Annotated in this window: 121 protein-coding genes, 1 tRNA gene, 1 rRNA gene and 2 riboswitches; of the genes, 83 read left to right on the top strand and 40 right to left on the bottom strand. The window is 44.6% G+C overall.

Annotated features, from left to right (window positions below):
• Positions 1-19 precede the first annotated feature (19 nt).
• The 28 genes from V8G47_RS07395 (at position 20) to V8G47_RS07260 (ending at position 25,399) form a co-directional block, all read left to right on the top strand.
• Complete coding sequence (locus tag V8G47_RS07395; RefSeq protein WP_034764040.1) at positions 20-1,804, top strand: acyl-CoA dehydrogenase family protein; 1,785 nt, start codon at positions 20-22, stop codon at positions 1,802-1,804.
• A gap of 137 nt (positions 1,805-1,941) precedes the next feature.
• Positions 1,942-2,721, top strand: coding sequence for an SDR family NAD(P)-dependent oxidoreductase (locus V8G47_RS07390; RefSeq protein WP_336199537.1), 780 nt, complete (start codon positions 1,942-1,944; stop codon positions 2,719-2,721).
• Between the two features lie 31 nt (positions 2,722-2,752).
• Complete coding sequence (locus tag V8G47_RS07385) at positions 2,753-3,055, top strand: ArsR/SmtB family transcription factor (RefSeq protein ID WP_044338179.1); 303 nt, start codon at positions 2,753-2,755, stop codon at positions 3,053-3,055.
• A 113-nt stretch (positions 3,056-3,168) separates the two neighbouring features.
• Positions 3,169-3,525, top strand: coding sequence for an arsenate reductase family protein (locus tag V8G47_RS07380; protein ID WP_336199536.1), 357 nt, complete (start codon positions 3,169-3,171; stop codon positions 3,523-3,525).
• A 117-nt stretch (positions 3,526-3,642) separates the two neighbouring features.
• Positions 3,643-4,026 (top strand): glycine cleavage system protein GcvH, encoded by a 384-nt coding sequence (gcvH, locus tag V8G47_RS07375; RefSeq protein WP_336199535.1) that lies wholly within the window; start codon positions 3,643-3,645, stop codon positions 4,024-4,026.
• Between the two features lie 92 nt (positions 4,027-4,118).
• Positions 4,119-4,355, top strand: coding sequence for a YusG family protein (locus tag V8G47_RS07370; protein WP_336199534.1), 237 nt, complete (start codon positions 4,119-4,121; stop codon positions 4,353-4,355).
• Between the two features lie 180 nt (positions 4,356-4,535).
• The gene (locus V8G47_RS07365) at positions 4,536-4,892 is read left to right on the top strand and encodes a toprim domain-containing protein (RefSeq protein WP_060673038.1); all 357 of its coding nucleotides are present in this window, start codon (positions 4,536-4,538) and stop codon (positions 4,890-4,892) included.
• A 2-nt stretch (positions 4,893-4,894) separates the two neighbouring features.
• On the top strand, positions 4,895-5,212 hold the full coding sequence (locus tag V8G47_RS07360; protein WP_442970807.1) for a thioredoxin family protein: 318 nt from the start codon (positions 4,895-4,897) through the stop codon (positions 5,210-5,212).
• A 421-nt stretch (positions 5,213-5,633) separates the two neighbouring features.
• Positions 5,634-5,984, top strand: a complete 351-nt coding sequence (locus tag V8G47_RS07355; protein WP_336199533.1) for an SCP2 sterol-binding domain-containing protein — start codon at positions 5,634-5,636, stop codon at positions 5,982-5,984.
• A 112-nt stretch (positions 5,985-6,096) separates the two neighbouring features.
• Positions 6,097-6,203: riboswitch (SAM riboswitch) on the top strand.
• Positions 6,204-6,351: 148 nt separating this feature from the next.
• Positions 6,352-7,374 (top strand): methionine ABC transporter ATP-binding protein, encoded by a 1,023-nt coding sequence (locus tag V8G47_RS07350; protein WP_336199532.1) that lies wholly within the window; start codon positions 6,352-6,354, stop codon positions 7,372-7,374.
• A complete protein-coding gene (locus V8G47_RS07345) occupies positions 7,371-8,039 on the top strand; it encodes a methionine ABC transporter permease (protein WP_336199531.1) in 669 nt (222 codons plus the stop codon). Before V8G47_RS07350 ends, V8G47_RS07345 begins: the two co-directional genes overlap by 4 nt.
• Positions 8,040-8,054: 15 nt before the next feature.
• Positions 8,055-8,879, top strand: a complete 825-nt coding sequence (locus V8G47_RS07340; RefSeq protein ID WP_336199530.1) for a MetQ/NlpA family ABC transporter substrate-binding protein — start codon at positions 8,055-8,057, stop codon at positions 8,877-8,879.
• 453 nt (positions 8,880-9,332) lie between these two features.
• Positions 9,333-9,698 (top strand): carboxymuconolactone decarboxylase family protein, encoded by a 366-nt coding sequence (locus V8G47_RS07335; protein WP_336199622.1) that lies wholly within the window; start codon positions 9,333-9,335, stop codon positions 9,696-9,698.
• 336 nt (positions 9,699-10,034) lie between these two features.
• Entirely contained in the window at positions 10,035-10,181 is a 147-nt protein-coding gene (locus tag V8G47_RS07330) for a hypothetical protein (RefSeq protein ID WP_167562138.1), read from the top strand.
• 460 nt (positions 10,182-10,641) lie between these two features.
• Positions 10,642-11,427 carry a Fe-S cluster assembly ATPase SufC gene (sufC, locus tag V8G47_RS07325; RefSeq protein ID WP_079532027.1) on the top strand — a complete coding sequence of 262 codons (786 nt, stop codon included), beginning with the start codon at positions 10,642-10,644 and terminating at the stop codon, positions 11,425-11,427.
• A gap of 17 nt (positions 11,428-11,444) precedes the next feature.
• On the top strand, positions 11,445-12,755 hold the full coding sequence (gene sufD / locus V8G47_RS07320) for a Fe-S cluster assembly protein SufD (RefSeq protein WP_336199529.1): 1,311 nt from the start codon (positions 11,445-11,447) through the stop codon (positions 12,753-12,755).
• Positions 12,755-13,984, top strand: coding sequence for a cysteine desulfurase (locus V8G47_RS07315; RefSeq protein WP_336199528.1), 1,230 nt, complete (start codon positions 12,755-12,757; stop codon positions 13,982-13,984). The genes sufD and V8G47_RS07315 overlap by 1 nt, the downstream gene beginning before the upstream one ends.
• Positions 13,974-14,414 (top strand): Fe-S cluster assembly sulfur transfer protein SufU, encoded by a 441-nt coding sequence (gene sufU / locus V8G47_RS07310; protein WP_034763670.1) that lies wholly within the window; start codon positions 13,974-13,976, stop codon positions 14,412-14,414. The genes V8G47_RS07315 and sufU overlap by 11 nt, the downstream gene beginning before the upstream one ends.
• A 38-nt stretch (positions 14,415-14,452) precedes the next feature.
• A complete protein-coding gene (gene sufB / locus V8G47_RS07305) occupies positions 14,453-15,850 on the top strand; it encodes a Fe-S cluster assembly protein SufB (RefSeq protein WP_034763673.1) in 1,398 nt (465 codons plus the stop codon).
• Between the two features lie 149 nt (positions 15,851-15,999).
• On the top strand, positions 16,000-16,842 hold the full coding sequence (locus tag V8G47_RS07300; RefSeq protein ID WP_336199527.1) for a DUF72 domain-containing protein: 843 nt from the start codon (positions 16,000-16,002) through the stop codon (positions 16,840-16,842).
• 21 nt (positions 16,843-16,863) lie between these two features.
• A complete protein-coding gene (locus V8G47_RS07295) occupies positions 16,864-17,688 on the top strand; it encodes a sulfite exporter TauE/SafE family protein (RefSeq protein WP_336199526.1) in 825 nt (274 codons plus the stop codon).
• Between the two features lie 27 nt (positions 17,689-17,715).
• Complete coding sequence (locus V8G47_RS07290) at positions 17,716-19,068, top strand: bifunctional metallophosphatase/5'-nucleotidase (RefSeq protein WP_336199525.1); 1,353 nt, start codon at positions 17,716-17,718, stop codon at positions 19,066-19,068.
• Positions 19,069-19,124: 56 nt separating this feature from the next.
• Positions 19,125-19,427: a YunC family protein gene (locus tag V8G47_RS07285; RefSeq protein ID WP_060673052.1), complete on the top strand. Its 303-nt coding sequence runs from the start codon at positions 19,125-19,127 to the stop codon at positions 19,425-19,427.
• Positions 19,428-19,603: 176 nt separating this feature from the next.
• Positions 19,604-20,716 (top strand): HD-GYP domain-containing protein, encoded by a 1,113-nt coding sequence (locus V8G47_RS07280; RefSeq protein ID WP_336199524.1) that lies wholly within the window; start codon positions 19,604-19,606, stop codon positions 20,714-20,716.
• Positions 20,717-20,775: 59 nt separating this feature from the next.
• Positions 20,776-21,540 carry a sporulation protein YunB gene (gene yunB, locus V8G47_RS07275; protein WP_336199523.1) on the top strand — a complete coding sequence of 255 codons (765 nt, stop codon included), beginning with the start codon at positions 20,776-20,778 and terminating at the stop codon, positions 21,538-21,540.
• 79 nt (positions 21,541-21,619) lie between these two features.
• A riboswitch (Lysine riboswitch) is annotated at positions 21,620-21,802 on the top strand.
• 115 nt (positions 21,803-21,917) lie between these two features.
• On the top strand, positions 21,918-23,480 hold the full coding sequence (locus V8G47_RS07270) for a Na+/H+ antiporter NhaC family protein (RefSeq protein WP_336199522.1): 1,563 nt from the start codon (positions 21,918-21,920) through the stop codon (positions 23,478-23,480).
• A gap of 283 nt (positions 23,481-23,763) precedes the next feature.
• Positions 23,764-25,290: a sodium-dependent transporter gene (locus V8G47_RS07265; RefSeq protein ID WP_336199521.1), complete on the top strand. Its 1,527-nt coding sequence runs from the start codon at positions 23,764-23,766 to the stop codon at positions 25,288-25,290.
• Position 25,291: 1 nt separating this feature from the next.
• Complete coding sequence (locus tag V8G47_RS07260; RefSeq protein WP_082197501.1) at positions 25,292-25,399, top strand: methionine/alanine import family NSS transporter small subunit; 108 nt, start codon at positions 25,292-25,294, stop codon at positions 25,397-25,399.
• A 39-nt stretch (positions 25,400-25,438) separates the two neighbouring features.
• Here V8G47_RS07260 and V8G47_RS07255 read toward each other — a convergent pair whose 3' ends face one another.
• The gene (locus V8G47_RS07255) at positions 25,439-26,440 is read right to left on the bottom strand and encodes a M23 family metallopeptidase (protein ID WP_442970806.1); all 1,002 of its coding nucleotides are present in this window, start codon (positions 26,438-26,440) and stop codon (positions 25,439-25,441) included.
• Between the two features lie 219 nt (positions 26,441-26,659).
• Between V8G47_RS07255 and lipA the strand changes: the two genes are divergently transcribed.
• Positions 26,660-27,577, top strand: a complete 918-nt coding sequence (gene lipA, locus V8G47_RS07250) for a lipoyl synthase (RefSeq protein WP_336199520.1) — start codon at positions 26,660-26,662, stop codon at positions 27,575-27,577.
• Positions 27,578-27,659: 82 nt separating this feature from the next.
• Here lipA and V8G47_RS07245 read toward each other — a convergent pair whose 3' ends face one another.
• Positions 27,660-28,376, bottom strand: a complete 717-nt coding sequence (locus V8G47_RS07245) for a YhcN/YlaJ family sporulation lipoprotein (RefSeq protein ID WP_336199519.1) — start codon at positions 28,374-28,376, stop codon at positions 27,660-27,662.
• Between the two features lie 103 nt (positions 28,377-28,479).
• Between V8G47_RS07245 and V8G47_RS07240 the strand changes: the two genes are divergently transcribed.
• Positions 28,480-28,755 (top strand): YutD family protein, encoded by a 276-nt coding sequence (locus tag V8G47_RS07240; RefSeq protein ID WP_044338154.1) that lies wholly within the window; start codon positions 28,480-28,482, stop codon positions 28,753-28,755.
• Between the two features lie 42 nt (positions 28,756-28,797).
• On the opposite strand, the gene V8G47_RS07235 is transcribed toward V8G47_RS07240, so the two are convergent.
• Both V8G47_RS07235 and V8G47_RS07230 read right to left on the bottom strand, forming a co-directional pair.
• Positions 28,798-29,106 carry a hypothetical protein gene (locus V8G47_RS07235; RefSeq protein WP_034763749.1) on the bottom strand — a complete coding sequence of 103 codons (309 nt, stop codon included), beginning with the start codon at positions 29,104-29,106 and terminating at the stop codon, positions 28,798-28,800.
• A gap of 71 nt (positions 29,107-29,177) precedes the next feature.
• Positions 29,178-29,447, bottom strand: coding sequence for a DUF3055 domain-containing protein (locus V8G47_RS07230; RefSeq protein WP_336199518.1), 270 nt, complete (start codon positions 29,445-29,447; stop codon positions 29,178-29,180).
• 136 nt (positions 29,448-29,583) lie between these two features.
• On the opposite strand from V8G47_RS07230, the gene V8G47_RS07225 reads away from it, so the two are divergent.
• The 3 genes from V8G47_RS07225 to V8G47_RS07215 all read left to right on the top strand — a co-directional run bounded on the left by V8G47_RS07225 (position 29,584) and on the right by V8G47_RS07215 (position 31,750).
• Positions 29,584-30,021 carry a DUF86 domain-containing protein gene (locus V8G47_RS07225; protein WP_336199516.1) on the top strand — a complete coding sequence of 146 codons (438 nt, stop codon included), beginning with the start codon at positions 29,584-29,586 and terminating at the stop codon, positions 30,019-30,021.
• Between the two features lie 133 nt (positions 30,022-30,154).
• Positions 30,155-30,919, top strand: a complete 765-nt coding sequence (locus tag V8G47_RS07220) for a TIGR01457 family HAD-type hydrolase (protein WP_336199515.1) — start codon at positions 30,155-30,157, stop codon at positions 30,917-30,919.
• Between the two features lie 579 nt (positions 30,920-31,498).
• Positions 31,499-31,750: a helix-turn-helix domain-containing protein gene (locus V8G47_RS07215; RefSeq protein ID WP_336199514.1), complete on the top strand. Its 252-nt coding sequence runs from the start codon at positions 31,499-31,501 to the stop codon at positions 31,748-31,750.
• Here the strand turns inward: V8G47_RS07215 and sda are convergent.
• The gene (gene sda, locus V8G47_RS07210; RefSeq protein ID WP_336199513.1) at positions 31,747-31,878 is read right to left on the bottom strand and encodes a sporulation histidine kinase inhibitor Sda; all 132 of its coding nucleotides are present in this window, start codon (positions 31,876-31,878) and stop codon (positions 31,747-31,749) included. The genes V8G47_RS07215 and sda overlap by 4 nt on opposite strands.
• Positions 31,879-32,155: 277 nt before the next feature.
• Complete coding sequence (locus V8G47_RS07205; protein WP_336199512.1) at positions 32,156-32,656, bottom strand: phosphatidylglycerophosphatase A family protein; 501 nt, start codon at positions 32,654-32,656, stop codon at positions 32,156-32,158.
• 231 nt (positions 32,657-32,887) lie between these two features.
• Between V8G47_RS07205 and yutH the strand changes: the two genes are divergently transcribed.
• Together yutH and V8G47_RS07195 are read left to right on the top strand one after the other, a co-directional pair.
• Complete coding sequence (gene yutH, locus V8G47_RS07200) at positions 32,888-33,889, top strand: spore coat putative kinase YutH (RefSeq protein ID WP_336199511.1); 1,002 nt, start codon at positions 32,888-32,890, stop codon at positions 33,887-33,889.
• Positions 33,890-33,966: 77 nt separating this feature from the next.
• Positions 33,967-34,929 (top strand): 2-hydroxyacid dehydrogenase, encoded by a 963-nt coding sequence (locus tag V8G47_RS07195; protein WP_336199510.1) that lies wholly within the window; start codon positions 33,967-33,969, stop codon positions 34,927-34,929.
• Between the two features lie 54 nt (positions 34,930-34,983).
• Here V8G47_RS07195 and V8G47_RS07190 read toward each other — a convergent pair whose 3' ends face one another.
• The gene (locus V8G47_RS07190; RefSeq protein WP_034763763.1) at positions 34,984-35,220 is read right to left on the bottom strand and encodes a NifU family protein; all 237 of its coding nucleotides are present in this window, start codon (positions 35,218-35,220) and stop codon (positions 34,984-34,986) included.
• Between the two features lie 187 nt (positions 35,221-35,407).
• Here V8G47_RS07190 and V8G47_RS07185 point away from each other — a divergent pair, with 187 nt between their 5' ends.
• The gene (locus V8G47_RS07185) at positions 35,408-35,734 is read left to right on the top strand and encodes a YuzD family protein (protein WP_336199509.1); all 327 of its coding nucleotides are present in this window, start codon (positions 35,408-35,410) and stop codon (positions 35,732-35,734) included.
• 98 nt (positions 35,735-35,832) lie between these two features.
• Here the strand turns inward: V8G47_RS07185 and V8G47_RS07180 are convergent, their stop codons facing one another.
• On the bottom strand, positions 35,833-36,900 hold the full coding sequence (locus V8G47_RS07180; RefSeq protein ID WP_336199508.1) for an NAD(P)/FAD-dependent oxidoreductase: 1,068 nt from the start codon (positions 36,898-36,900) through the stop codon (positions 35,833-35,835).
• A 320-nt stretch (positions 36,901-37,220) separates the two neighbouring features.
• Here V8G47_RS07180 and V8G47_RS07175 point away from each other — a divergent pair, with 320 nt between their 5' ends.
• Positions 37,221-37,463, top strand: coding sequence for a YuzB family protein (locus tag V8G47_RS07175; RefSeq protein ID WP_034763769.1), 243 nt, complete (start codon positions 37,221-37,223; stop codon positions 37,461-37,463).
• A gap of 72 nt (positions 37,464-37,535) precedes the next feature.
• On the opposite strand, the gene V8G47_RS07170 is transcribed toward V8G47_RS07175, so the two are convergent.
• Positions 37,536-38,234 carry a DUF2225 domain-containing protein gene (locus tag V8G47_RS07170; RefSeq protein ID WP_336199507.1) on the bottom strand — a complete coding sequence of 233 codons (699 nt, stop codon included), beginning with the start codon at positions 38,232-38,234 and terminating at the stop codon, positions 37,536-37,538.
• Between the two features lie 217 nt (positions 38,235-38,451).
• Here V8G47_RS07170 and V8G47_RS07165 point away from each other — a divergent pair, with 217 nt between their 5' ends.
• Positions 38,452-38,814, top strand: coding sequence for a HesB/IscA family protein (locus tag V8G47_RS07165; RefSeq protein ID WP_336199506.1), 363 nt, complete (start codon positions 38,452-38,454; stop codon positions 38,812-38,814).
• A gap of 49 nt (positions 38,815-38,863) precedes the next feature.
• On the opposite strand, the gene V8G47_RS07160 is transcribed toward V8G47_RS07165, so the two are convergent.
• Both V8G47_RS07160 and V8G47_RS07155 read right to left on the bottom strand, forming a co-directional pair.
• On the bottom strand, positions 38,864-39,508 hold the full coding sequence (locus tag V8G47_RS07160) for an SDR family oxidoreductase (RefSeq protein ID WP_336199505.1): 645 nt from the start codon (positions 39,506-39,508) through the stop codon (positions 38,864-38,866).
• Between the two features lie 185 nt (positions 39,509-39,693).
• Positions 39,694-40,692 (bottom strand): NAD(P)/FAD-dependent oxidoreductase, encoded by a 999-nt coding sequence (locus tag V8G47_RS07155; RefSeq protein ID WP_034763982.1) that lies wholly within the window; start codon positions 40,690-40,692, stop codon positions 39,694-39,696.
• A 729-nt stretch (positions 40,693-41,421) separates the two neighbouring features.
• Between V8G47_RS07155 and V8G47_RS07150 the strand changes: the two genes are divergently transcribed.
• The 4 genes from V8G47_RS07150 (at position 41,422) to V8G47_RS07135 (ending at position 44,016) form a co-directional block, all read left to right on the top strand.
• Positions 41,422-42,639 carry an NAD(P)/FAD-dependent oxidoreductase gene (locus tag V8G47_RS07150; RefSeq protein WP_336199504.1) on the top strand — a complete coding sequence of 406 codons (1,218 nt, stop codon included), beginning with the start codon at positions 41,422-41,424 and terminating at the stop codon, positions 42,637-42,639.
• Positions 42,640-42,718: 79 nt separating this feature from the next.
• Positions 42,719-43,201: an NUDIX hydrolase gene (locus V8G47_RS07145; protein ID WP_336199503.1), complete on the top strand. Its 483-nt coding sequence runs from the start codon at positions 42,719-42,721 to the stop codon at positions 43,199-43,201.
• A gap of 158 nt (positions 43,202-43,359) precedes the next feature.
• Entirely contained in the window at positions 43,360-43,485 is a 126-nt protein-coding gene (locus tag V8G47_RS07140) for a YuiA family protein (protein WP_159362729.1), read from the top strand.
• Positions 43,486-43,698: 213 nt separating this feature from the next.
• Positions 43,699-44,016: a YuiB family protein gene (locus tag V8G47_RS07135; RefSeq protein ID WP_034763779.1), complete on the top strand. Its 318-nt coding sequence runs from the start codon at positions 43,699-43,701 to the stop codon at positions 44,014-44,016.
• A 54-nt stretch (positions 44,017-44,070) separates the two neighbouring features.
• On the opposite strand, the gene V8G47_RS07130 is transcribed toward V8G47_RS07135, so the two are convergent.
• A complete protein-coding gene (locus V8G47_RS07130; protein WP_336199502.1) occupies positions 44,071-44,199 on the bottom strand; it encodes a hypothetical protein in 129 nt (42 codons plus the stop codon).
• Between the two features lie 207 nt (positions 44,200-44,406).
• Between V8G47_RS07130 and V8G47_RS07125 the strand changes: the two genes are divergently transcribed.
• On the top strand, positions 44,407-45,111 hold the full coding sequence (locus tag V8G47_RS07125) for a 3D domain-containing protein (RefSeq protein ID WP_336199501.1): 705 nt from the start codon (positions 44,407-44,409) through the stop codon (positions 45,109-45,111).
• 141 nt (positions 45,112-45,252) lie between these two features.
• Entirely contained in the window at positions 45,253-46,143 is an 891-nt protein-coding gene (locus tag V8G47_RS07120; RefSeq protein ID WP_336199500.1) for a fructose bisphosphate aldolase, read from the top strand.
• A gap of 72 nt (positions 46,144-46,215) precedes the next feature.
• On the opposite strand, the gene V8G47_RS07115 is transcribed toward V8G47_RS07120, so the two are convergent.
• Both V8G47_RS07115 and V8G47_RS07110 read right to left on the bottom strand, forming a co-directional pair.
• Positions 46,216-47,001: an ABC transporter substrate-binding protein gene (locus V8G47_RS07115; RefSeq protein WP_336199499.1), complete on the bottom strand. Its 786-nt coding sequence runs from the start codon at positions 46,999-47,001 to the stop codon at positions 46,216-46,218.
• Positions 47,002-47,011: 10 nt separating this feature from the next.
• Complete coding sequence (locus V8G47_RS07110; protein ID WP_336199498.1) at positions 47,012-47,491, bottom strand: divergent PAP2 family protein; 480 nt, start codon at positions 47,489-47,491, stop codon at positions 47,012-47,014.
• Between the two features lie 157 nt (positions 47,492-47,648).
• Here V8G47_RS07110 and V8G47_RS07105 point away from each other — a divergent pair, with 157 nt between their 5' ends.
• Both V8G47_RS07105 and V8G47_RS07100 read left to right on the top strand, forming a co-directional pair.
• On the top strand, positions 47,649-49,154 hold the full coding sequence (locus V8G47_RS07105) for a leucyl aminopeptidase (RefSeq protein ID WP_336199497.1): 1,506 nt from the start codon (positions 47,649-47,651) through the stop codon (positions 49,152-49,154).
• A 636-nt stretch (positions 49,155-49,790) separates the two neighbouring features.
• Positions 49,791-51,107, top strand: coding sequence for a Na+/H+ antiporter family protein (locus tag V8G47_RS07100; protein WP_336199496.1), 1,317 nt, complete (start codon positions 49,791-49,793; stop codon positions 51,105-51,107).
• A gap of 58 nt (positions 51,108-51,165) precedes the next feature.
• Here V8G47_RS07100 and V8G47_RS07095 read toward each other — a convergent pair whose 3' ends face one another.
• Complete coding sequence (locus tag V8G47_RS07095) at positions 51,166-51,552, bottom strand: hypothetical protein (protein WP_336199495.1); 387 nt, start codon at positions 51,550-51,552, stop codon at positions 51,166-51,168.
• A 163-nt stretch (positions 51,553-51,715) separates the two neighbouring features.
• On the opposite strand from V8G47_RS07095, the gene V8G47_RS07090 reads away from it, so the two are divergent.
• Entirely contained in the window at positions 51,716-52,099 is a 384-nt protein-coding gene (locus V8G47_RS07090) for a PaaI family thioesterase (protein ID WP_034763794.1), read from the top strand.
• A gap of 77 nt (positions 52,100-52,176) precedes the next feature.
• Entirely contained in the window at positions 52,177-52,545 is a 369-nt protein-coding gene (locus tag V8G47_RS07085; RefSeq protein WP_336199494.1) for a DUF2188 domain-containing protein, read from the top strand.
• 54 nt (positions 52,546-52,599) lie between these two features.
• On the opposite strand, the gene mnhG is transcribed toward V8G47_RS07085, so the two are convergent.
• From mnhG to V8G47_RS07050, 7 genes are read right to left on the bottom strand one after another with little or no spacing between them, the layout of a single operon-like run.
• The gene (gene mnhG, locus V8G47_RS07080) at positions 52,600-52,962 is read right to left on the bottom strand and encodes a monovalent cation/H(+) antiporter subunit G (RefSeq protein ID WP_336199493.1); all 363 of its coding nucleotides are present in this window, start codon (positions 52,960-52,962) and stop codon (positions 52,600-52,602) included.
• On the bottom strand, positions 52,946-53,230 hold the full coding sequence (locus V8G47_RS07075) for a Na(+)/H(+) antiporter subunit F1 (protein WP_034763802.1): 285 nt from the start codon (positions 53,228-53,230) through the stop codon (positions 52,946-52,948). The genes mnhG and V8G47_RS07075 overlap by 17 nt, the downstream gene beginning before the upstream one ends.
• Positions 53,230-53,706 (bottom strand): Na+/H+ antiporter subunit E, encoded by a 477-nt coding sequence (locus V8G47_RS07070; RefSeq protein ID WP_060673087.1) that lies wholly within the window; start codon positions 53,704-53,706, stop codon positions 53,230-53,232. Before V8G47_RS07070 ends, V8G47_RS07075 begins: the two co-directional genes overlap by 1 nt.
• Positions 53,707-53,712: 6 nt before the next feature.
• A complete protein-coding gene (locus tag V8G47_RS07065; protein WP_336199492.1) occupies positions 53,713-55,194 on the bottom strand; it encodes a Na+/H+ antiporter subunit D in 1,482 nt (493 codons plus the stop codon).
• Positions 55,187-55,528 carry a Na(+)/H(+) antiporter subunit C gene (locus tag V8G47_RS07060; RefSeq protein ID WP_034763810.1) on the bottom strand — a complete coding sequence of 114 codons (342 nt, stop codon included), beginning with the start codon at positions 55,526-55,528 and terminating at the stop codon, positions 55,187-55,189. Before V8G47_RS07060 ends, V8G47_RS07065 begins: the two co-directional genes overlap by 8 nt.
• The gene (locus V8G47_RS07055; protein ID WP_034763813.1) at positions 55,528-55,962 is read right to left on the bottom strand and encodes a Na(+)/H(+) antiporter subunit B; all 435 of its coding nucleotides are present in this window, start codon (positions 55,960-55,962) and stop codon (positions 55,528-55,530) included. Before V8G47_RS07055 ends, V8G47_RS07060 begins: the two co-directional genes overlap by 1 nt.
• A complete protein-coding gene (locus tag V8G47_RS07050; protein WP_336199491.1) occupies positions 55,959-58,364 on the bottom strand; it encodes a Na+/H+ antiporter subunit A in 2,406 nt (801 codons plus the stop codon). The genes V8G47_RS07055 and V8G47_RS07050 overlap by 4 nt, the downstream gene beginning before the upstream one ends.
• Before the next feature lie 302 nt (positions 58,365-58,666).
• Between V8G47_RS07050 and V8G47_RS07045 the strand changes: the two genes are divergently transcribed.
• Positions 58,667-58,924, top strand: coding sequence for a hypothetical protein (locus V8G47_RS07045; protein WP_336199490.1), 258 nt, complete (start codon positions 58,667-58,669; stop codon positions 58,922-58,924).
• A gap of 163 nt (positions 58,925-59,087) precedes the next feature.
• Positions 59,088-59,663 (top strand): DUF5366 family protein, encoded by a 576-nt coding sequence (locus tag V8G47_RS07040; protein ID WP_336199489.1) that lies wholly within the window; start codon positions 59,088-59,090, stop codon positions 59,661-59,663.
• A 49-nt stretch (positions 59,664-59,712) separates the two neighbouring features.
• On the opposite strand, the gene V8G47_RS07035 is transcribed toward V8G47_RS07040, so the two are convergent.
• A complete protein-coding gene (locus V8G47_RS07035) occupies positions 59,713-61,533 on the bottom strand; it encodes a transglycosylase domain-containing protein (protein ID WP_336199488.1) in 1,821 nt (606 codons plus the stop codon).
• Positions 61,534-61,576: 43 nt separating this feature from the next.
• Positions 61,577-62,788 (bottom strand): MFS transporter, encoded by a 1,212-nt coding sequence (locus tag V8G47_RS07030; protein ID WP_336199620.1) that lies wholly within the window; start codon positions 62,786-62,788, stop codon positions 61,577-61,579.
• Between the two features lie 286 nt (positions 62,789-63,074).
• On the opposite strand from V8G47_RS07030, the gene kapD reads away from it, so the two are divergent.
• Positions 63,075-63,695 (top strand): 3'-5' exonuclease KapD, encoded by a 621-nt coding sequence (gene kapD, locus V8G47_RS07025; protein WP_336199487.1) that lies wholly within the window; start codon positions 63,075-63,077, stop codon positions 63,693-63,695.
• A gap of 48 nt (positions 63,696-63,743) precedes the next feature.
• Here kapD and V8G47_RS07020 read toward each other — a convergent pair whose 3' ends face one another.
• Positions 63,744-64,142 (bottom strand): kinase-associated lipoprotein B, encoded by a 399-nt coding sequence (locus V8G47_RS07020; RefSeq protein ID WP_336199486.1) that lies wholly within the window; start codon positions 64,140-64,142, stop codon positions 63,744-63,746.
• 242 nt (positions 64,143-64,384) lie between these two features.
• Here V8G47_RS07020 and V8G47_RS07015 point away from each other — a divergent pair, with 242 nt between their 5' ends.
• From V8G47_RS07015 to V8G47_RS07005, 3 genes are all read left to right on the top strand, one after another.
• Positions 64,385-64,975 carry a peptidylprolyl isomerase gene (locus tag V8G47_RS07015; RefSeq protein WP_408005968.1) on the top strand — a complete coding sequence of 197 codons (591 nt, stop codon included), beginning with the start codon at positions 64,385-64,387 and terminating at the stop codon, positions 64,973-64,975.
• Between the two features lie 499 nt (positions 64,976-65,474).
• Positions 65,475-65,675: a hypothetical protein gene (locus V8G47_RS07010; RefSeq protein ID WP_336199484.1), complete on the top strand. Its 201-nt coding sequence runs from the start codon at positions 65,475-65,477 to the stop codon at positions 65,673-65,675.
• Positions 65,676-65,818: 143 nt separating this feature from the next.
• Positions 65,819-66,346, top strand: a complete 528-nt coding sequence (locus tag V8G47_RS07005) for a superoxide dismutase family protein (RefSeq protein ID WP_442970804.1) — start codon at positions 65,819-65,821, stop codon at positions 66,344-66,346.
• Between the two features lie 58 nt (positions 66,347-66,404).
• On the opposite strand, the gene V8G47_RS07000 is transcribed toward V8G47_RS07005, so the two are convergent.
• Both V8G47_RS07000 and V8G47_RS06995 read right to left on the bottom strand, forming a co-directional pair.
• Positions 66,405-67,568 carry a MalY/PatB family protein gene (locus V8G47_RS07000; protein WP_336199483.1) on the bottom strand — a complete coding sequence of 388 codons (1,164 nt, stop codon included), beginning with the start codon at positions 67,566-67,568 and terminating at the stop codon, positions 66,405-66,407.
• A gap of 154 nt (positions 67,569-67,722) precedes the next feature.
• On the bottom strand, positions 67,723-68,631 hold the full coding sequence (locus tag V8G47_RS06995) for an alpha/beta fold hydrolase (protein ID WP_336199482.1): 909 nt from the start codon (positions 68,629-68,631) through the stop codon (positions 67,723-67,725).
• Between the two features lie 179 nt (positions 68,632-68,810).
• On the opposite strand from V8G47_RS06995, the gene V8G47_RS06990 reads away from it, so the two are divergent.
• Positions 68,811-69,311, top strand: a complete 501-nt coding sequence (locus V8G47_RS06990; RefSeq protein ID WP_336199481.1) for an Lrp/AsnC family transcriptional regulator — start codon at positions 68,811-68,813, stop codon at positions 69,309-69,311.
• On the top strand, positions 69,308-70,477 hold the full coding sequence (locus V8G47_RS06985) for an aminotransferase (RefSeq protein ID WP_336199480.1): 1,170 nt from the start codon (positions 69,308-69,310) through the stop codon (positions 70,475-70,477). Before V8G47_RS06990 ends, V8G47_RS06985 begins: the two co-directional genes overlap by 4 nt.
• A 186-nt stretch (positions 70,478-70,663) precedes the next feature.
• Here the strand turns inward: V8G47_RS06985 and V8G47_RS06980 are convergent, their stop codons facing one another.
• Together V8G47_RS06980 and V8G47_RS06975 are read right to left on the bottom strand one after the other, a co-directional pair.
• A complete protein-coding gene (locus V8G47_RS06980; RefSeq protein WP_336199479.1) occupies positions 70,664-71,038 on the bottom strand; it encodes a helix-turn-helix domain-containing protein in 375 nt (124 codons plus the stop codon).
• Positions 71,039-71,839: 801 nt separating this feature from the next.
• The gene (locus V8G47_RS06975) at positions 71,840-73,168 is read right to left on the bottom strand and encodes a sodium-dependent transporter (RefSeq protein ID WP_336199478.1); all 1,329 of its coding nucleotides are present in this window, start codon (positions 73,166-73,168) and stop codon (positions 71,840-71,842) included.
• Positions 73,169-73,500: 332 nt separating this feature from the next.
• Between V8G47_RS06975 and V8G47_RS06970 the strand changes: the two genes are divergently transcribed.
• The 4 genes from V8G47_RS06970 (at position 73,501) to V8G47_RS06955 (ending at position 76,594) form a co-directional block, all read left to right on the top strand.
• Positions 73,501-73,788, top strand: a complete 288-nt coding sequence (locus V8G47_RS06970) for a spore morphogenesis/germination protein YwcE (RefSeq protein ID WP_034763845.1) — start codon at positions 73,501-73,503, stop codon at positions 73,786-73,788.
• 347 nt (positions 73,789-74,135) lie between these two features.
• Positions 74,136-74,543, top strand: a complete 408-nt coding sequence (gene yugI / locus V8G47_RS06965; protein WP_336199477.1) for a S1 domain-containing post-transcriptional regulator GSP13 — start codon at positions 74,136-74,138, stop codon at positions 74,541-74,543.
• A 196-nt stretch (positions 74,544-74,739) separates the two neighbouring features.
• Positions 74,740-76,260, top strand: coding sequence for an aldehyde dehydrogenase (gene adh, locus V8G47_RS06960; RefSeq protein WP_034763851.1), 1,521 nt, complete (start codon positions 74,740-74,742; stop codon positions 76,258-76,260).
• A 1-nt stretch (position 76,261) separates the two neighbouring features.
• Positions 76,262-76,594: a DUF779 domain-containing protein gene (locus V8G47_RS06955; RefSeq protein ID WP_098439222.1), complete on the top strand. Its 333-nt coding sequence runs from the start codon at positions 76,262-76,264 to the stop codon at positions 76,592-76,594.
• 171 nt (positions 76,595-76,765) lie between these two features.
• Here the strand turns inward: V8G47_RS06955 and V8G47_RS06950 are convergent, their stop codons facing one another.
• A complete protein-coding gene (locus V8G47_RS06950; RefSeq protein WP_336199476.1) occupies positions 76,766-78,148 on the bottom strand; it encodes a sigma-54 interaction domain-containing protein in 1,383 nt (460 codons plus the stop codon).
• Between the two features lie 393 nt (positions 78,149-78,541).
• Between V8G47_RS06950 and V8G47_RS06945 the strand changes: the two genes are divergently transcribed.
• The 3 genes from V8G47_RS06945 to V8G47_RS06935 all read left to right on the top strand — a co-directional run bounded on the left by V8G47_RS06945 (position 78,542) and on the right by V8G47_RS06935 (position 83,379).
• Positions 78,542-79,735, top strand: coding sequence for an ornithine--oxo-acid transaminase (locus V8G47_RS06945; RefSeq protein ID WP_336199475.1), 1,194 nt, complete (start codon positions 78,542-78,544; stop codon positions 79,733-79,735).
• Between the two features lie 153 nt (positions 79,736-79,888).
• The gene (locus V8G47_RS06940) at positions 79,889-81,133 is read left to right on the top strand and encodes a Glu/Leu/Phe/Val family dehydrogenase (RefSeq protein ID WP_034763858.1); all 1,245 of its coding nucleotides are present in this window, start codon (positions 79,889-79,891) and stop codon (positions 81,131-81,133) included.
• Between the two features lie 842 nt (positions 81,134-81,975).
• Positions 81,976-83,379 carry an aldehyde dehydrogenase gene (locus V8G47_RS06935; protein ID WP_336199474.1) on the top strand — a complete coding sequence of 468 codons (1,404 nt, stop codon included), beginning with the start codon at positions 81,976-81,978 and terminating at the stop codon, positions 83,377-83,379.
• Positions 83,380-83,421: 42 nt separating this feature from the next.
• Here V8G47_RS06935 and V8G47_RS06930 read toward each other — a convergent pair whose 3' ends face one another.
• Complete coding sequence (locus V8G47_RS06930) at positions 83,422-83,658, bottom strand: DUF378 domain-containing protein (RefSeq protein WP_336199473.1); 237 nt, start codon at positions 83,656-83,658, stop codon at positions 83,422-83,424.
• A gap of 200 nt (positions 83,659-83,858) precedes the next feature.
• Here V8G47_RS06930 and V8G47_RS06925 point away from each other — a divergent pair, with 200 nt between their 5' ends.
• The 3 genes from V8G47_RS06925 to V8G47_RS06915 all read left to right on the top strand — a co-directional run bounded on the left by V8G47_RS06925 (position 83,859) and on the right by V8G47_RS06915 (position 87,317).
• Positions 83,859-85,022, top strand: a complete 1,164-nt coding sequence (locus V8G47_RS06925; RefSeq protein ID WP_336199472.1) for an iron-containing alcohol dehydrogenase — start codon at positions 83,859-83,861, stop codon at positions 85,020-85,022.
• A gap of 445 nt (positions 85,023-85,467) precedes the next feature.
• Entirely contained in the window at positions 85,468-86,817 is a 1,350-nt protein-coding gene (locus V8G47_RS06920) for a glucose-6-phosphate isomerase (protein ID WP_336199471.1), read from the top strand.
• Between the two features lie 92 nt (positions 86,818-86,909).
• Positions 86,910-87,317, top strand: a complete 408-nt coding sequence (locus V8G47_RS06915) for a YugN-like family protein (protein ID WP_098439228.1) — start codon at positions 86,910-86,912, stop codon at positions 87,315-87,317.
• On the opposite strand, the gene V8G47_RS06910 is transcribed toward V8G47_RS06915, so the two are convergent.
• The 4 genes from V8G47_RS06910 to V8G47_RS06895 form a co-directional block, all read right to left on the bottom strand.
• The gene (locus V8G47_RS06910; protein WP_336199470.1) at positions 87,310-88,302 is read right to left on the bottom strand and encodes a potassium channel family protein; all 993 of its coding nucleotides are present in this window, start codon (positions 88,300-88,302) and stop codon (positions 87,310-87,312) included. The genes V8G47_RS06915 and V8G47_RS06910 overlap by 8 nt on opposite strands.
• A gap of 53 nt (positions 88,303-88,355) precedes the next feature.
• Entirely contained in the window at positions 88,356-88,907 is a 552-nt protein-coding gene (locus V8G47_RS06905) for a GNAT family N-acetyltransferase (protein WP_336199469.1), read from the bottom strand.
• A gap of 109 nt (positions 88,908-89,016) precedes the next feature.
• Positions 89,017-90,234 (bottom strand): lactate 2-monooxygenase, encoded by a 1,218-nt coding sequence (locus tag V8G47_RS06900; RefSeq protein ID WP_336199468.1) that lies wholly within the window; start codon positions 90,232-90,234, stop codon positions 89,017-89,019.
• Between the two features lie 163 nt (positions 90,235-90,397).
• On the bottom strand, positions 90,398-91,804 hold the full coding sequence (locus tag V8G47_RS06895; RefSeq protein WP_336199467.1) for a vWA domain-containing protein: 1,407 nt from the start codon (positions 91,802-91,804) through the stop codon (positions 90,398-90,400).
• Between the two features lie 205 nt (positions 91,805-92,009).
• Between V8G47_RS06895 and V8G47_RS06890 the strand changes: the two genes are divergently transcribed.
• Positions 92,010-92,705, top strand: a complete 696-nt coding sequence (locus V8G47_RS06890) for a glycoside hydrolase family 16 protein (RefSeq protein ID WP_336199466.1) — start codon at positions 92,010-92,012, stop codon at positions 92,703-92,705.
• 94 nt (positions 92,706-92,799) lie between these two features.
• On the opposite strand, the gene V8G47_RS06885 is transcribed toward V8G47_RS06890, so the two are convergent.
• The 3 genes from V8G47_RS06885 to nagA all read right to left on the bottom strand — a co-directional run bounded on the left by V8G47_RS06885 (position 92,800) and on the right by nagA (position 94,960).
• Positions 92,800-92,872: transfer RNA gene (locus tag V8G47_RS06885), tRNA-Ala, on the bottom strand.
• Positions 92,873-93,006: 134 nt separating this feature from the next.
• Positions 93,007-93,765 (bottom strand): glucosamine-6-phosphate deaminase, encoded by a 759-nt coding sequence (nagB, locus tag V8G47_RS06880; protein WP_336199465.1) that lies wholly within the window; start codon positions 93,763-93,765, stop codon positions 93,007-93,009.
• A complete protein-coding gene (nagA, locus tag V8G47_RS06875; protein ID WP_336199464.1) occupies positions 93,752-94,960 on the bottom strand; it encodes an N-acetylglucosamine-6-phosphate deacetylase in 1,209 nt (402 codons plus the stop codon). The genes nagB and nagA overlap by 14 nt, the downstream gene beginning before the upstream one ends.
• Positions 94,961-95,194: 234 nt before the next feature.
• Between nagA and nagE the strand changes: the two genes are divergently transcribed.
• Positions 95,195-96,577 (top strand): N-acetylglucosamine-specific PTS transporter subunit IIBC, encoded by a 1,383-nt coding sequence (gene nagE / locus V8G47_RS06870; RefSeq protein ID WP_261749810.1) that lies wholly within the window; start codon positions 95,195-95,197, stop codon positions 96,575-96,577.
• A 109-nt stretch (positions 96,578-96,686) separates the two neighbouring features.
• Positions 96,687-97,412 carry a GntR family transcriptional regulator gene (locus V8G47_RS06865; protein ID WP_336199463.1) on the top strand — a complete coding sequence of 242 codons (726 nt, stop codon included), beginning with the start codon at positions 96,687-96,689 and terminating at the stop codon, positions 97,410-97,412.
• 47 nt (positions 97,413-97,459) lie between these two features.
• Here V8G47_RS06865 and V8G47_RS06860 read toward each other — a convergent pair whose 3' ends face one another.
• Complete coding sequence (locus V8G47_RS06860) at positions 97,460-98,203, bottom strand: SIS domain-containing protein (RefSeq protein WP_336199618.1); 744 nt, start codon at positions 98,201-98,203, stop codon at positions 97,460-97,462.
• Positions 98,204-98,332: 129 nt separating this feature from the next.
• Between V8G47_RS06860 and V8G47_RS06855 the strand changes: the two genes are divergently transcribed.
• From V8G47_RS06855 to V8G47_RS06805, 11 genes are all read left to right on the top strand, one after another.
• Positions 98,333-99,157 carry a PRD domain-containing protein gene (locus V8G47_RS06855; RefSeq protein WP_336199462.1) on the top strand — a complete coding sequence of 275 codons (825 nt, stop codon included), beginning with the start codon at positions 98,333-98,335 and terminating at the stop codon, positions 99,155-99,157.
• 201 nt (positions 99,158-99,358) lie between these two features.
• Entirely contained in the window at positions 99,359-100,732 is a 1,374-nt protein-coding gene (locus tag V8G47_RS06850) for a sucrose-specific PTS transporter subunit IIBC (RefSeq protein ID WP_336199461.1), read from the top strand.
• 89 nt (positions 100,733-100,821) lie between these two features.
• Complete coding sequence (locus V8G47_RS06845; RefSeq protein ID WP_336199460.1) at positions 100,822-101,778, top strand: aminoimidazole riboside kinase; 957 nt, start codon at positions 100,822-100,824, stop codon at positions 101,776-101,778.
• Positions 101,778-103,235 (top strand): sucrose-6-phosphate hydrolase, encoded by a 1,458-nt coding sequence (locus V8G47_RS06840; protein WP_336199459.1) that lies wholly within the window; start codon positions 101,778-101,780, stop codon positions 103,233-103,235. Before V8G47_RS06845 ends, V8G47_RS06840 begins: the two co-directional genes overlap by 1 nt.
• A gap of 94 nt (positions 103,236-103,329) precedes the next feature.
• Positions 103,330-104,151 carry a Cof-type HAD-IIB family hydrolase gene (locus tag V8G47_RS06835; RefSeq protein WP_336199458.1) on the top strand — a complete coding sequence of 274 codons (822 nt, stop codon included), beginning with the start codon at positions 103,330-103,332 and terminating at the stop codon, positions 104,149-104,151.
• 92 nt (positions 104,152-104,243) lie between these two features.
• Entirely contained in the window at positions 104,244-105,161 is a 918-nt protein-coding gene (locus V8G47_RS06830) for an ABC transporter permease subunit (RefSeq protein WP_336199457.1), read from the top strand.
• 1 nt (position 105,162) lies between these two features.
• Positions 105,163-106,173 (top strand): ABC transporter permease, encoded by a 1,011-nt coding sequence (locus V8G47_RS06825; RefSeq protein WP_336199456.1) that lies wholly within the window; start codon positions 105,163-105,165, stop codon positions 106,171-106,173.
• Positions 106,174-106,591: 418 nt separating this feature from the next.
• The gene (locus tag V8G47_RS06820) at positions 106,592-108,571 is read left to right on the top strand and encodes an LTA synthase family protein (protein ID WP_336199455.1); all 1,980 of its coding nucleotides are present in this window, start codon (positions 106,592-106,594) and stop codon (positions 108,569-108,571) included.
• 331 nt (positions 108,572-108,902) lie between these two features.
• Entirely contained in the window at positions 108,903-109,655 is a 753-nt protein-coding gene (locus tag V8G47_RS06815; RefSeq protein ID WP_336199617.1) for a DeoR/GlpR family DNA-binding transcription regulator, read from the top strand.
• Complete coding sequence (gene pfkB / locus V8G47_RS06810) at positions 109,652-110,563, top strand: 1-phosphofructokinase (protein WP_336199454.1); 912 nt, start codon at positions 109,652-109,654, stop codon at positions 110,561-110,563. Before V8G47_RS06815 ends, pfkB begins: the two co-directional genes overlap by 4 nt.
• 14 nt (positions 110,564-110,577) lie before the next feature.
• Entirely contained in the window at positions 110,578-112,449 is a 1,872-nt protein-coding gene (locus tag V8G47_RS06805; protein ID WP_336199453.1) for a PTS fructose transporter subunit IIABC, read from the top strand.
• A 50-nt stretch (positions 112,450-112,499) separates the two neighbouring features.
• On the opposite strand, the gene V8G47_RS06800 is transcribed toward V8G47_RS06805, so the two are convergent.
• On the bottom strand, positions 112,500-113,192 hold the full coding sequence (locus tag V8G47_RS06800) for an MgtC/SapB family protein (protein ID WP_159362634.1): 693 nt from the start codon (positions 113,190-113,192) through the stop codon (positions 112,500-112,502).
• Positions 113,193-113,295: 103 nt separating this feature from the next.
• Here V8G47_RS06800 and V8G47_RS06795 point away from each other — a divergent pair, with 103 nt between their 5' ends.
• From V8G47_RS06795 to V8G47_RS06785, 3 genes are all read left to right on the top strand, one after another.
• Positions 113,296-114,213 (top strand): DMT family transporter, encoded by a 918-nt coding sequence (locus V8G47_RS06795; RefSeq protein WP_224522095.1) that lies wholly within the window; start codon positions 113,296-113,298, stop codon positions 114,211-114,213.
• On the top strand, positions 114,203-114,760 hold the full coding sequence (locus tag V8G47_RS06790; RefSeq protein WP_336199452.1) for a GNAT family N-acetyltransferase: 558 nt from the start codon (positions 114,203-114,205) through the stop codon (positions 114,758-114,760). The genes V8G47_RS06795 and V8G47_RS06790 overlap by 11 nt, the downstream gene beginning before the upstream one ends.
• Positions 114,761-115,254: 494 nt before the next feature.
• Positions 115,255-115,343: ribosomal RNA gene (locus tag V8G47_RS06785) — 16S ribosomal RNA — on the top strand; the annotation flags it as partial.

Raw genomic sequence — 115,343 nt, 5'->3', positions numbered from 1 at the left:
CATTTTAGGGGGATTCGAAATGGCGAATCAAACAGAAAAGCTAATCAAGGGTGGAAGTTTTTTAATTGAAGATGTAAGCTTTGAGCAAGTTTTCACACCGGAAGATTATTCCGACGAACAAAAAATGATTGCGAAAACGACAGAGGACTATGTACTGAATGAAGTTGTACCTGTCATTGATAATCTGGAAAATCATGAGTTTGATCATTCTGTGCGTCTTTTAAAAGAAGCAGGGGATCTTGGTCTTCTGGGAGCAGATGTACCTGAAGAGTACGGCGGATTAGGTCTGGATAAAGTAAGCTCGGCTTTGATTGCTGAAAAAATGTCACGTGCCGGCGGATTCTCCATCTCTCACGGAGCTCATGTGGGTATCGGATCCCTTCCGATCGTACTATTTGGTAACGAAGATCAGAAACAAAAATATCTTCCTGCACTTTCCACCGGTGAAAAATTAGCCGCTTACGCTTTGACAGAGCCAGGTTCAGGTTCTGATGCACTTGGTGCGAAAACGACGGCTAAATTAAACGCAGAAGGTACCCACTACATTCTGAACGGGGAAAAACAATGGATCACAAACTCTGCATTTGCCGATGTGTTCGTTGTGTATGCAAAGATTGATGGAGAGCATTTCTCAGCATTTATCGTAGAAAAAGAATTCCCTGGCGTTTCAACAGGTCCTGAAGAAAAGAAAATGGGGATCAAGAGCTCATCCACTCGTACATTGATTCTTGAAGATGCTGAAATCCCGGTGGAAAACCTCCTGGGTGATGCCGGTAAAGGCCATATCATCGCCTTCAACATCTTGAACATCGGTCGTTACAAATTGGGTGTAGGTGCAGTGGGAGCAAGTAAACGTGCCCTTGAAGTAACGGTTCAATACACGAATCAGCGTCAGCAGTTCAAAACACCGATCTCAAGCTTCAACTTGACGAAAGAAAAGCTTGCGACTATGGCATCTAAATTGTACGCTGCGGAATCTTCCGTTTACCGTACAGTAGGATTATTCGAGGATCGCATGAGCAAACTGACGGATGAAGAAGTAAAGAATGGGACAGAGGTTGCAAAATCCATTGCTGAATATGCAATCGAATGTTCATTAAACAAATTCTTCGCAACGGAAGTGCTTGATTATATTGTAGATGAAGGCGTTCAGCTTCATGGTGGATACGGCTTTATGCAGGAATATGAAATTGAAAGAATGTACCGTGATTCCCGTATCAACCGTATCTTCGAAGGAACGAATGAAATCAACCGACTTCTTGTTCCAGGCACATACCTTCGTAAAGCCATGAAAGGTGAACTGCCATTACTTCAAAAAGCGCAGGCTCTTCAAGAAGAATTGATGATGCTTATGCCTGAAGAAGTGGGCGATGAGCCATTGGCACAAGAGAAGTACCTTGTGAAGAATGCTAAGAAAATCGGCTTGATGCTGGCAGGATTGGCTGCACAGAAATACGGTAAAGCCCTTGAAAAAGAACAGGAAATCCTTGTTAACATTGCGGATATCGTTTCTCAGGCTTACGCAATGGAATCTGTTGTCCTTAGAACGGAAAAAGCGATTGAAAAAGGCGGAGTGGAGAAAGCGAAACAAAAGCTTCTTTACACACAAATCTTCTGTCAAGAAGCTTTTAATGAAATTGAACAGCATGCAAAAGAAACGCTTGTGGCAACTGAAACGGGTGACACACTGCGCATGATGCTGTCAGCTCTTCGTAAATTCACACGCCACACACCGATCAACGTGATCGCAGTGAAGCGTGAAGCATCAGAAAAGCTGATCGATGTAGAAAAATATGCACTTTAAGTAAGGATAGGGACGGACCTCCAATTTGGAGGTCCGTCCCTTTATTTCGTTTCACGATTTGACATCAATCGTACTGTGAATTATTATATGTTTAAATGTTTAAGTGTTTAAACGTATAAAAAAGGTGGTAAGGACAGATGAATAAGACTGTTTTAATTACTGGTGCTTCAAGTGGTATCGGTCTGAATTTCAGTCATAAGTTTGCCGGTTCTGGACATGATGTGATTTTAGTGGCCAGAAGTGAGGAAAAGCTGCTGGCTTTATCACAGGAAATCATGAATAAATACGGGGTAAAAGCGCATGTGTTTATTTCTGATCTTTCGAAGCCCCAAGCCTCAAAGAAGCTTTATGATGAAATCAAAGTACAGGGAATCAGAGTCGATATTCTCATCAATAATGCCGGTTTCGGATTATTCGGGGAGTTTGAGGAAACGGAACTTTCCAAAGAGCTGGATATGATCCAAGTGAATATCACGGCCCTGACAGAGCTGAGTAAGTATATTGGGAAGGAAATGGTGAGCCGGAAGAGTGGGCGTATATTAAATGTTGCGTCAACAGCAGCATTTCAGCCCGGACCATTGATGGCCGTTTACTATGCAACAAAAGCGTATGTCCTTTCTTTCTCGGAAGCTTTGGCCAATGAGTGGGCCAAACATGGGGTCAAAGTGACGGCTCTTTGCCCCGGTGCAACCGAAACAGGATTCAGTGATGCGGCCGAACTACAGTCCTCCAAGCTCTTCCAGTCGGGTGTGATGAGTGTGGAAGATGTCGTGGAAGAAGGATATACACAAATGATGACAAAGGACAAAGTAGTGATCGTCCCAGGTATGAAAAACCGGATACTGACTCAGGCGATTCGATTCATACCGCGTAAAATGGTCACGAATATTGTTCGGAAGGTACAGGAACGGGTATAATTGAATGTGAATGAGTTGAAGGGAGAAGGCTATGGGCCAAAAAGCAATCGATACATTCCGTGCTTGTATTCCATTATTCCAAGCGCTGAGCGATCCTTATCGTCAGGATATAATTCTACTTCTTGCCGAACAAGAACCTCTTACGGTCAATCAGATAACTGAAAATCTGACATTATCCCGACCTGCTGTTTCCCATCACCTGAAGATCCTGAGAGATCAGCAGCTGGTATCACTGGAGCAAAAAGGAACACAGCGTTTCTATTCTCTTGAACTGGACAACGCAACCGTCCTCCTCAAAGAATTGGTTGAAACCGTTGAAAAACAATGTGAGTAATGTTCCGGAAAAGAAGGATACTAACGGATATTGTCGAATATAGAAAAAAGATTCACGGTGACCGGATGGGGAACACACCCTATCCGGTACCTGCTAGGAAAGGTGGTGCAATGATGTCATTGACTTTTTATTCTTATCCAAAATGCGGTACATGTAAGAAAGCAAAAAAGTGGCTGGAGAACCAGGGTCTCTCCATAGATGAAATACATATTGTAGAAAATCCCCCGTCAAAAATGGAGCTTAAAAGCCTGTACGAAAAGAGCGGATTTCCTCTTAAGAAGTTTTTCAATACAAGTGGCAAAAAATATCGTGAACTTGGCTTGAAAGATAAAGTGAATTCAGCTTCTGATGATGAATTATTAGAAATCCTTTCCTCTGACGGGATGCTCATCAAACGTCCAATCACGACGGATGGAAGCAAGGTGACCGTAGGTTTTAAAGAAGAAACGTTCGAGGAAACCTGGAAGTAAAAATGGGTAAGTGATTTCCGATGAAAAAGTTTCATTATTCACACTTAGTTTTCTTGCTTTTTCGATGAAAAGTGTGTCAATATTAGGTTGTATAACTAGCATTTGGAGGGATAGAGAATGAGTACACCGAAAGAACTTCGTTATTCAGAAGAACACGAGTGGGTCAAAGTTGAAGGGGAAAATGTACGCGTAGGAATCACATCATTTGCACAATCTGAGCTGGGCGATATCGTATTCGTCGAGTTACCTGAAGTTGGAGATGAAATCAAAGCGGACGAGCCTTTCGGCAGTGTTGAATCGGTAAAGACCGTTTCTGAGCTATACGCACCTGTTTCCGGTAAGGTTGTAGAAGTGAATGAAGAGCTTTCCGACAGCCCTGAATTCGTGAACGAATCACCTTATGAAAAAGCATGGATGGTCGTTGTGGAACCTTCAGATGCTGGAGAAGTAGACAAGCTGATGACAGCTGAAGAGTATGATAGAATGATCAATGAAGGATAATTTCCATCCCGACACCTTGAGATTTCTCAAGGTGTTTTGTTTTTCTTTTTGGGCATCATATGGGTATGCGTAAAAAGAAAGGATGAATACGTATGGTACTTGAACCAAAGAAATTAGATGTCACAAGCAGGGTGACAGGCAGGCTTAAAAATGGTGAAGTCGAATTATTCCTCGACGGTCAGGCAATCGGCAGAATGTCCCTGCCCCTTGATGGATTGACAATGGAACCGAACTTCGAAGCAAAAGAAAATAAAATTTATCAAAACTATACTTCCACTGAAGGCCAAGATGCGAGATACACGGATTGTGACGAAGGTGGATGGTGTTAAAGGTGACCCGGGGTGCCAGATTCGTGTATGGATCTGGCACCATTTCTATAAGCAATGAAACAAACCACTTGCACTATTTTTTGTAAACATGAGAAAATATGAGTAGAAAGTGGACATCATCTCTTGTTATCTGAATATACTATCCTAATCTTATTTCTGAAAGATAAGGTGATGATCATGATGGAACTTGACGAAAAGGTAATCATTGTCGAAGGTACAACCGACAAGCGGAAAGTAAGAGGAATAATCAAAGAACCGATTGAAATTATTTGCACGAATGGAACGATCAGCATCACAAAAATGGACGAACTCATCGATGAGCTGTTCGAAAGGGATGTATACATCCTCGTCGATGCAGATGATGCGGGGGAGAAGTTACGCAAACAGTTCAAGCGTGAATTCCCTGAAGCGGAACACCTTTATATCGACCGGATGTATAAGGAAGTGGCCGCTGCTCCGGAATATCATCTTGCCTCCGTTCTCATTGGTGCAAATATCGATGTGCATAAAGAATATCTTGGAAAAAGGATGATTTAGTTTTGTTGGAGGTAAGCCAGACAGAAGAATTAAACGAATCGATCAAATACCATGCGTTTGAAGCCGTTTATCTATATACACCGATGTGTGGTACATGTCAGGTCGCGGGTAAAATGTTGGAAGTGGTCGAGAAACTCCCCCAGTCATTTCATTTTGCAAAGGCGAATCTGAACTATCTGCCTCAATTCGCAGAAGAACAATCCATTGAAAGCGTCCCCTGCCTTCTTTTATTTAAAGATGGACAGGAAATGGAGAGAATCTATGCCTTTCAATCCGTACCATTCCTATACGAAACCATCAACAAAATCCAAAGCAGTTAGTGGGGATAAGAGACCTTTGTGAAAGGTCTTTTTATTTTGTCTTCACCAGCTTTAGAAATAGGATGAAATTGCCCCCAGTCGCATATTTATCTAATTTGAGAAGTACATGATTAGTGTTGATTGGAGCGGAAGAGGCTCAACTCACGCCCCGAGGAAAGCGAGCATCTGGAGCGGAAATCAACCAGCACGGTGCTGATAAGAACAGAAAAGTTTATGAAAACAGTGATTTTCTTTCTACAAACGAGGACATATTTCTTGGGAAATGTTTCGAATCCCATCGTTTTTTGACTGGTCATCACCCAATTTCTTACTGTTCGACAAATAAGATAAACTCATTCAAAACATGTCGAGAATGTCTAAAAGGGAAAAATGCCTATAAGTGGAATTGATACTATATAGAAGTTTCACTGGGAGGGTATTCATGCGAATATATTTAGAGGAATTAGTAGATCAGTGTCATTCAAGGTATCACTTACGACTCTTGTTTCCGGACAGCCCATTTATTCTTCAGTTTCGATGTGAAAAGGAACAATACGAAATCTCCATTTCAAACAGAGGTTGTGCTGTATTGACTGATGGCAGCAGGGAATCTCATTTTGTCATTGAGGGACAAGAAAAGGACATGCTATCCCTGCTTACAGGAGAAGATCGATTGTCACAACTGATCGAAAACGGCATCCTGGAGGTCAGGGGAGGATACCGCCAGCTATTATTTATAGAGTCCATCCTTTGGCTGACAAGGTCCAGGGTCAAGGAACCGGTCCAAGTTTAAAAAACGTGAGAAAAAAGAATTGACACATTTCTATTTTCGATGATAGAATCTCTCTTGTAGCGAATTTTCAGAGTCTTCAACAATTCAAAAAATTAAATAAATCGATACTTTACTCTTATTTAGAGAGGTGGAGGGACGTGCCCTATGAAGCCCGGCAACCGTCAATGAAAATTGAAATGGTGCCAATTCACTCAAAGCAATTGCTTTGAAAGATGAGAGAAAGGATAGTCCTATATATGATTATGCCTTTCTGCTTATCGCAGGAAGGCATTTTTTATTGTATACGTAAAGGCTGTGGGAATTGCAAGCGCAACTATAATTCTAATTATAAATGTCTCGTTTTACTCGGAAAGAAGGTGGAGACAGCATGATTACCATTTCAGATGTGAAAAAAATCTATCAATCAAAATCAGGAGCGATTTCAGCCGTCGATGGCGTCAACATCGACATTGGCCAAGGAGAAATTTTTGGAGTGATTGGCTATAGTGGGGCAGGTAAAAGTACGTTGATCAGGATGCTCAATGGACTTGAAGTTCCCACAAATGGAACCGTCAACGTGAATGGACAGATCGTTTCCCAAGTGAAAGGGAAAGATCTTCGGCAGGCGAGGCAGTCAATCGGGATGATCTTTCAGCATTTCAATCTCCTTTGGTCGCGTACAGTACTTGAAAATATCCAGTTTCCATTAGAAATCGCCGGAGTTTCTAAGAAGGAGAGAGTGCGAAGGGCCAATGAATTATTGGAGCTGGTGGGATTGGATGGGAGAGGAGACGCCTATCCATCCCAATTGAGCGGTGGACAGAAGCAGAGGGTCGGGATTGCGAGATCCCTTGCAAATAATCCAAACGTCCTTCTTTGTGACGAAGCCACCTCTGCTTTAGATCCGCAAACAACCGATTCCATCCTTGATTTATTGGTGGATATTAATAAACGTTTAGGTCTGACCATCGTCCTGATCACCCATGAAATGCATGTGATCAAAAAAATCTGTCATCGTGTGGCAGTCATGGAACAAGGGAAGGTGGTAGAGCTTGGGGATGTTCTTGAAGTGTTCAGAAACCCTAAAGAGCAGGTGACGAAGCGATTTGTGAGAGAAGTATCTCAAGTGGAAGAAACAGGGGAAACGATCGATCACCTATTGGCTCAGTATCCGAAAGGAAAAGTATTGAAATTCACCTTCGTTGGTGAATCGACTGAGCAACCGCTCATTACCAGCTTGATCCGAAGATTCGACCTGGATGTCAATATCCTTCAAGGACAGATTTCCCAAACGCAAAAAGGGGCTTATGGTACGCTATTCGTCCATCTTGACGGAAACGAAGAGACGATTCAGGCAGCCGTTGCCTTCGCTGAGAAACAGATGGTCAAAGTGGAGGTGATCGGAGGATGATAGAAAATATATTTCCGAATGTGGACTGGGAGAAGATGTGGGAAGCGACTGTTGAAACCCTTTATATGACGGGGATGTCAGTCCTGATTACCTTCATAGTAGGACTGATTCTTGGAATCCTGTTATTTCTTACATCCAAGGAGAATTTATGGGAAAACAAGCTTACTTATACGGTGACCAGTGCAGTGGTCAATGTATTCCGCTCGATTCCCTTCATTATCCTGATTGTATTACTGATTCCATTTACAAAATTTTTATTGGATACCATCCGTGGGGCGAACGCGGCCCTTCCTGCCCTGATCATCGGAGCAGCACCGTTTTATGCACGCATGGTGGAAATCGCATTAAGAGAAGTGAACAAAGGCGTCATTGAAGCGGCGAAAGCGATGGGAGCGAAGACAAGCACAATCATATGGAAAGTGCTTATTCCCGAATCTCTTCCGGCTTTGGTTTCAGGTATCACGGTAACAGCCATCGCCCTGGTGGGGTACACGGCAATGGCGGGTGTCATCGGTGCCGGGGGATTAGGAAACCTCGCTTACCTGGATGGTTTTCAACGGAGCAGGGAGGATGTAACCCTTGCCGCGACCATCATGATTTTAATCGTTGTATTCGCAATTCAAATCATTGGAGACTACTTCACAAATAAATTAGACAAACGATAAGAGGAGAGAAAACAGATGAAAAAATGGTTAGCAGGAATAGTAGCAGCAACAAGTATTTTTGGATTGGCAGCATGCGGGAGTGATTCCGGATCCGGAAGCAGTGGCGAGAAGGAATTAGTGGTAGGAGCGTCAAACGTTCCCCATGCGGAAATTCTTGAAAAAGTGAAACCGATTTTGGAAGATAAGGGAATCGACCTGCAAATTGAAACATATCAAGATTATATCCTTCCGAATAAAGACTTGGATAATGGTGATTTGGATGCGAACTACTTCCAAACCGTACCTTACATGGACTTGCAGATGAAAGAGAACGAATATGATTTCGTCAATGCAGGAGGAATTCATATCGAGCCAATCGGTGTATATTCCAAAAAGTATAAATCTCTCGAGGACCTTCCTGAAGGTGCCACGATCTTGATGAGTAATTCCGTATCCGATCATGGCCGCATCCTTACTTTATTAGAGAAAAAAGGTCTGATTACGTTAAAGGACGGAGTGGAAAATACACAGGCACAGCTGGAAGATATCAAAGAAAATCCAAAAAAACTGAAATTCGATTATGAGTACGAAGCGGCTCTCCTTCCGCAAATGTATGAAAATGAAGAAGGGGACGCAGTTGTGATCAACTCCAACTATGCCATAGATGCAGGGTTGAAACCCCTGGAGGACTCCATCGCCATCGAAGACAGCAACTCTCCGTACGTGAACGTAATTGCTGTGAATAAAGGTGACGAAAACAAAGAAGAAGTAAAGGAACTGGTCAAAGCCCTGCGCTCAAAAGAAATCCAGGACTTCATCAATGAAGAATGGGATGGAGCCGTTGTACCCGTAACGGAATAACATTAAGAAAAAGGTTGGGACAATAGTGTTATAACCAAAGAAAAATCCGGACGATTATTCGAATTCTGTGAAGGAAAAACGAAATTCGTTCGGATTTTTATGTTTATTAAAAGCATATAATAGGTATTTATACGATTCTAGCTGTTGATTGGAGTGCAAGACGAAGACTCCTACGGGAAAAGCGGAATAGGTGAGACCCCGCAGGAGCGTAGCGACGAGGAGGCTCGCCTTCCGCCCGAGGAAAGCGAAGTCTTGCACGGAAATCAACAGCGGTGCAACAAGTGATTCTAAATAACACCTAATAGATATTGTTCGTCTTTAAAGCGAATGGAGTTAGTTAAGTCCCAACCTCTTTCTTTCATCAAGTGACATCGGTAACTTTTTAACATATTCATTTCCAAATTGGCTCATACTATTTCCGATGAATCTATTTTCGAAATGGAGTTGGATGATATGCAGATGGAACCTAGAAACACAACCGAAGCAGCCCTTCATGATTATAAAATGGGACTTGGAATCTTCACTGAGAAAATGCCTGAGCTTGCAGAGCAATATAATACGTTTACAGAGCACTGCTTCAGAGAAGGAGTCCTTTCCAAAAAGGAAAAACAGTTGATTGCACTTGGAATCAGTCTTTATTCCCAGGATGAATATTGTATTATCTATCATACAAAAGGATGCCTGGATCAAGGATGTTCTGAAGAAGAAATCCTCGAAACCATCGGTGTAACAGCAGCATTCGGTGGAGGAGCGGTCATGAGTCAGGCTGTGACATTAGTACAGCAGTCGATTCAGGATTTGAATCAACTAAAGCAATGAGTGCTTAGAGAGGGAGAGATCCTTCTCTTTTTTATGGGTACTTTTACAAAACTCATTGCAGTGCATACCTCTAACGGTAATAAATATACATTTCAGCTAATAAAATTTCACCGGGACAGTATTATTTGGCAGTATAGAGGCGGAATTTTGTGAAAACTTAAGGGTAGCCCCCGGGAATCAGGCTGACGGATAAATTTTAGAAAAAATGATGAAATACCGGTTTTGTCTTGTGAACGAGGGGGTAGTATAGTTGTAAAGTAATTAAAAACCCGAAAGGAATGATTCATTATCGACTCTCTTGAGAGTATCTCGTACACAAGTGAAATGGAGAAGGCAATGCATGGAGCCCATGGAATAGGTTATGAGGTGTACAAACGAAAGCATGAAGTCAGAATGCAAGTAGAGAAGAAAAGAGAGCAGGATTATAAGGAAAGCCGCCGAATGATTGCTGCACTTGATCGCAGGGTGCACGCTAATATATAATAAGGAAGAAAAAAGGAAACCAGTGTAGAAGATGCACTGGTTTTTTGTTTTTAAAAATAAAATTTGTGGTCATTATAGGAAGCTCAAGCTTTGAAAATTGATTGGAGCGGAAGGTGCTCGACTCCGACGGGAATAGCGGGAAAGTTGAGACCCCACAGGGCAAAGCCTGAGGAGGCTCAACTCACGCCCCGCGGAAAGCGAGCACCTGCAGCGGAAATCAAACCACTCGCTATATGAAAAGCGAAAGTTCTCTAAGAAAACAGGTCGTAGACAGCCTACATTTTCCTATCCCTTTTGACCAACAATAGAAAGGGATTCCACCGTCCGGTTAACATGAACTGACAACTTGAAAAAGTTGATAATAGCTTTTATTTGTTATAAGATTGTAATGAGAATAAATTGAGAATGATTAAAGAATTATATTCTTAAATTCATTATAAAGTCACGGAGGTAAATATACATGGCAGGTTCTACTTTAACAATTAAAGATCTTCATGTTGAGATTGAAGGAAAGGAAATCCTGAAAGGGGTTAACCTTGAAATTAAAGGTGGAGAAATCCACGCAGTAATGGGACCGAATGGTACAGGTAAATCAACTTTATCTTCTGCTATCATGGGTCACCCAAAGTATGAAGTGACAAAAGGAAGCATCACGTTCGACGGTGAAGATGTCCTTGAAATGGAAGTCGATGAGCGCGCACGCGTAGGACTATTCCTTGCAATGCAGTACCCAAGTGAAATCAGCGGTGTAACGAACGCAGACTTCTTACGTTCAGCCATCAACAGCCGTCGCGCGGAAGGCGAAGAAATTTCACTTATGAAGTTCATCCGCAAAATGGATTCTGAAATGGAATACCTTGAGATGGATCCGGATATGGCTCAACGTTATCTTAACGAAGGATTCTCAGGCGGAGAGAAGAAACGTAATGAAATCCTTCAACTAATGATGATCCAACCTAAGATCGCTATCCTTGACGAGATTGATTCAGGTCTGGATATCGATGCCCTTAAAGTTGTTTCCAAAGGAATCAACAAAATGCGCGGGGAAGATTTCGGCTGCCTGATCATCACTCACTATCAGCGCCTTCTTAACTACATCACTCCTGATCACGTTCACGTTATGATGCAGGGACGCATTGTGAAATCAGGGGGCGAAGAATTAGCACAGCGCCTTGAAGCAGAAGGATATGACTGGATTAAAGAAGAGCTGGGAATCAAAGACGAAACTGTCGGCCAAGAAGCGTAAGTGTTAGGGGGATGAAAATGACTGTAGAAACGAAACTACCAGTAGATCAAGACTATGTCAGCTCCTACTCAAAACAACTTGGAGAGCCGGAATGGTTAACAACCCTTCGTACAGATGCCTTTGATAAAGTAAAGGATCTTAGCCTTCCAGTTGCAGATAAAACGAAGATCACAAACTGGAATTTTACTCAATTCCAGAAGCATACAGTGGAAAGTGACGCGTTTTCATCATTGAGCGAGCTGCCTGAAGAAGCGAAAGCATTAGTTGATTTAGAAAACAAAGATCAAAGCCTTTATATTCAACGGAATAATACACCTGCTTTTCTTTCACTATCAAACGAATTAAAAGACAACGGTGTTATTTTTACGGATATTTTTACTGCTGTGAAAGAACACAGTGAGCTTGTTCAGAAGTACTTCATGACTGAAGGCGTAAAAACGGATGAGCATAAGCTTACAGCCCTTCACGCAGCATTGATGAATGGAGGGGCCTTCCTTTACATTCCGAAGAACGTGGAACTGTCACAACCGATTCAAGCGGTTTACGTTCACGACAATGCAGAAGTTGCGATGTTCAACCACGTATTGGTTGTCGCTGAAGATAATAGCTCTGTCACATATGTGGAGAACTATATCTCTACTACAGATGCAGAAGATGGGGTTTATAACATTGTCACAGAAGTATTGGCAAACAATAACGCAAAAGTGGCATACGGTGCAGTGGACAATCTTTCAAGCGGAATCACGACTTACGTAAACCGTCGTGGTGTGGCAGCAAGAGATGCACGCATCGAGTGGGCTTTAGGATTAATGAACGACGGTGACACCGTTTCTGAAAACGTGACGAACCTTATGGGCGATGGCTCATATGGCGATACGAAAACCGTAGTCGTTGGACGCGGCAAACAGAAGCAAAACTTCACGACTAAGGTTGTTCACTACGGTAAAAACTCTGAAGGATACATCCTTAAGCATGGCGTCATGAAGGACGAATCATCTTCTATCTTCAACGGTATCGGTAAGATTGAACATGGTGCTTCCAAGTCAAATGCAGAGCAGGAATCACGCGTATTGATGCTTAGCGAAAAAGCACGTGGGGATGCAAATCCGATCCTTCTTATTGATGAAGATGACGTAACGGCAGGGCACGCCGCTTCAGTAGGTCGAGTGGATCCACTTCAACTTTACTATCTAATGAGCCGCGGGATTCCTCAGCATGAAGCTGAACGTCTTGTGATTCACGGCTTCCTTGCTCCTGTGGTAAAGCAATTACCGATCGAAGGAGTCAAGAAACAACTGGTTGAGGTAATTGAAAGGAAAGTAAACTAATGGATGTAAAAGAGATTCGTAAACAATTTCCGATTCTCGACCAGGAAGTAAATGGCCATCCACTCGTTTATCTTGATAGTGCCGCAACATCTCAAAAGCCGGTTTCCGTCATAGAAGCAGTGAACGATTACTATCGTGGATATAACTCGAATGTTCACCGGGGGGTCCATACCCTTGGGACGAGAGCGACAGATGGCTATGAAGGTGCCCGTGAAAAGGTCCGCAATTTCATCAACGCTTCCTCTACCCAGGAGGTCATATTCACCCGTGGAACGACGACCGCGATCAATACCGTCGCAGCTAGCTACGGCAGGGCCAATTTAAGTGAGGGTGATGAAATTGTGATCACTCATATGGAGCATCACAGTAATATCATTCCTTGGCAACAGCTGGCGAAAGAAACAGGAGCTACGTTGAAATACGTTCCTCTGCAGGAAAATGGAACGATTGAGATCGAGGATGTAAGGGAGACAGTCACTCCTCAAACGAAGATCGTTTCCATCATGATGGTTTCAAACGTACTCGGTACGATGAATCCAATCAAGGAAATCACCAAGATCGCTCATGAAAATGGCGCAGTCATGGTGGTGGACGGAGCACAGGCTGCTCCACATATGAAGGTTGACGTACAAGATTTGGACTGCGATTTCTTCGCCTTCTCCGGTCATAAGATGGTAGGTCCTACCGGGATCGGGGTATTGTACGGCAAGAAAAAGCATCTGAATAATATGGAGCCGGTTGAATTCGGTGGAGAGATGATCGATTTTGTCGGACTTCAGGAATCTACTTGGAAAGAGCTTCCGTGGAAATTTGAAGGAGGCACTCCGATCATTGCAGGAGCCATCGGCCTTGGAGCTGCCATCGATTTCCTTGAGCAAGTCGGCCTTCATAATATTGAAGAGCATGAGCATAAGCTTGCCGCTTATGCTTTGGATAAGATGAATGAAGTTGACGGTATGACCATTTTCGGACCAAGTGATCCCGGGCAGCGTGCAGGTCTTGTGACATTCAACATAGATGATGTTCATCCGCATGATGTAGCAACCGTGCTTGACGCAGAAGGGATTGCCGTCCGCGCAGGCCATCACTGTGCACAACCGTTGATGAAGTGGTTGAACGTTTCCGCAACGGCACGTGCCAGCTTCTATCTTTACAACACAGAAGAAGATATTGATAAACTTGTTGCCGGCCTGGTGAAGACAAAGGAGTTTTTCAGCGATGTCTTTTAATAATTTAGATCAGTTATATCGACAAGTCATCATGGATCATTACAAGAATCCACGTAATAAAGGTTCTTTAGAGGATGGGAGCTTTACTATCGATATGAATAACCCTACATGTGGAGACCGCATTCACCTTACGTTAAAAGTGGAAGATGGTGTCGTTCAGGATGCGAAGTTCGACGGGGAAGGTTGTTCGATCTCCATGGCTTCTGCGTCCATGATGACACAGGCGGTCAAGGGAAAAGAGATCGAAAAGGCACTCAAGCTTTCAAAGATTTTCTCTGATATGATGCAGGGCAATGATTATGACGACGATGTGGATTTAGGAGATATAGAAGCATTACAAGGAGTCGCGAAATTTCCGGCCCGTATCAAATGCGCGACATTGGCCTGGAAAGCGATGGAAAAAGGAGTACAGGAAGAAGAGCAGGAATAAGCTCTTCTCCGACTCTATTTAAGAATGGAGGAATCAACATGGCAAAGAAGATGCCTGAGATCGGAGACTATAAATATGGCTTTAGCGATAAAGACGTATCGATTTTCCGTTCTAAACGTGGTTTGACGAGGGAAATCGTTGAAGAAATTTCTCGTATGAAAGATGAGCCTAAGTGGATGCTTGATTTCCGTTTGAAGTCACTTGAGCATTTTTATAATATGTCTATGCCTCAATGGGGCGGAGACATGCAGGAACTGAACTTCGATGAGATCACTTACTATGTGAAGCCTTCTGAAAAGTCAGAGCGCAGCTGGGATGAAGTCCCTGAAGAAATCAAGCAGACGTTTGATAAATTAGGGATTCCGGAAGCAGAGCAAAAATATCTTGCAGGGGTTTCTGCTCAGTATGAGTCAGAAGTTGTCTATCACAACATGCAATCAGATCTTGAAGACATGGGAATCGTCTTCAAAGATACAGATTCCGCCCTTAAAGAAAATGAAGAGCTATTCCGTGAGCATTGGGCGAAGGTTATCCCTCCTACGGATAATAAATTCGCTGCCCTTAACTCAGCGGTATGGTCCGGTGGTTCTTTCATCTATGTACCTAAAGGGGTAAAGGTGGATACACCACTTCAAGCTTACTTCCGTATCAACTCTGAAAACATGGGTCAGTTCGAGCGTACGCTGATCATCGTTGATGAAGGCGCAAGCGTTCACTACGTAGAGGGTTGTACAGCACCGGTTTACACAACGAATTCACTTCACTCGGCAGTCGTTGAAATCATCATCAAGAAAGATGCGTACTGCCGTTATACAACGATCCAAAACTGGGCGAACAACGTGTTCAACCTGGTGACGAAGCGTGCCGTATGTGAAGCGAATGCAACGATGGAATGGGTGGATGGAAACATCGGTTCGAAACTGACGATGAAATATCCGGCTGTCATCCTTAAAGGGGAAGGCGCCCGTGGTATGACACTATCCATTGCACTTGCAGGTAAAGGCCAGCACCAGGATGCAGGGGCGAAAATGATTCACCTTGCACCTAATACATCTTCCACAATCGTTTCTAAGTCCATCTCCAAGCATGGTGGTAAAGTAACGTACCGTGGAATTGTACACTTTGGCCGTAAAGCGGAAGGCGCACGCTCAAACATCGAGTGTGACACGCTGATCATGGATAACCAATCGACTTCCGATACGATCCCTTACAACGAAATTCTGAACGATAACATTTCGTTAGAACACGAAGCGAAGGTTTCAAAAGTATCAGAAGAACAATTATTCTATCTTATGAGCCGCGGAATTTCTGAAGAAGAAGCAACAGAAATGATCGTAATGGGCTTCATCGAGCCATTCACGAAAGAACTTCCAATGGAATACGCAGTCGAAATGAACCGTCTGATCAAGTTCGAAATGGAAGGTTCCATCGGGTAATAATCAATCAAACTCCCTTGATGAGTCATCAGGGGAGTTTTTTTCTACCAACTATTCCCCACTATTTTTCCACGATCAATCCAAACATAAGAATTTCCATTTCCCTTATGATAAAATGGACATGTTCATAATAAAGCAGGTGAATGCGGATGATATACATAGGTGTAACAGGCTGGGGAGATCACGATACCCTCTATGAGAATGTTTCCCCCAGGGACAAACTAAAAGAATACGGAGCTCATTTCCCTATAGTTGAGGTGGACACGACGTTTTATGCTGTCCAGCCTATTCGAAATGCGGAAAAATGGGTAAAGGAAACACCGGAGGACTTTAAATTTATTGTAAAAGCATACCAGGGGATGACTGGTCATCAGCGTGGCGAAATCCCTTTTGAAACAAAGGAAGAAATGTTCAGTGCCTTTAAAGAGTCCCTTGCTCCATATACGAATGCTGGGAAACTGGCGATGGTCCTTCTTCAATTCTCGCCTTGGTACGATTGTAAAAAAGAAAATGTCGATTATATACGCTACTGCCGGGAGCAATTGAAAGATCTTCCTGTATCACTTGAATTCCGGCATCAGAGCTGGTTCAGACCCGAGTTTCGGGACAAGACCTTAACGTTCATGAAAAAAGAAGGATGGATCCACAGCATTTGTGATGAACCCCAAGCTGGTGAAGGATCCGTGCCGCGGGTGCTGGAAGCGACACATGAAGATGCCACTCTTATCCGGTTTCACGGCAGGAATCTCTATGGTTGGAATAAACCGAATGGGGAAGATTGGCGGGAGGTCCGCTATTTATATCGCTATAATCGTGCTGAGCTGGAAGAATGGATTCCCCATCTTCATCATTTGCACGAAAGGTCTAAAGATCTTTATATTCTTTTTAACAATAATTCTGGTGGGGACGCGGCTGACAATGCGAAAGAATTGATTGAATTATTAGGGCTTGAGTATGAAGGACTTGCCCCGAAGCAGCTGGATTTATTTTAGCCGACAGGAGATGAAAGGCAGATGGAATGGATTGTTCTTCTATCGATCGGGCTTTTGGCAGGTGCGATAGGATCACTGGTCGGTTTAGGTGGTGGCGTCATCATTGTTCCCGCCCTGATCTATTTTGGTACATATACAAGCCTGGTAGAAGGGATGAACCCGCAGACCGCTGTGGGTACCTCACTGGTCATCATGATATTTACAGGGTTATCTTCCACACTTGCATACTTAAAGCATAAAACCGTCGATTATAAAAGCGGATTGATTTTCTTTGCTGGCAGCGGACCCGGGTCGATTCTTGGAGCTTGGGTGAACAAGGGATTGAATATGGAAAGCTTCAATCTTTATTTTGGTATCTTCATGATACTGGTGGCGGTTATTCTGATGATCCGGAATAAGTTAAAGCCTATTGAAAAATTCAGGAATGCATCTTTTCAGAGGGAATTTACCGACCCAAGTGGAGAAACCTTCCGGTATGGATACCCTCCACTACTTGGAGTGGTGATCGCCTTCGTCGTTGGATTTACTTCGGGTTTGTTTGGCATTGGCGGCGGCTCTCTGATGGTCCCTGCCATGATCCTGATTTTTCTTTTCCCGCCCCATGTGGCTGTTGCAACATCCATGTTTATGATTTTTCTTTCGGCATTGGTGAGCTCGGGAACACATGTGTTGTTCGGTAATGTCAAATGGCTGTATGCACTGGCTCTTATTCCGGGAGCGTGGATCGGGGCAAAGGTCGGGGCATATATCAATACAAAGCTCGAGTCCAAGGTATTGGTGAGCGTATTGAGGATTATATTGATTTTAATTGGTATTCGATTGATTTATCAAGGAATGACAGGATAACATTCCTCCAATAGGAGTGAACGATTTATGGGAGAAACCATTCATATTTATCATACTAACGATCTTCACAGTCACCTTGAGAACTGGCCGAGGATCAGGGACTTTTTAAAACAGAGAAAACAAAAGCATATGAATGACGGGGAGTCTGTGTATCTATTTGATATCGGTGATCATGTGGACCGCTGGCATCCATTGACTGAAGCGACGTTAGGAAAAGGGAACGTTGATTTATTAAATGAAGCCGGGTTCGATGCTGTCACAATCGGAAACAATGAAGGGATCACATTGGATTATGATGATTTAAACAGTCTGTATGACAGTGCCCGGTTTGATGTGATTGTAGGAAATCTGCTGGATCGTTCCTTAAGGCGTCCAGGGTGGGCTGAGACCCACCGGATTTATCGGACCGGCAGTGGAGTGAGGATTGGCGTCATCGGATTAACGGCCTATTTCAAACCTTTTTACGAAGCTCTCGGCTGGAACATCACCTCCCCTTTGGATGAACTGAGGAAGTTGGTTCAGGAGGTTCGCCAAAGCGTCGATATGATCATACTCCTTTCCCATTTGGGAATAAGGGACGACGAGATGATCGGGGAACAATTCCCTGAAATAGACGTTATTCTGGGTGCCCACACTCACCATGTCTTACCCAAGGGGAAAGAGGTGAATGGCACCATGCTTGGTGCTGCAGGGAAATACGGTCATTATGTCGGTCATATGATGATTGAGATGAATACATCCACAAAGCAGATCATGGAAAAGAAGGCACGTCTATATGAGCAGGATGAACTTCCGTCTGTTGTCAGGGAAGCGGAGGACAGAGATCAATGGTTCCGGGACGGGGAAGAGCTATTAAAGCAGGAAGTGACCTGCCTGACAAAATCCTTCCCGGTTGATTGGTTTCACACGTCCCCACTGCCTGAAGTGCTTAGTGATGCACTAATGGAATGGTGTGGAGCGGATTGTGGCTTCCTTAATGCCGGTCTCCTCATAGATGGACTTGACGAAGGAATGGTGACAAAGCAGGACTTTCACCGCATTCTTCCCCACCCGATCAACCCCTGCATGATCCGGATGAAGGGAGCCGAGCTGAAGGAAATCATTAAGCAGACCCTTAATGAGGACTGGCCGCATCTTGATGTGAAGGGACTTGGTTTCAGGGGGAAAGTGATGGGGAGGTTCGTGTATTCGAATATCCACTTTAAAGACCATGATATCTTCATCGGAAACACTCCGATCGACCCCGGTAAGATATACAAGCTGGCCCTTCCGGATATGTTTACATTCGGCCACTTCTTTCCGGACCTTCAGAGGCTTGAGAAGAAGTACTTTATGCCGGAATTTTTACGGGATGTCCTCGAATGGAAATTGAAACAGTAAATGTCTCACCGTTTCGTCACTCATGACATACATATGAGTGAAGGGAGCGATGAAACATGATGAATGTATCTCCGATTACCATTGGGGGACATACCTTTACAGCCATTTCTGTTGCACTTCCGAAAACCAATCTCCTCGTCGTGACGAGTGAAAAAGGATATATCATGTGTGGGGCACTTGATGTTGCGCTGCTGAATGAAAAATTAAAGGACAGGGGGATCATCGCGGGAAGAGCGGTTGGTGTGAAAACCATCGATCAGCTCCTCGATGCGCCACTGGAGTCCGTCACCTATGAAGCAGCGAATCTCGGCATCCACACGGGAATGGCCGGAAGGGACGCGCTGTTGAAAATGATATAGAACCTGAAAATGACCAGTGCTCTCCTGAGCGGCTGGTCTTTATTTTATTCCTGATTTCCTCTATATTCTTTCATGAATATTTAACCAAATACACCTTGCAAGATCATTTTTATCCTTTATAATGGAGATACTAGGAAATTTTGTCGAAAAATGAAAGAATTACATAGGAGAATTCTATGAGGCTTATATCAACACGGGCTTTGAAACCCGGCATGGTTCTAGCTACAACGGTATATAATATGAGAGGTCAAGCGTTGATTCATGATAATGTTCCCATTACAGAACGCATGATTTACAGATTGCAGGAGCTTAGTATTCAGTATGTTTATATTGAAGACTCTCTTTCCAGTGGAATTCATGTGAAGGGGACCGTTTCGAGTAAAGTGAGACAAGAGGCGGTCCAGAATATCGAGATGGCCTTCAATCAATTAAGCACATCCAACGAGAAGCCAAGCCTCCTCGTGATTGAAGATAGTGCCACTCAATTGAAGCAGGTGATTGATGTCGTCCTGTCCGAAGTAAAGGCGAATCATGATCTTTTGACGATTTTGACAGATGTGTTTACATACGACTCCTATATTTTTCATCACTCATTTAATGTTACGTTATATACACTTTCCATCGGTCTTGAACTTAAGCTTTCACAGAAGCAGCTGGAGCAGCTTGGGGTTGGGGCGATCCTCCACGATATCGGTAAGATGCTTGTGCCCGAAGAGATCCTGCTGAAGCCCGGGAAGCTTACAGAAGATGAATTCTCGGAAATCAAGAAACACTCTGAACATGGCTTTGAGATCTTGAGACAGCTGCATTCAGTGTCCCTGATCATCGCACACTGTGCCTATCAGCATCATGAGAGGCTCGATGGGTCCGGTTATCCGCGGGGGATCAGGGGTGAGGATATCCATCCGTTCGCAAAGATCATCGCTGTGGCCGATGTATTTGACGCCATGACGTCAAACAGGGTGTACAGAAAAGCGATGCTTCCCCATCAGGCTTTAGAGGTATTATACGCAGGATCGGGATCCCTGTTCGATTCACAAGTGATCGAAGCCTTCCGGTCATCGGTCGCGATGTATCCGAATGGCATGATCGTGGAACTGAATGATGGTAGGAAAGGGATTGTGACCGATCAAAATAGAGGAGTCACAGACCGTCCTGTCATACGGATCATCGAAGAAGATGGGCAGGAGTCAGACTCTCCTTATCTACTCGATTTAAGCAAGGAATTAGACAAGGTCATCACAGGCTTTGATCCGGATTATGAACCGCAATCTCTTAAGATTAAATAAATTTTTGCGCTAAACCCCTCTTACAATGCATACAAATAGCTTGTAAGGGGGGATTTTTTGTGTCTAAGTTCAAAACCTACAAACCCCGAAGAGGAGGTCCGCTGCCTTTTCGTCATGTCATGATCATTACGTTTCTGTTCTTTATGATTTCAACTGGATTCGGATTGTGGATCATTAACAAAGGGTTGAAGCCGACTCTCCTTGCGTATGCCGAGACACAGACGAGCAGGATCGGTACCCTGGTGATTAACAAAGCCATCAATAAGAAGATTGCCGATGTTCTGGATATTTCGGATATAACCGAAGAAGTGAAGAATTCAGAAGGAGATATCGTTTCATTTAAATATAATACACAGACGATCAACAGGGTCCAGGCAGAAATTACGAATCTTGTGCAGCAGAACCTTCAGGAAGCAGAAGCCGGGAATATAGAAAACCTGGAGTTTCTCACTGAGGTGGAAATTGATGAAGGGAAGTCGAAAACATCGAAGGGCATCACCTATTCCGTTCCATTGGGGCAGGCAACGAACAACGTACTGCTCGGAAACCTGGGGCCGAAAATCCCGATCCGCTTTCATTCCATAGGTGACGTGCGTTCCGATGTGAAAACGACGGTGGAGCAGTTCGGGATCAATAATGCAGTTGTGAAGGTATTTGTGGAGCTTGAAGTGAATGTGCAGATCATCATCCCGTTTGCAACCAAAACCGAAACGATCAAGCAGGATATCCTGGTTGCCATGGGTACCGTGCATCTGGATGTACCGCAATTTTACAACAATGGTGGAGGGGAATCGAGTCCTTCCATTGAAATTCCCACAAATTAGTCAGGAAAAGAAGTTGTCAAAAGAATGATAGTTTGTTATATTAATAAAGAAAATTTTATAACACACCACATCATCAGTCCGATGGGGTAGAGGCGCAGGGTTCAAGAGTAATCTGTTCGAGGATGACAACGGAGAAAACAGATGAAAGGGAATCTTTGCCGAAGTAAATATGCTTGTCAATGGGATATTTGCTGGGGTTGTCTTGAAGAAGGATAACACTGTCATTATAGGGAAATCTCTATAATGGGGAGCTACAGATCGTGATGGAGCACTTACGTTACTAACAAAGGTAATGATAGTTTCTCTATCGTTGCCTTTTTTTATTATCCTCTATCATGCTACGATGGTTCCCCCCTATCAAATAGGAGGAGGACACTATGGAAAACACGATTTACTCATTATTACCACCCTTTTTAGCCATTCTTATGGTTATCCTTACGAGACGGGTTCTACTTTCACTGGGAGTAGGGATCGTCGCATCTGCCTTTTTGTTGGCAGACTTCTCAATTACCAAAACATTCAGCTTTATGTGGGACGCCTTTAAAGGTATCTTTGTCGCAGACGGAGGACTTAACACCTGGAATGTCTACATTGTTTTCTTCTTACTCATTCTTGGTATCATCACGGCATTTGTGAACATTTCCGGCGGGAGCCGCGCATTCGGTGAATGGGCGATGAAACGTGTGAAGACAAGACAGGGCGCACAGCTTCTTGCTGCGGTACTGGGTATCATCATTTTCATTGACGACTATTTTAATGCCCTTGCTGTCGGACAGGTTTCAAGACCCATTACCGATCGTCACAGAGTCTCACGTGCTAAATTAGCCTATATCATTGATTCAACATCGGCTCCGATCTGTGTCGTTTCCCCGATTTCAAGCTGGGGAGCATACATCATCGGGATCATCGGCTCCATTCTTGCAACACACAATATCACGGAGTACACGGCATTTTCAGCATTCATTCAAATGATTCCAATGAACCTTTATGTATGGGCGGCAGTACTGCTTGTCGTCATGGTTGCCTATAAAGGACTCGACTTCGGAAAAATGAAAGAGCATGAAGTAAGGGCCCTTGAAACGGGAGATCTTTATGATCCAGGCAAAGAGATTCCCGGTGAATTGAAAAATGATCTTCCAGTGAGCTCAAAAGGCTCGGTAGGCGATCTTGTCTGGCCGATCGTAGCCCTAGTAATTGGGACTGTTTCCATGATGCTGTGGACTGGGTATCAAGCGGTGGGATCATTTGACCTGCTGCCGATTTTTGAAAATACGGATGTAACCAAATCCTTATTGTATGGTGGATTATTCGGACTTCTTATTTCCCTGATTTTCTTCCTTCGTCAAGTCAGCTTGAAAGGAATTGAAGCGAGTGCGATCGGGACAGCCGTAGTGGAAGGTATCAAGTCGATGCTGCCGGCTGTTTACATCCTTATCTTTGCATGGACGATCGTGACACTCATCGATCAGCTGCAGACGGGTACGTATCTTGCAGGCCTTGTTGAGCAATCGAATCTTCCGATGCAGGCACTTCCTGTCATCTTATTCCTGGTTGCCGGCATCATGGCATTCTCAACGGGGACGTCATGGGGATCGTTTGGTATTTTACTGCCGATCGCAGGTGAAATTGCTGCAGCTTCAGACGTGAGCATCTTACTTCCTGCCATGGCAGCGGTATTGGCCGGATCTGTATTGGGTGACCACTGTTCACCTATTTCCGATACAACGATCCTTTCTTCCACAGGAGCGGGAAGCAACCATATCGATCACGTGCTGACACAGCTTCCGTACGCGATCCTCGGTGCGGTCGTTGCAGCCATCGGTTACCTTGTTTTGGGATTCACCGGCAGCACCATCCTTGGTCTCGCTGTTGTCATCATTTTGATTCTGGCCTTTGCCTTTTTATTCGGTGAAAAAGCAAAGCCGGCATCTGCAGAGTAATTCATAATAAAAACCAGGAGCCATCAGGGCTTCTGGTTTTTTTATGGAATCCCACCGATCTGCCCTCCTGATCCTATCGTCTCCCATTCTCCAAAATCCGACAAAATTCTTATAGTGAAATAGTACTGTAGAAATTTGGTGAATTTCTCATAAAATCACTAAAATAAAGCTTTGACAATTGTCCCGGAACTAGCTATACTGACTTTAGATTATAAATAATCTGAAAATATAAAAATTTCAAATACCTCGTGGGGGTAGTTGGAAAGAACTAGGGGGGGACAGCATGGAGAAACGTGCACAGTTTGGGACAAGGGCAGGATTTATTCTGGCCGCTGTCGGTTCAGCAATCGGACTAGGGAACATTTGGCGTTTTCCGGCAGTAGCGTATGAAAACGGCGGGGGAGCATTCTTTATTCCTTATTTATTCGCTCTTCTAACAGCAGGTATTCCATTATTAGTACTTGAATTTACAATTGGTCATAAGTACCGTGGTTCAGCACCGTTATCTTATTTCCGTCTTAATAAGAAAACAGAATGGCTTGGATGGTGGCAGGTAATCATTGCATTCGTCATCTCCACCTATTATGCCGTCATTATCGCATGGGCGATGTCGTACAGTGTTTTTTCTTTCAATTTAGGCTGGGGGAAGGATACAGAGACATTCCTGTTCAATGATTATTTAAAACTTTCTGTGGACGCGGGTCAGACGGGCAGTGTGGTTCCCGGGGTATTCATCCCGCTTGTGATCGTATGGGCCGTTACACTTGGCATCCTCTTCAAAGGTGTAAAGAAAGGAATCGAAGTAGCGAATAAAATCTTTATTCCAGCACTTGTTATCTTATTCTTAATTATTGTTGTTCGCGCTTTAACGTTACCTGGTGCAATGGATGGTCTGGATGCATTCTTCAAACCGGACTTCAGTAAAATTGCCGATCCCGGCGTGTGGGTGGCGGCATATGGACAGATCTTCTTCAGCTTATCCATTGCCTTTGCCATCATGATTACCTACTCAAGTTATTTGCCGAAGAAATCGGATATTACGAACAACGCGTTCATCACAGGGTTCAGTAACTCCGGATTCGAACTATTGGCAGGTATCGGGGTATTTGCCGCACTTGGTTTCATGGCACAATCACAAGGTGTGTCAGTGCAGGATGTTGTAAGTGGCGGTGTTGGACTGGCGTTTGTTGTCTTCCCGCAGATCATCAACGAATTCCCGGCATTCAACGAAGTCTTTGGTTTCTTATTCTTCGCTTCACTTGTACTGGCCGGTCTGTCTTCATTGATTTCCATTTCGGAAACGTATGTGGCAGCCGTTTCTGAGAAATTCGGAATTTCCCGTAACAAAGCGGTACTATTCGGTGGCGGACTTTCAGCTGTCGTTTCCATCCTCTTTGCTACTCAGGGTGGTCTGTTATTCCTTGATGTGGCGGATTACTTCATCAACCAATTCGGAGTGGCGTTTGTCGGATTAGTGGAAGTGGTCGTGATCGCCTGGTTCCTTCGCAAGCTGGGGGCATTCCAATCCCATGCGAATGGAATTTCGGATATCCAGCTTGGTGCATGGTGGAAAGTATGTTTAGGCGTCATCACACCAATCGTACTTGGTTGGATGATGTTCGGATTATTCAAGATGAATTTACTAAAAGAATTTGAAACGGAAACTGGCAACTATGGAGGTTATTCTGATTCTTTCATTCTGTACAGTGGATGGTTTGTAGCTGCATTTGCCATCATTGTAGGAGTGGCTTTCGGATTTAAACACTGGCATGCCAAGACAGAAGCCGATGGCTATAAGGAGGTAAGCTAACATGACTGGTAGCGCGATTACTATGATGGTTGTAGGAATGGTCATCATTTGGGGTGGATTAGCAGCTAGTATCATGAACGCTGTTTCCAAATCGAAGAAACAGGTATAAAGAAAGAAGCAGACAGTGGAATCCCCATTGTCTGCTTTTTTAATGTTTCTTGCTTTTGATCCTGTCCAGGCGTTCCCACATTCTTAAATGAGAGTATGGATCAAAGGACCATTCAGTCAGGCCATTGTCCTTATACATTCCATAATGCAAATGCGGTGGGAATTTCCCTGACGTTCCCGGAGGTCCATATCCTGAGCTTCCGACACCGCCGATCACCATCCCCGGTTCAACGACTTGTCCGACTTGAAGATCTTTGGCAAAACCACTCAAATGGGCAAAATAATGGTACGTGTTATTAATGTCACGTATTCCGATACGCCAGCCTCCATACCGATTCCAGCCCTTCATCTCGATGATGCCATATGAAGTCGCCCTGACTGGAACACCGTAGTCAGCGAAGAGGTCCGTCCCTTCATGGATCCGTCTTCCACCCCATCCGCGGGCATCTCCCCAGGTGTTCCGGTAACTATAGTTAAATCTCAGGGGAAGCGGAAAGGCTTTCTGATTGAGATGGATCGTTCCGTACTGTTTATATATTTTGGCATTTCCCATGATGATGCTGACGGTTTTATCCCGCTTGTAATAATCCCAGAGGGCAAGCTTGAAGTTGTCGTGATCAATACCGTAACGAAGGATAAAGTCGGTTAATGCGGCAAGTTTATCTTCATCACTTTTCAGGCTGGCTTTCCCGTCATGATCCCCGTCCCGGCCGATTCCATTGAAAAGAGCGATCGTTTCAGGGTTGTCATCATCGGCGTGGGGGTTCAAAGGTCCGACCCACTTTTCAGGCTCCATATAAATCGAGATGAAAGAGGATGGCTTTTCCCTGTCTTTCCGGGCGAACCTTAGACTGCGTTCGTACTGATCAATGGCAGCCAGGTAGTACCAGGGAATCTGAGTCATAGCCTCGCTCTTCTGGAACAGTTCCATTCTTTTTGTGTGTATCTGCTCATCTGTCAGCTTTTCTGCTGCGAAGCTCTGACAGGGGCTTATCGTGAAGAAGAATGCAATGCAGAATACCAATCGTTTGTACAAAATCATCCCTCCATTTTTAGGGGCCTATCTGTAGTTTGTATCGTTATCAGGGATTCATAATCATCAATAAATGGTAATAGGGCATCACATGCTTGTTTTCACTTTTTTAGTATGATAAAGTGACAAAAGAAGTATATTGATGATGGCTTTTTTTACATAGGATGAACGAGACAACGTTTCACTCTTTGCCTAAGTCAGAATTATTTAGGATTGGAGATGAGGGGTATGAGTAAGAAAGATGAACACATTCGTAAACCGGATTGGCTTAAGATTAAGCTGAATACGAACGATAATTATATGGGTCTTAAAAAAATGATGCGGGAAAACAATCTTCATACAGTATGTGAAGAGGCCCGTTGTCCTAATATTCATGAGTGCTGGGGAACGCGACGTACGGCTACTTTCATGATCCTGGGTGACATTTGTACACGTGCCTGCCGTTTCTGTGCCGTTAAAACAGGACTTCCGACCGAGTTGGATTTGAAAGAGCCTGAACGAGTAGCGGATTCCGTACAACTTATGAACTTGAAGCACGTCGTCATTACTGCGGTTGCACGTGATGACCTGAAAGACGGCGGTTCACAGGTCTTTGCTGAAACTGTCCGTGCTATCCGTCGTAAGAGTCCGTTTACATCCATCGAAGTGCTGCCTTCTGATATGGGTGGTGTATTTGATAATATCAAGACATTGATGGATGCTAAGCCGGACATCATGAACTACAATGTTGAAACCGTTCGCCGTCTGACTCCAAGAGTTCGTGCCCGTGCGACTTACGATCGTACATTGGAATTCCTCCGCCGTGCGAAAGAATTGAATCCAAATATTCCTACGAAATCGAGCATCATGGTCGGTCTCGGGGAAACGAAGGAAGAAATTCTCGAAACAATGGATGACCTTCGCGCCAATCATGTTGATATCGTGACATTAGGTCAATATCTGCAACCATCGAAAAAGCATTTGAAGGTTCAAAAATATTACCATCCTGATGAATTTGCCGAACTTCGTGAAGCGGCAATGGAAAAAGGGTTCAGCCACTGTGAAGCAGGCCCACTTGTTCGTTCTTCTTACCATGCCGATGAGCAGGTGAACGCAGCAGCGAAAGCCAGACAAGCTAAAGGTGAGCAGGAAGTACAGAACGCATAATTTAGAGAAACACAAAAGGACTGACCTGAAGGAGAAGCTCTCTGACAGTCAGTCCTTTTTGTAGCAGATGGAGATTATACCATCAATCAGTTAGGTCATTACGTTTCTGACGGTCCATATTGATCTTATGGGTATCGTCGTCACGCATTTCGTATTGATCAGACGTCATTTCACCATTCGAATTTTCACCTGAGCTAACGTTTCTTCCTTGTGGGGAATCTTTAAGCATCAAGTTGATGGTATCGTCTATGGCTGTATTCGCGTTTTTGCTGTCACTATCCATTTTGGCCAGGTTTTCAACATTACGCATTAACGCTTTGTCATCGGTCACATAGACGTGGTACCAGCGCGGAATGACGGACATGGCTGTTTTCTTCACCTGATCGGCGACTTCGAAGCGTCCTTCTTTATCTTTTTTGTCGGTCACATAAGAGACCAGAACCTCTTCATCAGTCACCAGGGTAGAGCAATCCTTCACGTCAGGAAGTGCGACACTCATTTTGCTGATGCTGTCGGCTACCTGCTCTCGATTGATACTGTACATATCCTTCGTGGAAATGTTTTGACCACCGGTAGGGCTCTTCTGCTGTCGGACATAACCGAACTCTTCCCCGCGGTGTGCCCCTTTTTTGGTCCAGCCATTTTCGTTATACAGGTCTTCCCTGTCACTTACGTTAATGGTATTCCCGTTGTCGTGGAACATTTCCTCATTGGCCGTGTCGATGCCATTACATGCGGTCCCGATTAGTGTAATGCCGAGGACCGTTGTACCTAAAAGTAATTTATTCAACTTAAACACCCCCTATTTAGTAGGGTGACCATCTCTTATGGTAATTTTTCATAGTAATTAATGGACAATCCGTTATAATTTAAAGTAAGGAAACGAAAGTGGGTGGACAGAGGTGATTTGTGTGCAGAACACGTGCTACGAAATCGTCGAGGAATTCAGGGACGGATTCAACGAGGAAGCTTTCAAGGAAAGATATAGCGATATCTTAAGCAAATACGATTATATCCTGGGTGATTGGGGATACGGACAGCTCCGATTGAAAGGATTCTTCGATGATCACAATCAAAAGGCTTCTTTCGACACAAAGGTGAGTACTCATAAGGATTACTTATATGAATACTGTAATTTTGGGTGCGCTTATTTTCTCGTGAAGAAAGTCAATAAATAATGGTGAAAGGAACAAACGATGATGTTCGTTTGTTCCTTTCTTTTACTTATTTTCAGTATATGGCGGTTCTTCATTCACATCCGGGTCGGCATGAACAGGATGTGATCCGGGTTCCTGACGCGGTATATCCTGATGCAGGGATTTATTCTCGTAGTTGAAGGCGCTATAATACCGTTGGCCTTCTTCCCATGGGGTACTCTTGTTTTCGACAGGTGTATGCTTACCTCTGGGTGCACCGTAAGGACCTTCCGGAAGTGTTTCGGGGACGAGGAAATTACGGTATGTTTCTACATTAGAGAAGTCACTGTATTCTTCGTCTTCTTTGTCATAGGATTTCCGGTCTTTGCTCATTTTATCTCCCACCTTTCATACCTTAGTATGTGAGCGGGAGGTGGAGTTCATTCTCTCAGGGGATATCCGGATCAAAGAATGATTTCACCTAAGAAATCCCTTAATTCATCCGCTTCTTCCCCGGTTAATTTAAATACACTCTCAACATATCCGGGTTCATCAAGGTCATCCCTTCCCATGATGGCAAATCGACTGCCCTGAAGGTCCAGTACCAATGACTTGCCGTAATAGCGTTCCGTTTGGGTGATGGCCAGGTCGTACCGCTGATTTTCCCCCATGAAACTCACGAATCGCGTCCGTGTATTTTCTGTTTCATCATATAAATAAAAACGTTCACTCATCACGATGTCCTCCTCTTATAATCCTTCCTTCATCATACCAAACTGAGAGGGGAATTGCAGGATGTACCTGTATGGCTCAGGTGAAATTATGTTAAAATAAAGTGTCAGGTTATTGTTGAAGAGAGAGGTGAGCATCATGTATTTCGTAGACAGGGAAAAGATTGAAGAAATATTGGTCTATATGGATGAGCAGCTAAACATATTCAGCCGTCAAGTACAGTGGAACGCTACTCTGGAAAAGTTGGCGCTTGAAAGGGTTGCCCACGTCATCATTGAATCCATCCTGGACGTAGGGAACAGCATGATCGATGGATTCATCATGAGGGATCCGGGAAGCTATGAGGATATCATCGATATTCTTCTGGATGAAAAAGTGATCACAGACAAGATGAGCGAAGACCTGAAACGCCTCGTCGGACAGCGTAAATCACTGGTTCAGGAATATACAACCATCGATCACAAGCAATTACATACCATCCTGGAAGAAGTGTTCCAAACACTGAACCAGTTCCCGTTACAGGTCCGAAACTACCTTGAAAATGAACTGGGACCCGTTTCGGCATTTAAAAACTAAACGCATTTGACAGCGCTTTCCTTCGTGAGAAGCGCTGTCTTATTTTCTTTAGAGAGTAACGTACTACAGCGGTCTTCATAGCGAAGCAAATAGAAATATTGGACATACTAACTACACTAAATGGAGGTAGATGATGAAAGAGTATAAAGGGTATTTAATCGATTTGGATGGAACGATGTATAAAGGAAAGGAGAAGATCGAAGAAGCGGGGGATTTCGTGAAGCGGCTGCAGGATAAGGGCTTGCCCTATCTGTTCGTGACGAATAACTCTTCAAGAAGACCGGAACAGGTGGCGGAGAAATTACGGTCATTTGATATACCCGCAACGAAGGAACAGGTATTTACGACATCGATGGCGACGGCACAATATATGGCGAAAGAAAAGCCTGGAGGAACGGCCTATGTCATCGGCGAAGAAGGAATACGCTCAGCACTTGAAGAAAACGGCATTACACTGCGGGAGGATAAGCCGGATTTCGTGGTGGTGGGTATTGACCGGGAGATTAGTTACGGGAAATTATCACTCGCTTGCCTAGGGGTGAGAAACGGGGCAACGTTTATTTCGACGAATGGAGATATCGCGATTCCCACTGAAAGGGGATTGCTTCCGGGGAATGGTTCCCTGACGTCTGTCGTGACTGTCTCCACCCAGACCGAACCGATCTTTATCGGCAAGCCCGAGTCCATCATCATGGAACAGGCGTTGTCTGTTTTAGGAGTAGCAAAGGAAGATACCCTGATGGTGGGGGATAACTATGATACAGATATCCTGGCCGGAATAAATGCAGGACTCGATACGCTCCTTGTGCATACAGGGGTTACGACAAAAGAGGCGTTGACTCAAAAGGATATTCAACCTACCCATACAATTGAAACATTGGATGAATGGGATATATAAAATAAAAAAAGTGGAGCCTTTCACAGCCTCCACATCTTTCATGCCCCTGCTGAGTACTCAAATAGAAGAAAATGTCTTTAATTAGTCATATATTCATAATAGACAACACACGTTTGTATAAGTAAAATAGAACTAGTGTGAAAAGAAGTAAACAAAATACTATTTATACTAATGGGGGACTTTTGTAGGGGCCCTTTTGGTAACAATATCTATGCCTCTATAGATATTGTTGTAAGAATAAGTAGTAGGTACATAAATTATACTCCTGATGAATGATTTGTTTTTCCTCTAACTAACGTTAACTTTCCATGACGCATATTTGAGTACCCAGAAGGATCATGAAGGCGAAGAATGAAATAAGTGAAATTTTTTAAAAAATCTTTCGAAATTAAGTGTAAAGGTATCCAACTAGGGTAAACATCAAAGGTAGTAGGGGACTATTAGCGTTGATACCTTTTCAATTTCTAACTATTCTTTACGAATGCATACAACTTTAAGAATGAAAGTCATTGTTTCTTAGCTTGATTTTCGAAACATTCCACGTCATTTCTAAAGAATTTTTAAAAGGGTAGTGAGGTAATGAGTATTACAGTTACAGGACTTGTCGGAAAGAAAATAAGGCACCATAGAAGAGCAAAAGAAATCACTATACAAGAATTAAGTCGTATATGTGGACTAACGGTTAATTATATTTCGTTGATTGAAAAGGGAGAGGCGAACCCGTCCCTGAATAAACTATTTGCCATCGTATGTGCCCTGGAAGTCCAATGGGAAGACATTATGCCGACCTGCGAAGAGCACGAAGAGATCTACAATCACACGATTCTTTAATGAACTAATTTTCTCTTTTTCATTTCTTGTTCGATCAGAACGATGAATTCATGACTGAGTTTTAACTGTTTTGCTTTCTTATATGCATCGATAAGGGCTTTGTCACTCAGGAGCTGGATTCGTTTCACCTCATTTATTCCACACGAGTGTAATATGTGAAAATCTGTCTTCTCTCATACAAGTGATAGCCTTTATTTGGTGTTTATATGTATCGAAGTTCTGAGTACAACTATATGGATGTTAATTACAACTATAGTTGTAATTATATAAAACTATCCATTAATGTGCAATCATTAAGTTAGTTAAATGGATCTATTAGGGATAAAGATGATATGTTTTTTTTTGTAACTTCTCACACTAAAAAATCAGACGACCCTGTCGTCTGATTTGGATACTCATGACCCCTCATTCTGCGCACTTTGCCCGGTGTGCCAGACGGCTAGAAGCTGCTGCTGCGATGGCGCCTACAATATCATCCAGGAAGGTATGGCACATACCTGATGATTTATCATTCAATCTCTCCAGGATCCCCGGTTTCTGCTTATCAATATATCCGTAGTTCGTGAACCCGATCGAACCGTATACATTCACAATGGAAAAGGCCAGGATTTCATCCACACCATATAATCCTTCATCTACTTCAACAATCGCCTGCAATGGCTCCGCAAGCATCTTTTTCTCAGCTAATATATCAAGTTGAATACCTGTAAGTATGGCGTTCTGTACTTCGCGTTTCGTCAATACACGTTCTACGTTATAGACACATTCCTTCAGTTCAAGGTCGGGATGATACTTCTGCTGAAGGTACATGACTAATTGAGCGATGTCTTCTATTTCCACTCCTCTTTCATGCAGCCATTTACGTGCCGTTTTCTCTAATAAATCCATTGACTCTTTATCCTTCATCTTATTCACCTTTTCCTTGGAGAATTATAAAACCCCTATTTCGATTAGACGAAGCCTTGTTTTACTCATATGATTCCCAATTGAAAAATAGACATAATAATAGCTTCTGTTCTCATTCTTGCCCATCCATGGATTTCGATATTCAATTTGCGTCCAAATGATGATCCCGGATCGCACATTTAGCACATGAATGATGAAAAAGAACGGTCATTAAAGATAGGAGAGGTCGGTATGTCTCAAGAGATTCTAATGAACCATTTTGGGTTGCATCCTGAGCGGGCATTCTTCGATGGAATGATGGATCGATATATGGTCGGGGGATTAGTATATAGTATTGTGGGTGTATCGAATATGGAACAGGAAACCCTGGTGGAACTATATAAATTAGCAGAACACCTGAAAAGCTCCGGGGACCGGCATGTGTCGACCTTTGTCCAGAGCAATGAGGGGAAATTCCTCGTGGTGGAGAAGGATAAAGACTATGTCGTCCTTCGAAATGAAGGCATAGAGTCCCCGCCTTATCATAAGCTCGGCCGAAAACTAAGCAAATTCCATTTCAGGGGACGGACCTTCGAAGAGAAAGTGGAAAAAATAAATCGTATGGGACAGTGGAAAAGTCTGTGGGAAAAGAGGATGGCCCAACTGGAAAAAGCCTATTATCAGGTCATTCAGGACCAGCCCGCTGACGAGTTTGAACGGCGGTTTGTCGAGAGTTATCCTTATTATAGTGCCCTTTCGGAAAATGCCATTCAATACCTGGTCGACACGGAGCTTGATGAAGACCCGAAGGCGGAGGACGCCGGAACGATCTGTCATGAACGGTTTCTCGAGTCCACATGGGGGACAGAAATGTGCATACATTTCCCATTTCAATGGGTATTTGACCACTGCAGCCGGGACATAGCCGAGTGGGTGAGGGAACGATACTTCATGAGAAGCCAAACGTTTCATCCTGAGCTCAAGGAATTCCTGAAAGAGTATGAGTCGATTACACCCCTTTCTTCTTTTTCATGGAGGTTGTTGTATTCCCGACTATTGTTTCCCCTGCATTATTTCGAATGCATCGAAGAGTACTACATTTCACAATCAGAACAGAAGAAAAAGACAGTCGAGGAGAAACTGGAACGCTATTTAAAGAATTCACACCAATACGAAGCGTTTCTGGCAGACTTTTACCATATGTCCGAAGTGCCGGTGAAAAAGTGGGGAATTCCCCTCATAACGTGGCTGTAATCCAATCCCCCAAGATGGGATGTGCCTTCCCTTTTATGCTAAACTGAAGAAAAGAAAAGTGAAGGCAGGGGATGTATATGAAGCCATTTGTCTATATTACGAGGAAGCTTCCTGAGGCCGTGGTGGCCCCATTGAATAGTGATTTCGAAGTGGAGATGTGGGAACGGGAGGATGCCCCGGTACCAAGGGACACCCTTCTGGAGAAAGCAGGGAAAGCGTCTGCTTTACTTACCATGCTGTCGGACAAGGTCGACGGGGAACTCTTACACAATGCCACCTCTTTAAAAGTTGTGGCAAATCTTGCGGTGGGCTTTGATAATATCGATCTGGAAGCGGCAAAAGAAAAGGGTGTCACCATCACCAATACACCCGATGTACTGACGGAAACAACGGCGGATTTAACGTTCGCCCTCCTGATGGCAACCGCACGACGAATCGTAGAAGCCGACAGGTATATTAAAGAAGGAAAGTGGAAAAGCTGGTCACCACTTCTCCTTGCCGGAATGGATATTCATCATAAAACGATGGGGATCGTTGGAATGGGAAGCATCGGTGAAGCGGTTGCGAGAAGGGCGAAAGGATTCAATATGGAAGTGCTGTACCATAACCGTTCGCGTAAACCCGAAGCTGAAGAGACACTTGGAGTCCAGTATGTGTCATTCGATGCTCTTCTTGCCCAATCGGATTTCGTGGTCGTCCTGGCCCCTTTAAACACGGAAACAAAGGGGATGTTCCAGGAAGATCAATTCACTAAGATGAAGGAAACAGCGATCTTCATCAATGCAGCACGTGGAGCCATTGTCAATGAAGCGGCCCTCGAGCAGGCGTTAAAGAGGGGGGATATCGCAGGAGCCGGACTGGATGTATTCGAAACCGAACCGATTAACGAGGACCATCCTCTTCTTCAGTTCGATCAAGTCGTCGCCATCCCTCATATCGGAAGCTCTTCCAAGGACACCCGCCATGACATGATGACCCTGTGTGTAGAGAACATACATGCCGTCCTTAAAGGGGACAATCCGAAAACAGCGGTGAAGTAAAAGAAAAAAATCCTGAATCCACTAAAGGATTCAGGATTTGAGGCAATAGCTCGATTAGAATACTTGCTCTACTTCAACGATACCAGGAACTTCTTCCACCAATGCGCGTTCGATTCCTGCTTTTAATGTGATGGTTGAACTTGGGCAGCTTCCGCAAGCACCAAGAAGGCGCAATTTCACAATGCCATCTTCAACATCTACAAGTTCACAATCTCCACCATCGCGAAGTAGGAACGGACGTAATTTATCTAATACTTCCTGAACGGGTGCAATCATTTCGTTTTCAGCCATAATTATCTACTCCTTTCCTTACTATCTATTATAATGACATATTCGCAAAAAATCTATCAACCTGCAAATGATTGGGCATTTCTTTTTCAAGAAATGTTTCCCATTCCGTTTCCAGAAAGAAAATGGTTCCAACCTTGCTGCTTTTTTTGTAAAATAAACAAAAGAGGGGAACAAGGGGGAGGATCATATGGAACGTAAGCCGGTTGAACTTTACGTGTACGGGGCAGAAATACTTTGTCCAAGCTGCGTGAACTTACCATCATCGAAAGAAACGTACGAATGGCTTGAGGCTGCAGTGAGCAGGAAATATCCAAATCAGCCATTTGTCATTAAATATGTGGATATCCACAATCCGCCGGAAGAAGAATCTGTCAGACAATTTGCCATGAGGGTAATTGAAGAGGATATGTTCTATCCCGTCGTACTGTTGGAGGGGAATGTGGTTGGTGAAGGCAATCCCCGTTTGAAGACGATATACTCAGAACTTGAGAAGTATGGATATAAGGCGGTTTGATCAATCTTGGTGGAGAAAGGCTTTCTATAGAGGAAGCCTTTTTATTGTGGGGATCATGCGCATAAAAAAGAACCGCCCAACGAGCGGTTCTTTTTACATCAACCATTATGATATTTATACATCCACAACACACCGGATTTCAACAAACGGGCGACCCGTCCTGTGATGGAGCGCTCGTTCACCAGTCCGAAACCATGTTTCTTTCCAAGTGAACCAAGGATCCCCTTAAGCTTGATCTTTGGCAGTTCTGCCGGAAGCTCTTCGTTATTCCAGCGCTTCAGTAAAATGGTTACGATTTGTTCTGCCTGTCCTTCAGCAAGTTGTGCACTTGGAGCTTGAGGAAGGCTTGCGCAGTCACCGACCACATACACGTTCTCATCCTGTGGCAGGTTATGATATTTTGTCAAGATGACGCGACCGCTTGCATCCTTTTCCACATCCATATCGCGAACGACCTTGCTCGGCTGGATTCCGGCAGTCCATACGATGGCATCACAGAAAATCTGTTCTTCGTGGTTATGCAGTGTATTTGGTTCCACTCTTGTAATATTGGAATTGTTCACGATTTCTACGCCATTTTCGTCAAACCAGCCGTGAACGTAAGAACTTAGACGTTCAGGAAAGGCATTAAGAATGCGTGGTCCGCGGTCAAATAATTTTATTTTCAAATCAGAACGGCTTTCCCTAAGCTCACTGGCAAGTTCAATCCCGCTTAAGCCTGCGCCGACGATTCCGACGATTGAACCCGCTGGAAGATTACACAGGGTCTGATACGTCTTACGTGATCTTTCAATCGTTTGGATCGAGAAAGTATGTTCATCTGCACCCGGTACATTATGATATTTATCCTCACACCCAAGCCCGATGACAAGGTCGTCATAAGGAACGGGATCCTGATCTTTCATACGAACGAGTTTGTTCTCCATGTCCACGCCTGAGATATCTCCGTATACATAGGATAACCGTGCATGTTCCGGGAATGATACGCGTACATGCTGATCTGAAATCGTACCGGCAGCAAGCGCATAGTATTCTGTCTTCAGACAGTGATAAGGATTTCTGTCAATCAGGGTAATCGATACATCTTCAGGTAATTGGTTGGGTAACAAGCGAAGAAGGACGCGCATGTTCCCATATCCTCCGCCAAGCTGAACTAATTGTTTCATGGAAATTTCCCCTTTTTGCACTCTACATTATTGTTGAAATAGTGTGTTTGTATATGATTTATATCCCGTTATGGACGGGACAGGATTAAAGGACAGTCACGCTGGAGCGGGTCCTGACAAAGTAAGCATTTTCAATGTGAAGCATAATTCGAGTAAATTCTACATAAATAAACCTATTAACATTAAAAGTATATCGAAATAAAGGTGTTTTCACAACAGAAATAAGCGAAAATGTTCACAATCTGTTATACCATTACATGGAATACAAATCATTGACGATAATGATAAAAAAAGGTAGCATAACAAAGAGTAGTGAGGTGATGGAATTGAAACCTATTATTGAATTTTGTATTAGCAATCTTGCTAGCGGTGCGCAAAAGGCGCTTGAGATATTAGAAAGAGATCCGAACCTTGATGTCATTGAGTACGGATGCCTGGGATACTGCGGAAAATGCGCCCAGTCCTTTTATGCTCTCGTCAACGGAGAGGTCGTAACAGGCGACACGCCTGAAGAACTGGTGGATGAGATCTATCAATTCCTTGAAGACAACCCGATGTTCTAAACAAAAGCCGGCCCTGACCGGCTTATTTTTTTTGTTGAATAAAAAGAAAACCAGTGGGGGATCACTGGTTTTTCACATAGACTTCATTTCTTTATACATTTCCCGGATTTCATACCAGCGCTCCCTGGCCATTTCGATGATTTTCGGTTCGGTGGAGAGGTGCTGCTTGCCGATGACTTTAGAAAGATAGGCTACCGCTTCCTCGATCTTGCCCTGCCTCCTCAGTAATTCAGCGATAATATACAGAAGCTTCGTTTCGGACATCAAAGAACCTGATGCACCATCTATTAAATAAGCATCGATGTATTCATGGGCAGCCAGATTAATGAAGCGTCTTTCCTGTTCTTTATCATCCATTTTTCGATAAAGCCAGGCTGTGCGAAGGTATAACCCTGCTATAGTCACTTTTTTCTCCTTCTTGATCAAAGCGCAGTAGGCAGCCAATTTATACGTATTGATCGCATCTTCATATGACCTGACTTTTCCATAATCCTGAGGCTGCCAGTGCAGACTGATTTTCATTTCGAGCTCTGCTTTCAGGACAGGAGGTATGTATGCGTTGAAATCATCCGTATAAGAAAAACCGCACTGCGGACAGACGGATACGTTATAGAGCAAAGGGTTCACTTCATCAGACTCATACAGGGGGCAAAAGTCACTGTCATACCCGATGAGCTTCACAAACCGGGACCTGATCCTTGTCGTGCTGTATGAGTGTTTACACGACAGACACTGGGTCTTCTTATCATAAAATGGCGTCACAACCGTCATGAATCTCACCTCATAATCGGGACTATTTACCTCATTATACCTTGATGATGGTGAAGGGAACCAGTGTTTTTTATTTAGGGTGAGTAAAAAGTTGTGTTTAATGAGAATATTCGTATAATTATCCTTCCAATCATTCACCAAAGCCCCATCGGTTGAGTAGTAAAATAGAAAGGAGTATACTAAGTAGTAAGAAATGAAAAGGTTGGGGGTGTAATGAATGAGTGAAGTTGTCATTCTAACAGAAGCTGCTGCCCTTCAGATTAAAGATATGATGAAGGAACATGACGAAACAGATGCCATGTTACGAGTAGCGGTAAAAGGGGGAGGCTGCAGCGGCCTTTCTTACGGTATGGGATTTGAACATGAGCTACAGGATGGAGATACTACGACAGAGCAGTATGGGATCAAGCTTGTCGTAGCAAAAAATGATGCTGCCATCTTGAACGGTACGAAAATAGACTACAAGCAGTCCATGATGGGCGGAGGCTTTACGATCGATAATCCGAACGCCATCGCGTCATGCGGGTGCGGGTCATCATTCGTGACGGCGACGAATAAAGGAACGCCGGAGAATTGCTAAACATGAAAGGGACGGACCTCACAAATTGAGGTCCGTCCCTTTTTCGCTCTTAATGAATCTTTTTCAGTGCTTCTTCCACTGGTGTGTCACCACTTAAGATTTCGAATACTTTGTGGTTGGTTTCTTCAATGGTTAAGGACTCCACAAGCACTTTCGCAACGTCTGCACGGGAAATATCACGGCTTTTATCCGTGATGCTTGTAGCTGCTTCGATCTTTCCGGTTGCATCATCGAATGAAAGGGATCCAGGGCGTACGATGGTATAGTTTAAGCCGCTCTCTTTCAAGTGGGCATCGGCAGCACCCTTGGCTTTTAAATAGAATTGCAATTCATCCGGTCCGCTTGAAGGATTATCGGCCCCCATGGAGCTGAGCATCACAAAACGCTCGATTCCCATCTTCTTCGCATAATCCACTGCTTTCTTAGCACCCTCCTGGTCGATGGCTAACGTCTTATCGTCTCCTGTCGACCCACCGCTGCCGGCTGCAAAAATGACGGCATTCACATTTTCAAGGGCATACGAGAAATCCTGTTCAAGGTCGGCAACGATCGGTCTTGCTCCCAAGTCTTCCATTTCCTTCGCCTGTTCTGTTTTACGGATCATGGCTCTCACGAAGTGCTGACTGCTATTTGAAAGCTCTTTCACTATATGGCGGCCTGTATGACCGTTTGCTCCGATAACTAACACATTCATTTTACACATCATCCTTTATCTGAAATTTTTTGTCCTACTATTGGTCTACCCATTCATGATGAAAATAAACAAGGGAGTGGGCGTGGATAGATAGAGGGCAATGGTTGGAAGGAAGTTGTGATCATGAATCGCAGATTTTTTATAAACGAAAAAAGCCCAGGATATCCCGGGCCTTATGAATGGTATTAATCTGTAAACATGGACGTACTGTGCATCGGCTGCACCCTTGCTTTTGGATCCATATACGCTTTGGCATTGTTGACGGCTGTCGGGGCCTCGCCAAAGCCACTTGCAATAAGTTTGACTTTACCATCATAGGTACTGATATCACCTGCTGCATAAATGCCGGGGATATTCGTTTCCATTCTGGAATTGACCACGATTGAATTCTTTTCGATTTCAAGACCCCAATCTTTGATCGGACCGAGGGAGGAGACAAATCCGAAATTTACAATTAATTCATCAAGGTCGATAATTTCCTTTTCATCGCCTTTTGTTTCCTCCAGTACGAGCTGATTGATCTTCTCTTCATCGACGACCAACTCAGATGGGACATATGGTGTTTTCAATTCAACCGTGGAGTTGTGTAAATTCTCCACGCTGTGCTCATGAGCCCTGAATTTATCACGTCTATGAACGAGATAAACTTTTTCCGCGACCGGCTCAAGCATAAGCGCCCAGTCAACAGCAGAGTCTCCGCCGCCGCAAATGACCACTTTCTTACCTCTGAAATGCTCGAGGTTATCGACAAAGTAATGAAGGTTTTTTCCTTCAAATTCAGACGCGTGTTCGAGTTCCAGGCGGCGTGGCTGGAAGGCGCCGTTTCCTGCCGTGATGATGATCGTTCTGGAAAAATGGACTTCTTTATCGGTGGTGAGCTTGAACATACCGTCAGCCTGTTTTTCTACACCTTCCACGGCCTGCTCCAGACAGATGGTCGTTTCGAATTTCGCCATTTGCTCTTTTAAATTATTGACGAGATCCTGGGCCTTCACTTTAGGAAAACCGGCAACGTCATATATGTATTTCTCAGGATAAAGAGTAGCAAGCTGCCCCCCGAGTTGTGGTAAACTTTCGATGATCTTGACTGATGCTTTTCTCATGCCGCCATAGAACGCTGTAAACAGCCCTGTTGGACCGCCGCCTATGATCGTAATATCATACACTTTTTGATCTTCCTTCAACTTGATCCCTCCAACCATTTAGATGTATTTCATATTCATTTATTCTATCATATTGGTTTCGATTCTTCACAATAATCGGCTTTATTAGTGGGAATAATCAGACTTTTTATGGGGGATGCGAGTGACATTTAAGTGAGAGCTTTTCGAATTGTCCAGCTCCGGCGGCTAGAGGCTCGAGGTCATAAGTCAAACCTGCCAAAAAGGCAAAGGGCGCCTTTCCGGCAGGTTCGTCTTATGCTTGTCGCCTCTGGGCGAGCCGCCTCCGCTTTTCGATATGTCCAGCTCCGGCGGCTAGTCCCTCGATGTCATAAGGCGAATCAACCAAAAAGGCAAAGAACGCCTTTCCGGTTGATTCGCCTTATGCTTGTCGGGCCTGAGCAAGCCGCCTCCGCTTTTCTAAATATTCTTAAGAATTCAATTTCCTATATATATCTTGAAAATGCGAGGCAAAAAGAATATTATGTAATGTAGACATATTGTTAAGAATTTATGACAATTTTCGCATAACTATGGAGTAGTTCGTGAAATACGTCACATACTTTTGTTCTCATATTTTTTATACTCTGTTTCCTTTTTAATAAGGAAAAAACATCGCGTTTGATTTGTTTTAGCTTCCTATATATAGGGAAAAAGATAATAGCATCAGATTGAACGGGATAAAAACGCATAATGTGGAGGACTCTAAGAGTATCCAAAGCAAATTTATCAAAAAAGGTGGATGTGATTCAGTTGAGAAAGCCAAGAATCGTTGTATTAGGTGCAGGTTATGGTGGATTAATGACGGTAACCCGTCTTCAAAAGCAACTCGGAACAAATGAAGCAGAAATTATTTTAATTAATAAGAACGATTATCACTATGAAACCACTTGGTTACACGAAGCTTCCGCAGGTACGCTTCATCACGACCGTGTGCGCTACGACGTGAAAGATGTTGTCAACACGAGCAAAGTGAACTTCCTGCAAGCGACTGTTGAAGACATCAAAGTGGAAGAGAAGAAAGTCATCACGGGTGAAGGTGAAGTAGAATTCGATTACCTGGTAGTTGCTCTTGGTGCAGAATCCGAGACATTCGGAATTCCAGGTCTTCACGAGCATGCCTTCATGATTTCAAACATCAACTCTGCCCGTCAAATCCGTGAGCACATTGAATTGCAATTTGCTACGTATAAGAACGAAGGGGAATTAAACGATGAACGCTTGACCATCGTTGTTGGTGGAGCAGGGTTCACTGGTATCGAATTCCTTGGAGAACTTGGTAACCGTGTTCCTGAGCTATGCCATGAATATGATATCGACCGTAAGAAAGTGCGCATCGTATGTGTGGAAGCTGCACCGATGATCCTTCCTGGATTCGATCCGGAGCTTGTGAAATACGCACGTGCCAAGCTTGAGAAAAAAGGCGTGGAATTCCATATCGGAACTCCACTGAAAGAAGCAAAGGCAGACAGCGTACTTATCGCTAAAGGTGAAGATGAAGTCGAGGAAATCAAAGCTGGTACGATTGTTTGGGCTGCAGGTGTTCGCGGTAATTCCATCATCGAAAGAGCTGGAATCGAAAACATGCGTGCCCGCGTGAAAATCAACCGTGATCTTCGCGCACCTGGACATGACAATATCTTCATCATCGGTGACTGTTCACTGATGATTAATGAAGAAACGGATCGTCCATATCCACCGACTGCACAGATCGCTATGCAGCAAGGTGAAGTATGTGCCCGTAACATCGCTGCTTTACTGCACGGTAAAGAAGATCTGGAATTATTCACTCCGGACATCAAAGGTACCGTATGTTCACTTGGTGAAGATGATGCAATCGGTGTCGTCTACGGCAAGAAAATCACTGGTACTAAAGCTTCCTTCATGAAGAAGGTTGTCGACAACCGTGCCCTTTACATGGTTGGTGGACCATCACTAGTGTTCAAAAAAGGTAAATTCAAGTTCTTTTAAGCCTTAAAGGATTGAATGAAAGCAGAGTGGATTCCACTCTGCTTTTTATTATGAAGGAATGTAGACGGAGGTGCTTACAATGAAAAGGGGTAAGGTGTGGCTGGCCGTTGCAGGTCTCGTCATGGATGAGGATGGTAAATGGCTCGTGGTCAAAAAGAAATACAGCGGATTGAAAGGGATGTGGTCCCTGCCTGCGGGATTTGTCAACGCTGGGGAAACCGTCGATGAAGCGGTCAAAAGAGAAGTGAAGGAAGAAACGGGGTTACATACAACCATCAAAGGGATCATTGGTATAAGGTCGGGGGTCATCCAGAACGACATCAGCGACAATATGATGATCTTTCTGTTGGAGAATGAGGGAATTTCTTCTATTGAAAAAGAAGAAGCTGAGTTGTGGGATGTCCAGTGGAAATCGCCTCAGGAACTAATGGCAGATGAGAAGACATCCGTGATGGTGCATGAGATGATCAAACGAATGGGCTCCATGCAGAAGTTGAATATGATCGAAGGCATCAATCCGGGTGACCAGTTCGCCTACACAGAATATCATTTATTTTTATAAAATTCTGTAAATTTTAAGAAAAAAAGAGATAATGAAAGAAAAACATAAATGTATTCGCTTTCTTAAAGGTACATCCCCTATAATGTCCCTTTTCTTTATTTCTAATAGATGATATATTATCAGAAAATTAAGAAATTAAAGAAAAGGGAGAGGGAAAAATGAGAGCTACTGCGAATGCTAAAACGAAATACTGTCTTTATTGTTCAGGAAAAGGATACTTTCAGTTAGTATTGGGTGGTTCTGAAACGTGTCCGTGCTGCGGAGGCAGCGGGAAACAGAAATAACCACTGAAGGATAGAGGATGAAAGCAGACCTAACGAAGGTGGATACTTCCCTTGTGGAGTATGGAAACCGGTGTTGGGTCTGCTTTTTTTATGTCTGGATGATAAATAAGTTTATTTTGTGAATAAGTGACAAATCTTACCCTGAAAATATTGACGCTTACATTTCACTCGGGGTACACTATTCATTAGTGTTATGGAGGTGTAATTGCTAAAATGCCTATACATGTAATGATTATATCGATGCTTCTATTTTTTGTTCTATTTTTCGGAATAGGATTTTTGTTAAATATGTTATTGCGCATGACATGGATCATGGCTATCATTTATCCGATTGTCGTTATTTTTATCGTGGACGAAGTTCGTTTTATAGATTATTTCCGAAATGCAGGTGAGTCTTTTTCAGAACTTGGGACCAGACTCAGCCACTTGGCTGTAGCCGATCTCGTGATTCTCGGAAGCGGCCTCGCAGGTGCCATCCTGTCAGGCATCGTAATGAGGATCCTAAGAGCAAAAGGATATCGAATGTTCTAACCACATCCGTTTAACCGGGAACCTAAGTCCCAAGGTTGAACGGATTTTTTATTTTTAATGACTATAGTTTGATATCTTATCAAAAGCAAGTGCCTGGTTGATTTCCGCTCCAGGTGCTCGACTTCCTCCCGGCCGGAAAGCAAGTGCCTGCAGCGGAAAGGAACGGTCTCTGTATCCATGCACTTGCTCATAAATATTAATTCTCTAAGAAAATATTTTAGGAAATAGAACATACTAGTTGAAGTATAGAATAGCCTGGTTTTAAAGGAGTTTTTCCATAAAAGGAAAACTAAAATAATTTCCAAATATTACAACTATTCGATTTTTTTATCAATTTATGCATATATCTCCTCCCCAATGGGAAGTATGTAGGGTGGGAGGAGTGAATACATGAATCTGTTTAAAATTTGGACGAAGAGATTCGTTATGATCAGTTTATTTATACTTGCACTCGGTACGACCTTTCAATCGGTGTCGGGGGTAGAGGCGCAAACCTTTAAAACCTGGATGATGGACAAGGGTGACAGTGATCAGATGAGTCTCCAAGACAAAGAGCATAAGACAAATCCACTGCATTTGTCTTTCAAGTTTTTTAAAAGGTTTGCAGGCTATGAGACGAAAGTGTCAGCCAGTGCATCTGCCAAGCCTGCCACATTGGAAGAATCCATCGATTGGAATCAATATACGAAACATAAGGTTGTAGCGACGGGCTATACGGCCGGCGTTGAATCGACGGGGAAGGACCCGGGTCATCCCCTCTACGGCATTACATATTCAGGAGTGAAAGTGAAGCGCGATCTGTATTCTACGATAGCAGCGGATATTTCCGTCTATCCAATCGGAACCATCCTGTTTATCCCTCACTATGGGTATGGAGTCGTAGCTGATACAGGGAGTGCGATCAAAGGAAATAAATTGGACCTCTATTATGAAACGGTGGACGACGTTTATAATGAATGGGGCAAACAAACACTGGAAGTCTATGTGGTCCAGATGGGTACAGGTGAGTTATCTGAACAGGACTTGACCGATCTTAATGAGAACGAATCCATGCAGGTTTTCAGGCAGCAGATTTTATCACCTGAAAAAGAATAGAGACGGGCACGCAGTCGAACTGCGTGCTTTATTTATGTGAAGGCCTTTGACCCAGAGGAGAACAAAGGTGCAATCAGTTTAACAACAGTGTAAATAGGGGAAAAAAGAAAGTGAGATTCGAAACCAAAAGGAGTGGAAGATATGAACAAAAGTCAATTCGACAAAATGAAGAATGGAGAAGGATTCATCGCGGCCCTTGATCAAAGCGGCGGCAGTACACCGAAGGCATTGGCAGGGTACGGAGTGCTTGAAGATTCTTATTCCAATGAAGACGAAATGTTTGATAAGGTCCATGAAATGCGGACGAGGATCATCACTTCCCCATCCTTCAGTCACGAGAGGATCCTCGGGGTCATTCTTTTTGAACAAACGATGGACCGGGAAATCGAAGGCAAATATACAGCGGACTACCTTGCAGACAAAGGCATCGTCCCTTTCCTGAAAGTGGACAAAGGACTGGCGGAAGAGGAAAATGGTGTCCAGCTCATGAAACCGATCCCCGACTTGGATGATACCCTTCGCCGTGCCACTGAACGGAAGATTTTCGGCACGAAAATGCGTTCAGTCATCCACGAACCGAACACGGGCGGCATCAAAGAAGTAGTCGATCAGCAGTTCGACATTGGAAAACGCATCATCGCTGCCGGTTTGGTTCCGATCATTGAACCTGAAGTCAATATCCATAGTGAACAAAAGCAAAAATCTGAAGACATTCTATGCGATGAAATCCTGAAGCATTTGAATGAACTATCTGAAGATGAAAACGTCATGCTGAAGCTCTCGATCCCGACGAAAGCGAATGCGTATAAGAAATTGGTTGAGCATCCACGTGTCGTGCGGGTGGTCGCACTTTCAGGAGGCTACTCCCGCGATGAAGCGAATAAGAAGCTGAGGGAAAATGACGGGGTGATTGCAAGCTTTTCCCGGGCATTGGCTGCCGACCTGAGAGCCGATCAAACCGATGAAGAGTTTGATGCTGCGTTGAAGAAGGCTGTTGATTCGATTTATGAGGCGTCGGTTCATAAGAACTGATGTAATGAGGAATCTTTAGGAATAAGAAAAAAGAACATGCCTGCTCTCTTATAAGTGAGCAGGCATGTTCTTTTACGTTTCATGATATAAATCGGGATGAAGCAACCGGGCAAGTTTCACGGCCCCTTTTAACAGAAGGGGGGATGGCCTGCAATAGAGTGCTTCTTCCAGGACGAAAATTCGGTCTTCCTGTACAGCGTCGAGTGTATTCCAATCAGGGCGGTTCTTTACGAGTTCAGGCTTGACTCTGCTTTGCCTGACGCCGACCCATGCCAGGCAGATATAATCCGGATTGCGCTTCAATACGTCCTCCCAATCGGTTTGAACACTTGCCAGGTCCACATCATCAAAAAGGTTTCGTGCACCGACCATTGTGCTTAACTCGCTCAGCCAATTGATCCTTCCCGGGGTGAAGACGGGTTTCGGCCACCATTCCCAATAAAGGGACGGAGGATGTGAAACCTTTTCCCCGATCGTCTTTAAGCGTTCGACCGTACCCATGAATTCCTGGCGGCGTTTTATGGCATGCTCTTCGATGTCACATGCTTTCCCCACCGTCAGGAGATCATCCGCAATGTCAGAGAAGCTTTGGGGGTTCAAGGTGATGTGTGGGATATTCCTCTTTTCAAGTTCTTCGATATTTTTCTCCATACCTGGGACGCTTAAGGATGAAAACACGAGATCCGGCTTCAATGACTCCAGCTTATCCATATTTATCGATAGATCCGGTCCAAGCTGCGGAAGGGACTTTACCTCCACCGGATAATCGGAGTAATCATCAACGCCTGCAAGAAGAGGTGTCAATCCAAGGTAATCGATGATTTCTGTATTACTGGGGCAAATGGATACGATTTTCATGATCACACTCCTAGACGATGAATAAATAATGAAGCAGAAGTGTCAGGATGATTCCTGAAAGTCCACCGAAGAATACTTCAATGGGTTTATGACCCAGTAATTCCTTCAGCTCCTTGCGCTTCTCTTGTTCAGGTTTGTTCTGCCAGCCTTTAGCTTCAGACATGAACCTCTGGAAATCGACCATCAATCGATTGAGGACGATCGCCTGCTCTCCTGCCTGCCTTCTGACACCCGTTGCATCAAACATCGTAATGATGGCAAACATGGCAGATACAGCGAAGATAGGGGAAGAGAGTCCCACCTCAAGGGCGACCCCTGTAGATAATGCCGTCACGGCTGCTGAATGGGAACTCGGCATCCCCCCTGTTGAGGTGATCAACGACCAATTCCATTCCCTCGTCGCGATAAACTGTATGGGAACCTTTACAAACTGAGCAAAAAAGATCGAAAATAAAGACGCCCATAATGGAAAATTATACAGTACTTCCATGCTCTGAAATGCCACCCTTTCAATTGTTTGAATAAAAATAATGTTCTCATTATACCATACCCCATCCACCCCTCGTATAACTTTGAAAAGCAGATTGTTAGAAAGTCGAAATAATTGGACATCTTCGCTATAATAGAGAGTGGAGGTGTCTGTGAACATGAAATTTTCAATCAATCAAAATGAAGTAACCAATGCAAATGGAGAATGCCTGATCGTGGGTATTTACAATCAGCCAACATTCGAAGGAGAGCTGAAAGAGCTCGATCATAAGTTTGAAGGCTATCTTACACAGCTTGTGAAGGATGGGGACATTTCTTCCAAGCACAAGAAAGTATCCAAGATACATACGTTTGGAAAACTTGAAGCGAAAAGAATCGTATTCATAGGACTTGGAAAACAAAAAGAGCTGACATTTGATCTATTAAAAGAATCATTGGGCTCTGCGTCCAAATCCTTAAAAAATATGAAAGTGTCCTCATTTTCAGTCGCACTCGACACATTTGTTTCTGAGGAGATGATGGCAACGGATGTGGCCCATGCCTTCATGGAAGCCTTTACGATGTCTACATATGAATTCCACGGATATAAGAAGAAATCAAATGAACCGGAAGTACACGTAGAAGCCATCGAATTTTTTACAAAAGGAGATTCGAAAGAAGTCGAGACGGCTTTACACATTGGTTCTGCCTTTGGGAATGGAGTAAACTCAGCCCGTACACTGGTGAATACACCTGGTAATCTATTAACTTCGACAAAATTGGCAGAGTACGCTCTGGAATTAGCTGAAAGATACAGCTTTGAGGTGGAAATCCTCGACAAGGAAGAAATGGAGCACCTTGGAATGGGCGCACTTCTTGCCGTGAACCAGGGATCCGTTGAACCTCCTAAGATGATCGTCCTTAAGTACAACGGCAAAGAGGACTGGAAGGATGTCATCGGTTTAGTCGGAAAAGGGATCACGTTTGACACAGGCGGCTACTCCCTAAAGCCCAAAGATGGAATCGTCGGTATGAAAACCGATATGGGTGGGGCAGCTGCTGTTCTGGGGGCCATGGAAATCATCGGTGAAATCAAACCGGAACAAAATGTCGTTGCCGTCATCCCGTCCACGGACAATATGGTGAGCGGCTCAGCATTCAAGCCTGACGATGTGATTACCTCCATGAGCGGTAAGACTATCGAAGTGTTGAATACGGACGCAGAGGGGCGTCTCGCGCTTGCTGACGGTATGACCTATGCAAGGCATCAAGGAGCCAACTATTTAGTGGATGTTGCAACCTTGACCGGTGGAGTCATCGTGGCTCTCGGTGAGGATAAAACCGGTGCCCTCACAAATCATGAAGCATTCTTCGAGCAGGTACTGGAAGCTTCAGGGGAATCAGGTGAATTTATCTGGCGCCTTCCTTATACGGAAAATGATAAAAAGCGGGTGCGTGGAAGTGATATTGCCGATTTGAACAACTCACCTGGACGCGCCGGTCATGCCATCATGGGTGGAGCGTTCGTCGGTGAATTCGCTGAAGGCCTGCCTTGGGTACACCTCGATATCGCCGGGACGGCTACAACAAAAGGAAGCCATGATCTCGGTCCATCAGGTGCTACCGGCGTCATGGCAAGAACCCTTGCCTTACTGGTCGAACGTTTTGTGCCATTAGAGAAATAAAGTCATTTGCACGACGGAAGAGTCTTGTTTCAGTGCCGGAGATTGTGGGCGCTGGAAGAAGGCTCTTTTTTTATGGAGGATTTGGTGAGATGTGATTCGGCGTGAGAAATGAGGTTTGGGTATAATTGGTAAATGACGCAAATAAAGAAAAAATGACGCAATTCCTCTTGAAATGACGCAATAAATTGAAAATCGACGCAATTACCAGGACCGTGGCCTGTCTACACGTATCTCATCACTTGTTGGATGGGGATTGGGGTCGTAAGGCGAGTGGATCTCGCCGTCGGAGGGAAGGAATCCAGCCGAAAATATGAAAAATCCGGCCGTTTTCGGTCCAAATCCAGCCGATATGACGAAAAATCCGGCCGAATTGGAACCGAAACCAGCCAAAAATATGAAAAATCCAGCCAATTAACATATAATGGAACCCCCGCCGCAACCCTTGCCGTACCCTCCTCCACGCGCCTCCACCACCTACAAACCTATGAAAAAATTCCCACTCCATCTTTCACCCTGCTAAAGTATTGACAAACTCTCTTTATCTTGTTAAAGTTGAAATCGTGATTTTATTACTCTACCAATTTAGCGAACTAAAGCAACAAAACGATACATCAAGATTTTAAGGAGGAAGCAGTTATGAACGCAGTTGTGATAGCGGTTCTTGTCATGCTCGTATTGAGCCTTGCCCGGGTGAATGTTGTATTCGCTCTGATTACTGGTGCGCTGGTCGGGGGACTGACGGGCGGACTGGGATTGGACGAGACGATATCCGTCTTTACAGAGGGAATTAGCGGTGGGGCGAGCATCGCGTTAAGTTATGCCCTGCTGGGTGGATTTGCAGTGGCGATTTCCTATACGGGAATTCCGAATCTGCTCGTTGACTGGGTATTGAAGGTCGTTGGGAAAAAAGGGGATTCAAGAAAGACAGCCCTTTCGAAAGCACTTATTGTTATTTCTATTTTAATCATGGCTTGTTTTTCTCAAAATGTGATTCCGATTCACATCGCGTTTATCCCGATTCTCATCCCGCCATTATTGAAGGTGATGACGGAGTTGCGGATCGATAGACGATTGATCGCCTCGGTGATCACGTTTGGATTGACGGCTCCGTATATTCTATTACCGGTAGGTTTCGGATTGCAATTCCATGAAATCATCGCTCAGAACATGGCATCAAGTGGAATGGAAATCAACATGGGCGATATTCCGAAAGCCATGCTTCTCCCTGTAGGAGGAATGGTGATCGGGTTACTGATTGCTGTGTTTGTGAGTTATCGCAAACCGAGGGATTACAATGAAGCGGAAGAAGTCGTTGCCGATGAAAAGGTTGTTTACAATAAAAGAGCGATGGTTTTCGCTCTCATTTCCATCGTAGTGGCCTTATACGTTCAGCTTCAGTTGGAATCCATGATCTTTGGGGCACTGGCAGGTATTGCCGTCCTGTATCTTTCAGGCTCGGTTAAATGGAAAGAAGCAGACGGATTGCTGAATGATGGAATGAAAATGATGGCCTTTATCGGCTTTGTCATGATCACGGCATCCGGATTTGCAGCAGTGGTAACGGAAACAGGAGATGTAGAAACATTGGTTAAGGCGACAGCCGATGCCATTGGCGGCAACCAGGCTCTGGCTGCCCTCATCATGCTTGTCGTCGGGCTACTGGTGACAATGGGGATCGGTTCTTCATTTGCCACCATTCCTATCATTACGGCCATCTTCGTCCCACTTGCCATGGAGCTCGGATTCAGCCCTCTCGCAACGATTGCAATTGTCGGTACAGCAGGTGCCCTTGGTGACGCCGGATCGCCGGCATCAGACAGTACGCTTGGACCGACCGCAGGACTGAATGCCGATGGACAGCATAACCATATTTGGGATACATGTGTCCCTACCTTTTTACACTATAATATTCCATTGATCCTGTTCGGTTGGATCGCAGCGATCATTCTATAAAGAAAAGAAGCGGGGGCTCCCTCGCTTCTTTTTTTGATGCACCAGCAATCATTCCCCATCACATCCAACGAATAATCACGATTAAATGGCAGCAATCCACCTGTCCAAGCTTTTCGTCAAAGACGAGTCGGACTCCATCCGGATTAAATGATACAATCGGCTGTACCCTTGTACCGATGGTTTGAAGCAGCTTATGTACTTCAGGTAAGTTCGATTGCTGTGCTGCGTTCATGAATTTCGAGGAGAAGTCTTTGGATGTGTTGATTTTCTGAAGCACCTTTTGGGCATCTCCCAGTAAGTTCAACGTTTTACCTGCCGAAGACATGAATGTTTTGGTTTCGACAGGAGGGTAGTTACGATGATGGGAGGGAAAGGGTTGTGCCCTCGAGTGGATCGGTGAGTAGGGGCGTTGAACAGGCGGGTAAAAAGGGTGGTACCGATACATAATAGAAAACCCCTTTCGTTAAAAATGCTCTAAGGATATGTATGAATTTGTTCAGCGGATTATTCATGTATTGAAGGCAGGACGGATAGGGCAGGGAAAATAGAGGATTTTCACACACTTTCTCGAAAAGGTAGTAGAGAGACTATTATATGGGGGAATTCACGTGAATACGGAGAATACATTGATCAGTGCGTTAGGGATTGAATTTGTAGAATTGGGAAAGGGGAAGGTCATTGCGACGATGCCGGTGAATGAACAGACGAGACAGCCGTTCGGCTTCCTTCATGGCGGCGCTTCGGTGGCACTTGCAGAAACGGTAGCGAGTGTAGGGGCGGTACAATTGATCGATTTGGATAAAGAAATATGCTTCGGCCTTGAAATCAATGCGAATCATATTAAAGCGAAGCGTGAAGGGATCGTCACTGCGACGGGAACGGTCATGCATCAAGGCAGAACCACCATGGTATGGGACATCAAGCTTACAGATGAGGACGATCAATTGATCTGTGTATCGCGCTGCACGATGGCAGTGGTACCGAAACGCTGACCGTACATACCGAAATGTTTATTCAGTGAAAAAATGGGAAATCAACTATTAACCAATACATTAGGAGGCCAATACAAATGAGTTGGACAAAAAATGATTATCCTGATTCACTGAAGAACCTGCCAAGAGACGTACGGAACAAAGCCATTGAGATTGCCAATGCCCTGTTGGATGAGGGGTATGAGGAGGGAAGGGCGATTGCCATCGCCACTGACCGTGCCCATCAGTCTGAAGAGGGGGACATATCGGATAAGACCGAATATCATATCACGTCCCATGACGACGGCTGGCAGTTGAAGAAGGCCAATGGGAAGAGGGCCATCCTGGTTGAGAGCACAAAGGATAAACTCCTATCGAAAGCGAAAGATTATGTGACGGATCATTCCGGTACCCTGGTTGTGCATAAACAGGATGGAAGCGTTGAAGACCACTTGTATCAGCGCTAGGATATAGAAAAAGGCTTGACCCTTAAAAGAATAGGGTCAAGCCTTTTTTGTTTCTCATTGACTGTTCTGACGCTCATATTGTTCTTTATCCTTTAGGTCATCCCTTACACTTTTGTCCCAAAGTTTGACGCCGGTATTATAGGCGGCACGTGAGATGAGGTGGCCGGCAACAGGCGCTGTGACAAAGATGAAGATGATGGCCAGGATCAGTCTTGAATTGAAATGACCATGCTCCAGATAAAAGTAAAGAAATGTGGCGAGCAGGATCGACATGACCCCGAGCGTCGCACTTTTAGAAGCAGCATGATTTCTCGTATATACATCAGGAAGTCTCAATACGCCGAAAGCCGTGACCAGGCTGAGAAATCCTCCAATGACTAAAAAGAATCCGATGAAAAATCTAATGATCTCGCTCACGTTCGATGATCTCCCCTTTCTCGAGAAACTTTGAAAAGGCGACGGTTCCGATGAAGGCAAGGATTCCGAGAAGCAGGATCACTTCTAGAAAAGCGTACGTATCGAGCATCATCGAAACGAGTGCAATGATGGCGATCAGGTTGATCCCGATCGCATCGAGTGCCACTACCCGGTCAGGGATCGTGGGACCTTTCACCACTCGGTAAACGAGGCCGAGCATGGATATGGAGACGCATAATAACGTGATTTGAAAGATCAGATGTAACATTAGCGGCTCACCTCCATGATGGCTTTTTCAAAAGAATCCTTTATTTCATTGATGGCTTCATCCACATCGGGCATATCGATGGCATGAACATAAAGAATCTTGTTGTCGTACGACACATCCATGACCAGCGTCCCGGGTGTCAATGTGATTAGATTCGCCAAGAGCGTAATCTCCCAATCGGTCTTTAATTCTGTCGGTAAAGCGAAGATGCCCGGCTGGAAGTCCAACTTCGGTTTCAAAACCGTTTTTAAAACCGAGATGTTTGCCATGATCAGTTCCTTCAAGAAGAGGAAGAATAAACTGATCACGGCAGCCACCCGTAATAAATAAAACCGTGAGTTGAAAAATCTTCTGAATGCAAAGATGACAAGCAATCCTAGTAAAAAGCCAATAAAGAATGACTGAGAAGTAAAGGATACCGAAAGAAACATCCAGACAAAGGCCAGGAAAAAGTTTAATAATATTTGAAAAGCCATTCTACATTACTCCTTTAACACTGCGTCTATATAGAGATTCGGATTCACCAGTACTTCGGTTGCTTGTGAAAAGAGTGGGCGCATCGCTTCTGCACCAAGGCCGTAACAAACAGCCAGCACGACGAGTACAGCAGACGTCATCCATAAGTAACGGGCGTCTCCCTTTGACACTCCGCTATATTCCTTCGGGGTTCCCCATATGCCATTCACGAAGATCTTGATGACTGAGTAGAGCACCAACAGACTGGATGCGAGAACGACTCCTGCCCCTACATAGGCTTCTGCCGCAAAGCTTCCCCGTACGATTAAAAATTTCCCGATAAAACCGCTTAAAGGCGGGATGCCGGCAAGTGAGAATGCGGCGACGAGGAACGTCCACCCAAGCCAGGGATAGTGCTTGATCAATCCGCCCATTTTCTTCAGATTCGCCGTGCCGGTAATGGCAATCATGACACCGACCAGAAGAAATAAAGCGGCTTTGATGATCATGTCATGAACCAGGTAATAAATGGCACCCTCCAGTGCTTCAGGGTTCATCGTCGATACCCCAAAAAGAATCACACCGACAGCAATGACGATGTTATAGATGATGATCTTTTTAACATCCCAAAAGGCAATGGCGCCGATACAGCCGAGCACCATGGTTAGGATGGCCAATATGCCCAGGATTTCATGAGTAAATCCCGTATCGTGATAGAAAAATAACGTGTATGTCCGGATAATCGAATAAACTCCGACCTTCGTCAGCAGGGCTCCGAACAGAGCGAGCACCGGGGTCGGTGGTGCATAGTAAGAGCCCGGCATCCAGAAGTAAAGGGGGAAGATGGCACCTTTAAGACCAAAGACCAATAGGAACAAGATGGCGATGGCCGTTAGGATCCCCGGCTGATTCACTTCCGCTATCTTTCTCGATATATCCGCCATATTCAACGTTCCGACCACTGAATACAAGTATGCAACAGTAATGACGAATAGTGCGGAGGAGATGACATTCACCAGAATGTATTTAATTCCTTCACGCAGCTGCGCCTTGGTTCCACCGAGGACCAGCAGAACATAAGAACTCATGAGCATGACTTCGAAAAAGACGAATAGGTTGAAGATATCACCTGTCGTGAAAGCCCCGTTCACTCCAACCAATAGAAACTGAACGACAGGATAATAGTAGAATCGCTCCCTGTCCACCCCGATCGACTTAAACGAGTAGAGAAGGACGATAAGGGCAATGATACTTGTCGTAGTCACAAGTAAGGCAGAAAGCATGTCGGAAACGAGGGTGATCCCAAAAGGAGCCTCCCAGCTTCCGAGGTTCACCGTCTGGATTCCGTCATGGTGAACCGTATTGATGAGAACGAGGGATGCTGCTACAGTCGCCAGTGTTGAAAGAGCTGAAATCCCTCGTTGCAGTTTCACATATTTGCTGATAAACATTAAGATAATCGCCGTGAATAACGGGATTAGAATCGGTAGTATTAATAAGTTAGTCATTTCCTTCGTTACCTCTCATCTGATCCATATTATCCGTGCCAAGCTCCTGATATGCCCGATAAGCGAGAACGAGGAAGAAAGCTGTCACTCCAAAGCTGATCACGATTGCCGTCAGGATCAATGCCTGTGGCAGGGGATCGACATACGATTCAGCGTGTTCCCCTAAGAGAGGGGCAGCTCCTCCTTTAAGTCCACTCACGGAAAGGATCAATAAATGGGCACCGTGGCTCAGTAGGGCTGTCCCGATGATGATGCGGAGCAAGCTCTTGGATAACATTAAGTACACGGCGCTTGTAAATAGTATTCCGACGACGACGGCCATGATGATCTCCATTATTCGCTCACCCCAATCGTTTGAATGATGGTCATGGTGACCCCGATGACCACCAGATACACGCCTGTGTCAAAGAGAACGGCTGTGTGCAGAGATGTCTTCCCTAACAGGGGAAGGTGAAAATAATCGTACGCGTGGGTGAGGAACGGAACATCGAATAATAAAGCCCCCGCACCCGTGGCCACTGAAAAGAACAGTCCGATTGCCGTGATGATCTTGTAATCCACCGGTAAAATGGTGGCGACGGTCTTGATGTCATAAGCGAGTAACAGTAACACAATGGCCCCCGACGTCATCAAGCCCCCGATGAATCCTCCCCCCGGTGTGTAGTGACCCGAGAAGAAAAGGCGCAACGAGAACAGGATGATGATGAATGCGACCACATTGGTGACGGTCTGCAGGATGACATCATTCGTTTTTACTTTTGTTTTCATCCTTCATCCCTCCTTGTAAGGCGCAATTTGATCATGGAGAATATGCCAAGTGCCGCAATGGCCAAGACGCAGATTTCAAACATCGTATCAAACCCACGGAAGTCTACAAGGATAACGTTGACCATGTTCTCCCCGCCGGCTTTATCATGGGTATTCTCAATATAATACTTCGAAATGGACTCAAACATTTTCGAGCTGTAGGAAGAGATGGCAAATAATGCGACCACCACTCCGACCCCGATCGATATAAGTGCATTCCCAAGTTTAAACCGCATGCGTTCTTCATGCCTGCTTAATTTAGGCAGGTGATAGAAGCAAAGTAAGAAAAGGGCCACCGACACGGTTTCAATGACAAGCTGTGTCAGGGCCAGGTCCGGGGCGCGGAATAACACAAAGAATAGTGAAACGGTATATCCTGCAGCTCCAAGCGAAATGATGGACGTCAGTCGTGATTTCGCGAACAGGATGGTGACAGAACTGATGACAAGGAGAAGCGCGATGGCAATCTCATAGACCCCGACTGGAGCAACTTCTTCCAAATTGATGGCGAACGCCCCATTGAACCACATCGCAAACAATGATATGGCAATCAAGAAGGAGAAGATGTATACCAGATACGTTCGGATGAAGCCTGTCATATAGCCGCTTGTAAAGTTATGTGCGCCACGCTCACTCTTGATGAGACCTCCATCATAGAAAGAATTCAATGTGAAGCGCTCAGGGATCCATGTGTACACCTTTTTCCATGAAGGTAAGAGGAGATACAACAGGATTCCGAATAGGATGACCCCGAATGTCATGAACAGCTCAGGTGTAAACCCATGCCAGAATGAAATATGCGTTTCTACCTCATGTCCCTCCTGGATCAGGCTTGGCGTGATTGCCTCCACTGCCGGCGCGATGATCCGCTCTGACAGGATATTCGGGAAGAAACCGAAGATGACCACGAGGGAAGCCAGGATGATCGGTGAGATCAACATTCCAAGAGGGGCTTCATGAGGTTTCTTTTCGAGCTTCTCCGGCTGGTGCTTCCCGGTAAAGGTTTTGAAGACCAGGATCATGCTGTAAATAAACGTGAACACACTTCCTACCCACGCAAGGAGCGGGAAGATCATGCCGAATGTATCCAGGTTGAAAATATCCATTTCAAGGACCCTGACCATTCCAGTAAAGAACATCTCCTTGGAAAGGAATCCGTTGAACGGAGGGAGCCCGGCCATGGAGAATGCTCCGATGATGGCGATGGTGAACGTGATGGGCATGAAGTTCATCAGCCCGCCAAGTTTTCGGATATCCCGGGTACCCGTTTCATGATCAATGATCCCGACGACCATGAATAAACTTCCTTTGAAGGTCGCGTGGTTGATCAAATGGAATACGGCGGCAAGTGTTGCCACCATATAAATGTTATCATCAAGCTCTGTGTAATGAAGAGCCGCAGCTCCCACTCCCAACAGAGACATGATGAGGCCCAGTTGACTGACGGTGGAAAAGGCGAGGATTCCTTTCAGGTCCGTTTGTTTCACGGCGTTGAAAGAACCCCAGAATAAAGTGAAAATCCCGACGCCGCCGACGAGCCACAGCCAAACGCTTGATTCCGCGAATACCGGGCTCAAGCGGGCGACAAGATAAATACCTGCTTTAACCATCGTGGCAGAGTGCAGATATGCACTCACAGGTGTAGGTGCTTCCATGGCATCCGGCAGCCAGATGTGGAATGGGAACTGAGCGGATTTCGTGAAAGCTCCCAATAGTACCAGAAGCAGGGCAGGAAGGAAAAGCGCCTGCGTCATAAGCTGATCAGCTTGTCCGACCAATTCCCTGATGCTGAAAGTCCCGCCCATGAGATATAGGAGCAGGAATCCTCCAAGCATGCTGAGTCCCCCAAATACTGTGATGAGCATGGATTTTAGTGCTCCATACCTGGAACGCTCCCGATGATACCAGTACCCGATCAATAAGAATGATGAAATGGAAGTGAATTCCCAGAACATATAAAGGACGATCAGGTTGTCGGAAAGGACAACGCCCAACATCGCTCCCATGAACATCATTAAGTACACATAAAAATTATGTAATTGCTCCTTCTTCTTATCTAAGTAATAAATGGAGTAAAGGACAACCAGTGAACCGATCCCCGTGATGAGCATGGCAAACAGCAAGCCGAGGCCATCTACGTAAGCGGTGAAGTTGATCCCGAAGGAAGGCATCCACTCCAAGGTTTCCTTGACGGTATCCCCATCTTTCGTAATGGAGATGAATTGAAAAAAGTACGTAAATAAAGCTGCCGGCAATAATAGTACGAACCAGCCGGTATGTACATTCCGAAATGCTTTATATAGAAATGGAATAAGTATCGCAAATAAAAAGGGCGATACAATAGCCCAATGTAATAAAGTCATTTAAAACCCCCCTCTTAACATAATTGTTTATTCTCAACATGGTCTCATGTCAACCCTATACATCATTCGGCAACATTCTTCCTTACTCGACCGAAGCTGAACCCTAAAAAGCATTATAACGTAAAAAATAAATGCTTGCATTACTCAGCATCCCATTCATATCACAACTTTCAAGAAGTATTAAATATGAAGATACGTGGAAATGCACGTAGAAAAAATTGTTGGATTTTCTCCTCAAATCCCGACACTTCCAGAATAGTTTCGGTCAAATTGGAGAATCCTATCCATAAGGTGGTGAAGTTATGAAAAAGAAAACTGTAGCGGTTACGACCATATTTTTTGCTTTTTTTGGCTTTGCGTGGATGGTGGAAACCGAGGATCGATTTAATCGGGGATATATTGAAACAGAAGACCCGACGAGTATGAATATCAAACCGGTTCAATATGGTGAAACGGAAGAAGTGGAAGAGGAATTGACGAAAGAACCCGCACGCGGGAGACAACCATTTAAATCCAGGGAATATATCAGAGTGGTACCCCATTCTCATTCCCTTCAATGAAACGGCCCTTTCTTCCATAACAGAAGGGGCGTTTTTTTGTTGGTGGGGTTACAAGGATAGATAGGTATATTGTCATTGTCCCTTCTGTTTCTATACCCTTTTCAAGATATCCATAAACGATTATGATGAGAGTGGATGAAGAATCGTTATGGGAGAGTTTTGAGTGAAAAATACATACTTAACAAGTTATTTACCCCTTTTTTCGATACTATTGTTTAGTCTGACGTTCTCCGTTTACGGAGTGGGAGTCTTCGTGGACGTATTTAAAAAAATCGGTGTCTACCCGGGCATGAGGGAGTTTTTATCCGATATACAGCTTAAGCTTGCCATTTTGATTCTGTTAATGGTGGCCTTCTTCATGGTGTTCGCGGCTTTAAAACTGATTGCTGAGACCATCAATGGGGTTTCCATGCTGTTTTTTGCCACCGATTCGGATGGGCAGTTGTATAATCTTGTCCGTACAGGCTCGATGATTTACTTCATCGGGGGCTTGGTTTCTGTGGTGAGTCTTAAGTCTTTTATAGGGCTTTTCATCATCTTTGCACTTAGCTCGCTCACTTATTTTATCTATTTTGTGTATAAAATAAGTCCGTCCCTCTCAAAATGGGGGATCTTTGGAGTGGTGAGTCTGCAGGTATTCTCGTGGTCTTCGTTATTTTTGACGATTTTCTTTGTTTTTTTGAAGCTTTATAACGGAGTGATGGCAAGTCTGCCGATTATGTCGAAGGTGAAATTATAATAGAAAAAGCGTCTGCAGCACATGCTGCAGACGCTTTTTTGATGGGAGGTCATTCCATGATTTCCTGCCAGACTTTATGGCTTGGACGCTTTCGTTCAATCTCACTCATATCACGGGGGATATCATGGCCGACCCAAACGCCTGTCGTAAGGGTGTCGGTCAAACCCATCACCCAGTAATCATGATAGTTATTGGTCGTGCCGGTTTTGATTCCTACATATGGCTTAGATACATACGCGGCTCTTCCGGTTCCTGATGTCGCCCCTTCATTGAGCATTTTTCTCATTTTAGCAGTGGTATCTGCTGACCAGACTTTCTTCGGATTCTTTTTCCATTGATAAAGAATCTTTCCGTGACTGTCACTGACGGAAATGATGGCATGACTCTCCTGATAACGGCCGTCAATAAAAGAGGTATAGGCGTCCGTCAGTTCCAGGGGACTCATGCCATATGTGAAGCCGCCAATGGAAGAGGCGAAGGTTTTATCTTCTTTGATCACCCTTTCAAAGGAAAAAGGCGAGATGGCTTGGAAGGCTTTTTCTATGCCGACTTTTTCCATGAGACGAAGTGCCGAGCCGTTATAGGATTGTGCCAGGGATTGTTGTAATGTCACCGTACCCGGCTGGATTCCTCCATAGTTGATCGGACAATACTCGCCGACACAGTATTGATTGGCATTGACTTTGTCATTAATCCCAGCCTTGAATGTCTCTATATAAGGACCGTATACGAGAAGCGGTTTAATAACCGAACCGGGCTGCCTGAAGGCTTGAAACGCATGATTGAAATTATATTTCTGGTAGTCCCTGCCCCCGGATAGGGCGACAATCATTCTTGACTTGTTGTCGATGGTGACGGTGGCTCCCTGTAAGTCTTCATTCAGCTGTCCATTCAAAGCCCGGACACTTTTTTGCTGAAGAGCGGGCTGCAACGCCGTTTGAATCCTGACACCTGACGAAATCACGTCTTGAAATCGTTCCTCGAGCTTCCCGGCTATCCGATTCCTTTCCTCTTCAGAAGCGGCGTTTTCCAGTTCCAGCTTATATCCTTCATTTAGGGCGATCAGTTCCTTCAGCTCGTTTTCCACATAAAAGGCATAGTCGGGATAGAGGTCGGTCTTCTTGCGAACATTCAGGGTGATCGGCATTTTCTTTAAATTCTCCGCTTCATCCTTCGATAATTTTGATGTGCTCACAAGAATATCAAGCAGTCGCTCCTGACGAACCTTCGTTTGATCGAAATGGTCAACGGGATCATATTTCCCCGGATTATTCGGGATCGAAGCGATGAACGCCATCTCCGCCTGGTTAAGATCGGTGACACTTTTTTGAAAATAGTATTGGGAGGCTGTTTCAATCCCGTATACTCCATTACTGAAGTAAATCACGTTCATATATAATTCCAGTATTTCATCCTTTGATAAGGATTGTTCAATTTCATGGGCATAAAACAGCTCTGTCAATTTACGATTATAGGTTTTTTCCTGTCCCAGATAAAGGTTTCGGGCGAGCTGCTGGGTAATGGTGCTGCCACCCTGCTGGATATGGGTGAACACCAGATTTTTCACGACAGCCCGGAGGATTGCGCCAGCATCGAAACCGACGTGTTCGTAAAAATGCTGATCTTCAGATGCGACCAGAATATCCTTTAGGAATGGGGGGATCTTCTCGTCCGGGACATATAGACGGTAAGGCCGGTTCACTTCAGAAAAGACCTTACCGTCCCCGTCAAGGAGTAAGCTTGTACGATTCAGGTCGATGGAATCGGTACTCACGGCATGCTCCAATTCCTGTTGAAAGCTTTGTACCTTGTTCCATTCACCCGTCGCAAAAAATAACGTGGTGAAAAAGATGAGCATAATACTAATCACCGTTATATAACCTGCAAAAACTCTCATATCTCACTCTACTTTTCTAGTAATCTTTCACATGACTTGGGGTTTCAGAATGATGTATACTCCACCATAATAATCCAAATGCACCCAAGAATAAAGCACCTGTTACATAAAAAACGGAAGAAATGCCAATATATCCGGACACGACGCCACCAAAGACAGGCCCGATTACATTTCCAAGAAACCGGAAGCTCTGATTATACCCAAGGACTTCCCCCTGCATACTTAAAGGCGCTTCCTGACGGATGTATGCCGTGACGCAGGGAATCATGCCGCCGATTGCAATTCCGAACAGAAAACGGAAAAGGACAAGCTGCCATAGCTCGACAGCCAGGGCCTGTGGAACGATGAAGATAGATGCGAGAACGAGAAGGATGGATAAAACTTTTTCGTACCCGATATCGTCTCCAAGCTTTCCCCATCGTCTAGTTGCAATTAAATTTCCGAATCCTGTAGCAGAAAAGGCGATTCCCGCTAAAAATGCCAGATTACTAGAAGACGTGAGTTCATCCACATACAAGGCGAGAAGCGGCTGTATGCTGAAGTTCGCCACTTGAATCAAGCAGGAAAGGATAAGGACCGTCACGAGTAACTTATGACTGAAAATATGCTGCAGGACTTCTTTACTCGAGTATTTGTTTCGCTGGTCCCGTTGTGCCCTGCTTCTCTGTTCATCGATACCGAAAAGTACGACGGTCGCAGCAGTGGCAATGGCGATGGAAGTGAAGATGAAAGTGTAGGAAAACCCCACATTGTCTGCTAACAGTCCTCCAATCACCGGGCCGAATAAACCGCCTGATACGGTTCCCATCTGAAGGGTGCCAAGCGTCCTTCCCGCTTCTTCCTTAGGGGTCTGGGAGGAAATGAGGGCCATCGATGTAGGGATGAACCCTGTCACCGCACCCATGATCCCCCGCAGGATGAACAGTCCCCCGACGGAATGCATAAAGCCCATTAAGAAAATGGACGTTGCAATCCCGTATCCAGTGATGAGGAGGATCGGTTTATATCCAAAGCGATCCCCGATCCGACCCCATAAGGGAGATATGAAGAACGCCGTTAAAAATGTAACTCCAAAGACAAAACCTGACCAGCGCTGTACATATTCGTGACTGTAAGTGCCAAAGGTTTCAATGTAAAGGGATAAAAAGGGCAGCACCATTGTTGCGCTGGCCGCCACCAGAAAATTGGCCATGAGCATGATGGTTAGATTCTTTCTTTTTTGTGAAATGATTAACACCTTCTATATGATTTTTTATTTCGTATACCTAAATATTCATTTTATTAAAGATTTGCATCATCGTCCACTGAATAACATTTATTCGCATGGAAAACCGGGAATTAGTCATAATTTCCGGGCTTAGCATGATATAATGTAAGAATAAGAAGTATGGAGAAATGAAGAGCTTGTCGTACAATTCTCCGTTCGGATGGAGCAAAGAAATACGATTATCCTGAAAACATTCTTTATTATAGATAAATTGGGGTCTTATCTACATTTTGAGGAGGGAGTTTAAGTGGCGAAAGCGGAACAGCTTGTGTTTATAGATTTTGAGTTTTCTATGCCGGAACGACATAGGGTCCCCAAAGGTTTCTTCCCTGAAATCATCGAAGCAGGGGTAGTGGTGGTGGAGTATGGAAAAGTGTCAGATACGTTTTCCTCTTATGTGAAACCGACTGCATTTCCCAAACTGACCAACCGCTGCAAACGATTTTTATCCATCAGCCAGAAGGAAGTGGATTCAGGGATATCGTTCCAATGTCTGATTGATTATTTTAAAGGGTTAAATGACAAGGGAGTCGCGAAAGTAGTGACGTGGGGAAACATGGATATGAAGGTACTGCGCGATAACTGCGCTCAGACAGGCGTTCCATTTCCTTTCCAAGCTCAATTCGTCGATCTATCCATGGAATATAAGCGCTTCTTCGGTGATCAGAACCAGACGGGACTATGGAAGGCCGTCCAGGAATATGGAAGGGAAGGCGTCGGAAAGCACCATAAAGCGTTGGATGATGCCCTCACCACCCAGCACATCTATAACCTGGTCGAAAAAGACAAAAAATACCTCGATAAAGCCCAACCCACCACCATCGGAGACAGAATCGACCTCTCCAAATTCTACAACCAGCTTGCATGACAAGACGAGGGACGGACCTTCAAATGAAGGTCCGTCCCTCGTCTTTCATTAAAATGTGAGGTTATACATCAGTTCGTATTCCCTTTGAATGGATTGCAGTGTTTCAAGACTCTTTTGTGCGTGGGGGGAAGCGTCTGCTTCAAGTTCCCGCTTTAACGTTAAGTAGGAATGGATAAGTGTTTCATTGTAATCGGGGATGTCCCCGTCATATGGCTTGACCATTTTCTCCGGCATGTTGGCACGCTCGCCGTGGGCAAGTGCTTTCCGTTCGTGAAACAAGGGTACGTCCACCGCTTGAGGGTTGTGCAGATCGCCTTGCCTCGGATGCTTTAAAACAGCCTGGATCTTCACGACAAAGGCACCTGGTCGTTCTTCTGTGACTTCCCCTACATATTTTCCCGTTTTATAAAAAGCTGTGACATAATCACCAATTTGAATGTTTTTCATAAAAAACCTCCTCTAATACATCAATCTCTATTATAATGTAAGCAGAATGAAACTGAGAAATAACTACTATAAAGGTAACATGTGGAGGTACATATATGAAGCGTTTAATGATCGTTACCCTCTGTTTACTAGGTTTAGTTCTTGCCTCATGTGGACAAACAGAAAAGGGAGATACCACTGAAGAAAAGCCAAAAGCATCCGAAAAACAGAAAACGGCAGAAGAAACCAAAGGAGATGAAGATATGACCTATCCTCAGTTGACAACAGAAGTTGCTGAAAACGAAAAATTAGTTGAAATGAAGACATCCATGGGAACCATCAAGATCAAGTTATTCCCCGAGCAGGCTCCTAAAACCGTGGAGAACTTTATAAAACACAGTAAAGATGGTTATTATGATGGCTTGAAATTCCACCGGGTCATCAAAGACTTCATGATTCAGGGCGGAGACCCGAATGGGAACGGGACGGGTGGAGAAAGCATCTACGGAGAATCATTCGAAGATGAATTTTCACCGGAATTATTCAATCTGCGCGGTGCCCTTTCGATGGCGAATAGAGGCCCTGACACGAATGGAAGTCAATTCTTCATAGTTCAGAAAAGTGACTTCGACCCGCAAATGGAAGACCAGATGAAATCTGCCGGTTTCCCTGAGCAAATCATCAATGCTTATAAGGAGAATGGCGGAACACCTTGGCTTGACCAAAAGCATACCGTGTTTGGACAAGTAGTCGAAGGGATGGACATCGTGGATAAGATTGCAAACGTAGAAGCGGATGAAAACGGCCTTCCGAAAGAAGATATCATAATTGAAAACATCAAGGTTCTAAAATAAAAGCTTAAAAACGAGGTTGGGACAATAGTGTTTTAGCCAAAGAAAACGCCGAACGATTATTCGAAATTCTGTGAAGGAAAACGAATTCGTTTGGTTTTTTTTTGTTTTTTAAAGCATATTATAGGTATTTCATTGATTCTAGCTGTTGATTGGAGTGCAAGACGAAGACTCCTACGGGAAAAGCGGAGAGATGAGACCCCGCAGGAGCGCCAGCGACGAGGAGGCTCAGCCGAACGCCCGAGGAAAGCGAAGTCTTGCACGGAAATCAACAGCGGTGCTAAAAGTGATTCTTAACAACATTTAGGTATTGTTCGTTTTTAGAGAGAATGTAGATAGTTATGACCCAGCCCCTATTTTTGGAGAGAAAAAAAGAGTATTTCCTCGGAAATTGTCGGGTGGACGTTCAATAAATCGTTAAAAAGGTGACGATTTGAAGTTGGTTTGTCCTTTAGAGAGTTGTTATAATGGACAAAGAGTTAGTTTTCGAAAGGAGCGTACCATGCTTTCTTCATTTATATTAAATTTATTTCTCTATTTTCCCGAAGATAAGACAGAATATATCCCAGCCGGCATTACGATGGCCATTTTCATGATCGCTGCCCTGCTCACTTTCCGGATCATCCAGAAAGCTTCAAAACGAGAAGAATTGAAAACAAAGAAAATGGAAGAAGAAGCAAGGGTTCAGAAGAGAACAGAATAAGTAATCAGAACACGCCACCTGAGCGTGTTTTTTTTCGTCCTGATGGATATCCTCCATACAGCAACACTTCCTGGAAATAGGAATAATTTTCACCAAGGGAGTCAACAATGTGAAAGAGTATGCAGAGATGGAGGAAGAGCGATATGAAAAAATTATCCCTATTATATATGGTCATGATCACACTTCTGGCAAGCGGATGTGCCATTGAAAATCCGAATAAGATAGAAGTGGAAATGAAAAATGAGAACGGTGATTCACTGGGGAATGCCACCCTTCAGGAGCAATCTGACGGAGTGGAAGTCGCATTGGATCTCGAAGGACTTCCTCCGGGGGAGCACGGAATCCATATACATGAAAAAGGAGCATGTAAGCGGCCGGATTTCGTAACGTCAGGTAATCACTTCAATCCTGACGATACGAAGCACGGACTGCTTCATCCTGAAGGGGCCCATGGCGGAGATCTGCCCAACCTCATCGTGGGGGATGACGGAACGGTGAAGGTGAAGCTCATGGCACCGATGGTTACGTTATCAAAGGGGAAGACATCCCTATTCACTAAAGAAGGGACCTCACTCATCATTGATGAAAACAAAGACGACGGGATGACACAACCCTCGGGGGATTCCGGTAAACGCATTGCCTGTGGCGAGATCAAAAGCGATAAGAAATAACCGTTAAAAAAATGTACCAGGTAGAATCGGGACGATTCGCACCTGGTACATTTTTAATTCAGCTTAATGCGGTCCTTAATCTTTCCAGACCGTCCATCAGCGTCTCCCTTGGACATGCAATGTTCATGCGGACAAAGCCTTCCCCGCCAGGACCATATTTGGTACCCGGTTCCAATGCAAGTTTCCCTTTATCTAATAATCGATTCTTCAATTCATCATCGGACAGGTTCAACTTCGTGCAATCGATCCAGAGAAGATACGTCCCTTCTGCTTCCACGACCTGCATTTGGGGCAGGTGTTCTCCAATGAATTCCTTCGTGACGGTTACATTTTCCTGCAGGTAATCCAGAATTTCTTCTAACCATTGTTCACCGTGACGATAGGCTGTTTCCATTCCGATGATGCCGAGTGTATTGAGAGTAAAGAAGCCCTGTTTTTTATGAACGACTGCGATCTTTTCCCTGATTTCAGCATTGGGAGTAATCATGGCTGAAGCCTGTAACCCGGCCAGGTTAAAGGTTTTGCTCGGTGCAATGCACGTAATCGTCATATCCCGGAATGTATCATCAAGGGAGGCGAGAGGGATATGCGTATGATTTTTATACACCAGATCTGAATGGATTTCATCCGAAACAATCAAAACGTTGTATTTGTGACATAATTCAGCCATTTTGGCTAGTTCTTCTTTCTTCCACACCCGTCCGCTTGGATTATGAGGGTTGCACAGAAGAAATAGCTTCACACCTGTTTTAAGGGATTCTTCAAAGGCATGAAAGTCGATGGAATATCTACCTTCGTGATACTGCAGTCGGGCATTGACAATTTCCCTGTCATTATCCTCCACCAGGCTGAAAAAAGGAGTGTAGACGGGAGATTGGACAAGTACTTTGTCTCCGGGAACAGTGAGTGCCTGAATGATCGTTGATATAGCGGGAACGACTCCGGGACTGTATTGCAGCCAGGTTGTCTCGATTTCCCAGCCGTGACGCTTTTGAACCCACTCTTTAATGCTGGCCGCTGTTTCATCCCCTACAAACGTGTAGCCAAAGATCCCGTGCTGCAGTCTGTTCCCGAGGGCTTCCAATACGGCCTCAGGCGGAAGGAAATCCATATCTGCCACCCACATAGGCAGGACATCGTCTCTCCCGAACACGGTTTTCGTAAGGTCCCACTTAACGGAGGAGGATCCTTTCCGGTTGATGATTTCCTCAAATCTACTCATTATTTTTTCCCCTTTCGTTTATGTATTTGTAAGTATAATCATATGATGGAAACGAAAAAGATGAAAATGATATGTTTCCATTTTATTTTTCAGAACAGAAGGCGAAGGGTAGTGCAGTCCCTTCTCAAAAATGAAAGAAAAAAGGGACTTCTCCCTACGTTTCAGTTAGAAGCGTCTGGGAAAGTCCTTTTTGAAATAGAGGCTCAGTCCTTGCCTCATCCGATATTTCTTCTGTGGCGGAGGAAACAAATGCATGAATATTCTCCAATACTTCACTTGGTTTTTCTTCGGGTACAAGATGCCCCGTCTCTTTGAGGACAACGAGTTTGGAGTTCGGGATATCCTGATTCAACCTCTCTCCTGTTGATAAAGGGACCACCCTGTCATGCTCTCCCCAAACGAGAAGGCAGGGTGTTTGAATATTTCGCAGGTCATTCACCGACAAATCTCCTTCGCGATCCCGTATCATCCTTGTCAGCGCTTTGAAAATATCATCCTCAAGGAAAGGTTTCAAATATCCAAACATCATTTCATCGTCAATCATAGTAGAGTCATGGACGACGTTTTCAAGGTTATTGCGGACCCCTGAGCGAGTAAGCCACAGTTTCACGTAAAGATGGAAAAAAGGGATGTGACTCAGCATCGTGACAGGCCAATTCATCCGCTTTAGATATCCTGAACTGCAGAGCAGGATGCCTTTTTTCACTAAGTCAGGGGCCTTTTTCATGACATTCAAGGCGATCTGACCACCCATGGAATGACCCGTCAAGTGGATGTTGCTTACGTTCAAATGGTCCAGTAAGGCGATGACCGTATTGGCAAGGTTGTCGTAAGAATAGATGAAGCTGTTGTGTTTCCCGCTGTTTCCGAAGGGAGGCAGGTCGATGGAAATGACATTATAATGTTCTTTCAAAAGGGGTGTAAGCCGTCTGAAGCTGAAAGTGGATGACAGGAATCCATGAAGAAGGACGAAGGTTTCTGAGGCAGTGGGATGTTCGTGATATTCAAAGTAAACATTGGTGCCGTTCACCTCCACCACTCTGGCGAAATCGTTTTCTTGCATTTTTCCTCACTCCTTTCTGGTTTGATTATAGTTATTTTACCCCCAATTCCGTATTTCACACCTTGATTCGAGCGTTCTGACATATCCATTCCCTTTAAGGGGGAAAATAGGTTGACGCTTTTCATATTCGAGACTTCTGATATAATGAAACCATTTAGTGGGGATGAGGAGGAAGCGGAATGCAACTGAGAGAAATGGAGCTTGATTTAGTAAGGATTTTACAGAAGGATGCAAGGATTTCGACAGAAGATTTAGGGAAGATGCTTCAAGTGCCGGCAAAGGATGTCGAGGAAGCCGTTGAAAAGCTGGAAAAAGCGAATATTCTTGTCAGATACAGCTCGATTGTGGACTGGTCTAAAGTGGAAGGCCATGAAGGAGTTACGGCCATGATTGATGTGAAAGTCGCTCCGAAAAGAGGAGTGGGCTTTGATGAAGTGGCTCACCGGATTTACCGATATAAAGAAGTGAAAAGCGTTTATCTGATGTCCGGGGCATATGATTTGTCCGTGACGGTGGAAGGGCGGTCCATGCATGAAGTGGCGACATTCGTGTCCGAAAAGCTCTCCACCCTGGATTCTGTCTTATCAACGACCACACATTTTCAATTGAAAAAATATAAGCATGATGGAACGATCTTCGGTGATCATGGAGAAGACAGAAGAATCGTGGTGTCCCCATGACAACCAAGACATCATACATATCTCAATCCGTTAAAAATTTAAAGCCTTCAGGAATCAGGAAATTCTTCGACCTGGCTGCCAATATGGAAGGAGTCATTTCCTTAGGCGTTGGGGAGCCGGATTTCATCACCTCCTGGACGGTGAGGGAAGCGGCGATTCTTTCCTTGGAACAGGGATATACCTCTTATACAGCGAATGCGGGACTTCTCGAGCTGAGGGAAAAGATTGCCCGGTATATGAAAGAGGGATACTCGGTTGACTATGACCCGAAAACGGAAATCATTGTGACGGTCGGGGCTTCACAGGCACTTGATATCAGCATGAGGGCCATCATCGATCAGGGTGATGAAGTGATCATCGTCGAACCGGGCTTCGTTTCGTACGTTCCCCTCGTTCAATTGGCGGGCGGAGTACCGATAACCGTCGAAACCAAACCGGAAAATGGCTTCAAGCTCACAGCTGAAGAACTCGAAGCGGCCATCACGCCAAAGACAAAAGCTGTGTTACTTTGTTCCCCTAACAATCCGACAGGGACGGTCCTTGAAAGGGGAAACTTAGAGAGCCTGGCTGAAGTGGTCCGGAAGCATGATCTCGTCGTCTTTTCAGATGAAATTTATGCGGAGCTTGCCTATGACCATCACCATGTATCCATCGCTTCGTTAGAAGACATGAGAAAAAGGACCATCGTCATCAACGGCTTCTCGAAAGGGTTCGCCATGACGGGCTGGAGACTCGGCTATATATGTGCCCCCGAAGAGATTTCTTCATCCTTATTGAAGATCCATCAGTACGCCATGATGTGTGCGTCGACGCCTGCACAATATGCAGCAGTCGAGGCACTGGATAAGGGGATGGACGATGTGATGGAAATGAAGAGAAGCTACCGTCACCGCCGTCACTATTTCGTCGACTCCCTGAACGAATTGGGATTAACATGCCACACCCCGGGAGGAGCGTTCTATGCCTTTCCTTCCATTCAAAAGACGGGAATGTGTTCCGAAGAATTTGCAGAAAAACTCCTGATTGAAGAGAAAGTGGCGGTTGTGCCCGGTAATGTATTCGGTAAAGGTGGAGAAGGGTTTATCCGTTGTTCTTATGCATCGAGCATGGAGCAGCTCCAGGAAGCTGTGAAACGGATGAAGCGATTTGTGGAGAATCACAGTTAGGCGAGTAATGAAGGGTGCCTGGTACCCGATTCCCGATTGAGGCCAGGCATCCTTAAAAATGCGCAAAAAAATAGGACGATACCATGATCGTCCAACAAATGAAAACAAAAGGGGGAATACTTAGAAAGCTTATCTTCAGTATGACCCCTTTTGTGTTTCTCTATACATCTTTATCAAAAAAAGTTTTTACGATTCTTGTGTTTCATACTTCAATTCATATAGCATTTGCATTACCCTCAGAAAATCCTCTTCTGAGAATTCCTTGGCCTTGCGAAGGATGAGCTTCGTCCGCTTGGGACCCAGTTCTTTGATCAACTGCTCCATCTCAGCGTCGATTCCTGCAGGAGTATGATGACCTTTCATTTCCCGTTCCATGAGTTCGGAAGCAGGAATATCGAGAACAGTGGAAAGTTTAAGGATGGTTTGGGTGTCGGGAATCTGTAAATCAGATTCATATTTCTCAATCGTTTTCGTTCCCAATCGGGCTCGTAAAGCCAACTCCTGTTGAGACAATTTACGCTCTTCCCTGATTCGTTTCAGATTTTCTCCAAAATAAGACATAGCAAAATCCCTCCTCATAAAATCCTTCCGTATATCTTTAGTTTATCACCAATTGGAAAAAATCAGCCCGGTAACCCGTGAACAAAATGTTACATAAATAAGAGAAGGGTGGGATAAAGTTGTTTAGTCAAAAGAAAATCCGAACGATCATCGAAATTCTATTTAGAAAATCGAAATCGTTCGGATTTATCATTTAGCTATTTACGTAAACACTGGTGGTTTTGGATGTAGTGAGTAGTGGTTGATTTCCGCTCCAGTTGCTCGCTTTCCGCGGGGCTGGCGGTGAGCCTCCTCGGCTGCGCCTGCGGGGTCTCACCTGTCCAGCATTTCCCGCAGGAGTCGAGCAACTTCCGCTACAATCAACTATCCAAGCGTAAGTGTTTCACTATAACATTGTAGTGTCCACGATTGCGTACACCTAGTATTTTCTATTAATTGCAGTGTTACCAGATGTGAGTCTGCTAAGACAAACCACTAGTAATCGAACAATGGAAAAACAATGGTCTGTGTAGGAATATCAACCTTGGTGAAACGGGCCTTTTAATATTATTGCAAAAGCATATTCAGTGTATGTAGCAGGATTTAGCTTTTGATTGGAGTGCAAGACGAAGACTCCTACGGGAAAAGCGGAATAGGTAAGACCCCGCAGGAACGTAGTGACGAGGAGGCTTGCCTTCCGCCCGAGGAAAGCGAAGTCTTGCACGGAAATCAAAAGCGGTGTAACAAGTGAGCCTAACTAATTTTTTGATTGTTCGTCTTTAGAGGAAATGGATTTAGATATGTCCCAATCTCCTCTATGATTCACGATATGAAAACGAGTATGATCGCTACTGGTACGATGTAGCGCAGGAGGAAGATCCAGCTGTTGAATAAGCCCCTGGATATGGATGAACCGGATTGAAGTTCAGTCCAGACGTCCTCGCGTTTCAATCGATAGGATACGAAGATTGAAATGAGTAAAGCACCTACAGGCAATCCGAAGTTACTTGTTATATAATCGGCGAAGTCGAAAAAGTTCTTCCCTCCGATAAGAAACTCATTGAATACTCCAAATGATAAGGCACTCGGAATTCCCGCAATGAAAACGAGGATCCCGATCAGCCAGGTAAACGGCACTCGTTTCTTCTGATTCCCCTTGGACAATGCAGCGACCCCGATCTCTAAGATGGAGAAAGCTGATGTCAGGGTGGCAAACAGTAACAGAATAAGGAACACGGTTAAGAATATCCCACCGAATGCAATCTCATTAAAAACGGCAGGAAGGACCACAAAGGCAATCCCGGGTCCTTCATCGGGTTTGAAGCCGAGTGCATATACGGCTGGGAAAATCACCAAACCTGCGAGCAGGGAAATAAAGATATTCAAACTTGAAACACTGATGGCGGACCTTGGCATGCTATCCTCTTTAGATAAATACGATGCATACGTCACCATGACGGATAGACCCACCGTTAAAGCGAAGAATGCTTGTCCCAGTGCAAGGAGGACCGTCTCTCCATTCAAATAACTCCAATCCGGGAGTAACAGGAAGCGGACACCTTCCATCGCACCTTCCAATGTCAGGGACCTGATCACCAGAATAATGAATAAAATGAATAGAGCAGGCATCATATAACGACTGGCACGTTCGATCCCTTTTTGAATCCCGCCCTGGACGACAAGAATGGTGATGACGATGAAAGCGAACTGAGCGATCAGCACTTCTTTTGGATTCGCTATGATGCTTTCAAACAAAGCACCATATTGTTCTTGCGATTTTCCTGTCAGAGAGCCTGTCACACTTCTTGCCAAGTAGGAAAGAATCCATCCTCCCACCACACTGTAAAAGGATAAGATGATGAACGACACCACCGTTCCTAAATAACCGATCCAGTGCCAACGGGAATGAGGGGCCAATATTTTATAAGAAGTAACAGCATCCGCCCCGGCACGCCTGCCGATGACAAATTCAGCGAGAAGAATGGGGGTCCCAATTAAAACGGTAAAAAGTATAAAGAGCAAGAAGAAAACACCCCCGCCATTCGCACCGGCCATATAAGGGAATTTCCAAATCGCGCCCAAGCCGATGGCAGACCCTGCCGCTGCCAGAATAAAGCCTATCTTAGAAGTCCATTGATCTTTCTTGGCCATACTTAAGATCCTCCTTTCAAAAAATAAGATTTTTCAATCGTACTATGTTTTAGTACCCCTGTACACCGGATTTTTAAATTTTCAATAAATGGGGTAGAGGACATGTAATGGTATTCAATGAAGAAAGTATTGCACCGCATTTCCATTTATTATGGGTGAAAACGCTTAAAAACATTACTTTTCAACTAATTTTTTGAAAAGAAGTTAAAAACAAGGCAAATAGACTGGAAATTTTCTGAATATGTAGTATACTAATTGTAACAAAACGTTCACAAATTATTCTTTTTTTCGCCACAATTGAAAGCGTTTACTACAGAAATGGAGGAATTGAAATGGATGTCTTTCTAGTATACCTATTCGTCGCAACGGCAACTCCACTTTTTCTTTGGGTCGAACATCGTAAATGGGCGGTTCTTCACATCCCATTTGTTATAGCCTTATGGTCAGTGTTTATCTATTATGTAGCCGTACCTGAACTCGGAGGCTGGGGACATGTAACCCTATGGAGTCTGTTCGTGGCAAATCTTGCATTCGCACATATCGCAGCCTTCATGTTATATGCCGTTCCCTTTATCCAAAAGCAAAGAAAGAAAAAATCATCAGCCATTAAGAACTTTTAGTCTGACCCATATTTGATTGGGTCGGGCTTTTTTTTTGCAAAGCCGGATGATTTCTTTAAAGGGGGAGAGCTGACATAATATAGTAGAAAGAGGTGAATTCGCGAAATCGGGATTTTGTCTATCCAGCCACCTTCGGAACGGATTGATCCTGTTGAATCCCTGTTCCATTATGTTTTAATAAAATGATTAATTGGGAAGCATAACTAGTGAGAAAGCAATTCTAGACGGATAGTAGGATGTAAATGAAGGAAGGCAAAGAAAATCCCTTTGCCGAATTCCCGATTCTATGATATAATCTACAATTGCGTGTAAAGACGAAAAATAATATATATACTAGGAGTGTTACCATGACTACAAAATTCGAAACAGGAACTGTTGTAACAGGTAAAGTTACAGGCATTCAACCATACGGTGCGTTCGTTGCACTTGACGAAGAAACTCAAGGATTAGTTCATATCTCTGAAATCACTCACGGATTTGTTAAAGACGTTAGTGAGCACCTTTCAGTAGGCGACGAAGTAAAGGTTAAAGTATTATCAGTGGACGAAGCAGCTGGTAAAATCAGCCTTTCTATCCGTGCTACAGAAGAAGCTCCTGCTCAACAAGCAAAGCCGGCAGCAGCGAAAAAACCTCGCCGTCAAGGAAGTGTGAAACCAGCAGCTGAAGAAACAACACCTGCAGGCTTCAACACTCTTAAAGACAAGCTTGAAGAGTGGATCGAGCAATCAGAACGTGAAGATCTAATCAAGAAATAATAGATGTATATAAAGACCGGCCTTCAATGAGGGCCGGTCTTTTTTTTGTTTACAGAAGGACTGAAAAAAAGATCATAAATTAACGAAAAATAAAGAATTTTATAATAATACACTTGTCCGTACCTCCTAAATGGCATATAATGAAAAATGAAAGCGCTTAACTAAATGAAAATACATAAAATCAGGAGGAACTTAGATGCTTTATAATAATCCGAATACAGAAGGTTCGTTGGTCCAATTCAAAGATAAGTATGAGAACTTTATCGGTGGGGAATATGTTCCGCCTGCAAGCGGGGAGTATTTTGAAAATGTATCTCCTGTGACGGGCCAAGTATTCACCAAAATCGCCCGTTCAAACAAAGAAGATGTAGAAAAGGCATTGGACGCGGCTCATGCAGCGAAAGACGCATGGGGGAAAACGTCTGTAGCAGAAAGAGCCAATATCCTGAATAAAATCGCCGATCGCATGGAAGAGAACCTCGAAATGCTAGCGGTAGCCGAAACGTGGGATAACGGGAAGCCGGTCCGTGAAACGATGGCTGCGGACTTACCCCTTGCGGTCGATCATTTCCGCTACTTTGCCGGATGCATCCGGGGACAGGAAGGTTCACTTGGTGAAATCGATAACGATACAGTTTCTTATCACTTCCATGAGCCGATCGGGGTTGTGGCACAGATCATCCCTTGGAATTTCCCGATCCTCATGGCCGTATGGAAGATCGCCCCTGCCCTTGCTGCAGGAAACTGTGTTGTATTGAAGCCGGCAGAACAAACGCCTGCATCCATCATGGTACTGGTGGAACTGATTGAAGACCTGCTGCCAAAAGGCGTATTGAATGTGGTACAGGGATTTGGAGTGGAAGCAGGGAAGCCCCTCGCACAGAGCAAGCGCGTTGGGAAAGTAGCCTTCACTGGTGAAACGACTACCGGCCGCCTGATCATGCAATATGCTTCACAGAACATCATTCCTGTTACATTGGAGCTTGGCGGGAAATCACCTAATATTTTCTTTGAAGATGTTATGGATCAGGATGATGACTTCCTTGATAAAGCAGTCGAAGGGTTCGTCATGTTTGCCCTGAACCAAGGTGAAGTGTGTACCTGTCCTTCAAGGGCCTTGATCCAGGAATCCATCTACGATAAGTTCATGGAGCGAGCGATCGAGCGGGTGAAACAAATCAAGCAGGGGAACCCGTTGGATACGGACACGATGCTTGGTGCCCAGGCTTCTCAGGAGCAATTGGATAAAATCCTTTCTTATATTGAAATCGGAAAAGAAGAAGGGGCAGAAGTATTGATCGGTGGAGAGCAGAATAAACTCGAAGGCGATCATGAAGCAGGATTCTACGTGAAGCCGACTGTATTCAAAGGCGACAATAAAATGCGTATTTTCCAGGAGGAAATCTTTGGACCTGTTGTTTCCGTGACGACCTTCAAGACGAAAGAAGAAGCCCTTGAAATCGCCAATGACACTCTTTATGGACTTGGTGCGGGTGTATGGACGCGTGATATGAACACGGCTTACCGTTTCGGCAGAGAAGTTCAGGCAGGACGCGTATGGACCAACTGCTACCATCAATATCCGGCACATGCAGCATTCGGAGGCTACAAAATGTCCGGTATCGGTCGTGAAAACCATAAAATGATGCTGTCACACTATCAACAGACGAAGAATCTACTAGTCAGCTATAGTCCCAAAGCGTTAGGATTCTTCTAAAATGGAACAGCGACTAGAGGCGACAGAACAAGCACTCCAGCTGATAGAAACGTTAAAGGGAAAGCACGGCGCCCTCTTGTTTCACCAGTCCGGTGGATGTTGTGATGGCAGTTCCCCTATGTGTTTGAGTCAAGATGATCTGATCATCGGTGACAGTGATGTATTGGTAGGTACTGTAGCCGACTGTCCTTTTTATATGAACGAACAACAATATGAATATTGGAAGCATTTCAGGATCATATTGGATGTGAGAGAAGGAAGAGGGGGAGTATTCTCCCTCGAATCCACGGAAGGTGTACGATTCATTACGGATTCTAAATTGATGAAAGTGTGAGATGTACACTTTTAGAGGCAGCCTGTTTTACAGGTTGCCTCTTTTTTTATGAAAATATATCAACCATTCTACATATACGACAAATTTCGCCGCCGTCGAACAACTCCAACCGCCACCCCCTCACCCAGCAAAAAAACCACTTCCTCAAAAAGAGAAAGTGGCCTCAACCAATCAATACGAATTCCGCTCGATCCCGTATTTCCGTATCCGGTACTGTAGATTCTGTCTGCTCATCCCCAGTGATTTCGCGGTCTTGGTGATATTGAAGTCGTGATATTTCAATGCCTTCTGAATATAATAGGTTTCAGCTTCCTCTATGAAAAGCTCCAACGGCTTGATTTCCTTGCCTGATTGATAGAGGAATGCAGACCCATCTTGGCTTTCCTCATCTGTCACACTGTGGTGGATTCTCTGCCTGAATCCGAAGGGAAGATGCTTGTATCCGATTTCTTCCTCAAACCCTACAAGGTTGAATGCCCCTTCCATGACATGCTCGAGCTCCCGTACGTTCCCCGGCCATTCATACTGTTGGAAAATCTCCCGCACTTCGTCGGATATCCCCTTGATATTCATGGCGAAATGATGGTTGAACTGGTTGATGAAATACTCCACCAGCTCAGGCAGATCTTCTTTTCTCGTACGAAGAGAAGGAATGAAGATAGAAACGACGCTCAGTCGATAATACAGGTCCTTCAATAACCGCCCTTCTGCAATGGCGTCGATCGGATCCTCGTTCACCGTGGCCATCACCCTGACGTCAAATGGAAGGTCCGTCCCTCTTGAGAGGAAGTTTAGCAGCTTCTCCTGAAGGGAAGGGGTCAATGAGTTGATTTCGTCAAGGAGGAGTGTTCCTCCCTGAGCCTGCCGGAAGAGAGAGGGACGGTGATGTTCAGGTTCTATCCCCTCACTCTTGTCGTGAAAAAGAATTTCTTCAAGCATGTCATCACGTAAAGAAGAACAATTCTGGGTGATGAAGGGACGGTTGGCACGGGCGCTATCGTTGTGAATGCTTTGGGCGAACAGTTCCTTTCCAGTCCCTATTTCGCCGCAGATCAGGACCGGGGAAGAGGTCCGCGTCGCCCTTTTTCCTGTTTCGACAGCGTCCCCGAGCCGGGGGTGATGCCCTATGATGCTGTCAAACGTGAAGAAACTGCCGGGCTTTTTATGTATGTGGTCCCTCATCACCTTCTCGAGTTTGGTGATGTCCCTGGCAATTTCGATGGCTCCGATCAGCACCTCATCGTGAAAAATCGGGAATGTGTCATTCATCGTCGTGATTTCGATTCCGTTAATATTAAAGTAAGTCTGCTTGACATTGAGGGTAGGTTTATTTGTTTTCAGGACCTTTAATAACGTGCTTTCTTCCTCGGAGTGAAATTGAAAGACATCCAGCAGATTTTTATCGAGGACGTCTTCAATTTCCATTCCTTCGATTTCACGCATCTTGCGATTGTAGATGATGGTTCTCCCGGTTGAATCGATGACATGGACGCCTGATTCGAGATGTTCAGCGACTTTTTCATACATATACAATCGTTTTTCAGATTCCAGCATGCTGTTTCTCTCCTCTTATTAATCTAGGGTTCTTACTGCAAAATGTATCGTCTATAGAACTTTTTTGTACGGATTTCCCATGCTGACATGGATGGATGCGAGCCCCATCTCAGTGGGATTCGCCAAAAGAGTGGAATGATAAAAAATTTTTAAAAAACTCTTGAAAAAAGCAACTATCTTTTGCATTATTATAAGTGTAAGGGTTTTCTAAATGCAAATATTTTTTGCATGCTTGTGGATGAGGGAGCAGACCAGTTGATCTTCTGTTTTACCTTCAAGTAAAAACAACATCAGTAACACGTTAAGAGTGAAAACGGGAGTGGCCTTTGAGTACAGGGGCTCCATCCTTTATAAAAAAAGATAAAGTTTTAAATTATGTAAGGAGGAACCAGTATGACAGTAAGTACGCATTCGATCATTGAACAAACAGAAAAGTATGGTGCCAAAAATTATCTTCCACTGCCAATCGTTATTTCAGAAGCGGAAGGTGTATGGGTAAAGGATCCTGAAGGCAATAAGTATATGGATATGCTAAGCGCCTATTCAGCAGTAAACCAGGGACATCGTCATCCAAAGATCATCCAGGCTCTGAAAGATCAGGCAGACCGTGTGACACTGACATCACGTGCATTCCATAATGATCAATTAGCACCATGGTATGAGAAGATCTGTAAGATGACGGGTAAAGACATGGCTCTTCCGATGAATACAGGTGCGGAAGCTGTGGAAACGGCGATCAAGACGGCTCGCCGCTGGGCGTATGATGTGAAAGGTGTAGCGGAAAACAGCGCTGAAATCATCGCCTGTAACGGAAACTTCCACGGTAGGACGATGACAGCAGTATCCCTTTCTTCAGAAGAGGAATACAAGCGCGGCTTCGGTCCGATGCTTCCGGGTATCAACCTGATTCCTTACGGGGACCTTGATGCGTTGAAGGAAGCGATCACACCAAACACAGCGGCGTTCCTCATCGAACCGATCCAAGGGGAAGCAGGGATCGTCTTCCCTCCAAAAGGATTCCTGAAAGCGGCTTATGAATTATGTAAGGAAAATAATGTCCTTTTCATTGCAGATGAAATCCAGGCAGGACTGGCCCGTTCCGGAAAAATGTTTGCATGTGAGTGGGAAGATGTCAATCCTGATATGTATATCCTCGGAAAAGCACTGGGAGGGGGAGTATTCCCGATTTCGTGTGTGGTTGCAGATGAAGAAGTACTGGGTGTATTCAATCCGGGTTCCCATGGCTCGACGTTCGGAGGGAATCCGATGGCGTGTGCGGTGTCTGTTGCGTCCCTTGATGTATTGATCGATGAAGATCTTGCAGGCCGTTCCCTTCAAATGGGAGAATACTTTATGAGTAAACTTCGTGAGATAGATAATCCTATGATTAAGGAAGTTCGTGGCAGCGGATTATTTATCGGGGTGGAACTGACAGAACCGGCCCGCAAATACTGTGAACAACTGAAAGAAGAAGGACTGCTTTGTAAGGAAACTCATGATACAGTCATCCGTTTCGCCCCGCCGCTGGTCATCTCACAAGAAGACCTCGATTGGGCAATCGAAAGGATCAAAAAAGTACTGTCTTGATCGCATCGACGGACTAAGAAGTTTTTTTCTTGATGAGGCTTGAAAACGCTTGAAAATAAAAATTAATTCTTTCCCAAGTCAATGGTTTAAGATACGGTAATATGTTACAATAACAACGTTTCAGATCACATAATAAAGAGGCGAATGTTTACAATGGGAGAAAACCTTAATCTGTTTACTTCTACACAGCATGTCATCAATGATGCTTTATCGAAGCTTGGATATACGGAAGAAATGTATGAACTTCTGAAAGAGCCGATTCGTATGTTGACCGTCCGGATCCCTGTTCGAATGGACGATGGCAGTATCAAAGTATTTACAGGCTACCGTGCACAACATAACGATGCAGTAGGTCCGACAAAGGGTGGCGTACGATTTCATCCTGAAGTGGATGAAGAGGAAGTCAAGGCTTTGTCCATGTGGATGAGCTTGAAATGCGGGATTGTGGATCTGCCATACGGTGGAGGGAAAGGCGGGATCATCTGTGATCCGCGAACGATGTCCTTCACTGAACTGGAGAAACTCAGCCGCGGCTACGTACGTGCCATCAGTCAGATCGTTGGGCCGACAAAGGATATCCCGGCACCTGATGTGTACACAAACTCTCAAATCATGGCCTGGATGATGGATGAATACAGTCGTCTCCGTGAAAATGACTCACCGGGATTCATTACGGGAAAACCGATCGTCCTTGGTGGTTCCCAAGGTCGTGAAAAAGCAACGGCTCAAGGTGTGACCATCTGTATCGAACAAGCAGCAAAGAAACGCGGCATCGATATTAAAGGTGCACGCGTCGTCATCCAGGGATTTGGTAATGCCGGAAGCTTCCTTGCAAAATTCATGAATGATGCCGGTGCAAAGGTCATCGCGATTTCCGATGCCCATGGAGCTCTCCATGATCCGGCTGGTTTGGATATTGATTATCTGTTGGATCGCAGGGACAGCTTCGGTACCGTAACGACTTTATTTGAAAACACGATTTCAAATAAAGAATTACTGGAACTCGAGTGTGACATCCTTGTACCTGCAGCGATTTCAAACCAGATCACGGAAGACAATGTCTATGATATTAAAGCATCCATTGTGGTAGAAGCTGCAAACGGTCCCACTACCTTCGAAGCAACGCGAATCCTGTCAGAAAGAGGGATCCTCCTGGTGCCGGACGTACTTGCAAGTGCCGGAGGGGTAACGGTTTCTTATTTCGAATGGGTTCAGAACAATCAAGGGTACTACTGGACGGAAGAAGAAGTAAACGAGAAGCTTTATGCTAAACTTGTCGAAGCTTTCAACAATGTATACGAAACATCTCAGAATCGTCGAGTGAATATGCGACTAGCCGCATACATGGTCGGCGCACGCAAAATGGCTGAAGCCTCAAGATTTAGAGGTTGGGTGTAACGATCGCATGAATAAGAAGAACGTATTCTCATTTTATATGAGGTACGTTCTTTTTTTATTAGTTCTTTTCGCAAAGATTGGTGTTTTCTAACATAGGAACTCTGAGGCTCTGTCTATGTGTGTATGGATAGATGGTGAGGGGAACGGCTTCGCTTTCCGGCGGACGAACGGCCAAGCCTCCTCGCATTCGCTGCGGGGTCTTGTCTCGTCCGTTTTTCCGCAGGAGTCTACGCCGTTCCCCTCCCCATCTAAATGGGATAGCGTGACAGAGCTTACCAGTGAAAAAACGAATGAGACAGCATTTTACTATTCAAGCTGAAATCGACCACTCCACACATAGAAAATGATGTTTTTCTAGAGGTGTACAGAAGTAGATTAATCCTCCATACCAATAAAGTTGATTGTAGCGGAAGGTGCTCGACTCCTGCGGGAAACAATGAAAAGCGGAGGCGGCTTGCACAGCCCCGAAAAGCATAAGCTGAATGGGCCGGGAAGGCGTTCTTTGCCTTCTTGGATCATTCAGCTTATGACCTCGAGGGGCTAGCCGCCGGAGCTGGACAAGGGTAGGACACCACTTGAAGCAGAGGAGGCTCACCGCCAGCCCCGCGGAAAGCGAGCACCTGAAGCGGAAATCAACCACTACTCGCTACCTTACATAGCAACAAAGTTTACGAAAAGAGCCATTTTATTTAAAGGAGTATCCGAAATGAATGTAGAAATGATTAGAAAGCGGTGGTTTAGGGTAAAATCACTGAAAATGGGCATAGGTATATTTACATTGCTTACGAAATTTTTGTTCTTATGTTTAAACTTATAAACATTAAAGATTCGGAGGGAAACAAATGTCTACTGAATTGTTCATAGAGGAAGCTTCTCTCGAGGCGATAGAAGCAAGTCTTCAACAACACAAGCAATTTTTTAAGTCCGGGGTGACCCGTCCCCTTCAATACAGAAAAGATTTGTTAGAAAAATTCTCCACCGTCATAAAAAATCATGAAACAGAAATCATCAGTGCCCTGAAAAAAGACTTGAATAAATCCGAGATGGAAGCGTATACGACGGAAATCGGAATCCTTCTGGAGGAGATTCGATTCGTCCTTAAGAATATCGATGAGTGGGCAGAACCGAAAAAAATGAAAACGGCGAAAACCCATATTGGATCGAAGGCCTATACGGTGCCGGAGCCATACGGAGTCACCTTGATCATCGCACCTTGGAATTATCCGATCCAGCTCGCCCTGGCACCGGTCATCGGAGCGATTGCAGCGGGGAATACGGCGATTATAAAACCGTCGGAGCTCACCCCGACGACTTCTTCATTACTCGCTCAAATGATCAACACACATTTTGATCCAAGGCAGATCTTCGTCATAGAGGGCGGAGTGGAGACGACCCAGAATCTTCTCAAGCAGCCGTTTGATTATATTTTTTTCACTGGGAGTGTGCCTGTCGGAAAAGTGGTCATGGAAGCCGCGGCCAAGCAGTTGATCCCGGTAACCCTTGAACTGGGCGGGAAAAGCCCGTGTATTGTCGATGAAACGGCGGATATCCCTCTTGCCGCCAAGCGTATCGCTTTCGGGAAAGTGACAAACGCAGGACAGACTTGCGTCGCACCGGATTATTTATTTATCCATAAAAGCAAGAAAGATGAATTCATCACTGAATTTAAGAAAACCGTGATTGAGTTTTATGGGAGTGAACCTTTGAAAAGCGATAAATTCGGACGGATTGTCAACGAGCGTCATTTCAATCGTCTGACCAGCTATCTGGAAGACGGGGAAATCCTATTAGGTGGAAATGTAGATCCCGCGAGCTTAAAAATCGAACCGACCTTAATGGAGCCAAGGGATTTTTCCGTACCGGTGATGCAGGATGAGATTTTCGGCCCCGTTTTTCCTGTCATCGAGTATGAAGATCTCGATGAGGTCATCGATTTTGTAACGGAGCGTCCGAAACCTTTGGCACTCTATCTGTTCACGGAAAACCCCATCACGGAAGAGAAAATTAATGGATCCATTTCCTATGGGGGAGGATGCGTGAATGATACCCTCATGCACATCGTAACGCCTTATCTTCCTTTCGGCGGGGTAGGGGAGAGCGGAATCGGAAATTACCACGGGGAATCGAGCTTTTCGACCTTCTCCCATTATAAGAGCATCTTGAAGCAGACGACGAAGTTCGATATGAGCTTCCGTTATCCAAGTGGACGATTCGGGATGCAGATCATCAAGAAATTGTTGAAATGATAAAAGGTGACCCGGGGTGGGTCACCTTTTATATTGGGGTCCTTAGTATCTGGTTGGTTCTGTACGAGGTTCTCTTTCAAGCTCTTCCGTCGGTTTGAATAACAGACCAAGATTGATGAGGCCTGCAATCCCAACTAAACCGTAAACGATTCTGGATAGAGCTGCATCCTGACCGCCAAAGATCGCTGCAACAAGATCGAATTGAAAGAAACCGATAAGTCCCCAGTTGATAGCACCAATGATCGTAAGCGCCAAAGCAATACGCTGAATACCACTCATGTTGTTTTCCTCCTTTTATTCAATGGCTCATTCATAAGTTTCCCCCTGAGCCCATTCCTATTCAAATTGCCCATAGTAAAATTTCCTTGTGCAAGTTCTTTGCAATTTGGGGATGATATATTCGATAATAGAAAATGTGCTAAGAACGTTTTGGGTAACGAAATAAATCGGCCCTTACAGAATACAAGGAGGTAACTTTAATGAATGACTTTACATTTTACAATCCGACTAAATTAATTTTTGGTAAAGGACAAGTAGAACAATTGAAAGAATTGGTACCTCAATATGGTAAAAAGGTGCTTGTCGTTTACGGCGGGGGAAGCATCAAGCGCAACGGACTATACGATCAAGTGATGTCCGTGCTGAAAGAGATTGACAGTGAAGTATTTGAATTATCCGGAGTAGAGCCAAATCCACGTCTTTCTACAGTTAGAAAAGGAGTCGAAATCGCGAAAGAGAAGAACATCGACTTTATCTTGGCCGTCGGCGGCGGAAGCGTCATCGATTGTACGAAAGCCATCGCTGCAGGCGCAAAATATGACGGAGACGCATGGGATCTTGTAACGAAGAAAACGTTCGCGAAAGAAGCCCTTCCATTCGGAACGGTACTTACTCTGGCAGCGACGGGTTCTGAAATGAATGCCGGATCGGTTATCACAAACTGGGAAACAAATGAAAAGTATGGTTGGGGAAGCCCGGTGACATTCCCTCAATTCTCCATCCTGGATCCTGAAAATACCTTTACCGTACCAAAGGATCACACAATCTATGGCATGGTGGACATGATGAGTCACGTATTTGAACAGTATTTCAATAATGCTACAAACACACCGCTTCAAGACCGCATGTGTGAATCTGTTCTGAAAACAGTGATCGAAACAGCTCCGAAGCTGATCAATGATCTTGAAAACTATGAGCTTCGTGAGACGATTCTTTACTCAGGTACGATTGCCCTTAACGGAATGTTGCAAATGGGTTATAACGGTGACTGGGCAAGCCATAACATCGAGCATGCTGTGTCAGCTGTATACGACATCCCACATGCAGGTGGACTGGCGATCCTGTTCCCGAACTGGATGAAGCATAACCTGAAAGTGAACCCATCACGATTTGCCCAAATGGCTGAACGCGTATTCAATGTCGACCCAGCCGGCAAATCGGAAGAAGAAGTGGCACTTGAAGGTATCGAAAAGCTACGCGAATTCTGGTCAAGCCTGGGTGCACCATCCCGCTTGGCGGATTACGATATCGACGACAGTAAGCTTGACCTTATGGCAGACAAAGCCATGGTCAACGGCGAATTCGGTAACTTCAATAAACTGAAAAAAGACGACGTTCTTGCGATTTTAAGAGCCTCTCTATAATGTAATGGGGAGGGACGGACCTTGGTGAACAAGGTCCGTCCCTCTTTTTTGTGGAGTGGTTATTGGTGTTGGTTGGCGGTGGTAAGGTTTTGGGAAATAAAGTTAATTGGCTGGATTTTATGGTTTTTTTGCTGGATTCTTGAGTGAAACGGCTGGATTTGAGGACGTTTCGGCTGGATTCAAGCAAAAATCGGCTGGATTTCTGTCGGTTTCGGCTGGATTCCGTCCCTCCCCCACGATTAGCGGGTGGAAGCATCATAACCCCTCCACAAATCCCTAAAATATCAGGGTTTCTTTCCCAATAACTAGGGAAATATAAGCGGGTAAGGCATCAGTGGATAAAAAGTTTCTCATGCACACGCTTACATAGAGGAAGCTTTCTTGATTCTCGGGTCAGCTTTCGATAAAGTGAGATAGAAGAAAATATTTTAATCGGAGGATGGTTATGACACACATTCGTTTTGATTATTCAAAAGCGTTATCGTTTTTTGGAGAACACGAACTTACATACTTAAGTGATGCGGTTAAGGTTGCCCATCATTCACTTCATGAACAAACAGGTGCCGGGAGTGACTTCCTGGGTTGGATCGATCTTCCTGTGGATTACGACAAAGAAGAATTTTCACGCATTCAGAAATCCGCGGAGAAAATCAAGAATGATTCCGATATCCTTCTTGTGATTGGTATCGGTGGATCATACCTTGGGGCGCGTGCAGCGATTGAAATGCTGAACCACAGCTTCTATAATGCCCTTCCGAAAGAAAAGCGTTCGACTCCACAAGTGTTATTTGTCGGACAAAACATCAGCTCCACATATATGAGAGACTTAATAGATCTTCTGGATGGAAGAGATTTCTCCATCAATGTGATCTCAAAGTCCGGAACAACGACAGAACCGGCGCTTGCTTTCCGTATCTTCCGCAATATGCTGGAAGAAAAATACGGTGTGGAAGAAGCCCGCAAACGTATCTATGCGACAACGGATAAATCGAAGGGCGCACTTAAGACGCTGGCAACGGACGAAGGCTATGAAACATTCGTCGTTCCTGATGATATCGGAGGACGATATTCTGTACTGACAGCAGTAGGATTGCTGCCGATTGCCGTCAGCGGAGTGGAGATCGAAACGATGATGAACGGTGCCGCACAGGCCCGTGAAGATTTCGGCAAATCAGAATTGACTGAGAATGCCGCGTATCAATATGCCGCGGTTCGTAACGCCCTTTACAACAAAGGCAAGACAATCGAAATGCTCATCAACTATGAGCCGGGATTACAGTACTTTGCTGAATGGTGGAAGCAGCTCTTCGGTGAAAGTGAAGGAAAAGACCAAAAAGGGATTTATCCTTCTTCTGCGAACTTCTCGACAGATCTTCATTCTCTTGGACAATATGTTCAGGAAGGACGCCGTGACATTTTCGAAACAGTCATCAAGGTTTCAGAGCCCCGTCATGAGCTGAAAATCGAGAAAGCGGACAGTGACTTGGATGGATTGAACTATCTTGCTGGTGAAACTGTGGACTTCGTGAACAATAAAGCATTCGAAGGTACACTGCTTGCCCATACAGATGGAGGGGTACCTAACCTGATCGTGGAGATTCCTGCAATGGATGCTTACACATTCGGTTACCTTGTGTACTTCTTCGAGAAAGCATGTGCCATGAGTGGATACCTTCTTGGTGTGAATCCATTCGATCAGCCGGGAGTGGAAGCATATAAAGTGAATATGTTTGCTCTTCTTGGAAAACCAGGCTTTGAAGAGAAGAAAGCCGAGCTTGAAAAACGTCTGAAATAATGAACAAGAGCACTGAGTAAATCTCAGTGCTCTTTTACATTTTTCTTTTCTTTTGGGAGAAACTATCCCTAAAAGAAAGGGGATGCATCCACGTGATTGAGCTTTCATCGAGCATTGAAGGACAGCATTATCAACTGTATAAACTGGAACAGCTTTTAAAGCCGCTTGGATATTCGATCGGCGGTAACTGGGATTACGATCACGGCTACTTCGATTATAAAATTGATGACGAGGTCGGGTATCAATTTTTAAGAGTGCCGTTTACCTCAGTGGACGGTCAACTGGACTCAAGGGGGGCTACCGTTGAATTCGGTAAACCGTTCCTTCTTTCTCATAAGTATCAGATTGGCCTGGACGATTTTGCGTCGACAGGGAACTTTTCCGGTTCTGTCAATCAATTTTCAGAGCCACAGGATCCCGATGCAAGTTTTCCTGAAAAGTACATTGCCGTTGGGAAGGAACTTGTGAAAGAACTTGAGAGCACTCTGTTTTCTAGTTAGAAATCACCAGAAGTTCGTCCGTTGCTTCAACAATCGTCGTTAAAGGAGGATTCACTGTTGTGTTTTCTCCTTTTTTAATGCCCAAAAGGATGACGTTGTTCGTTAAGAGTTGGCTGCTTAAGGAGTGGAAATTTTCATTGATGAACTCCTCTGATACAGGAATGAGCTTTAGATTATTCCCTTTTAGATGATTCAATAACTTCAAAATGGTTTTAGACATCCCTTGAGAAATGATGCTGTTCATCATCACATAGCTGGTCTGCATATTCGTTTGGATGACCTCATCGGCTCCTGCCCGTTTGGCATTTGCGACTTGGTCCTTCTGAAGGATTTCGACGACGGTATATAATTCCGGATAGTTCCCTTTAATGGCGAGAAGGGTCAGGACGGAATTCATATCAGCGGTCATCTCATCTTTATTCTGGTCTGCGGTGATGATGGCGATGGAGGCTTCCTGCAGATTGACTTTCTTCAGGATTGCGTCCTTAAATGGGGTTCCGCGGACGAAATGAATATGATTATTGTTGTAGGGATTCTTGTGAAGGGTTTCATCGACCAGGATGATATCACATTTGGACTGAAGGGAGGTGAGCTGATTGATGACTTCCCTTGTCCGTTCATTCCAGCCTACGATGATGACATGTTCTTTTCCTTTGAACGTCTCCCGTCCTTCCAGATAGGCGTTTTGTGTCATGACGGTTTCCGCTGCCAGAGTGACAAAATAGGTTGAGAGAAAGCCGGCACCAACAAGGATCAGGACAATCCCGAGGAATCTTCCTTCGAATGTTAATGGAACAAAGTCTCCATATCCAACAGTGGAGGTCGTAATGATGGCCCACCAGATCCCATCAAATAAAGAGGGGAAGGTATCCGGCTCTATAAAGTGAATGATCGTGCCAAACGAAATCATCAGCGTAATGGCGATCGTAAATATTCGAATAACTAAAGGCCAGCGCAAGAATCCATGAAACATTTGCTGTACCATTCTACCAGCTCCTTTTTCATCTGCACTGACCATTATTTCCTTTTCAGGTTCGTCTAAAACTCGGAAAGCCATTCTTTCTTTAACAAACTGTACATATATGCGTCAAATGCCTGGTCATCCTGAAGGATATATTCCCTCAGCAAACCTTCCTGCTTGAACCCAAGCTTCTCAACTACCCGTGATGATGCCTTATTAGAAGGAACGATCACTGCTCCTATACGATGCATTCCTTTTTCTGAAAAGAGGTAACGAAGTAATGGGGATAGGGCTTCACCCATGATTCCCTTGCCCCAATGGCCGGGATGCAGGTCATATCCGATTTCGCAGCGTTTATAAGCTTTCGAAATGCCATGGAACCCGCACGTCCCGATCATACGGTTGGAATCTTTCTCCACGATGGCCCAGCGCATGGGACCCCCTGATTCCAAGTGTTTTTCATAGTTTTCGACCATGCTGACCGCCACGTGTTTCGATTCAATCGGACTCATGCCGAAATAGCGGAGAACGTCCGTGGACGTATAGAGTTCATAAAGAAAATCGACATCTTCCATTGCAATCTGTCTTAAAATCAATCTCTCTGTTTCAAATTCTGGATATTTTTCCATATTTATCAACCCCTTTATAGAAGAAAGTATACCATGGAAAAACCCTTCGCAGGGGGCTAAAATCTTACACACGAAAAAGCCTCTGCCGGATTGAACAGAGGCTCCTTCACTATGATTTAAATCCTGCAGTTGGCTGTGCGTTCCATCCTTTCTTTGAATGAAATGAACCGTCCTTCACGTCCGTCAGAAGGGAGGCATCACATTCGGAGGCGGACGATTGACCTGAAAGGGCCAATGTTAAATCGAGATCGGCCAGTATATTCCGAATCACATCTTTCACCCCTTGTTCACCTGCCAGGGTCAGTCCGTACATATATGGCCTGCCTACCAGAACGGAATTTGCTCCGAGGGCCAGGGCTTTTACGACATCGGCTCCACGCCGGATTCCGCTGTCAAAGAGCACCGGGATACGGCCGTTCACGACGTCGCATATCACTGGGAGGGAGTCTAAGGCTCCGATGGCCCCGTCAACCTGTCTTCCACCATGATTGGATACGATGATTCCATCCATTCCCCGGTCGATGGCAAGCTTGGCGTCATCGGGATGGAGAATGCCTTTCAGCAGGATCGGCAGACGTGTATGTTCACGCAGGAAGTCCAGGTCATCCCATGTAAGTCTGGCATTGCCAAACACTTGGGACCAGAGGATGGCGGCTGCATTCCGGTCAACTTCAGGGGGTTCTTTCAGCCTTGAACGAAAGACAGGATCGCTCACGTAATTGCCTACTCCTTCTCCTGACAGAAACGGAAGATAGGCGTTTTCAAGGTCGTATTCACGCCACGCCATCATCGGGGCATCAAGGGTCACAACAATAGCGGAGAATCCTGACGCTTCAGCCCTCTTAAGCATACTGGCTGCAATCTCAAGGTCATTACTCCAATACAGCTGGAACCATCTTGGGGAGTCCCCCATCACGGAAGCGATTTCTTCCATGGAGTAAGTGGACGCTGAACTTGCAATGAACGGGACATTCATGGATGCAGCCGCGCGTGCAGACGCCAGCTCCCCATCAGGGTGAACGATGGATTGCACTCCGATCGGTGCAAGGAGGAGGGGGGAGGAGTAGGTTTCTCCAAATAAAGTCACCTTCAGGTCGCGATCCTCGACATTATTCAGCATACGGGGGACGATTTGCCAGCGGTCGAGGGCACTTCTATTGGCGCGCATCGTCCCCTCGCCGCCGGCACCTCCAGCCACATAATAAAACGGGCCGTCTTCAAGCTTTTCCCGTGCCATTTGTTCCAACTCTTCAAACCGGAAAGGGATGGAGGGACGGACCTTCCCTTGATAAATTTCATTTTGGACTAGGTTTCCATACTGATTCATGATTTTGTTCTCCTTTCATCTTTGCCGGAAGAAATGCAATCGTCAAAAGGAAGCGTATGTAATCGGCGTGCTTTTCCTTATAAAGAAAATGGTACTTACAGTATTCAGAAAAGTCAATCAAATCATCAGGGAAAAGAGACCGGTCATATGACCGGCCCTCAGTTTATATCCCAACCTGCTTTTTAATCTCATCCAATCGTTTATCGAGCTCATCAGAAACGTTTTTCACTTCTTCGTGCTTCGTTGATTCCAGGTCATTCAGGTAGTTCCTGATTTTCTCTTGACGGTCATCGAGGAGAGAAGATATGGCAGAGCGTTTCTCTGAATCAATGAGCTTCTCTTTTTCCAGGCGATTGAGTGTCTGGATCATCCTGTTTTCTTCATTCGAAATCATTGTTTGATAAGAAGAGACGATATCCCTCAAAGCATTATAATGATCGACTGTCGTCCAAACATTGTCACTGAACCGGTTGACCACCCACCATCTCCACGTATTTTTATTGATGACTTCTTTCCACACATTTTCAATTTCAGACAATTGTTGTTTCGTTTTCACGGAGGAGTACTCTCCGCCACCGGCCTCTGCCACCTTCTTCAATTGCCCGTCGGCTTCTGAGTCCACATCGAATCCGATGATGTTGATTTTGACATTGGTATTGTCCGCCTTCACCTTTTTGGCAGCGGCCACCGGATCCCCATCACAGGTTTCGATTCCATCGCTCACGACATATATGAAGTTCTCCGTCTTTTCGTCACTATGGGAAGTAAGTTGTTCGTTGGCCAATTCGATGCTTGATGCCAGTGGGGTCCAGCCCTTGGGATTAAATTTTGTCAGTGATTCCGAGAAGGCACCCTCATCATACGGTTGAAGAGGATAGATAGACTCGACTGCCTTGCACGACATCTTTTTATCCGCATCACTGCCTGTTCCCTCATGTCCAAATGCGATCAGGGAAACATTCACGGATTCGGGCAGCTCCTTTGCAAGACTTTCCAGGCTATCCTTGGCAAGGGACATCTTGCTTTCGCCACCCACGTCGGCTTTCATACTCCCGCTCGAATCGATCAACAAGGCGACATTCACCTTTTTGTCTTCTTTCTCGGTGATTTCATCCATCGGGACATCCTGTAGAAGTCTACCATCTGGAAGCTTCATTTCCTCATACACGACCTCATAGTTTTCAAGCTCAGAGGCAATTTCCCCGTAACCGGTTTGGAGGCTTGTGAGAATGGACTGGGTCCACTTTTCTTCATTCCATTTATCCGTTTCTTTCTGTCGGACATCCTCCACGTATTCATCCACGGCGTTTCCGGAAGCTTTTTTATACGCTTCCGGATCTTTGGACCCGTTCTTATTTTCTATGTATTGTTGATAGAGGTCACCTGCCTCCTGGTTGATCCATTCTTCTGGTGTGATGCTTGATGGATCCGCTTCCTTAGAAGCTGTAATGGATTTGCCCGGTTCCTGGGCGTTTTTCTTATTGGTGGAAACGTCTTCTGCTTGATCCTGACATCCTGCTAAAAGGAAGAACAGAGAAGATAAGATCAAAAGTGGTTTCGTGTGTCTCATATCAGTCTCCTTTTTGAAAATTTTATAATGCACCATTTTATCCATAAATTTACTTTTTATCTACTACCCATCGTCACAGGTCTATAAACCTAATAATTTTTCTTTTTTTTAGAATTATTTTTTCATTTTATGGACCAATTTACCTACTTTATGAAAAATAGTACATAGAATATATTAGAAATTTAAATCTATCGGAGGAATGAAATTGATTAATAGAACCATTAAATGGAGTGGCTACACATGGAATGTGAAGAATTCTTCTACCAACAAATGGGGGCCAGGGCCAAATTACTTTTCAGGTAGTACTGAAAATGTATGGGTAGACAGTGCGGGGAGACTACACTTAAAAATCACAAAAAGGAATAATAAGTGGTATTGTGCTGAGATATATAACACAAAAACTCTTGGATATGGAACGTACCGATTCTTTGTGGATGGACGACCGGATTTATTGGATCCTAATATAATTTTAGGATTATTCACATATGATGGTACTTCTTCAGATGCTGTTGCAAATAATTATCGGGAAATTGACATTGAATTTTCGAAATGGGGATATCCAAAGGGGCCGAATTCTCAATACGTCGTTCAGCCCTATACTAAATCAGGGAATATAATCCAATTTCAAACGAAGCTTAGCGGAAACTATTCAACCCATAGTTTTTCATGGACTCCATCCGCCATTAAATTCCTTTCCCTCCATGGACACTATTCAAAATTACCAAGTCCGATAGAAAGGTACCGAATCAAGGAATGGACCTATAGAGAAAGCGATATTCCTAATACCAAAAACGAAAAAGTAGACATTAATTTATGGTTATTTGGAGGAAGGCCACCATTGAATCAGAAGGAAGCAGAACTTGTAATCACTAAGTTTGAGTTTATTCCACTTGTTAAGTAATGCCCATTTTGAATGAATTACGCTATCAACAAATGTATGGAACAAAAAAAGATGGGGAATCTTGTATGCAAGATTCCCCATCTTTTTTTCGGTATGGAGCATAGCGGGATCGAACCGCTGACCTTTTGGCTGCCAGCCAAACGCTCTCCCAGCTGAGCTAATGCCCCGTGATTCGGTCAAGATTTATTATAAGAAAGTTCAGAGTGTTCGTCAATGCTTTTTTTAAATTATTTTTTATCAATGGAAAAGTGGCGGCGGGTGCCTCGCCGCCGCTTTTCGGATATGCCCCGGCTTTCATTCGTCACTTCACATCTTTATTCGCTAATTCCAACCCTTTTACGAGGGCGAAAGCTTCTTCATCAGCGATTACCGTTACATGGTCATGGTTATTCAGGATGGAAGCAGGGAAGCTTTCGGAAATAGAGCCCTCTACTAATTTTTTTAGTGCTTCCTGTTTCGCTTCGCCTGAAACAAGGAGGAGAATTTCCCTGCTTTTCATGATTGAAGCGATTCCCATCGTTATCGCATGTGTCGGTACTTCATTGATTGAATCAAAATAACGGGCATTAGCCTCGCGGGTTGATTGGGCAAGTTCCACGACATGAGTGCTGGTGTCAAAAGAAGTGCCGGGTTCGTTAAATCCGATATGCCCGTTGCTGCCGATCCCCAGTACCTGGATGTCGATGCCGCCGTGGGAACGGATTTTTTCATCATACGCATTGGATTCTTTTTCGGGGTCGGCTGCATCTCCTGAAGGGATATAGGTGTTTTCCGAATCGATATCAATGTGTCTGAATAGGTTCTCATTCATGTATTGATAGTAGCTGTTCGGGTGTTGACGGGGTAGTCCGATGTATTCGTCCAGATTGAAGGAAGATACATGTCGATAAGACGTCCCGTTTTGCTCATGGTCTTCTATCAGTGCCTCGTAAAGCCCTTTTGGGGTACCCCCTGTGGCCAGTCCCAGGGTCAGATTTCCAGATGTTTTCACTTTGGATAATAGATAGTCTGCAGCGACTTGACTCATTTCCTGATAGTCTTTTACTTCAATTAGTTTCATGAGTGTCATCCTCTCGGGTATAGGCTATTTTTCCTTTGCATATCGTTGTGAATACGTCTTTGTTTTCATCCAATAGGACGATGTCTGCATCTTTCCGGAGGGCAAGGCTTCCTTTCCGGTCAAAGATGTTTAATTGTTTGGCGGGATTTTCTGCGGTCATTTTGATCGCACTTCTCATATCACCTGTAGTGAATGATTGGATATTTGAAAAGGCATCCTTCATTTTCAGGACGCTTCCTGCCAATGTGTCTTCATCTAATAGGGCCCTGCCGTCCTTGACCGTCACCATCTGACCGCCTAGATCATACTGACCATTCTTCAGACATTTCGCCCTCATGGAATCGGTGATAAGGATCAAGCGTTCATCTGTGATCTGATTGAAAGCCAGTTGAATCACTTCAGGGCGGACGTGGATGCCGTCTGTAATCAATTCCACCATCAGTTCCTGTCGCAGGAAGGATGCCCCGACAATTCCGGGCTCGCGATGATGAAGGCCTGACATTTGATTAAACAAATGGGTCACATGGGACAAGCCGGCGTCGATGGCTTCCCCGACTTCATCGAAGGTTGCACTGGAGTGGCCCACTGAAGAGATGATCCCGTTTTCTTTTAAGTAAGAGATCAATTTATGATCCTCATCAAGCTCGGGGGCGAGGGTGACTAATTTTATTTGGTTCTGAGAGAGTGTCTGCCAGCGTTTAAATGTGTCGACGCTCGGCTTTTGGATCCGGTCGAGAGGCTGTGCGCCAGCCCGGTCAGGATTGATGAACGGTCCTTCCAGGTGAAGTCCGAGAATTTCCGCCTGACCGCCTCTTTGATAATTGGCCATATAATCTGCGGTATTTTTCAATGCTTTTTCGATTGAATCGGATCCTTCTGTCATGGTTGTGGCAAGGAAGCTCGTGGTTCCTTCTTTCGGAAGAGTCCCGGTCATCGTATCTAGGGCTTCCCTGGTCGCATCCATGGTATCGGCTCCATTTACGCCATGGATATGAATATCTATCATTCCCGGGACCACACTATACCCATGGGGAAGGGAAATCACTTTATAATCTTCTGTATCGGTTAAACGGGAGCGTTCACCCATTTCGGTGATCATGCCATTTTCTATTTTGATATAGCCTTTTTCATACACTGTATTTTCTGCATAGATCGTTCCATTCAGTATCAGCAGTTTTTCTATATTTGAGTTCATTGAAATCACTCCTTGTGTACTTTACCATTCTACAATACCATCAGTAAGTATAGATGTCTATACCAGTTTGAGGGTTGAATGAATATTTCAAATGTAAAGTTAACCGGGGAACCTATTTAAATCTATAAAGCAATAAGTCCTCATGAATTAATTGGTATAGACATCTATTCCTTTTTAGTGATATTATTTTTCCTAAGCGCTTTCAAATGAAATGAAATAAAAGGAGAGAATAGTATGTTAGGTTTCTTACAACGAATCGGTAAATCGCTCATGCTTCCCATCGCGGTCCTGCCGGCAGCTGCCTTATTGCTGCGCCTGGGTCAGGATGATCTATTGGGTATCGCGTTCATGTCTGAAGCAGGAGATGCCATATTTAAAAATTTAGCTTTAATCTTTGCGATCGGTGTGGCGATCGGATTTTCGAAAGATGGAAATGGTACAGCCGGATTGGCTGGTGCTATTGGTTATTTGGTACTGACGGGCGGTTTAAAAGCCCTGGATCCCGATTCCAATATGGCGATTTTCGGAGGGATTATATCCGGAGTCGTGGCAGGCTTATTATATAACCGTTACAATGATATTAAACTTCCGGCATGGCTCGGATTTTTTGGAGGCAGACGCTTCGTTCCCATTGTGACGGCTGCATCCATGGTTGTACTCGCAGGGATCTTCGGTATCATCTGGCCACCGATCCAGAGCGGAATCAATTCCATCGGTGAATGGATCATCGGTGCAGGTGCGACGGGAGTGGGTGTGTTCGGCCTGCTGAATCGTCTCCTGATTCCGGTTGGACTGCATCATGTATTGAATACCCTTGTCTGGTTTGAATTCGGTACATTCAAAGATGCAGCGGGTGAAGTCGTGAAAGGGGATATTCCCCGCTTCTTCGCAGGAGATCCTACAGCCGGAACGTTCCAAACCGGCTTCTTCCCGATCATGATGTTCGGTCTTCCGGCAGCGTGTCTTGCCATGATCGTGACAGCAAAAAAACATCTGCGTGCCAATGTAGCAGGGATGTTAATCGGACTCGCCGTCACTTCTTTTTTAACAGGGATCACTGAGCCGATCGAATTCAGCTTCATGTTCTTATCTCCTGTCCTTTACGGGATTCACGCTGTCCTGACAGCGAGCTCTATGGTCGTTACCTATGTACTTGGCATTCATCATGGATTCGGTTTCTCGGCGGGTGCCTTTGATTACATCCTTAATTTCAGTATCGGTCAGAAACCTTGGCTGCTACTCGGAGTCGGGATCCTTTACGGGATCATCTACTTCCTCCTCTTCACTTTCTTGATCAAGAAGTTCAATTTGAAGACTCCGGGTCGTGAAGATGATGAAGATGTGGTGGCACCGGATAAAGGTTCAGGCGGGAATGGTAAGTACGAAATCATGGCTTCTCACTTCCTTAAAGATCTGGGTGGTAAAGAAAATCTGGCTGTCATTGATAACTGTGCCACACGATTACGTCTCGAAATCAATGATGTCACACTGGTAGACGAAAAAGCGTTAAAAGCTCACGGGGCGAAAGGTGTGATGAAGGTGAATAATCGGAACCTTCAAGTCATTGTAGGAACGGATGTAGAATTTGTCGCAGACGAGCTGAGAAAGCTGAAATAAATGGAAAGGGCAGGTTGTGTACACAGTCTGCCCTCATCGCATCGTTGTCTGTTATACACATGCCAGATATAATAAAATAAAACCCGTTAGATCGAAAGGAGAACCGTTCGTGGTTAATAAAAATTCTCCTCTTCCTTTGTATTATCAGTTAGAAGAACACCTTAACCATTTAATACAGTCTGAAGAGCTAAAACCGGGGGACGCCCTGCCATCGGAACGGGAGCTTGCTGAGTCATTTAAAATCAGCAGGATGACCGTTAGACAGGCGATTACCAATCTGGTGAATAAGAATGTCTTATATAGAGAAAAAGGGCGGGGCACATTCGTCTCCCATCGGAAAATCGAACAAAGCCTCCAAGGACTGACAAGCTTTAGCGAAGATATGAAAAGCAGGGGACTCGAGCCAGGCAATAAATTATTGCATTTCGAAATTTCTCCGGCATCGGAGGATATTCGGGAGCTTCTTTCTCTGGAGGAAGAAGAACTTGTGTATACGATGAAGCGGATCCGCCTTGCAAACGGCGAACCGATGGCCTTGGAGGCGAGTTATATACCCGTCAGGCTGCTTCCTGGATTGAATCAGGAAATATTGGAGAAATCCCTGTACCATTATATCGAAAGAGAGTTGAACCTTCACATCAGTCATGCCACCCAATCGGTGGAAGCAGCTCTTGTGACAGAAGCGGATACGAAGCATCTCAAGGTGAAAAGCGGGGAGCCGGTGCTCTTCATCCAACGGGATTCATTCCTGGAAGATGGAACCCCTTTTGAATTGGTACGATCCGTTTATCGGGCGGATAAATATAAGTTTAAGATCAACCTGGACAGAATGTGAAAAAAGAGCAGGAACCCATGATGATAGGGTTCCTGCTCCTTTTATGATTACAGTCCTTTTGTTAAAAGGGGGATCCGCATTCGGTACTTCTCGATCAGCTTTTCGTTATGATCACCCGCACCGTCCACGTTTCCACTTATGAAGATAGGCGGCTTATATCCTTTATCCGCCATATGTTCGATGGCACCGGCCATGATGTTATTCAAAATTGCAGCTCCGATGACGGTTGATGAAGGTGAAAATGGAACCGCCACCCGTTCGTGGGTCATAACAGCGTCCCCTACGACGGAGTGGTTGTTAATGGCAAGATCCACCACTTCACTAAGGAATTTCCCGCTCGGGTGCCTGGATGTTTCTTTTTCAACATAGTCAAAGGAACTGATGGAAGCGACATAGGTACTGTTTTCCTTTGCATAAAGGGCCACGTCGATAGGGACAGGGTTCTTTCCTGAGGTGGAGAGAACGATCACCACGTCTTGAGGCTGGATGTCCTGACCACTCATGAACTCAGACGCATACCCTTCCGCTTTTTCTAATTGAGAAGAGCGTACGGCGCCTTCGTGAAGCATGAGGGGCTCGATCAAAATCGGGTTGATCGGAACCAGTCCACCTGCCCTGTAGAACACCTCTTCAGAGAGGATGTGAGAGTGGCCGCACCCGAAAAGGTGGATGATGCCGTCTTGTTGGATGCAGGAAGAAATGCGCTGGGCAAGAATGGCCATTTTGTCTCCTTCTTCCGTTTGCACCACGTGAAGTATTTCCTGGATTTTTTTAAAATATGTAGGTATCATTCTGTTCCCGCTTTCCGTTTTTCTTTCAGCATACCATGTATCAAGAAAATGTTGTATCGCCACACTTATCTTGTTATCTATCCTTCAACTCGTGTAACATAAGGGTAATGAACCGTACGGAGGATAGGTATGCGCATTTTTAAAATACTGAACAACAATGCTGTCGTAGTGGTGGATGGACCCCAGGAGAAGATTGTGATGGGAAGTGGGATTGCCTTTCAGAAAAAGAGGAATGATATCATCCCAAAGAATAAAATTGAGAAGATTTTTGTCCTTCATGAGCAATCATCAGAGAAATTCCAGCAGCTCCTCGCTACCTTACCGGAGGAGCATATTGAAATCGCTGAAAACATCATTAGCTATGCAGAAGGTCATCTGAATGCACCTTTAAGCGATCATATCCATATCGCTTTGACGGATCACCTTTCATTTGCATTGGAAAGGCTTCAACAGGGGATCCCCATTCAAAATAAGTTGTTGAACGAAATCAAGCTGCTTTATAAAAAAGAGTATGAAGTGGGTTTATGGGCAAAGGCGGAAATCAACGAAAAACTGGGCATTGAAATCCCCGATGATGAGGCAGCTCACATCGCCCTCCACATCCATACGGCGAAGATGGATGCACCGTCCATGAGTGAATCGTTGAAGCAGGCAACGATCTTGAGAGATTTTGTGGAACAGGTAGAATCCATCTTGTCCATAGAGGTAGAGGAGTCGAGCATCAACTATCAACGGTTGATTACCCACCTCCGTTTTGCTTTGGACAGGATCGAACAGGGGGACCAATTTGATCCAATTGATGAGGATATGCTTGACCTCATTCAATTGAAGTACGTGCAGGCGTATGAATGTTCTGAACAAATTGCCGGGTACCTGGAGGAAGAATACGGCATTCAGTTCCCGCCATCTGAGGTCGCGTATATCGCTCTTCATATTCAGCGTTTGTTAAAGTGAATGGGTTGACGGTATCGCTTTCATCTTGTAGAATGAACTCAAGTTAATTTCATACAGTAGGATTGTTACTGATCATGCAGGCAAGACCTAGAATCTTTAAGACGATAACGGTAAGCGTCTCTCTTTGACCTACCTCTATCTTCTTAAGGGTACTGGGTCTTTTTTTATTGATTTTCTTTAAAAAAACAGGAGGGATTCTTAATGAATTATCGTGAAGTGGCTGAACAGCTTGTCCCTTTATTGGGCGGTAAAAATAATGTAGTGAGCGCCACGCATTGTGCGACACGTCTGCGACTCGTCATCGATGACGAAAGTCAGGTACAAAAGAGCGCCATCGAGGAATTAGATGGGGTGAAGGGGGCATTCTCAAGCTCCGGACAGTTCCAGGTCATCTTCGGGACCGGGAATGTAAACAAAGTATTTGAACATTTTGCACCGCTTGTCGGCGCTGCGATTGATGAAAAGTCACCAACAGGTGAGACACATAGTGATGCAGCGAAACGGAAGATGAACCCGTTCGCCCGTTTTGCCCGTACACTTTCTAATATTTTTGTTCCGATCATCCCGGCCATCGTAGCGGCTGGTATGTTGATGGGGTTACTTGGCCTCATGAAAACGTATGAATGGGTGGATCCTGAAAGCGGTCTATTCGTCATGCTCGATATGTTTTCTTCTGCAGCGTTTATCATTCTGCCAATCCTGATCGGGATGAGTGCCGCGAAGGAATTTGGCGCAAATGGTTACTTAGGTGCGGTCATCGGGGGAATTATGACCCACCCTGCATTACTCAACCCCTGGGGGCTTGCAGATGCACAGCCGTCCACACTTGATTTCTTCGGATTCGGTGTTGAAATGCTCGGGTATCAGGGAACAGTCATTCCAGTATTATTAACGGTTTATGTGATGGCAAAGGTTGAAAAGGGATTACGCAAAGTGGTGCCAAATGCCGTTGACTTACTGGTTACACCTTTCTTAACCGTTATCTTTACAGGTTTTACGGCCTTGCTTATCGTGGGCCCACTTGGACGAGTTCTTGGTAATGGAATCACAACGGTCCTGGATGTTGTCTACAATACTGCGGGTCCGATCGCTGGACTTATCTTCGGTGGATTATATTCAACCATTGTATTGACCGGCGTACATCACAGCTTCCATGCCATCGAAGCTGAGCTGTTATCAAATATCGGCGGGAACTACTTGCTTCCGATCTGGGCCATGGCTAACGTTGCTCAGGGTGGGGCGACACTGGCTGTCTTCTTCAGAACGAAAAACAAGAAAACGAAGGAGATCGCTGTACCTGCAGCGGTATCTGCTTTCCTTGGAATTACAGAACCGGCCATCTTCGGAGTGAATTTAAAGCATCGTCGACCATTTATCGGAGCGGCAATCGGTGGTGCACTTGGTGGCGCGTACGTCGTATTCACCCATGTGATGGCGAATGGAATCGGACTCACTGGTATTCCGATGTTTGCCATTGCCCAGGATCCGCTTAATTATGGAATCGGATTTGTCATCGCAGTGGCAGGTGCCTTCATTGCCACATTACTGCTTGGCTGGAAGGAAGAAACAAAATAATGAGGACTACTCTTCCTTACCGGTCACCTTGACTGGTAAGGATTTGCTATATTTAAGATAAGCCTAGATGAAACAAGGAGGAACCAGATATGAAAGAGGGAATCATTTCGTTGGGAGAAGCATTGATCGACTTCATCCCGCTGGACGAAAACAATAGTACTTTTCAAAAAAGTCCCGGAGGAGCTCCTGCCAATGTAGCCGTCGGACTGGCTAGGTTAGGTGCAAAATCTACTTTCCTCGGGAAAGTGGGTAACGATGTATTGGGGAGGTTCCTGAAAGAAACCCTTCAGGATTATGGGGTCAGGACCCATCACATGCTTCTGACTCCTGACGTTCGTACAGGAGTCGTTTTTGTCACAAATGGAGAAGGCGGCGAGCGCAGTTTCGACTTTTATATCGACCCGAGCGCCGACCGATTCCTTGAAGTGGAAGAGATAGACGAAGAGGATTTCCTTTCCCATAGGATCCTTCACTTTGGTTCGATTTCCATGATCAGCTCTCCGTCAAAGGAAGCGACGCATCATGCGGTAACAGTCGCGAAAGAGAATGGTTTATTGGTGTCGTATGATCCGAATTTACGATTGGGATTATGGGATTCCGAAGAAAACGCCCGAGATACAATCAAAAGTATGCTTTCGGAAAGTGATGTTGTGAAGATGTCCGAGGAAGAACTCGAATTCATTACAGGAGAAAAAGAGATTGAAGCCGGGATCAGGAAGCTGACATCCTATCATATCCCATTCTTGATCATCACGATGGGAGCAGAAGGAAGTTATGTATGCGTAGGGGATGATCGACAATATGTTCCGGCCATGAAGGTGAAAGCCGTGGATACCACAGGAGCCGGCGATGCGTTCGTCTCGGGGATTCTATACTCACTTCATGAATATAAGGGAAGCATAGAGTCACTATCTATTGCAGAAGCAGCCGGCATGGCCAGGTTTGCTTCCGTGTCAGGGGCACTTGCTGCCTCCACCAAAGGAGCGATGACGGCCCTTCCCTCCCTGGAGGAAGTCAGCCTTCATCTGAAAAAGGGGGAAGTGTGATGTCAAGGGATGAACAGCTGCGAAGAGCAGCCTATGAAGAAATGGAAAAGCATAAGGATGTGGTAGAGAAAGATCCATACCGCCTCCATTATCACCTCATGCCTCCAGTTGGCTTATTAAATGATCCAAACGGGTTCATCCAATTCAAAGGCACGTACCATGTGTACTATCAATGGATGCCCTTCAAGACAGGACACGGGGCAAAGTTCTGGGGACATTACTCTTCAAACGATTTTGTTAATTGGACCCATGAAGAAATCGCCCTCACCCCATCAGAATGGTATGAAAAAAACGGCTGTTACTCAGGCAGCGCCATCGAACACGATGGGAAAATCTATGCCTACTATACAGGGAATGTAAAGGACGAAGAAGGAAACCGGGAAACGTATCAGTGCCTGGCGATTTCAGAAGAAAGCCTTCATTTTGACAAAAGAGGACCTGTCGTTCATCTGCCGGACGGATTTACGGCCCATTTCCGCGATCCGAAAGTGTGGGAACAGGATGGAGCCTTCTTTATGGTGGTCGGTGCCCAGACACGGGAGCTAAAAGGTGCCGTCGCATTGTTCCGGTCGGATGACCTCGAGAATTGGGACTATCAAGGTGTCCTGACAGGAGGGGGAGAAGGCAGGCTTGCTGACTTCGGTTATATGTTTGAATGCCCCGACCTGTTTCCGTTAGGAGAGCGTGATATCCTTATCTTCTCACCCCAGGGGATCGAGGCTTCCGGCATGAAGTATCAGAATGTATATCAGGCAGGCTATGTGGCCGGACAATTCGATTCAGCAACAGGTACATTCGAACATGGGGAGTTTGAAGAATTGGACAGGGGGTTCGACTTCTATGCACCTCAAACGACATTGGACGACAAAGGCAGACGTATCCTGTTTGCCTGGATGAGTGTACCTGATCAAAACGATCAGGATCATCCCACCATTGAACATAAATGGCTTCATACCATGACTCTCCCCCGGGAACTGAAACTTGTGGACGGTAAGGTGAGGCAGGTTCCTCTTGAAGAAATGGAGGATTTAAGAGTCGGACCAGCCATCCAGGTCAATGTGGAATTAAATAGAGAAACCCGCGTGCTTAATGCTGTGAAGGGAAAAGCATTTGAGATGGAGATAACGGATCTGTCTATGACTGAAGGCTGGTTTGATTTAACGGTCGGTGATGGAATCAGATTTGTTTATTCTTCAGGGGAACAGACCGTGACTCTTGAGCGTAAAAGCTATGTGAATGGAGTGGTCGAGAAGCGTCAATGTTCAGTGAAGCAACTAAATTCACTAAGGGTATTTGTCGACACATCTTCCATTGAAGTATTCGTCAATGAAGGAGAGGAAACATTTACAGCCCGATTCTACCCATCACCAAACAATGATACGGTCCGGTTTGAAACGTCACATCAGGCTGTTTTTACCATTAGAAAGTGGGATCTGAAACATGTAAACTTGAAATAGACTGTCATTCTGGCGGTCTATTTTCTTTTTCATTATGAATGTAGATGTTATAGTAAGATAATATAAAATTGGATTTCCTGAAAGGATGTTCTTTATGAGCTATAAAATGATTGTACTTGATTTAGATGATACATTATTACGGGACGACCAAACAATTTCAGCACGCACGAAAGACGCACTCATACAGGCACAGGAAGCCGGAGTGAAAGTTGTCCTTGCATCTGGACGTCCAACCCAGGGAATGCGTTGGATTGCGGAAGAATTGAAACTTGAGCATTACGGAAGCTACATTCTACCTTTCAACGGATCGAAAATCATAGACTGCAAGACAAATGAAGAGAAATACAGCAGAACCCTTACAGCTGAAACGGCTCATTCCTTATATGATATAAGTAAGCGTGAAGATGTAGGTATTCTGACCTATGCAGAAGACGCCATTATAGTAGAAGAAACGAATCCATTCGCTTCCATAGAAAGTGACCTGACTGGCCTGCCGGTGAAGGTCGTTCCGGATTTTAAGGAAGCGATCAAAGGACCGGTCGTGAAAGCTCTTATGCTGAAAGAAGCCGATCATCTGGCGGAAGTGGAGAAAAAGCTCCAGGCCGAGCTTGATGGTGAACTCAGCGTGATGCGTTCAAAGCCATTCTTCCTGGAATTCACCCAGCTGGGTGTCACAAAGGGAGCAAGCCTTGACTATCTGATCAAACCAATGGGAATCAAGCCCGAGGAAGTCATTGCCATCGGGGACAGCTACAATGATCTGACCATGATTGAATTTGCCGGCCTCGGAGTCGCCATGGGTAACGCCCCGGATGACATTAAGGAGAAGGCGGATTACGTTACAGCTTCCAATATGGAAGACGGAGTAGCAGAAGTGGTCGAAACATTTGTGTTGAATGAATTGTCCAAAATCTGATTGTAATAGGACCGGAGACCATTTAGGGGCTCCGGTCATTTTTTTGACAGATTTAAAGAAATAGGGAAAAAATGTATATAACCTCCATTTCTATGATACTATTAAAAGTAACAATTAAACCGGAGGACAGAGTGTTGAAATTTATAGGTGGCATAGTAGTGAAATTCCTATTATCGATCATAGGGATCATTTTTATAGGTGGCCTGCCCGTCCTCCTTTCGGGTATTGACGAGCGGGAATTGAGATTGCAGGCGTACTGGCAATCGGTAAAAGAAATCGTATATGCCCTGTTTCACGCCGGGGATTTAACATATAAAGTAATCGGTGGAGAGCAGGAACGTGCCCTGTTTCCTTATTTATGGGAGCCGATCTTCTATTCACTGATCATTTTATTTTCCGCTTTTCTTCTCGCAAGCGTCTTAAGCATCCTCCTCACGATCTTCACCATGCTGTTTTCACAAAAAAAACGAAATCGAATCAAATTCTTCCTATATCTATTCGAATCGATACCGGATGTTCTGGTCATCTTGCTTTCTCAGCTTCTTGTTCTCTTCCTGTATAAGCAGACAGGCATCCTGTTGTTTGAAATTGCTTCCGTGGCGACGGAAAAGGCGTATCTTCTTCCTATCCTTGTGTTGGCGGTTTTGCCGACGGTCCAGCTGTTCAGGATTTCAATCCTTTCGTTTGAAAGGGAAGAAGGAAAAGACTATGTGACACTGGCTCAATCAATCGGTTTGGGGAAACTGGTGATTTTAACATTCCATATATTAAGGAATGCCGTCATCTCCGTTTTTTTTCAATCAAAGAAAACGGTATGGTTCATGCTGTCGAATTTATTCGTCCTCGAGCTTTTGTTCAATATCGCCGGGATTACACGTTTCCTGAAGTCGACGTTACAGCCGAAGATGTTTACCATCGCCATTCTTTCGATTTTCATTCCTCTGTTTGTCTTTTATACGGTGGGAGAAATGATTCTCTCTAAAAAAGCCAACAAGGGGGAGGAAATTTAATATGAAGAAAAGCGTATGGAGAAACCCGTTCTTTCTTATTGGATTCACCTTTATTTTTGTCATGATTGCGTCAAGCTTCATATATTCATTTGTATGGGGGAATGAGGTCAGAAGATTGTATTTTATCTCTGTAGAAGGAGTGGTCGTGGAATCTTCGCCTATTTCACCGAAGTGGTTATTTCCATTCGGAACCGACGCCCAGGGCCTTGACATGCTCGGTAAAATTATCATCGGGGCCAAATATACAATCTTAACGGCCTTTGTGATTGCCTTCTTACGGGTATTTTTATCGATTCCCCTCGGTTTGATACTGGGAACCTTTTTGATGAAGTACAAGAAGTACGTCAATGACTGGATCGATTCCTTCCACTACATCCCTTTGACGATTCTTGCGTATTTTTTGCTGGAGCCGGTCCTTTGGGAACCGTTCGAAGGATTTTCCACTTCCATCGTGGAGCGGTTCATCATTGAAATTCTCATATTAACCTTCCTTATCGTCCCGATCCTGTCTGCGCTCCTGGGAAATGAAGTGTCTTTAGTGTACAGGCAGGAATTCATCTTGAGTGCGAAAACACTGGGTGCAGGGAAGTGGAGGATCATCTTTAAGCATATCTTACCTTCCATGAAAGAAAAGCTCGTGATTTTACTGGGGCAGCAATTCATGCAAACACTTGTCATCTTCATACATCTGGGGCTGCTCACCTTATTCCTGGGTGGAACAGACGTGGACTATCAGATGGTACATGACCCGCCAAGATCGATTACGTATGAATGGTCCGGCCTGATAGGCGATTCCTTCCGTTATCTACAAGGGGCACCGTGGATCCCGTTGACGCCGATCCTGTTTTTTTCTGCAACAATGCTATCGGTTTCGTTCATGATCGAAGGATATGTCCAGGCAACGAGCGGACAATCCTACTATAAAAAGAAATTCAAAGCGGCCTACCGCCAATCGACGGAAATCAAAGTGAAAGAGCTCGATAAATCCGATTTTCAAAAGGTAAATATGTAAGGGTGGAGCATAATAAAGGGGAATGCACTTAACTTACTGGTAATAATTTCATCGGACATTTATGTTTTACGTAAAGATTTATGGGGAATTAGTTTACACTGAGCAAACAAAACACGGATATTTTTAACATTGGTAGTATATTCAACCACCATAGTGGGAATATATGGTCCGTTCACTTCTTGTTCAAAATTCCTCAACCCTTGTCAAATAGGGATTCTGCACCGTAATCAGCAGCGTTTGTCGAATCCCCATGAAATATTTTTGATACATTTACCGCAAATTGTTATACACATGAAATCAATTTTTGTTATAATACTCGTTGTTGATTCGATTGGATTTACATTCGCTTAACAATTTCTTAATCAATTTACGTTTATAAGTGCTACAAATTAAATACATTTAAAAAAGGTGATGAAGTATGAACTTCTTTAAAAGACAGTTTGAAGATATGCGCACTGGGAAGTTATCGTTCTTCTTTACAGTCGTCGTATTATTTTGGATCAAGACCTACGCGGTATATTTAGCTGAATTCAATCTCGGAATACAAAATGCGCTTCAGCATTTTCTTTTATTTTTTAACCCATTAAGTTCAGCGCTCCTATTCTTTGCTCTGGCATTATTCTGGAAAGGAAAGGGACGGTATATTGCATTCATCGTCATTAACTTCCTGATGTCCTTTGTCCTTTATGCCAACGTCGTCTACTATCGTTTCTTTAATGACTTCATTACAGTTCCGGTATTACTTCAGGCGAAGACGAATAACGGACTTGGCGGAAGTGCACTGGAACTATTGAGTCCTATCGATATCCTGTACTTCTCTGACCTGTTCATTATCATCGGACTGATGATTATGAAGAAAGTGAAACCACAGGAAAAATTACGCTTCCGTTCAGTATTCGCGGTCATGACATCAGCAGTCCTTGTGTTCTTATTGAACCTTGGCCTTGCAGAGATCGACCGTCCGGAACTATTGACACGAAGCTTTGACCGTAACTATCTTGTGAAGTATCTTGGTACTCACAACTTTACGATTTATGATGTGATCCAGAACTCTAAGACATCTGCCAAGCGTGCCCTGGCAGACAGCAATGAAGTATCAGAAGTAGAGAACTATGTGAAAGCAAATAAAGTGGATCCGAACCCTGACTATTACGGTAAAGCAAAAGGGAAAAACGTCATTTATGTATCGATGGAATCCCTGCAAAACTTTGTGATCGGGAAAGAAATCGATGGGCAAGAAGTAACACCATTCCTTAACTCCCTAGTGGAAAAAGAAGATGCGATCTATTTCGATAACTTCTTCCACCAGACGGGTCAAGGTAAGACTTCCGATGCCGAGTTCATCATGGAAAATGGATTATTCGGTTTACCACAGGGTGCCGTTTTCATGACGAACGCCAATAACACGTTACAATCAGCACCTGGAATCTTAAAAGGTGAAGGATATACTTCAGCTGCGTTCCACGGAAACTATAAAACGTTCTGGAACCGGTCTGAAATGTATCGTACGATGGGATATGATGAATTCTACGATGCAACGTATTATGATATGAGTAAACCGGAAGAACAGCTTCCTTATGGATTAAAGGATAAGCCGTTCTTTGAAGAATCCATGCCGATGCTTGAAAAATTACCACAGCCGTTCTATGCGAAATTCATTTCACTATCGAACCACTTCCCGTTCGATCGTCATGAGAATGATACAGACTTTGAACCGGGTCAATATGGCGATGGAGTAGTGAACCGCTATTTCCAAACGGCTCATTATATGGATTCTGCATTGGAACAATTCTTTAATGATCTGAAAGAAAGTGGACTATATGATGATACCGTCATCGTCCTTTACGGTGATCACTATGGTATTTCTGAAAACCACAATCGAGCAATGGAACAAGTCACAGGCGAAGAAATCACAGATTTCAAAAATGCTCAGCTTCAACGTGTTCCTTTATTCATCATTGCTCCAGGAGTAAAAGGTGAAGTCAACCACACATACGGTGGTCAAGTGGATGTCCGTGAAACAGTATTCAACCTTCTTGGTGTGGATAACAAGGACTTCATCAGTTTCGGTCAGGACTTACTGTCCAAAGATCGTAAACAAATCGTACCGTTCCGTAATGGTGACGTCATCACACCTGAGTACTCTGATATCAAAGGAGTATGCTATGATAACGAAACGGGTCAACCTGTAGAAGAAGAAAGCAACGCATGTGAAGAAGCGTCTAAAGAAGCTACAAAGCGTCTCGAGCTTTCAGATAAAGTAGTTTACGAAGACTTGCTTCGTTTCTACAAGCCAGAAGGCTATAAACAAATCGATCGTTCAGATTATCAATATATAAACCCGAATCCGAAAAGCACAGAAAATCCTGAAGCTTCTCACGAAGAATCTCACGAGTAATTCGGGAATAGTAAGCCAGTCCTTTCACCATGATGGTGAAGGGGCTGGTTTTTTTGTTGTGGGGAGGGGTGGTTCGTTCAGCTGCTGATTATTTGTTGAAAATCAGCAGCTGAAAAGTGGAAGGATTTCAACAGGAGAAAACACCGACGATTTTGCCTGTCAAATATATAGTCGAATTTAACATGCAAACCAAAACCCCGCTCACTAACCAATGCTCACTTCTGAATGAATTTTGATTGGTTATGATTGTTTTTGATTAAAAATGATTGATTTTTGTAACCGTTATCATTATAATAAAGGTAACAAACGATCGGAGAAGGTAGGAGAGACCATGTTAACCGAGGAACGTCATCGAGTCATTTTAGACTTATTGAAGGAGAAGGATGCGATTAAGATCCAGGATATCGTGGATGCAACGAATGCTTCAGAGTCAACGATTCGCAGGGACTTAACACAGCTTGAACAGGAAAAGTTCCTGAAAAGGGTCCATGGCGGGGCGTCAAAGCTGCAGGGGAAATTGAAGGAATTGAGCGTTTCTGAAAAATCATCCAAAAGCCTTCATGAGAAACAGGTAATCGGCCGTTACGCAGCCTCTCTGGTGGAAGAAGGGGATTGCATCTATCTTGATGCCGGTACGACGACCTTGAGTTTGATCGATTATCTTCCTGAAAAAGATATTGTCGTCGTCACGAATGGATTGACCCATGTGGAAGCCCTGCTTCAGAAGGGAATCAAAACCTATATGATCGGTGGGCACGTCAAGCCCGTAACGAGAGCGATGGTCGGTAGTGGGGCGTTGGATTCCATTCGTCAATACCGGTTTGATAAAGCATTTATGGGGGCAAACGGCGTGCATGCACAATATGGATTCACCACGCCTGATCCTGAAGAGGCCCAGGTGAAGCGCATGGCCATCGAGTTATCAAGAGAAGCGATGTTTCTTGCCGACGATTCGAAATTTGGAGAGATTGCTTTCAGTAAAATAGTCGATCTCGACAAAGCGGTGATCATCACGAACAATTTGGATGAAGAACATGATTCGGCGATGAAGAATCAAACTACGATAAAGGTTGTGACAACATGATTTATACATTAACACTGAACCCTTCCGTGGATTACATTATGGAACTCGACTCCTTTCATAAGGGCGGTCTTAACCGAAGCAATGCAGAAAGTGCCTTTCCAGGTGGGAAGGGAATCAATGTTTCCCGCGTTTTACACATATTGAACGTGGATAGTGTGGCTCTTGGATTTGCAGGGGGATATACGGGGGAGTACATTAAACAATTTTTGAACCAAGAGAATATCAGAACAGAGTTTGTCGGGGTAAAGGAAGCCTCTCGCATAAACGTCAAAGTGAAGGCGGATGATGAGACCGAAATAAACGGAAGCGGCCCTTCCATCAGCGATAAGCATATCCGGGAGCTCCTCGAGCAAATTTCTTCCTTGACGGCAGATGACATGATTGTGCTTGCAGGAAGCATACCTGGTTCGGTTCCGAAAACATTTTATCAGGAGATTGCCGCGCAGTGTCAAAAGCAAGGGACGAAAGTGATCATTGATGCTGAGAAAAAATTGATCGAACCCGTCCTGCCTTTAAAGCCATTCCTCATCAAGCCGAATCATCATGAGCTCGGGGAAATGTTTGATGTAGAGATCGACTCTATCGAAAAAGGAGTACATTACGGAAAGAAACTCAAAAATACCGGTGTGGAAAACGTGATGGTATCCATGGCTGAAAAAGGTGCACTACTGCTGACTGATGATAAGGTGTTTTATTCTTCTGTACCTAAAGGGGAATTGAAAAGCTCGGTCGGTGCAGGGGATTCAACGGTCGCCGGATTCCTTGCCGGCCTGTCGAGGGGATGGAGCGTGAAGGATTCGTTCCGCTTGGGTACCTCAGCCGGATCGGCGACTGCCTATTCCATTGGTCTCTGTTCATCTGAACACGTGGATAGTTTATTCGAAGACATTCAGATTACAAACATATAGAGGGGGAATTCAAAATGAGAATAACGGAATTACTGACAAAAGATACAATTCAGCTTCATGTGTCTTCTCATTCGAAAAACGGAGTCATAGACGAGTTGGTATCCGTTTTGGATCAAAGTGGTAAATTGCAGGACCGTGATGAATTCAAGAAAGCAATCCTTAATCGGGAAGCACAGAGTACAACGGGGATCGGGGAAGGGATTGCGATTCCCCATGCGAAAACATCCGCTGTGAAATCACCTGCGATTGCCTTCGGTAAATCAGAAGAGGGTGTTGATTATGAATCTCTTGATGGCGAACCAGCTCATTTGTTCTTCATGATTGCTGCGACTGAAGGAGCGAATCAAACCCATTTAGAAGCGCTCAGTCGCCTATCGTCCATGCTGATGGATATGGACGTCCGGAAAGCACTGTTGAACGCGGGTACAAAAGAAGAGGTATTGGAAATCATCAATGCCCATGATGGTGAGGAAGAAGAAGAGACAACGGTTGAAACGTCTGCTCCGGGTGGGAAAATCCTTGCCGTAACGGCATGTCCCACAGGGATCGCTCATACGTATATGGCAGCCGACGCTTTAAAGGCTAAGGCGAAAACGATGGATGTGAACCTGAAGGTAGAGACGAATGGTTCAGGAGGGGCGAAGAACGTCCTGACACAAGAGGACATTGAAAGTGCCGTAGCCATCATTGTCGCAGCTGACACAAAAGTGGAAATGAACCGGTTCAAAGGAAAACACGTCATCGAAGTCCCGGTGGCCGAAGCGATCAGACGCCCTGAAGAACTATTGAATCAAGCCATGACACAGGATGCTCCGGTATATAAAGGGGGGGAGCAGGAGAAAGATTCCGACAAGGGCTCTGAGAAAAAGCAAAAATCAGGATTCTATAAGCATCTTATGAATGGTGTATCCAACATGCTTCCATTTGTGGTAGGGGGAGGGATCCTGATTGCCATCTCATTCTTATTCGGCATCCAGTCAGCGAACCCTGATTCTCCCGAGTACAATGAGTTTGCAGCGATCTTGAATACGATCGGTGGAGGCAATGCCTTTTACCTGATGGTTCCAGTCCTTGCAGGATTCATTGCTATGAGTATTGCCGACAGACCGGGATTTGCCCCTGGTATGGTGGGCGGATTGATTGCGGCAACGGGTCAAAGTGGATTCTTAGGCGGAATCATTGCCGGTTTCTTAGCCGGTTATGTCGTACTTGGAATCAAACGTTTAACGAAGAATTTTCCTTCCGCACTGGAAGGAATCAAGCCGGTACTCATTTATCCGTTACTTGGTATTTTCATTACAGGTGTGATCATGCTTCAGTTCCTGGTTGAACCCCTTAGTGCCGTCAATACAGGTATACAGAACTGGCTTGACGGCTTGGGAACAGGGAACTTGATATTGCTTGGGTTGATCCTGGGTGGAATGATGGCTGTTGACATGGGAGGTCCCATCAATAAAGCGGCCTTTACATTTGGTATCGCCATGATAGAAGGCGGTAACCTGGCTCCCCATGCGGCCATCATGGCAGGAGGGATGGTTCCTCCATTAGGACTTGCCTTGGCTACAACATTATTTAAGAAGAAGTTCAATGATAATGAGCGGAAAGCGGGTATTGCAGCTTACTTTATGGGCGCTTCCTTTATCACAGAAGGAGCGATTCCATTTGCAGCAGCGGATCCCTTCCGTGTCATTCCTTCGATTGTGACGGGATCTGCGATCGCAGGGGCGCTGACCATGTTCTTCGGGATCGGTTTACCAGCACCTCATGGAGGATTATTCGTCTTCCCTGTAGTGGAAGGAAATCCGTTCTTATATCTACTGGCGGTTCTGATCGGGTCCGTCATCACAGCGCTGATGGTAGGCTTCTTGAAGAAACCTGTAAAATAGAGAAGGACAAATAAAAGAACGAGGGGATTTTCCCTCGTTCTTTCTTGCGTTTATAAGCTCTCAATCTCTACATCCTTGATTCCTTCTATCTCTGAAATGGTGTAGTAAATGTCTACCGTCTTTTTCCTGAAATCGACAATGATTTTTAATTCTAATAGATGGTGCTGATTCTTTAAGTCTTTGATCCGGATATTTTCAATGGTGATTTCTTCGGCTTTGATTTTCTCAATGATCGACTTGATCTCCTTCTTCTCGGCTATCGTAGCGCGAAGGGACAATTCTTTTTCCCTCAGACGTTTTGGGCCTAAGTAAGTAATGATGACCGGGACCACTTCTACGGATACGATCAAAAGGATGACCCCTGCAGTTGCTTCGAAATAAAAGCCTGCACCGACGGCTATCCCTATTCCTGCTGCCCCCCAAATCATCGCGGCAGTGGTCAAACCTGAAATACTATCGTTCCCTTTGCGAAGGATGACACCTGCTCCGAGGAAGCCGATACCCGAAACAATCTGAGCGGCTAATCGAAGCGGGTCCATAGTGATATTCACTTTGTCCGATCCTTCAGAAAGATAGGCGGATTCCATGGACACAATCGTCAATAAACAACTCACAATACATATGACAAGGGACGTCTTCAGTCCTACAGGCTTTCTCTTTAATTCCCTCTCAAGACCTATGATCAATCCCAATACGGCTGAAACACCGAGTTTTATCAAGAATGTCGTATCTAATAGCTCCATCCATCCCCCTCCAATCCTTCCAGACTGCAAAAAATTCATGTAGTAATTCCATTCGTCTGATTATAAAATAGAGCAATGAACAACTTATATCAGGAGGTCTGTCATGTCGGATGCGAAAGTGAATCCATACCTTATACTTGCTATCGGAGTCATCTCCGTTTCTACCTCTGCCATCTTAGTGAAGGTATCGAGTGCGCCCTCAGGCATTTTGGCATTTTACCGGCTATTTTTCACCGTTCTTCTTATGTCCCCGGTATTTTTCTTAAAGTATGTGAAGGAATTGAAACTTATTACTCTGAGAGATTGGATGTTTTCGATTTTAGCCGGTGTATTCCTGGCGTTTCATTTCATCCTTTGGTTTGAATCCCTGCACTACACCTCGGTCGCAAGTTCCACCGTGCTTGTCACACTGCAACCGTTATTTGCTTTTATCGGTGCGTACCTGTTCTTTCAGGAGAAGTTAACGGCAAAGGCTTTATTATCCGCTGTCTTAGCCGTTGCAGGGAGCTTCATCATCAGCTGGGGCGACTTCCGGATAAGCGGAAGCGCTCTTTGGGGAGATATATTGGCTTTGATTGCATGCGCCCTTATCACGGGATACCTCTTATTCGGGCAGACAATCAGAAAGCGGCTGTCTCTAATGACCTATACGTACCTCGTTTATGTCATAAGCTCTATCGTATTATTGCTCTATGTCTTTATTCAATCGGAAAGCCTGGGACCTTACCCGAAGGAAGATTGGATTTATTTCATTCTTCTTGCCATCATCCCGACTCTACTCGGCCATACATTGTTTAATTGGTCCCTGAAGTGGTTAAGTACCTCGACGATCTCCATGGCCATCCTCTTTGAACCAATCGGTGCATCCCTTCTGGCCTATTGGTTGTTAGGGGAAAAAGTGCTGATGACTCAGGTGCTGGGCGGCATGGTCATTATGACCGGTGTGACCCTTTTCTTAATAGAAGAAAGAAAACTGAAAAAGCTTACCCAAGCCAGTGAGGTGAAGACGGATGCACTATAGAAAGGCAGAGTTACAAGACGCTGGGAAGCTCGCTTACGTACATGTGCATAGCTGGAGGACCACCTACCGGGGAATCGTCTCAGAAGATTACCTGGAGTCTTTATCATTAGTCGAAAGAGAAGAAAGATGGATCAGAATTCTATCCGATTCTCATCATACGTATGTATGTGAATCGGATGAAGGGGAAATCCTCGGCTTTGTTTCATTTGGAAAAGAGCGTACTGGTAAATGTGAAGGAGAGTTGTACGCCATCTATCTGTTGAAAGATCATCAAGGGAAGGGCATTGGGAAGGCGTTATTTGAGATCGCCAGGGGAGAGCTCCGGAACATGGGTTTCAACTCGATGTGGATTTGGGTGTTGAAAGAGAACCCGTCTAAATACTTTTACCATAAATATAATCCTGCACTGATAAAGGAAGAAACACTGACAATAGGAAATGAACGGCACCGGGAAAGGGGTTGCTGTTGGACCTCAATCAAAAAGACTAAGGAGCGAGGGCCCCTTAGTCTTTTTGATGGCATCGGACTTAAGAAAATACGTATGTAAACCCGGAAAATACAAATGCCATGACAACGGAAAAAATGAAGGTCAGTCCCCTTACAGGAGCAGTACTTTCACATATCTTAAGGGCCTGTACATAAGAATACGCAAATAAATACACGGCCATAATGAAAGATAGATATAGTGCAACGGTTGTAAGCATGTCTGGAAAATCCCCTTTCAGAATGCGTAGTACTCATGTATATGGGGAATATCCGTTTATCAGAACATGCGCGAGATTAAATATATTTTTAAGTTTTCCTTAAAAATATATTGCAATAGCATTAACAGCGTGTTATATTAATAAACGTCGCTGATACAGCAAACAACATTAACGAAAAACAAATGAAAAAAGTTGTTGACGCGAAAGTGCAAAACATGATATATTAATAAAGTCGCTTCTTGGACGAGCGATAAACATTGAACCTTGAAAACTGAACAAAACAAGACAATACGTCAACGTTAATTCTAGATTTATTTTTAAAGAGCTATTCAAACTTTTATCGGAGAGTTTGATCCTGGCTCAGGACGAACGCTGGCGGCGTGCCTAATACATGCAAGTCGAGCGGATTGATGGGAGCTTGCTCCC

Source organism: Rossellomorea sp. LJF3 (assembly GCF_037046045.1).
Taxonomy (GTDB): domain Bacteria; phylum Bacillota; class Bacilli; order Bacillales; family Bacillaceae_B; genus Rossellomorea.
This window is presented reverse-complemented; position numbering and strand designations above follow the sequence as displayed.

Bases quoted from the DNA above. Each gene is read 5' to 3' on its own strand.
- V8G47_RS07395 (WP_034764040.1), top strand. From the start codon at position 20: ATGGCGAATCAAACAGAAAAGCTAATCAAGGGTGGAAGTTTTTTAATT.
- V8G47_RS07390 (WP_336199537.1), top strand. From the start codon at position 1,942: ATGAATAAGACTGTTTTAATTACTGGTGCTTCAAGTGGTATCGGTCTG.
- V8G47_RS07385 (WP_044338179.1), top strand. From the start codon at position 2,753: ATGGGCCAAAAAGCAATCGATACATTCCGTGCTTGTATTCCATTATTC.
- V8G47_RS07380 (WP_336199536.1), top strand. From the start codon at position 3,169: ATGTCATTGACTTTTTATTCTTATCCAAAATGCGGTACATGTAAGAAA.
- gcvH (WP_336199535.1), top strand. From the start codon at position 3,643: ATGAGTACACCGAAAGAACTTCGTTATTCAGAAGAACACGAGTGGGTC.
- V8G47_RS07370 (WP_336199534.1), top strand. From the start codon at position 4,119: ATGGTACTTGAACCAAAGAAATTAGATGTCACAAGCAGGGTGACAGGC.
- V8G47_RS07365 (WP_060673038.1), top strand. From the start codon at position 4,536: ATGGAACTTGACGAAAAGGTAATCATTGTCGAAGGTACAACCGACAAG.
- V8G47_RS07355 (WP_336199533.1), top strand. From the start codon at position 5,634: ATGCGAATATATTTAGAGGAATTAGTAGATCAGTGTCATTCAAGGTAT.
- V8G47_RS07350 (WP_336199532.1), top strand. From the start codon at position 6,352: ATGATTACCATTTCAGATGTGAAAAAAATCTATCAATCAAAATCAGGA.
- V8G47_RS07345 (WP_336199531.1), top strand. From the start codon at position 7,371: ATGATAGAAAATATATTTCCGAATGTGGACTGGGAGAAGATGTGGGAA.
- V8G47_RS07340 (WP_336199530.1), top strand. From the start codon at position 8,055: ATGAAAAAATGGTTAGCAGGAATAGTAGCAGCAACAAGTATTTTTGGA.
- V8G47_RS07335 (WP_336199622.1), top strand. From the start codon at position 9,333: ATGCAGATGGAACCTAGAAACACAACCGAAGCAGCCCTTCATGATTAT.
- V8G47_RS07330 (WP_167562138.1), top strand. From the start codon at position 10,035: ATGCATGGAGCCCATGGAATAGGTTATGAGGTGTACAAACGAAAGCAT.
- sufC (WP_079532027.1), top strand. From the start codon at position 10,642: ATGGCAGGTTCTACTTTAACAATTAAAGATCTTCATGTTGAGATTGAA.
- sufD (WP_336199529.1), top strand. From the start codon at position 11,445: ATGACTGTAGAAACGAAACTACCAGTAGATCAAGACTATGTCAGCTCC.
- V8G47_RS07315 (WP_336199528.1), top strand. From the start codon at position 12,755: ATGGATGTAAAAGAGATTCGTAAACAATTTCCGATTCTCGACCAGGAA.
- sufU (WP_034763670.1), top strand. From the start codon at position 13,974: ATGTCTTTTAATAATTTAGATCAGTTATATCGACAAGTCATCATGGAT.
- sufB (WP_034763673.1), top strand. From the start codon at position 14,453: ATGGCAAAGAAGATGCCTGAGATCGGAGACTATAAATATGGCTTTAGC.
- V8G47_RS07300 (WP_336199527.1), top strand. From the start codon at position 16,000: ATGATATACATAGGTGTAACAGGCTGGGGAGATCACGATACCCTCTAT.
- V8G47_RS07295 (WP_336199526.1), top strand. From the start codon at position 16,864: ATGGAATGGATTGTTCTTCTATCGATCGGGCTTTTGGCAGGTGCGATA.
- V8G47_RS07290 (WP_336199525.1), top strand. From the start codon at position 17,716: ATGGGAGAAACCATTCATATTTATCATACTAACGATCTTCACAGTCAC.
- V8G47_RS07285 (WP_060673052.1), top strand. From the start codon at position 19,125: ATGATGAATGTATCTCCGATTACCATTGGGGGACATACCTTTACAGCC.
- V8G47_RS07280 (WP_336199524.1), top strand. From the start codon at position 19,604: ATGAGGCTTATATCAACACGGGCTTTGAAACCCGGCATGGTTCTAGCT.
- V8G47_RS07270 (WP_336199522.1), top strand. From the start codon at position 21,918: ATGGAAAACACGATTTACTCATTATTACCACCCTTTTTAGCCATTCTT.
- V8G47_RS07265 (WP_336199521.1), top strand. From the start codon at position 23,764: ATGGAGAAACGTGCACAGTTTGGGACAAGGGCAGGATTTATTCTGGCC.
- V8G47_RS07260 (WP_082197501.1), top strand. From the start codon at position 25,292: ATGACTGGTAGCGCGATTACTATGATGGTTGTAGGAATGGTCATCATT.
- V8G47_RS07255 (WP_442970806.1), bottom strand. From the start codon at position 26,440: ATGATTTTGTACAAACGATTGGTATTCTGCATTGCATTCTTCTTCACG.
- lipA (WP_336199520.1), top strand. From the start codon at position 26,660: ATGAGTAAGAAAGATGAACACATTCGTAAACCGGATTGGCTTAAGATT.
- V8G47_RS07235 (WP_034763749.1), bottom strand. From the start codon at position 29,106: ATGAGCAAAGACCGGAAATCCTATGACAAAGAAGACGAAGAATACAGT.
- V8G47_RS07230 (WP_336199518.1), bottom strand. From the start codon at position 29,447: ATGAGTGAACGTTTTTATTTATATGATGAAACAGAAAATACACGGACG.
- V8G47_RS07225 (WP_336199516.1), top strand. From the start codon at position 29,584: ATGTATTTCGTAGACAGGGAAAAGATTGAAGAAATATTGGTCTATATG.
- V8G47_RS07220 (WP_336199515.1), top strand. From the start codon at position 30,155: ATGAAAGAGTATAAAGGGTATTTAATCGATTTGGATGGAACGATGTAT.
- V8G47_RS07215 (WP_336199514.1), top strand. From the start codon at position 31,499: ATGAGTATTACAGTTACAGGACTTGTCGGAAAGAAAATAAGGCACCAT.
- V8G47_RS07205 (WP_336199512.1), bottom strand. From the start codon at position 32,656: ATGAAGGATAAAGAGTCAATGGATTTATTAGAGAAAACGGCACGTAAA.
- yutH (WP_336199511.1), top strand. From the start codon at position 32,888: ATGTCTCAAGAGATTCTAATGAACCATTTTGGGTTGCATCCTGAGCGG.
- V8G47_RS07195 (WP_336199510.1), top strand. From the start codon at position 33,967: ATGAAGCCATTTGTCTATATTACGAGGAAGCTTCCTGAGGCCGTGGTG.
- V8G47_RS07190 (WP_034763763.1), bottom strand. From the start codon at position 35,220: ATGGCTGAAAACGAAATGATTGCACCCGTTCAGGAAGTATTAGATAAA.
- V8G47_RS07185 (WP_336199509.1), top strand. From the start codon at position 35,408: ATGGAACGTAAGCCGGTTGAACTTTACGTGTACGGGGCAGAAATACTT.
- V8G47_RS07180 (WP_336199508.1), bottom strand. From the start codon at position 36,900: ATGAAACAATTAGTTCAGCTTGGCGGAGGATATGGGAACATGCGCGTC.
- V8G47_RS07175 (WP_034763769.1), top strand. From the start codon at position 37,221: ATGGAATTGAAACCTATTATTGAATTTTGTATTAGCAATCTTGCTAGC.
- V8G47_RS07170 (WP_336199507.1), bottom strand. From the start codon at position 38,234: ATGACGGTTGTGACGCCATTTTATGATAAGAAGACCCAGTGTCTGTCG.
- V8G47_RS07165 (WP_336199506.1), top strand. From the start codon at position 38,452: ATGAGTGAAGTTGTCATTCTAACAGAAGCTGCTGCCCTTCAGATTAAA.
- V8G47_RS07160 (WP_336199505.1), bottom strand. From the start codon at position 39,508: ATGAATGTGTTAGTTATCGGAGCAAACGGTCATACAGGCCGCCATATA.
- V8G47_RS07145 (WP_336199503.1), top strand. From the start codon at position 42,719: ATGAAAAGGGGTAAGGTGTGGCTGGCCGTTGCAGGTCTCGTCATGGAT.
- V8G47_RS07140 (WP_159362729.1), top strand. From the start codon at position 43,360: ATGAGAGCTACTGCGAATGCTAAAACGAAATACTGTCTTTATTGTTCA.
- V8G47_RS07135 (WP_034763779.1), top strand. From the start codon at position 43,699: ATGCCTATACATGTAATGATTATATCGATGCTTCTATTTTTTGTTCTA.
- V8G47_RS07125 (WP_336199501.1), top strand. From the start codon at position 44,407: ATGAATCTGTTTAAAATTTGGACGAAGAGATTCGTTATGATCAGTTTA.
- V8G47_RS07120 (WP_336199500.1), top strand. From the start codon at position 45,253: ATGAACAAAAGTCAATTCGACAAAATGAAGAATGGAGAAGGATTCATC.
- V8G47_RS07115 (WP_336199499.1), bottom strand. From the start codon at position 47,001: ATGAAAATCGTATCCATTTGCCCCAGTAATACAGAAATCATCGATTAC.
- V8G47_RS07110 (WP_336199498.1), bottom strand. From the start codon at position 47,491: ATGGAAGTACTGTATAATTTTCCATTATGGGCGTCTTTATTTTCGATC.
- V8G47_RS07105 (WP_336199497.1), top strand. From the start codon at position 47,649: ATGAAATTTTCAATCAATCAAAATGAAGTAACCAATGCAAATGGAGAA.
- V8G47_RS07100 (WP_336199496.1), top strand. From the start codon at position 49,791: ATGAACGCAGTTGTGATAGCGGTTCTTGTCATGCTCGTATTGAGCCTT.
- V8G47_RS07095 (WP_336199495.1), bottom strand. From the start codon at position 51,552: ATGTATCGGTACCACCCTTTTTACCCGCCTGTTCAACGCCCCTACTCA.
- V8G47_RS07085 (WP_336199494.1), top strand. From the start codon at position 52,177: ATGAGTTGGACAAAAAATGATTATCCTGATTCACTGAAGAACCTGCCA.
- V8G47_RS07075 (WP_034763802.1), bottom strand. From the start codon at position 53,230: ATGTTACATCTGATCTTTCAAATCACGTTATTATGCGTCTCCATATCC.
- V8G47_RS07070 (WP_060673087.1), bottom strand. From the start codon at position 53,706: ATGGCTTTTCAAATATTATTAAACTTTTTCCTGGCCTTTGTCTGGATG.
- V8G47_RS07065 (WP_336199492.1), bottom strand. From the start codon at position 55,194: ATGACTAACTTATTAATACTACCGATTCTAATCCCGTTATTCACGGCG.
- V8G47_RS07060 (WP_034763810.1), bottom strand. From the start codon at position 55,528: ATGGAGATCATCATGGCCGTCGTCGTCGGAATACTATTTACAAGCGCC.
- V8G47_RS07055 (WP_034763813.1), bottom strand. From the start codon at position 55,962: ATGAAAACAAAAGTAAAAACGAATGATGTCATCCTGCAGACCGTCACC.
- V8G47_RS07050 (WP_336199491.1), bottom strand. From the start codon at position 58,364: ATGACTTTATTACATTGGGCTATTGTATCGCCCTTTTTATTTGCGATA.
- V8G47_RS07045 (WP_336199490.1), top strand. From the start codon at position 58,667: ATGAAAAAGAAAACTGTAGCGGTTACGACCATATTTTTTGCTTTTTTT.
- V8G47_RS07020 (WP_336199486.1), bottom strand. From the start codon at position 64,142: ATGAAAAACATTCAAATTGGTGATTATGTCACAGCTTTTTATAAAACG.
- V8G47_RS07015 (WP_408005968.1), top strand. From the start codon at position 64,385: ATGACCTATCCTCAGTTGACAACAGAAGTTGCTGAAAACGAAAAATTA.
- V8G47_RS07010 (WP_336199484.1), top strand. From the start codon at position 65,475: ATGCTTTCTTCATTTATATTAAATTTATTTCTCTATTTTCCCGAAGAT.
- V8G47_RS07005 (WP_442970804.1), top strand. From the start codon at position 65,819: ATGAAAAAATTATCCCTATTATATATGGTCATGATCACACTTCTGGCA.
- V8G47_RS07000 (WP_336199483.1), bottom strand. From the start codon at position 67,568: ATGAGTAGATTTGAGGAAATCATCAACCGGAAAGGATCCTCCTCCGTT.
- V8G47_RS06995 (WP_336199482.1), bottom strand. From the start codon at position 68,631: ATGCAAGAAAACGATTTCGCCAGAGTGGTGGAGGTGAACGGCACCAAT.
- V8G47_RS06990 (WP_336199481.1), top strand. From the start codon at position 68,811: ATGCAACTGAGAGAAATGGAGCTTGATTTAGTAAGGATTTTACAGAAG.
- V8G47_RS06985 (WP_336199480.1), top strand. From the start codon at position 69,308: ATGACAACCAAGACATCATACATATCTCAATCCGTTAAAAATTTAAAG.
- V8G47_RS06980 (WP_336199479.1), bottom strand. From the start codon at position 71,038: ATGTCTTATTTTGGAGAAAATCTGAAACGAATCAGGGAAGAGCGTAAA.
- V8G47_RS06975 (WP_336199478.1), bottom strand. From the start codon at position 73,168: ATGGCCAAGAAAGATCAATGGACTTCTAAGATAGGCTTTATTCTGGCA.
- V8G47_RS06970 (WP_034763845.1), top strand. From the start codon at position 73,501: ATGGATGTCTTTCTAGTATACCTATTCGTCGCAACGGCAACTCCACTT.
- yugI (WP_336199477.1), top strand. From the start codon at position 74,136: ATGACTACAAAATTCGAAACAGGAACTGTTGTAACAGGTAAAGTTACA.
- adh (WP_034763851.1), top strand. From the start codon at position 74,740: ATGCTTTATAATAATCCGAATACAGAAGGTTCGTTGGTCCAATTCAAA.
- V8G47_RS06955 (WP_098439222.1), top strand. From the start codon at position 76,262: ATGGAACAGCGACTAGAGGCGACAGAACAAGCACTCCAGCTGATAGAA.
- V8G47_RS06950 (WP_336199476.1), bottom strand. From the start codon at position 78,148: ATGCTGGAATCTGAAAAACGATTGTATATGTATGAAAAAGTCGCTGAA.
- V8G47_RS06945 (WP_336199475.1), top strand. From the start codon at position 78,542: ATGACAGTAAGTACGCATTCGATCATTGAACAAACAGAAAAGTATGGT.
- V8G47_RS06940 (WP_034763858.1), top strand. From the start codon at position 79,889: ATGGGAGAAAACCTTAATCTGTTTACTTCTACACAGCATGTCATCAAT.
- V8G47_RS06935 (WP_336199474.1), top strand. From the start codon at position 81,976: ATGTCTACTGAATTGTTCATAGAGGAAGCTTCTCTCGAGGCGATAGAA.
- V8G47_RS06930 (WP_336199473.1), bottom strand. From the start codon at position 83,658: ATGAGTGGTATTCAGCGTATTGCTTTGGCGCTTACGATCATTGGTGCT.
- V8G47_RS06925 (WP_336199472.1), top strand. From the start codon at position 83,859: ATGAATGACTTTACATTTTACAATCCGACTAAATTAATTTTTGGTAAA.
- V8G47_RS06920 (WP_336199471.1), top strand. From the start codon at position 85,468: ATGACACACATTCGTTTTGATTATTCAAAAGCGTTATCGTTTTTTGGA.
- V8G47_RS06910 (WP_336199470.1), bottom strand. From the start codon at position 88,302: ATGGTACAGCAAATGTTTCATGGATTCTTGCGCTGGCCTTTAGTTATT.
- V8G47_RS06905 (WP_336199469.1), bottom strand. From the start codon at position 88,907: ATGGAAAAATATCCAGAATTTGAAACAGAGAGATTGATTTTAAGACAG.
- V8G47_RS06900 (WP_336199468.1), bottom strand. From the start codon at position 90,234: ATGAATCAGTATGGAAACCTAGTCCAAAATGAAATTTATCAAGGGAAG.
- V8G47_RS06895 (WP_336199467.1), bottom strand. From the start codon at position 91,804: ATGAGACACACGAAACCACTTTTGATCTTATCTTCTCTGTTCTTCCTT.
- nagB (WP_336199465.1), bottom strand. From the start codon at position 93,765: ATGAAACTAATTGAAGTAAAAGACTATCAGGAAATGAGTCAAGTCGCT.
- nagA (WP_336199464.1), bottom strand. From the start codon at position 94,960: ATGAACTCAAATATAGAAAAACTGCTGATACTGAATGGAACGATCTAT.
- nagE (WP_261749810.1), top strand. From the start codon at position 95,195: ATGTTAGGTTTCTTACAACGAATCGGTAAATCGCTCATGCTTCCCATC.
- V8G47_RS06860 (WP_336199618.1), bottom strand. From the start codon at position 98,203: ATGATACCTACATATTTTAAAAAAATCCAGGAAATACTTCACGTGGTG.
- V8G47_RS06855 (WP_336199462.1), top strand. From the start codon at position 98,333: ATGCGCATTTTTAAAATACTGAACAACAATGCTGTCGTAGTGGTGGAT.
- V8G47_RS06850 (WP_336199461.1), top strand. From the start codon at position 99,359: ATGAATTATCGTGAAGTGGCTGAACAGCTTGTCCCTTTATTGGGCGGT.
- V8G47_RS06845 (WP_336199460.1), top strand. From the start codon at position 100,822: ATGAAAGAGGGAATCATTTCGTTGGGAGAAGCATTGATCGACTTCATC.
- V8G47_RS06840 (WP_336199459.1), top strand. From the start codon at position 101,778: ATGTCAAGGGATGAACAGCTGCGAAGAGCAGCCTATGAAGAAATGGAA.
- V8G47_RS06835 (WP_336199458.1), top strand. From the start codon at position 103,330: ATGAGCTATAAAATGATTGTACTTGATTTAGATGATACATTATTACGG.
- V8G47_RS06830 (WP_336199457.1), top strand. From the start codon at position 104,244: ATGATACTATTAAAAGTAACAATTAAACCGGAGGACAGAGTGTTGAAA.
- V8G47_RS06825 (WP_336199456.1), top strand. From the start codon at position 105,163: ATGAAGAAAAGCGTATGGAGAAACCCGTTCTTTCTTATTGGATTCACC.
- V8G47_RS06820 (WP_336199455.1), top strand. From the start codon at position 106,592: ATGAACTTCTTTAAAAGACAGTTTGAAGATATGCGCACTGGGAAGTTA.
- V8G47_RS06815 (WP_336199617.1), top strand. From the start codon at position 108,903: ATGTTAACCGAGGAACGTCATCGAGTCATTTTAGACTTATTGAAGGAG.
- pfkB (WP_336199454.1), top strand. From the start codon at position 109,652: ATGATTTATACATTAACACTGAACCCTTCCGTGGATTACATTATGGAA.
- V8G47_RS06805 (WP_336199453.1), top strand. From the start codon at position 110,578: ATGAGAATAACGGAATTACTGACAAAAGATACAATTCAGCTTCATGTG.
- V8G47_RS06800 (WP_159362634.1), bottom strand. From the start codon at position 113,192: ATGGAGCTATTAGATACGACATTCTTGATAAAACTCGGTGTTTCAGCC.
- V8G47_RS06795 (WP_224522095.1), top strand. From the start codon at position 113,296: ATGTCGGATGCGAAAGTGAATCCATACCTTATACTTGCTATCGGAGTC.
- V8G47_RS06790 (WP_336199452.1), top strand. From the start codon at position 114,203: ATGCACTATAGAAAGGCAGAGTTACAAGACGCTGGGAAGCTCGCTTAC.